General features: G+C 72.0%; 101 protein-coding genes and 1 pseudogene (2 of these 102 cut by a window edge). 63 read left to right on the forward strand and 39 right to left on the reverse strand.

Annotation, left to right across the window (positions count from 1 at the left end; translation table 11 throughout):
- The 8 genes from ACWDEN_RS03055 to ACWDEN_RS03090 all read left to right on the forward strand — a co-directional run.
- A protein-coding gene (locus ACWDEN_RS03055; RefSeq protein WP_450856908.1) for an acyclic terpene utilization AtuA family protein crosses the window boundary here: on the forward strand, positions 1-1,063 show its 3' portion. Its footprint begins 614 nt before the window's first position; the window shows 1,063 of its 1,677 coding nt (coding positions 615-1,677); its start codon lies off the left edge, out of view; the stop codon is at positions 1,061-1,063.
- A complete protein-coding gene (locus ACWDEN_RS03060) occupies positions 1,018-2,658 on the forward strand; it encodes an acyl-CoA carboxylase subunit beta (protein ID WP_450856910.1) in 1,641 nt (546 codons plus the stop codon). Before ACWDEN_RS03055 ends, ACWDEN_RS03060 begins: the two co-directional genes overlap by 46 nt.
- A gap of 8 nt (positions 2,659-2,666) precedes the next feature.
- The gene (locus tag ACWDEN_RS03065) at positions 2,667-4,574 is read left to right on the forward strand and encodes an ATP-binding protein (RefSeq protein ID WP_450856912.1); all 1,908 of its coding nucleotides are present in this window, start codon (positions 2,667-2,669) and stop codon (positions 4,572-4,574) included.
- Positions 4,575-4,581: 7 nt separating this feature from the next.
- Complete coding sequence (locus ACWDEN_RS03070; RefSeq protein ID WP_450856914.1) at positions 4,582-5,742, forward strand: acyl-CoA dehydrogenase family protein; 1,161 nt, start codon at positions 4,582-4,584, stop codon at positions 5,740-5,742.
- Positions 5,743-5,767: 25 nt separating this feature from the next.
- Positions 5,768-7,336: a 4-coumarate--CoA ligase family protein gene (locus ACWDEN_RS03075; protein ID WP_450856916.1), complete on the forward strand. Its 1,569-nt coding sequence runs from the start codon at positions 5,768-5,770 to the stop codon at positions 7,334-7,336.
- Positions 7,333-8,067, forward strand: coding sequence for an enoyl-CoA hydratase family protein (locus ACWDEN_RS03080; protein WP_450856918.1), 735 nt, complete (start codon positions 7,333-7,335; stop codon positions 8,065-8,067). The genes ACWDEN_RS03075 and ACWDEN_RS03080 overlap by 4 nt, the downstream gene beginning before the upstream one ends.
- Positions 8,068-8,071: 4 nt before the next feature.
- The gene (locus tag ACWDEN_RS03085) at positions 8,072-8,692 is read left to right on the forward strand and encodes a TetR/AcrR family transcriptional regulator (protein WP_351601375.1); all 621 of its coding nucleotides are present in this window, start codon (positions 8,072-8,074) and stop codon (positions 8,690-8,692) included.
- A gap of 248 nt (positions 8,693-8,940) precedes the next feature.
- Entirely contained in the window at positions 8,941-9,987 is a 1,047-nt protein-coding gene (locus ACWDEN_RS03090) for an isopenicillin N synthase family dioxygenase (RefSeq protein WP_450856920.1), read from the forward strand.
- 51 nt (positions 9,988-10,038) lie between these two features.
- On the opposite strand, the gene ACWDEN_RS03095 is transcribed toward ACWDEN_RS03090, so the two are convergent.
- A complete protein-coding gene (locus tag ACWDEN_RS03095) occupies positions 10,039-11,139 on the reverse strand; it encodes a citrate synthase 2 (RefSeq protein WP_351601370.1) in 1,101 nt (366 codons plus the stop codon).
- A gap of 168 nt (positions 11,140-11,307) precedes the next feature.
- On the opposite strand from ACWDEN_RS03095, the gene pdxH reads away from it, so the two are divergent.
- Together pdxH and ACWDEN_RS03105 are read left to right on the forward strand one after the other, a co-directional pair.
- Positions 11,308-11,994 carry a pyridoxamine 5'-phosphate oxidase gene (pdxH, locus tag ACWDEN_RS03100; RefSeq protein WP_351601369.1) on the forward strand — a complete coding sequence of 229 codons (687 nt, stop codon included), beginning with the start codon at positions 11,308-11,310 and terminating at the stop codon, positions 11,992-11,994.
- A 414-nt stretch (positions 11,995-12,408) separates the two neighbouring features.
- Positions 12,409-13,164: an SIS domain-containing protein gene (locus tag ACWDEN_RS03105; protein ID WP_351601366.1), complete on the forward strand. Its 756-nt coding sequence runs from the start codon at positions 12,409-12,411 to the stop codon at positions 13,162-13,164.
- Positions 13,165-13,213: 49 nt separating this feature from the next.
- Here the strand turns inward: ACWDEN_RS03105 and ACWDEN_RS03110 are convergent, their stop codons facing one another.
- Positions 13,214-14,620: a PAS domain-containing protein gene (locus ACWDEN_RS03110; RefSeq protein WP_351601363.1), complete on the reverse strand. Its 1,407-nt coding sequence runs from the start codon at positions 14,618-14,620 to the stop codon at positions 13,214-13,216.
- Between the two features lie 281 nt (positions 14,621-14,901).
- On the opposite strand from ACWDEN_RS03110, the gene ACWDEN_RS03115 reads away from it, so the two are divergent.
- Positions 14,902-15,594 carry a metal-dependent transcriptional regulator gene (locus ACWDEN_RS03115; protein WP_351601360.1) on the forward strand — a complete coding sequence of 231 codons (693 nt, stop codon included), beginning with the start codon at positions 14,902-14,904 and terminating at the stop codon, positions 15,592-15,594.
- Between the two features lie 345 nt (positions 15,595-15,939).
- The gene (locus ACWDEN_RS03120; RefSeq protein ID WP_351601357.1) at positions 15,940-16,839 is read left to right on the forward strand and encodes an alpha/beta fold hydrolase; all 900 of its coding nucleotides are present in this window, start codon (positions 15,940-15,942) and stop codon (positions 16,837-16,839) included.
- A gap of 152 nt (positions 16,840-16,991) precedes the next feature.
- Here ACWDEN_RS03120 and ACWDEN_RS03125 read toward each other — a convergent pair whose 3' ends face one another.
- The 3 genes from ACWDEN_RS03125 to ACWDEN_RS03135 are packed head-to-tail and all read right to left on the reverse strand — an operon-like array spanning position 16,992 to position 20,070.
- Positions 16,992-18,578: a transporter gene (locus ACWDEN_RS03125; RefSeq protein WP_450856924.1), complete on the reverse strand. Its 1,587-nt coding sequence runs from the start codon at positions 18,576-18,578 to the stop codon at positions 16,992-16,994.
- A complete protein-coding gene (locus tag ACWDEN_RS03130) occupies positions 18,575-19,351 on the reverse strand; it encodes an ABC transporter ATP-binding protein (RefSeq protein WP_351601351.1) in 777 nt (258 codons plus the stop codon). The genes ACWDEN_RS03125 and ACWDEN_RS03130 overlap by 4 nt, the downstream gene beginning before the upstream one ends.
- A 53-nt stretch (positions 19,352-19,404) precedes the next feature.
- Positions 19,405-20,070 carry a bifunctional DNA primase/polymerase gene (locus ACWDEN_RS03135; RefSeq protein WP_351601348.1) on the reverse strand — a complete coding sequence of 222 codons (666 nt, stop codon included), beginning with the start codon at positions 20,068-20,070 and terminating at the stop codon, positions 19,405-19,407.
- 264 nt (positions 20,071-20,334) lie between these two features.
- Here ACWDEN_RS03135 and ACWDEN_RS03140 point away from each other — a divergent pair, with 264 nt between their 5' ends.
- Positions 20,335-21,720 (forward strand): tetratricopeptide repeat protein, encoded by a 1,386-nt coding sequence (locus ACWDEN_RS03140; protein WP_351601345.1) that lies wholly within the window; start codon positions 20,335-20,337, stop codon positions 21,718-21,720.
- Positions 21,721-21,918: 198 nt separating this feature from the next.
- Entirely contained in the window at positions 21,919-23,535 is a 1,617-nt protein-coding gene (locus ACWDEN_RS03145) for a hypothetical protein (protein WP_351601342.1), read from the forward strand.
- 18 nt (positions 23,536-23,553) lie between these two features.
- On the opposite strand, the gene ACWDEN_RS03150 is transcribed toward ACWDEN_RS03145, so the two are convergent.
- Positions 23,554-24,879: an ABC transporter substrate-binding protein gene (locus tag ACWDEN_RS03150; RefSeq protein WP_351601339.1), complete on the reverse strand. Its 1,326-nt coding sequence runs from the start codon at positions 24,877-24,879 to the stop codon at positions 23,554-23,556.
- A gap of 117 nt (positions 24,880-24,996) precedes the next feature.
- Between ACWDEN_RS03150 and ACWDEN_RS03155 the strand changes: the two genes are divergently transcribed.
- Both ACWDEN_RS03155 and purU read left to right on the forward strand, forming a co-directional pair.
- Complete coding sequence (locus ACWDEN_RS03155; RefSeq protein WP_351601336.1) at positions 24,997-25,497, forward strand: SCO4402 family protein; 501 nt, start codon at positions 24,997-24,999, stop codon at positions 25,495-25,497.
- A 60-nt stretch (positions 25,498-25,557) separates the two neighbouring features.
- On the forward strand, positions 25,558-26,439 hold the full coding sequence (purU, locus tag ACWDEN_RS03160; protein WP_351601334.1) for a formyltetrahydrofolate deformylase: 882 nt from the start codon (positions 25,558-25,560) through the stop codon (positions 26,437-26,439).
- Positions 26,440-26,473: 34 nt separating this feature from the next.
- Here purU and ACWDEN_RS03165 read toward each other — a convergent pair whose 3' ends face one another.
- Together ACWDEN_RS03165 and ACWDEN_RS03170 are read right to left on the reverse strand one after the other, a co-directional pair.
- Complete coding sequence (locus ACWDEN_RS03165; protein WP_450856927.1) at positions 26,474-27,871, reverse strand: zf-HC2 domain-containing protein; 1,398 nt, start codon at positions 27,869-27,871, stop codon at positions 26,474-26,476.
- Positions 27,868-28,440, reverse strand: a complete 573-nt coding sequence (locus tag ACWDEN_RS03170) for a sigma-70 family RNA polymerase sigma factor (RefSeq protein WP_351601330.1) — start codon at positions 28,438-28,440, stop codon at positions 27,868-27,870. The genes ACWDEN_RS03165 and ACWDEN_RS03170 overlap by 4 nt, the downstream gene beginning before the upstream one ends.
- A 342-nt stretch (positions 28,441-28,782) precedes the next feature.
- Here ACWDEN_RS03170 and ACWDEN_RS03175 point away from each other — a divergent pair, with 342 nt between their 5' ends.
- Complete coding sequence (locus ACWDEN_RS03175; RefSeq protein ID WP_351601327.1) at positions 28,783-29,157, forward strand: STAS domain-containing protein; 375 nt, start codon at positions 28,783-28,785, stop codon at positions 29,155-29,157.
- 186 nt (positions 29,158-29,343) lie between these two features.
- Positions 29,344-29,856, forward strand: coding sequence for an EF-hand domain-containing protein (locus tag ACWDEN_RS03180; protein WP_351601324.1), 513 nt, complete (start codon positions 29,344-29,346; stop codon positions 29,854-29,856).
- Between the two features lie 128 nt (positions 29,857-29,984).
- Here ACWDEN_RS03180 and ACWDEN_RS03185 read toward each other — a convergent pair whose 3' ends face one another.
- On the reverse strand, positions 29,985-31,490 hold the full coding sequence (locus tag ACWDEN_RS03185) for a class I adenylate-forming enzyme family protein (RefSeq protein WP_351601321.1): 1,506 nt from the start codon (positions 31,488-31,490) through the stop codon (positions 29,985-29,987).
- An 86-nt stretch (positions 31,491-31,576) separates the two neighbouring features.
- On the opposite strand from ACWDEN_RS03185, the gene ACWDEN_RS03190 reads away from it, so the two are divergent.
- From ACWDEN_RS03190 to ACWDEN_RS03205, 4 genes are all read left to right on the forward strand, one after another.
- Entirely contained in the window at positions 31,577-32,770 is a 1,194-nt protein-coding gene (locus ACWDEN_RS03190) for an amidohydrolase family protein (RefSeq protein ID WP_351601318.1), read from the forward strand.
- Positions 32,770-33,903 (forward strand): acyl-CoA dehydrogenase family protein, encoded by a 1,134-nt coding sequence (locus tag ACWDEN_RS03195; protein ID WP_351601821.1) that lies wholly within the window; start codon positions 32,770-32,772, stop codon positions 33,901-33,903. The genes ACWDEN_RS03190 and ACWDEN_RS03195 overlap by 1 nt, the downstream gene beginning before the upstream one ends.
- An 81-nt stretch (positions 33,904-33,984) precedes the next feature.
- Positions 33,985-34,929: an acyl-CoA dehydrogenase family protein gene (locus tag ACWDEN_RS03200; protein WP_351601315.1), complete on the forward strand. Its 945-nt coding sequence runs from the start codon at positions 33,985-33,987 to the stop codon at positions 34,927-34,929.
- 555 nt (positions 34,930-35,484) lie between these two features.
- A complete protein-coding gene (locus ACWDEN_RS03205) occupies positions 35,485-36,027 on the forward strand; it encodes an ATP-binding protein (RefSeq protein WP_351601312.1) in 543 nt (180 codons plus the stop codon).
- A gap of 259 nt (positions 36,028-36,286) precedes the next feature.
- Here ACWDEN_RS03205 and ACWDEN_RS03210 read toward each other — a convergent pair whose 3' ends face one another.
- A complete protein-coding gene (locus ACWDEN_RS03210; RefSeq protein WP_351601310.1) occupies positions 36,287-37,213 on the reverse strand; it encodes a cyclase family protein in 927 nt (308 codons plus the stop codon).
- Positions 37,214-37,299: 86 nt separating this feature from the next.
- Here ACWDEN_RS03210 and ACWDEN_RS03215 point away from each other — a divergent pair, with 86 nt between their 5' ends.
- The 3 genes from ACWDEN_RS03215 (at position 37,300) to ACWDEN_RS03225 (ending at position 40,512) form a co-directional block, all read left to right on the forward strand.
- Positions 37,300-38,211, forward strand: coding sequence for an SDR family NAD(P)-dependent oxidoreductase (locus ACWDEN_RS03215; RefSeq protein ID WP_351601308.1), 912 nt, complete (start codon positions 37,300-37,302; stop codon positions 38,209-38,211).
- A gap of 100 nt (positions 38,212-38,311) precedes the next feature.
- Positions 38,312-39,460, forward strand: a complete 1,149-nt coding sequence (locus tag ACWDEN_RS03220; protein WP_351601305.1) for an acyl-CoA dehydrogenase family protein — start codon at positions 38,312-38,314, stop codon at positions 39,458-39,460.
- A complete protein-coding gene (locus tag ACWDEN_RS03225) occupies positions 39,460-40,512 on the forward strand; it encodes a Zn-dependent alcohol dehydrogenase (RefSeq protein ID WP_351601302.1) in 1,053 nt (350 codons plus the stop codon). Before ACWDEN_RS03220 ends, ACWDEN_RS03225 begins: the two co-directional genes overlap by 1 nt.
- Positions 40,513-40,585: 73 nt before the next feature.
- Here the strand turns inward: ACWDEN_RS03225 and ACWDEN_RS03230 are convergent, their stop codons facing one another.
- Entirely contained in the window at positions 40,586-41,620 is a 1,035-nt protein-coding gene (locus ACWDEN_RS03230) for a GlxA family transcriptional regulator (RefSeq protein WP_351601299.1), read from the reverse strand.
- A 107-nt stretch (positions 41,621-41,727) separates the two neighbouring features.
- On the opposite strand from ACWDEN_RS03230, the gene ACWDEN_RS03235 reads away from it, so the two are divergent.
- Positions 41,728-43,032 carry an MFS transporter gene (locus ACWDEN_RS03235; protein ID WP_351601296.1) on the forward strand — a complete coding sequence of 435 codons (1,305 nt, stop codon included), beginning with the start codon at positions 41,728-41,730 and terminating at the stop codon, positions 43,030-43,032.
- A 404-nt stretch (positions 43,033-43,436) separates the two neighbouring features.
- Here the strand turns inward: ACWDEN_RS03235 and ACWDEN_RS03240 are convergent, their stop codons facing one another.
- The gene (locus ACWDEN_RS03240; RefSeq protein WP_351601294.1) at positions 43,437-44,252 is read right to left on the reverse strand and encodes a methyltransferase domain-containing protein; all 816 of its coding nucleotides are present in this window, start codon (positions 44,250-44,252) and stop codon (positions 43,437-43,439) included.
- Between the two features lie 55 nt (positions 44,253-44,307).
- Between ACWDEN_RS03240 and ACWDEN_RS03245 the strand changes: the two genes are divergently transcribed.
- The 6 genes from ACWDEN_RS03245 to ACWDEN_RS03270 all read left to right on the forward strand — a co-directional run bounded on the left by ACWDEN_RS03245 (position 44,308) and on the right by ACWDEN_RS03270 (position 48,434).
- Positions 44,308-45,027, forward strand: coding sequence for a GntR family transcriptional regulator (locus tag ACWDEN_RS03245; protein WP_351601291.1), 720 nt, complete (start codon positions 44,308-44,310; stop codon positions 45,025-45,027).
- A 169-nt stretch (positions 45,028-45,196) separates the two neighbouring features.
- Entirely contained in the window at positions 45,197-45,400 is a 204-nt protein-coding gene (locus tag ACWDEN_RS03250; RefSeq protein ID WP_351601288.1) for a hypothetical protein, read from the forward strand.
- The gene (locus ACWDEN_RS03255; RefSeq protein ID WP_450856936.1) at positions 45,397-45,777 is read left to right on the forward strand and encodes a DUF6415 family natural product biosynthesis protein; all 381 of its coding nucleotides are present in this window, start codon (positions 45,397-45,399) and stop codon (positions 45,775-45,777) included. The genes ACWDEN_RS03250 and ACWDEN_RS03255 overlap by 4 nt, the downstream gene beginning before the upstream one ends.
- A 662-nt stretch (positions 45,778-46,439) precedes the next feature.
- Positions 46,440-46,667, forward strand: a complete 228-nt coding sequence (locus tag ACWDEN_RS03260; RefSeq protein ID WP_351601282.1) for a hypothetical protein — start codon at positions 46,440-46,442, stop codon at positions 46,665-46,667.
- A gap of 158 nt (positions 46,668-46,825) precedes the next feature.
- Complete coding sequence (locus ACWDEN_RS03265) at positions 46,826-47,965, forward strand: restriction endonuclease fold toxin-2 domain-containing protein (protein ID WP_351601279.1); 1,140 nt, start codon at positions 46,826-46,828, stop codon at positions 47,963-47,965.
- 34 nt (positions 47,966-47,999) lie between these two features.
- Positions 48,000-48,434, forward strand: a complete 435-nt coding sequence (locus tag ACWDEN_RS03270) for a hypothetical protein (protein ID WP_351601276.1) — start codon at positions 48,000-48,002, stop codon at positions 48,432-48,434.
- 156 nt (positions 48,435-48,590) lie between these two features.
- Here the strand turns inward: ACWDEN_RS03270 and ACWDEN_RS03275 are convergent, their stop codons facing one another.
- The gene (locus tag ACWDEN_RS03275; RefSeq protein WP_351601273.1) at positions 48,591-49,184 is read right to left on the reverse strand and encodes a flavin reductase family protein; all 594 of its coding nucleotides are present in this window, start codon (positions 49,182-49,184) and stop codon (positions 48,591-48,593) included.
- 83 nt (positions 49,185-49,267) lie between these two features.
- Between ACWDEN_RS03275 and ACWDEN_RS03280 the strand changes: the two genes are divergently transcribed.
- A complete protein-coding gene (locus tag ACWDEN_RS03280) occupies positions 49,268-50,185 on the forward strand; it encodes a hypothetical protein (RefSeq protein WP_351601270.1) in 918 nt (305 codons plus the stop codon).
- Between the two features lie 3 nt (positions 50,186-50,188).
- Here the strand turns inward: ACWDEN_RS03280 and ACWDEN_RS03285 are convergent, their stop codons facing one another.
- The 3 genes from ACWDEN_RS03285 to ACWDEN_RS03295 form a co-directional block, all read right to left on the reverse strand.
- The gene (locus ACWDEN_RS03285; RefSeq protein ID WP_351601267.1) at positions 50,189-50,974 is read right to left on the reverse strand and encodes an enoyl-CoA hydratase/isomerase family protein; all 786 of its coding nucleotides are present in this window, start codon (positions 50,972-50,974) and stop codon (positions 50,189-50,191) included.
- Positions 50,971-53,193 (reverse strand): acetate--CoA ligase family protein, encoded by a 2,223-nt coding sequence (locus ACWDEN_RS03290; RefSeq protein ID WP_351601264.1) that lies wholly within the window; start codon positions 53,191-53,193, stop codon positions 50,971-50,973. Before ACWDEN_RS03290 ends, ACWDEN_RS03285 begins: the two co-directional genes overlap by 4 nt.
- A gap of 158 nt (positions 53,194-53,351) precedes the next feature.
- Positions 53,352-54,548, reverse strand: coding sequence for a flavin-containing monooxygenase (locus ACWDEN_RS03295; RefSeq protein WP_351601261.1), 1,197 nt, complete (start codon positions 54,546-54,548; stop codon positions 53,352-53,354).
- A gap of 204 nt (positions 54,549-54,752) precedes the next feature.
- Here ACWDEN_RS03295 and ACWDEN_RS03300 point away from each other — a divergent pair, with 204 nt between their 5' ends.
- The 3 genes from ACWDEN_RS03300 to ACWDEN_RS03310 all read left to right on the forward strand — a co-directional run bounded on the left by ACWDEN_RS03300 (position 54,753) and on the right by ACWDEN_RS03310 (position 56,803).
- Positions 54,753-55,205, forward strand: a complete 453-nt coding sequence (locus ACWDEN_RS03300; RefSeq protein WP_351601259.1) for a DoxX family membrane protein — start codon at positions 54,753-54,755, stop codon at positions 55,203-55,205.
- Positions 55,202-55,597, forward strand: coding sequence for a Zn-ribbon domain-containing OB-fold protein (locus ACWDEN_RS03305; protein ID WP_351601256.1), 396 nt, complete (start codon positions 55,202-55,204; stop codon positions 55,595-55,597). The genes ACWDEN_RS03300 and ACWDEN_RS03305 overlap by 4 nt, the downstream gene beginning before the upstream one ends.
- A 345-nt stretch (positions 55,598-55,942) precedes the next feature.
- Complete coding sequence (locus ACWDEN_RS03310) at positions 55,943-56,803, forward strand: GNAT family N-acetyltransferase (protein WP_351601253.1); 861 nt, start codon at positions 55,943-55,945, stop codon at positions 56,801-56,803.
- Between the two features lie 30 nt (positions 56,804-56,833).
- On the opposite strand, the pseudogene ACWDEN_RS03315 reads toward ACWDEN_RS03310, so the two are convergent.
- Both ACWDEN_RS03315 and ACWDEN_RS03320 read right to left on the reverse strand, forming a co-directional pair.
- Positions 56,834-57,408: pseudogene (locus ACWDEN_RS03315) on the reverse strand (EamA family transporter); the annotation flags it as partial.
- Between the two features lie 228 nt (positions 57,409-57,636).
- The gene (locus tag ACWDEN_RS03320; protein ID WP_351601251.1) at positions 57,637-58,302 is read right to left on the reverse strand and encodes a pyridoxine/pyridoxamine 5'-phosphate oxidase; all 666 of its coding nucleotides are present in this window, start codon (positions 58,300-58,302) and stop codon (positions 57,637-57,639) included.
- 135 nt (positions 58,303-58,437) lie between these two features.
- On the opposite strand from ACWDEN_RS03320, the gene ACWDEN_RS03325 reads away from it, so the two are divergent.
- Complete coding sequence (locus tag ACWDEN_RS03325) at positions 58,438-59,475, forward strand: CorA family divalent cation transporter (protein ID WP_450856942.1); 1,038 nt, start codon at positions 58,438-58,440, stop codon at positions 59,473-59,475.
- Positions 59,476-59,485: 10 nt separating this feature from the next.
- Here ACWDEN_RS03325 and ACWDEN_RS03330 read toward each other — a convergent pair whose 3' ends face one another.
- Positions 59,486-60,655: a thiolase C-terminal domain-containing protein gene (locus ACWDEN_RS03330; protein WP_351601245.1), complete on the reverse strand. Its 1,170-nt coding sequence runs from the start codon at positions 60,653-60,655 to the stop codon at positions 59,486-59,488.
- A 121-nt stretch (positions 60,656-60,776) separates the two neighbouring features.
- Here ACWDEN_RS03330 and ACWDEN_RS03335 point away from each other — a divergent pair, with 121 nt between their 5' ends.
- The gene (locus ACWDEN_RS03335) at positions 60,777-61,985 is read left to right on the forward strand and encodes an acyl-CoA dehydrogenase family protein (RefSeq protein ID WP_351601242.1); all 1,209 of its coding nucleotides are present in this window, start codon (positions 60,777-60,779) and stop codon (positions 61,983-61,985) included.
- Positions 61,982-62,455, forward strand: coding sequence for a nitroreductase family deazaflavin-dependent oxidoreductase (locus ACWDEN_RS03340; RefSeq protein WP_351601240.1), 474 nt, complete (start codon positions 61,982-61,984; stop codon positions 62,453-62,455). Before ACWDEN_RS03335 ends, ACWDEN_RS03340 begins: the two co-directional genes overlap by 4 nt.
- Here ACWDEN_RS03340 and ACWDEN_RS03345 read toward each other — a convergent pair.
- Positions 62,452-63,069, reverse strand: coding sequence for a LysE family translocator (locus ACWDEN_RS03345; RefSeq protein WP_351601237.1), 618 nt, complete (start codon positions 63,067-63,069; stop codon positions 62,452-62,454). The genes ACWDEN_RS03340 and ACWDEN_RS03345 overlap by 4 nt on opposite strands.
- A gap of 82 nt (positions 63,070-63,151) precedes the next feature.
- On the opposite strand from ACWDEN_RS03345, the gene ACWDEN_RS03350 reads away from it, so the two are divergent.
- Positions 63,152-63,604, forward strand: coding sequence for an Lrp/AsnC family transcriptional regulator (locus ACWDEN_RS03350; RefSeq protein WP_351601234.1), 453 nt, complete (start codon positions 63,152-63,154; stop codon positions 63,602-63,604).
- Between the two features lie 108 nt (positions 63,605-63,712).
- Here the strand turns inward: ACWDEN_RS03350 and ACWDEN_RS03355 are convergent, their stop codons facing one another.
- The gene (locus ACWDEN_RS03355; RefSeq protein WP_351601818.1) at positions 63,713-64,348 is read right to left on the reverse strand and encodes a TetR family transcriptional regulator; all 636 of its coding nucleotides are present in this window, start codon (positions 64,346-64,348) and stop codon (positions 63,713-63,715) included.
- 248 nt (positions 64,349-64,596) lie between these two features.
- On the opposite strand from ACWDEN_RS03355, the gene ACWDEN_RS03360 reads away from it, so the two are divergent.
- Together ACWDEN_RS03360 and ACWDEN_RS03365 are read left to right on the forward strand one after the other, a co-directional pair.
- Positions 64,597-65,271: a VOC family protein gene (locus tag ACWDEN_RS03360; RefSeq protein WP_351601232.1), complete on the forward strand. Its 675-nt coding sequence runs from the start codon at positions 64,597-64,599 to the stop codon at positions 65,269-65,271.
- A gap of 189 nt (positions 65,272-65,460) precedes the next feature.
- Positions 65,461-67,818, forward strand: coding sequence for an outer membrane protein assembly factor BamB family protein (locus tag ACWDEN_RS03365; RefSeq protein ID WP_450856946.1), 2,358 nt, complete (start codon positions 65,461-65,463; stop codon positions 67,816-67,818).
- Positions 67,819-67,936: 118 nt separating this feature from the next.
- Here the strand turns inward: ACWDEN_RS03365 and ACWDEN_RS03370 are convergent, their stop codons facing one another.
- Genes ACWDEN_RS03370 through ACWDEN_RS03380 form a run of 3 tightly spaced genes read right to left on the reverse strand, consistent with a single transcriptional unit; the run spans position 67,937 to position 70,277 of the window.
- Positions 67,937-68,713: an enoyl-CoA hydratase/isomerase family protein gene (locus ACWDEN_RS03370; RefSeq protein ID WP_351611476.1), complete on the reverse strand. Its 777-nt coding sequence runs from the start codon at positions 68,711-68,713 to the stop codon at positions 67,937-67,939.
- Complete coding sequence (locus tag ACWDEN_RS03375; protein ID WP_351611478.1) at positions 68,710-69,120, reverse strand: Zn-ribbon domain-containing OB-fold protein; 411 nt, start codon at positions 69,118-69,120, stop codon at positions 68,710-68,712. The genes ACWDEN_RS03370 and ACWDEN_RS03375 overlap by 4 nt, the downstream gene beginning before the upstream one ends.
- Before the next feature lie 2 nt (positions 69,121-69,122).
- Positions 69,123-70,277, reverse strand: coding sequence for a lipid-transfer protein (locus tag ACWDEN_RS03380; protein ID WP_351611480.1), 1,155 nt, complete (start codon positions 70,275-70,277; stop codon positions 69,123-69,125).
- A gap of 89 nt (positions 70,278-70,366) precedes the next feature.
- Here ACWDEN_RS03380 and ACWDEN_RS03385 point away from each other — a divergent pair, with 89 nt between their 5' ends.
- Complete coding sequence (locus tag ACWDEN_RS03385; RefSeq protein ID WP_450856949.1) at positions 70,367-71,971, forward strand: FadD3 family acyl-CoA ligase; 1,605 nt, start codon at positions 70,367-70,369, stop codon at positions 71,969-71,971.
- A 1,176-nt stretch (positions 71,972-73,147) separates the two neighbouring features.
- On the opposite strand, the gene ACWDEN_RS03390 is transcribed toward ACWDEN_RS03385, so the two are convergent.
- From ACWDEN_RS03390 to ACWDEN_RS03400, 3 genes are read right to left on the reverse strand one after another with little or no spacing between them, the layout of a single operon-like run.
- A complete protein-coding gene (locus ACWDEN_RS03390; protein WP_450856951.1) occupies positions 73,148-74,083 on the reverse strand; it encodes a hypothetical protein in 936 nt (311 codons plus the stop codon).
- 58 nt (positions 74,084-74,141) lie between these two features.
- Positions 74,142-74,348, reverse strand: a complete 207-nt coding sequence (locus ACWDEN_RS03395; RefSeq protein ID WP_450856953.1) for a DUF397 domain-containing protein — start codon at positions 74,346-74,348, stop codon at positions 74,142-74,144.
- Positions 74,329-75,180 (reverse strand): helix-turn-helix domain-containing protein, encoded by an 852-nt coding sequence (locus ACWDEN_RS03400; RefSeq protein ID WP_450856955.1) that lies wholly within the window; start codon positions 75,178-75,180, stop codon positions 74,329-74,331. The genes ACWDEN_RS03395 and ACWDEN_RS03400 overlap by 20 nt, the downstream gene beginning before the upstream one ends.
- A gap of 119 nt (positions 75,181-75,299) precedes the next feature.
- Here ACWDEN_RS03400 and ACWDEN_RS03405 point away from each other — a divergent pair, with 119 nt between their 5' ends.
- The gene (locus ACWDEN_RS03405; RefSeq protein WP_450856957.1) at positions 75,300-75,791 is read left to right on the forward strand and encodes an ATP-binding protein; all 492 of its coding nucleotides are present in this window, start codon (positions 75,300-75,302) and stop codon (positions 75,789-75,791) included.
- 83 nt (positions 75,792-75,874) lie between these two features.
- On the opposite strand, the gene ACWDEN_RS03410 is transcribed toward ACWDEN_RS03405, so the two are convergent.
- Both ACWDEN_RS03410 and ACWDEN_RS03415 read right to left on the reverse strand, forming a co-directional pair.
- Positions 75,875-76,108 (reverse strand): hypothetical protein, encoded by a 234-nt coding sequence (locus tag ACWDEN_RS03410; RefSeq protein ID WP_351611492.1) that lies wholly within the window; start codon positions 76,106-76,108, stop codon positions 75,875-75,877.
- Positions 76,109-76,292: 184 nt separating this feature from the next.
- Positions 76,293-79,265, reverse strand: a complete 2,973-nt coding sequence (locus tag ACWDEN_RS03415) for a BTAD domain-containing putative transcriptional regulator (protein ID WP_450856959.1) — start codon at positions 79,263-79,265, stop codon at positions 76,293-76,295.
- 179 nt (positions 79,266-79,444) lie between these two features.
- Here ACWDEN_RS03415 and ACWDEN_RS03420 point away from each other — a divergent pair, with 179 nt between their 5' ends.
- From ACWDEN_RS03420 to ACWDEN_RS03445, 6 genes are all read left to right on the forward strand, one after another.
- Positions 79,445-80,668 carry an amidohydrolase family protein gene (locus tag ACWDEN_RS03420; protein ID WP_450856961.1) on the forward strand — a complete coding sequence of 408 codons (1,224 nt, stop codon included), beginning with the start codon at positions 79,445-79,447 and terminating at the stop codon, positions 80,666-80,668.
- 5 nt (positions 80,669-80,673) lie between these two features.
- Complete coding sequence (locus tag ACWDEN_RS03425; RefSeq protein WP_351611597.1) at positions 80,674-81,591, forward strand: LLM class F420-dependent oxidoreductase; 918 nt, start codon at positions 80,674-80,676, stop codon at positions 81,589-81,591.
- Between the two features lie 10 nt (positions 81,592-81,601).
- Complete coding sequence (locus ACWDEN_RS03430; RefSeq protein ID WP_351611498.1) at positions 81,602-82,372, forward strand: SDR family NAD(P)-dependent oxidoreductase; 771 nt, start codon at positions 81,602-81,604, stop codon at positions 82,370-82,372.
- A gap of 100 nt (positions 82,373-82,472) precedes the next feature.
- On the forward strand, positions 82,473-83,591 hold the full coding sequence (locus tag ACWDEN_RS03435) for an LLM class flavin-dependent oxidoreductase (protein ID WP_351611500.1): 1,119 nt from the start codon (positions 82,473-82,475) through the stop codon (positions 83,589-83,591).
- A 14-nt stretch (positions 83,592-83,605) separates the two neighbouring features.
- On the forward strand, positions 83,606-85,336 hold the full coding sequence (locus ACWDEN_RS03440) for an N-acyl-D-amino-acid deacylase family protein (RefSeq protein WP_450856964.1): 1,731 nt from the start codon (positions 83,606-83,608) through the stop codon (positions 85,334-85,336).
- Positions 85,333-86,781, forward strand: a complete 1,449-nt coding sequence (locus tag ACWDEN_RS03445) for an aldehyde dehydrogenase family protein (protein WP_450856966.1) — start codon at positions 85,333-85,335, stop codon at positions 86,779-86,781. The genes ACWDEN_RS03440 and ACWDEN_RS03445 overlap by 4 nt, the downstream gene beginning before the upstream one ends.
- A 16-nt stretch (positions 86,782-86,797) precedes the next feature.
- Here ACWDEN_RS03445 and ACWDEN_RS03450 read toward each other — a convergent pair whose 3' ends face one another.
- Positions 86,798-87,193, reverse strand: a complete 396-nt coding sequence (locus tag ACWDEN_RS03450) for a nitroreductase/quinone reductase family protein (protein WP_351611509.1) — start codon at positions 87,191-87,193, stop codon at positions 86,798-86,800.
- 108 nt (positions 87,194-87,301) lie between these two features.
- Between ACWDEN_RS03450 and ACWDEN_RS03455 the strand changes: the two genes are divergently transcribed.
- From ACWDEN_RS03455 to ACWDEN_RS03465, 3 genes are all read left to right on the forward strand, one after another.
- Positions 87,302-87,703, forward strand: a complete 402-nt coding sequence (locus ACWDEN_RS03455) for a hypothetical protein (protein WP_450856968.1) — start codon at positions 87,302-87,304, stop codon at positions 87,701-87,703.
- A gap of 10 nt (positions 87,704-87,713) precedes the next feature.
- Complete coding sequence (locus tag ACWDEN_RS03460; RefSeq protein WP_450856970.1) at positions 87,714-89,360, forward strand: peptidoglycan-binding protein; 1,647 nt, start codon at positions 87,714-87,716, stop codon at positions 89,358-89,360.
- A gap of 61 nt (positions 89,361-89,421) precedes the next feature.
- Positions 89,422-89,817 carry a hypothetical protein gene (locus ACWDEN_RS03465; protein ID WP_351611516.1) on the forward strand — a complete coding sequence of 132 codons (396 nt, stop codon included), beginning with the start codon at positions 89,422-89,424 and terminating at the stop codon, positions 89,815-89,817.
- Here ACWDEN_RS03465 and ACWDEN_RS03470 read toward each other — a convergent pair.
- Positions 89,814-91,127, reverse strand: coding sequence for a carotenoid oxygenase family protein (locus ACWDEN_RS03470; RefSeq protein ID WP_450856972.1), 1,314 nt, complete (start codon positions 91,125-91,127; stop codon positions 89,814-89,816). The two genes, ACWDEN_RS03465 and ACWDEN_RS03470, sit on opposite strands and share 4 nt — an antisense overlap.
- Complete coding sequence (locus tag ACWDEN_RS03475; RefSeq protein ID WP_450856974.1) at positions 91,124-91,693, reverse strand: hypothetical protein; 570 nt, start codon at positions 91,691-91,693, stop codon at positions 91,124-91,126. The genes ACWDEN_RS03470 and ACWDEN_RS03475 overlap by 4 nt, the downstream gene beginning before the upstream one ends.
- A gap of 94 nt (positions 91,694-91,787) precedes the next feature.
- Between ACWDEN_RS03475 and ACWDEN_RS03480 the strand changes: the two genes are divergently transcribed.
- Complete coding sequence (locus ACWDEN_RS03480; RefSeq protein ID WP_351611524.1) at positions 91,788-92,324, forward strand: PadR family transcriptional regulator; 537 nt, start codon at positions 91,788-91,790, stop codon at positions 92,322-92,324.
- Here ACWDEN_RS03480 and ACWDEN_RS03485 read toward each other — a convergent pair.
- Positions 92,293-93,810, reverse strand: coding sequence for a CehA/McbA family metallohydrolase (locus tag ACWDEN_RS03485; RefSeq protein WP_450856977.1), 1,518 nt, complete (start codon positions 93,808-93,810; stop codon positions 92,293-92,295). The genes ACWDEN_RS03480 and ACWDEN_RS03485 overlap by 32 nt on opposite strands.
- 153 nt (positions 93,811-93,963) lie before the next feature.
- Between ACWDEN_RS03485 and ACWDEN_RS03490 the strand changes: the two genes are divergently transcribed.
- From ACWDEN_RS03490 to ACWDEN_RS03500, 3 genes are all read left to right on the forward strand, one after another.
- Entirely contained in the window at positions 93,964-94,809 is an 846-nt protein-coding gene (locus ACWDEN_RS03490) for an LLM class F420-dependent oxidoreductase (protein ID WP_450856979.1), read from the forward strand.
- Between the two features lie 64 nt (positions 94,810-94,873).
- Positions 94,874-97,459 carry a bifunctional FO biosynthesis protein CofGH gene (locus ACWDEN_RS03495; protein WP_450856981.1) on the forward strand — a complete coding sequence of 862 codons (2,586 nt, stop codon included), beginning with the start codon at positions 94,874-94,876 and terminating at the stop codon, positions 97,457-97,459.
- Between the two features lie 59 nt (positions 97,460-97,518).
- The gene (locus ACWDEN_RS03500) at positions 97,519-98,085 is read left to right on the forward strand and encodes a hypothetical protein (RefSeq protein ID WP_351611532.1); all 567 of its coding nucleotides are present in this window, start codon (positions 97,519-97,521) and stop codon (positions 98,083-98,085) included.
- On the opposite strand, the gene ACWDEN_RS03505 is transcribed toward ACWDEN_RS03500, so the two are convergent.
- Positions 98,078-98,587 carry a DUF2165 domain-containing protein gene (locus ACWDEN_RS03505; RefSeq protein WP_351611534.1) on the reverse strand — a complete coding sequence of 170 codons (510 nt, stop codon included), beginning with the start codon at positions 98,585-98,587 and terminating at the stop codon, positions 98,078-98,080. The genes ACWDEN_RS03500 and ACWDEN_RS03505 overlap by 8 nt on opposite strands.
- Before the next feature lie 85 nt (positions 98,588-98,672).
- Here ACWDEN_RS03505 and ACWDEN_RS03510 point away from each other — a divergent pair, with 85 nt between their 5' ends.
- Positions 98,673-101,177: a tetratricopeptide repeat protein gene (locus ACWDEN_RS03510; RefSeq protein WP_351611536.1), complete on the forward strand. Its 2,505-nt coding sequence runs from the start codon at positions 98,673-98,675 to the stop codon at positions 101,175-101,177.
- 132 nt (positions 101,178-101,309) lie between these two features.
- Positions 101,310-102,425, forward strand: coding sequence for an ADP-ribosylglycohydrolase family protein (locus tag ACWDEN_RS03515; RefSeq protein WP_351611538.1), 1,116 nt, complete (start codon positions 101,310-101,312; stop codon positions 102,423-102,425).
- A 60-nt stretch (positions 102,426-102,485) separates the two neighbouring features.
- Here ACWDEN_RS03515 and ACWDEN_RS03520 read toward each other — a convergent pair whose 3' ends face one another.
- On the reverse strand, positions 102,486-104,045 hold the full coding sequence (locus tag ACWDEN_RS03520; RefSeq protein WP_351611540.1) for a sodium:solute symporter family protein: 1,560 nt from the start codon (positions 104,043-104,045) through the stop codon (positions 102,486-102,488).
- A 207-nt stretch (positions 104,046-104,252) separates the two neighbouring features.
- A complete protein-coding gene (locus ACWDEN_RS03525) occupies positions 104,253-105,041 on the reverse strand; it encodes an SDR family oxidoreductase (RefSeq protein ID WP_351611542.1) in 789 nt (262 codons plus the stop codon).
- A 90-nt stretch (positions 105,042-105,131) separates the two neighbouring features.
- Between ACWDEN_RS03525 and ACWDEN_RS03530 the strand changes: the two genes are divergently transcribed.
- Positions 105,132-105,971 (forward strand): hypothetical protein, encoded by an 840-nt coding sequence (locus ACWDEN_RS03530; RefSeq protein ID WP_450856985.1) that lies wholly within the window; start codon positions 105,132-105,134, stop codon positions 105,969-105,971.
- Between the two features lie 19 nt (positions 105,972-105,990).
- Here ACWDEN_RS03530 and ACWDEN_RS03535 read toward each other — a convergent pair whose 3' ends face one another.
- The gene (locus ACWDEN_RS03535; protein WP_351611546.1) at positions 105,991-107,901 is read right to left on the reverse strand and encodes an MFS transporter; all 1,911 of its coding nucleotides are present in this window, start codon (positions 107,899-107,901) and stop codon (positions 105,991-105,993) included.
- Between the two features lie 186 nt (positions 107,902-108,087).
- The gene (locus ACWDEN_RS03540) at positions 108,088-110,385 is read right to left on the reverse strand and encodes a D-alanyl-D-alanine carboxypeptidase (RefSeq protein ID WP_450856987.1); all 2,298 of its coding nucleotides are present in this window, start codon (positions 110,383-110,385) and stop codon (positions 108,088-108,090) included.
- Between the two features lie 181 nt (positions 110,386-110,566).
- Between ACWDEN_RS03540 and ACWDEN_RS03545 the strand changes: the two genes are divergently transcribed.
- From ACWDEN_RS03545 to ACWDEN_RS03555, 3 genes are all read left to right on the forward strand, one after another.
- Positions 110,567-111,325, forward strand: a complete 759-nt coding sequence (locus ACWDEN_RS03545; protein ID WP_351611552.1) for a GOLPH3/VPS74 family protein — start codon at positions 110,567-110,569, stop codon at positions 111,323-111,325.
- A gap of 256 nt (positions 111,326-111,581) precedes the next feature.
- Positions 111,582-112,439 carry a helix-turn-helix domain-containing protein gene (locus ACWDEN_RS03550; protein WP_351206220.1) on the forward strand — a complete coding sequence of 286 codons (858 nt, stop codon included), beginning with the start codon at positions 111,582-111,584 and terminating at the stop codon, positions 112,437-112,439.
- Positions 112,440-112,628: 189 nt separating this feature from the next.
- Complete coding sequence (locus tag ACWDEN_RS03555; RefSeq protein WP_351611555.1) at positions 112,629-112,820, forward strand: DUF397 domain-containing protein; 192 nt, start codon at positions 112,629-112,631, stop codon at positions 112,818-112,820.
- 145 nt (positions 112,821-112,965) lie between these two features.
- Here ACWDEN_RS03555 and ACWDEN_RS03560 read toward each other — a convergent pair whose 3' ends face one another.
- On the reverse strand, positions 112,966-113,192 hold the end of the coding sequence (locus ACWDEN_RS03560; protein ID WP_351611557.1) for a glutathione peroxidase. The gene runs 262 nt beyond the window's last position; only the last 227 of its 489 coding nucleotides appear in the window; the start codon falls outside the window, past its right edge — the gene reads right to left on this strand; it ends in the stop codon at positions 112,966-112,968.

The raw sequence follows: 113,192 nt of genomic DNA on the forward strand, positions 1-113,192 counted from the left end.
CCGGCCCGGCTTCCCGCTCGCCGAGATCCACGCCGACGGCAGCAGCGTCATCACCAAGCACCCCGGCACCGGCGGCCTGGTCGACGTCGGCACGGTCACCGCGCAGCTGCTGTACGAGACCGGTGGCGGCCGGTACGCCGGGCCCGATGTCACCGCCCGGCTGGACACCGTACGGCTGAGCCAGGACGGGCCGGACCGGGTGCGGATCGAGGGCGTGCGCGGCGAGGCACCACCGCCGGCCCTGAAAGTCGGGCTCAACCGGCTCGGCGGTTTCCGCAACGAGGTCGTCTTCGTCCTCACCGGACTCGACATCGAGGCCAAGGCCGAGCTGGTGCGGGCGCAGCTCTCCGACGCGCTCGCCAAGTCGCCGCCCGCCGAGGTCCGCTGGGAACTCGTGCGTACCGACCGGGCCGACGCCGAGACCGAGGAGACCGCGAGCGCCCTGCTGCGGCTCGTCGTCCGGGACCCGGACGAGCGGGTCGTCGGACGGGCGCTGAGCGGGGCCGCCGTGGAGCTGGCACTGGCCAGCTACCCGGGCTTCCATGTGCTCTCCCCACCGGGGAAGGGCTCGCCTTATGGGGTCTTCGAGGATGTGTACGTCCCCCATGGTGCCGTCGACCACAGGGCCGTCCTCCACGACGGACGCCGTATCCCCGTGCCGGTCCCCCAGGACACTCAGCCCCTGGACGACCTACCGGCCCCGCCGCTCCCCGGCCCCCTTCCGCCCGGGCCGACCCGCCGCGCACCCCTCGGCCTGGTCGCCGGGGCCCGCAGCGGAGACAAGGGCGGGAACGCCAACGTCGGCGTGTGGGCCCGCAGTGACGACGCCTGGCGGTGGCTCGCGCACGAGCTGACCGCCGAAAGGTTCCGGCAGCTGATCCCCGAGAGCCGGGACCTGCCCGTCACCCGGCATCTGCTGCCGAACCTCCGCGCGGTCAACTTCGTCGTCGAGGGCATCCTCGGCGCGGGCGTCGCCGCGCAGGCCCGGTTCGACCCGCAGGCCAAGGCCCTCGGTGAATGGCTGCGCTCCCGCCACCTGGACATCCCGGAGGCCCTGCTGTGACGGTCATCAACTCCAGCCTCGACACCGCTGGTTCCGACTACCGCGCGCACCGCGAGGCCATGCTCGCCAAGCTCGCCGAGCTGGACGCCGAGCACGCCAAGGCGCTCGCGGGCGGCGGTGAGAAGTACGTCCAAAGGCACCGTGAACGCGGCAAGTTGCTGGCGCGGGAGCGGATCGAGTTGCTCCTCGACCCCGACACGCCCTTCCTGGAGCTGTCCCCGCTGGCCGCCTGGGGGAGTGACTACACGGTCGGCGCCTCGCTCGTCACCGGCATCGGCGTGGTCGAGGGCGTGGAGTGCCTGATCACCGCCAACGACCCGACCGTGCGCGGCGGCGCGAGCAACCCGTGGAGCCTGAAGAAGGCGCTGCGGGCGAATGACATCGCGCTCGTCAACCGGCTGCCCTGCATCAGCCTGGTGGAGTCGGGAGGGGCCGATCTGCCGTCCCAGAAGGAGATCTTCATCCCGGGCGGCGCCATCTTCCGCGACCTCACCCGCCTCTCCGCCGCCGGGATCCCGACCATCGCGGTCGTCTTCGGCAACTCCACCGCCGGCGGCGCCTACATCCCCGGCATGTCCGACCACGTGATCATGGTCAAGGAGCGGGCGAAGGTCTTCCTCGGCGGACCCCCGCTGGTGAAGATGGCTACCGGCGAGGAGAGCGACGACGAGTCCCTGGGCGGCGCCGAGATGCACGCGCGCGTGTCGGGCCTCGCCGACTACTTCGCCGTCGACGAGCCGGATGCCCTGCGCCAGGCCCGCCGCGTGGTGGCCCGGCTGGGCCACCGCAAGGCGTACCCGGATCCCGGCCCCGCCGAGCCGCCCACGTACGACCCGGAGGAACTGCTGGGCATCGTCCCCGGCGATCTGAAGATCCCCTTCGACCCGCGCGAGGTCATCGCCCGGATCGTCGACGCCTCCGACTTCGACGAGTTCAAGCCGCTGTACGGGACCAGTCTGGTGACCGGCTGGGCGGCCCTGCACGGCTACCCGGTCGGCATCCTGGCCAACGCGCAGGGGGTGTTGTTCAGCGCGGAGTCGCAGAAGGCCGCCCAGTTCATCCAGCTCGCCAACCAGCGCGACATCCCGCTGCTCTTCCTGCACAACACCACCGGCTACATGGTCGGCAAGGAGTACGAGCAGGGCGGGATCATCAAGCACGGCTCGATGATGATCAACGCGGTCAGCAACAGCAGGGTCCCGCACCTGTCCGTGCTCATGGGGGCGTCGTACGGCGCCGGGCACTACGGGATGTGCGGGCGCGCCTACGACCCCCGGTTCCTGTTCGCCTGGCCGAGCGCCAAGTCCGCCGTCATGGGTCCGCAGCAGCTCGCCGGCGTGCTGTCGATCGTCGCCCGGCAGTCGGCGGCGGCGAAGGGACAGCCGTACGACGAGGACGCGGACGCCGCGCTGCGCGCCATGGTGGAGCAGCAGATCGAGTCCGAGTCGCTGCCGATGTTCCTGTCCGGGCGGCTGTACGACGACGGCGTCATCGACCCGCGCGACACTCGTACCGTCCTCGGCCTGTGCCTGTCCGCCCTCCACACCGCGCCCTACGAGGGCGCGCGCGGCGGCTTCGGCGTCTTCCGGATGTGAGGCATCACGTGATCACGACACTGCTCGTCGCCAACCGGGGCGAGATCGCCTGCCGGATCTTCCGCACCTGCCGTGAGTTGGGAATCCGGACGGTCGCCGTGCACTCGGACGCCGACGACAACGCGCTCCACACGCGCGTGGCCGACACGGCGGTACGGCTGCCGGGCGCGGCGCCCGCCGAGACGTATCTGCGCGGCGACCTGATCGTGAAGGCGGCCCTGGCCGCCGGCGCGGACGCGGTGCACCCCGGCTACGGCTTCCTCTCCGAGAACCCCGACTTCGCCCGCGCCGTCCTCGATGCCGGCCTGACCTGGATCGGCCCGCCGCCGGAGGCCATCGAGGCGATGGCGTCCAAGACCCGCGCGAAGGAGCTGATGGGTCTCGCGCCCCTCGACGCGGCGCAGATCACGGAGGCCGACCTGCCGGTGCTGGTGAAGGCGGCCGCCGGCGGCGGGGGGCGGGGAATGCGGATCGTGCGCCGCCTGGAGGAGCTGAGCGCCGCACTGCAGGCCGCACGCGCCGAGGCGGCGAGCGCCTTCGGCGACGGCGAGGTCTTCATCGAGCCCTACCTGGAGCACGGCCGCCACGTCGAGGTGCAGATCCTCGCCGACAGCCACGGCACCGTCTGGACCCTCGGCACCCGCGACTGCTCCCTCCAGCGCCGCCACCAGAAGGTCATCGAGGAGGCCCCGGCGCCCGGCCTCACCGAGCAGCTCACGCAGGACCTGTACGCGCTGGCCGTACAGGCCGTGTGCGCTGTCGCCTACGAGGGCGCCGGCACCGTCGAGTTCCTGGTCGCCGGCGGCCGCGCGCACTTCCTGGAGATGAACACCCGTCTCCAGGTCGAACACCCCGTCACCGAGGAGGTGTTCGGCATCGACCTGGTCGCGGAACAGATCCGCGTCGCGGAGGGCCACGCCCTCGAAAAGGACCCGCCACGCGCGCGTGGCCACGCGATCGAGGCCCGCCTGTACGCCGAGGACCCCGCCCACGACTGGGCCCCGCAGACCGGCACCCTGCACCACCTCGCCGTACCGGTCGGCGTCCGCCTGGACACCGGCTACACCGACGGCGACTCCATCGGCGTCCACTACGACCCGATGCTCGCCAAGGCCGTCGCGCACGCGCCCACCCGCGCGGAGGCGATCCGCAGGCTCGCCGGAGCACTGGAGGGCGCGGAGATCCACGGCCCGGTCACCAACCGCGACCTGCTGGTCCGCTCCCTGCGCCACGAGGAGTTCACCAGCGGGCGCATGGACACCGGCTTCTACGACCGCCACCTCCCCGCACTGACCGAGCCCGCCCCCGACCCGTACGCCCGCCCGTCTCCCACCACCACCCTCAAGCGAGTCGCTACGCGACCACCTCTGGTTGTGCTCGCCGCCGCCCTCGCCGACGCCCACGGCCGCTCCCGCTTCGGCGGCTGGCGCAACCTGCCCTCGCAGCCGCAGGTGAAGCGGTACGCGGTGGCGGGGGAGGAGCACGAGGTCCGCTACCGGCACACCCGACAGGGCCTGGCCGCCGACGGGGTGCGGGTCGTGCACGCCGACGCGCGTCTGGTCGTACTCGAGGTGGACGGCGTGGAGCGCCGGTTCACGGTGGCGGCGTACGGCGACGAGGTGCACGTCGACTCCACCCGCCTCACCGCCCTGCCCCGCTTCCCCGACCCCGCCGCCCAGCTCGCCCCCGGTTCCCTGCTCGCGCCGATGCCGGGCACGGTCGTCCGCGTCGCCGAGGGCCTGGCGGAGGGGGCAGCGGTTCAGGCCGGTCAGGGCCTCATATGGCTGGAGGCGATGAAGATGCAGCACCGGATCTCGGCGCCGGTCACCGGAACGCTGACCGCGCTGCATGCCAGGACCGGCCAGCAGGTGGAACCAGGAATGTTGCTCGCCGTAGTGCAGGAAACCTCTTCTTAGGAGCCTCATGTCTCCCGTCATCGAAACCGAAGAGCACAAAGCCCTCCGCTCGGCGGTGGCCGCCCTCGGCAAACGCTACGGACGCGACTACCTCGTGCAGACGGTCGCCGCCGGAAAGCCCCCCACCGAACTCTGGTCCGAGGCCGGAAAACTCGGCTACCTCGGCGTCAACCTGCCGGAGGGATACGGCGGCGGAGGCGGCGGCATCACCGAACTCTCCATAGTGCTCGAGGAACTGGGTGCCGCAGGCTCACCCCTGCTCATGCTCGTCGTGTCCCCGGCCATCTGCGGAACGGTCATCTCCCGCTTCGGTACAGAGGCTCAGAAGCAGACCTGGCTCCCCGGCATCGCCGACGGCACCCGCCTCATGGCCTTCGGCATCACCGAACCCGACGCCGGCTCCAACAGCCACCGCATCACCACCACCGCCCGCCGCGACGGCGCCGACTGGCTCCTCACCGGCCGCAAGGTCTTCATCTCCGGTGTCGACATGGCCGACGCCGTCCTGATCGTCGGCCGTACCGAGGACGCCCGCACCGGACGCCTCAAGCCCTGCCTGTTCATCGTCCCGACGGACGCAGAGGGCTTCCAGAAGCGGCCGATCGACATGGAACTGGCCGCCGCCGAGAAACAGTTCGAGCTGGTCCTGGACGACGTACGGCTGCCCGCCGACGCGCTCGTCGGCGACGAGGACGCCGGTCTGCTGCAACTGTTCGCCGGGCTGAACCCCGAGCGGATCATGACCGCCGCGTTCGCCATCGGGATGGGCCGGTACGCCCTGTCCAAGGCCATCGAGTACGCCCGCGACCGTACCGTCTGGAAGTCCCCGATCGGCGCCCACCAGGCCATCGCCCACCCCCTGGCACAGGCGCACATCGACCTGGAACTGGCCCGGCTGATGATGCAGAAGGCGGCCCACTTCTACGACGCCGGTGACGACATCGGCGCGGGCGAGGCCGCCAACATGGCCAAGTACGCCGCCGGTGAGGCCTGCGTGAAGGCCGTCGACCAGGCCGTGCACACCCTCGGCGGCAACGGGCTCACCCGCGAGTTCGGGCTCGCCTCGCTGATAACGGCCGCACGCGTGGCTCGTATTGCTCCGGTGAGCCGGGAGATGATTCTCAACTACGTCTCCCATCAGAGCCTCGGTCTGCCCAAGTCGTACTAGGCCGCCGCATCCGCCTGGAGGAACCGTGTTCCGCAGCGAGTACGCAGACGTTCCGCCCGTAGCACTCCCCATCCACGAGGCCGTCCTGGGCCGCGCCGCCGAGTTCGGCGAGCGCCCCGCCCTGATCGACGGCACGGACGGCACCACGCTCACGTACCAGCAGGTGGACCGGTTCCACCGGCGCGTCGCCGCCGGTCTCGCCGACGCGGGCGTCCGCAAGGGCGACGTCCTCGCCCTGCACAGCCCCAACACCATCGCCTTCCCGACCGCCTTCTACGCCGCCACGCGCGCGGGTGCCTCCGTCACCGCCGTGCACCCGCTCGCCACGCCCGAGGAGTTCGCCAAACAGCTCGGCGACAGCGGCGCGCGCTGGATCGTCACCGTCTCACCGCTGCTGGGGACCGCGCGCCGCGCCGCCGAACTCGCGGGCGGCGTACGGGAGATCTTCGTGTGCGACAGCGCGTCCGGGCACCGCTCCCTGATCGACATGCAGGCCACCGCCGCCCCCGAGCCGCAGCTCGCCTTCGACCCGGCCGAGGACATCGCCGCGCTGCCGTACTCCTCCGGCACCACCGGCGTGCCGAAAGGCGTGATGCTCACCCACCGGCAGATCGCCACCAACCTCGCCCAGCTGGAGCCCGCCGTACCGACCGCCCCCGGCGACCGCATCCTGGCCGTCCTGCCCTTCTTCCACATCTACGGGCTCACCGCCCTGATGAACGCGCCCCTGCGCAAGGGCGCCACGGTCGTCGTCCTGCCCCGCTTCGACCTGGAGACCTTCCTCGCGGCCATCGAGACCCACCGCATCACCGGCCTGTACGTCGCCCCGCCCATCGTCCTCGCCCTCGCCAAGCACCCGGCCGTCGCCCGCTACGACCTCTCCTCCCTGAAGTACGTCATCAGCGCCGCCGCCCCGCTGGACGCCGCACTCGCCCGCGCCTGCTCACAGCGGCTCGGCCTGCCCCCGATCGGCCAGGCCTACGGCATGACCGAACTGTCCCCCGGCACCCACGTCGTCCCCCTCGACCGGCTCCACGACGCCCCCGCCGGCACCGTCGGCAGGCTCATCGCCGGCACCGAGATGCGCATCGTCTCCCTGGACGACCCCGACAAGGACCTCGGCACCGGCGAGCGCGGCGAGATCCTGATCCGCGGCCCCCAGGTGATGAAGGGCTACCTCGGCCGCCCCGACGCCACCGCCGCGCTGATCGACACCGACGGCTGGCTGCACACCGGGGACGTCGGACACGTCGACGAGGACGGCTGGCTGTTCGTCGTGGACCGGGTGAAGGAACTCATCAAGTACAAGGGCTTCCAGGTGGCCCCCGCCGAACTGGAGGCCCTGCTGCTCGCCCACCCCGGCATAACCGACGCCGCCGTCATCGGCTCCTACGACGACGGCAACGAAGTCCCGCACGCCTTCGTCGTCCGCCGGCCCGACGCCGCCGAGGAGCTGACGGAACACGAGATCATGTTGTACGTCGCCGAACGGGTGGCACCCTACAAACGGGTCCGCCGGATCACCTTCATCGACACCGTCCCCCGCGCCGCCTCCGGCAAGATCCTGCGCCGGGAACTGAGGGAGCTGCCGTGACAATGATCAGCCGCACACGCGCGCGTGCCGTCGAGACCCTCAGCCTCGACGCCACCGACACCCGCAACGCCCTCTCGGCGGCCCTCGTCTCCGACCTCGCCGACGCCCTCACCGACTGCGGCAAGGACCCGGACGTCCGCGCCGTCGTCCTCACCCACACCGGCTCCACCTTCTGCGCCGGCGCCGACCTGCGCGACCCGCCGCACCCGGACGCGCTCACCGGCCTGCTCCGGCAGATCCTCGAACTGCGCAAACCCGTCGTCGCCCGGGTCACCGGCCACGTCCGCGCGGGCGGCCTCGGCCTCCTCGCCGCCTGCGACATCGCCGCCGCCTCCGCCGAGGCCACCTTCGCCTTCACCGAGGTCCGCATCGGCGTCGCCCCCGCGGTGATCTCCCTCCCCGTGGTCCCGCGCGCCGACCCCCGCGCCCTCGCCCGATACTTCCTCACCGGAGAACGCTTCGACGCCCGCGAGGCCGTGCACGTCGGACTCCTCACCGTCACCGGCGACGACGTGGACGAGGCCCTCGCCCCCATCCTCGACGGTCTGCGCCGCTCCTCACCCCAGGGCCTGGCCGAGACGAAACAGCTGCTCACGGCTAGGGTGCTGGAAACATTCGACCGGGACGCGGCGGATCTGACCGCGCTCTCGGCCCGGCTGTTCTCCTCCGCCCAGGCCCGGGAGGGGATGACGGCCTTCCTGGAAAGACGGGACGCGGCATGGGTGGTGTGACCGGATGAGCACGACGGCGCAACGCGACGGCCTGCCCAGGGAGCGCGACCGCGCCCCCAAGCAGGACCGCAGCCGGGCCACCCGGCAGCGGCTCCTCGAGGCCGCCGTGGCCTGCCTGGCCGAACACGGCTGGGCAGGCTCCACCGTCGCCGTCGTCGCCGAACGCGCCGGAGTCTCCCGCGGCGCCGCCCAGCACCATTTCCCCACCCGCGAGGACCTGTTCACGGCCGCCGTCGAATACGTCGCCGAAGAGCGCTCCACCGCCCTCCGGGAGCTCTTCCCGGCCGGCCCCGCCGACCGCCGCGCCGTCGTCGCCGCCCTCGTCGACCTCTACACCGGCCCCCTCTTCCGCGCCGCCCTGCACCTGTGGGTCGCCGCCTCCAACGAGGACCAGCTGCGCACCCGGGTGACCGAACTGGAGGCCCGCGTCGGCCGCGAGACCCACCGCATCGCCGTCGACCTCCTCGGCGCCGACGAGACCCGCCCCGGAGTCCGCGAAACCGTCCAGGGCCTCCTCGACATGGCCCGCGGCCTCGGCCTCGCCAACCTCCTCACCGACGACACCGCCCGCCGCGCCCGCGTCGTCGCCCAGTGGGCCGACCTGCTCGAACAGGCCCTCGGCTGAGCCGACGGAGAGTGAAACGGGCCACACCCGTATCCGGCACGGAGCAGTACCCTTGCCCCATGCTTCCGATGCTCGTCCGCCGCCGCCACGTGGACTACGTGCGCGTCACGAGCATGGGCTGTCGGCCTTCGGCCTGATTCAGCCTCTTTTCTCCCGCCTTCTTACGGCATCTTCTTACGGCATCCGGGGCGACGCCGCCCACACCCGCGGCGGCCTGCCCATGGCCCACACACCCCGTGGACGCACCCATGACGACGCACACCGCTTCGACGTACTCCACGACGACCCCGTCGTACGACCAGCTCCCCATCATCGACCTGTCGGCCGCCGGCCGCGGCCCCCAGGCCCGCGCCCTGCTCCACGCCCAGCTGCACAGCGCCGCCCACGACGTGGGCTTCTTCCAGCTCGTCGGACACGGCGTGACCCGGGCCGAGACCGACGCGCTGCTCACCGCCATGCGCGCCTTCTTCGCCCTCCCCGAGGCCGACCGGCTCGCCCTGGACAACGTGAACTCCCCGCACTTCCGCGGCTACACCCGCACCGGCGACGAACGCACCGCCGGCGCCCGCGACTGGCGCGACCAGCTCGACATAGGCGCCGAACGCCCCGTCCGCGTCCCCGCCCCCGGCGAACCCCCGTACTGGTGGCTCCAGGGCCCCAACCAGTGGCCCACCGCCCTCCCCGAGCTGCGCACCGCGGTCCTGGCCTGGATCGACAGGCTCAGCTCGGTCGCGGACCGCCTCCTGCACGAACTCCTCGCCGCCATCGGCGCCCCCGCCGGTTTCTACGACCCGATCTTCGGCGACCGTGCCCACCCGCACCTCAAGCTCGTCCGCTACCCCGGCAGCGCGGGCGACGGCACCGACCAGGGCGTGGGCGCCCACAAGGACTACGGCTTCCTGACCCTGCTCCTGCAGGACACCGTCGGTGGCCTCCAGGTCCAGCGCGAGGACGGCCTCTTCCACGAAGTCCCGCCCCTCGACGGCGCCTTCGTCGTCAACCTCGGCGAACTCCTGGAAGTCGCCACCAACGGCTACCTCCTCGCCACCAACCACCGCGTGGTCAGCCCGCCCGGAGCCACGGAACGCTTCTCCGTCCCGTTCTTCTACAACCCCCGCCTGGACGCCAGGGTCGAACCCCTGCCGTTCCCGCACGCGTCGAAGGCCCCGGGCATCACCACCGACCCGGCCAACCCCCTGTACGCCGAGTACGGCTACAACGAACTCAAGGGCAAGCTGAGGGCGCATCCGCTGGTCGCGGAACGGCACCATGCGGGTCTGCTTGCGGCCGCATGAAAACCAGGGCCCGGAGGGCCCGATTTTCAGGGGCGCGGGGCTGTCTCCCCCTCAGTGGGCGATCTCCCCGTACCCCTCGATGTCCTCCGGCCGACGCGGCCCGGGGCCCACATACCGGGCCGAGGGCCGCACCAGCCTCCCCGTCCGCTTCTGCTCCAGGATGTGCGCCGACCACCCGGCGGTGCGGGCGCACGTGAACATCGACGTGAACATGTGCGCCGGCACCTCGGCGAAGTCCAGCATGATCGCGGCCCAGAACTCCACGTTGGTGGCCAGCACCCGATCCGGCCGACGGTTGTGCAACTCCTCCAGCGCCGCCTTCTCCAGGGCCTCGGCGACCTCGAACCGCGGAGCACCCAGTTCCCGCGCCGTACGCCGCAGCACCCGCGCCCGCGGATCCTCGGCCCGGTACACCCGGTGCCCGAACCCCATCAGCCGCTCACCCCGGTCCAGGGTCTGCCGGACGTACGCCTCCGCATCCCCCGTCCGCTCGATCTCCTCGATCATCCCGAGCACACGCGAGGGCGCACCCCCGTGCAGCGGCCCCGACATCGCCCCGACCGCCCCCGACAGCGCCGCGGCGACATCGGCCCCGGTCGAGGCGATGACCCGCGCGGTGAAGGTCGAGGCATTCATCCCGTGCTCGGCCGCGGACGTCCAGTAGGCGTCCACGGCGGCGACATGCCGGGGATCCGGCTCACCCCGCCAGCGGATCATGAACCGCTCCACGACCGACGTCGCCTTGTCGATCTCCCGCTGCGGCACCATCGGCAGCGTCTGCCCGCGCGCCGACTGGGCGACGTACGACAGCGCCATCACGGCGGCCCGCGCCAGATCCTCCCGCGCCTGGTGCTCGTCGATGTCGAGCAGCGGTTTCAGCCCCCACACCGGGGCCAGCATGGCGAGCGCCGACTGCACGTCCACGCGGATGTCACCGGAGTGCACCGGGATCGGAAACGGCTCGGCGGGCGGCAGACCCGGATTGAACGCCCCGTCGACCAGCAGCCCCCACACATTCCCGAACGAGACATGACCGACCAGATCCTCGATGTCGACGCCCCGGTACCGCAGGGCGCCGCCTTCCTTGTCCGGCTCGGCGATCTCCGTCTCGAACGCTACGACTCCCTCGAGCCCGGGTACGAAATCGGACATCAGGCGGCTCCTCGTGATGTGATCGGCGGTGGTCACCCCGGTGATGCCCCGTTCAGCCCGTGGTCACCCAAACCGCAAGGGGGACCAGCACGATAACCCCCGGTGCCAGACTTGGGGAGTCCGTACGACACTGAGTGCCAGTGGCGTTCGATACGGCAGGATGACCGCGTGACCGACCGCGACCCGCTCCTGGACCCCGCCCTCGATCCCGCCGCCATGCGCAAGCAGTACCGGGCGGAAGGCCTCGCCGAACAGAACCTCGCCACCCACCCCATGGACCAGTTCGCCCGCTGGTTCGAGGACGCCGCCCGGGCGGCGCTGCACGGCACCGTCTACGAGCCCAACGCGATGGTCGTCTCCACGGCGGACGCAGCAGGCCGCCCCAGCTCGCGCACGGTCCTGATGAAGCAGTTCGACACCGAGGGCTTCGTCTTCTACACCAACTACGACTCCCGCAAGGCCCGCGACCTCGCGGAGAACCCGCACATCGCGCTGCTCTTCCCCTGGCACCCGCTGGCCCGCCAGGTCATCGTCACCGGCACCGCCCACCGCACCGGCCGCGACGAGACCGCCGCCTACTTCCGCACCCGCCCGCACGGCTCCCAGCTCGGCGCCTGGGCCAGCGCCCAGTCCACGGTGATCGCCTCCCGCGCCGAACTGGACACCGCCTACGCCGAACTCCAGGCCCGCTACCCCGAGGACGAACAGGTCCCGGTCCCCCCGCACTGGGGCGGCTTCCGCATCACCCCGGAGACCATCGAGTTCTGGCAGGGCCGCGTGAACCGCCTCCACGACCGCCTGCGCTACGTCGCCCGGCCGGACGGCACCTGGAAGGTCGAGCGCCTGGCCCCCTGAAGGCGGCCCGCAAACGCAGACGACCCGCGGGCTGGGTTCCTCGAGGAGGAGCCGGCCGGACGTACCGGCAGCCCGCGGGTCGGGTGACTGCGTTGGATTCGGCCGGCTGCGTGTTTCGCACACACGCTGGTCCGGCACCGCACTGGGTGTGGTGGCGAGCCGCTAGCCCGCAGCCACCTCGCGCGTCCGGGTTTCACTCATTTACCCGATCACCTCCCTTCTGCTTGAGCCACAGCCTAGGAAGCGGCCGGGGAGAGCTCAACTGTTTTTCGGAGATCCTGACGGAGGGGCTTCCGGCCGCGCCGGAAATCCGTGCCGTCGCCCCGCCGGAGCAGCCGTGAACGGCCGTATTGACACCGCACTGGTCCAGACCGCACGGTGATCCGCGACACAGACGCTGCGAAGGGGCACCGCATGAGCGACGGCACGCCTGCCGACCTGTTCTTCGACGCCGCGATCGGCCTGTTGCGACGGGTCCGTGAGGAGGAGGCCGAGTCGATCGCCGCGGCCGGCACCCTGCTCGCCGACACCGTCGCCGCCGGCGGCCGGCTGTTCGCCTTCGGCGCCGGGCACTCCTCGCTGGCCGCCCAGGACGTCGTCTACCGCGCCGGCGGACTCGCCCTGATGAACCTGCTCGCCGTCCCCGGCGTCGTCGGCGTCGACGTCACCCCGGCCACCCTCGGCTCCGCCCTCGAACGCGTCGACGGCCTCGCGAGTGCCGTCCTGGACACCTCACCGGTCCGCTCCGGCGACGCCCTGGTGATCATCTCCCTCTCCGGCCGCAACGCCCTGCCCGTGGAGATGGCCCAGAACGCCCGCGCCCTCGGCGTGAAGGTCATCGGCGTCACCTCGGTCGCGTACGCCGCGCAGACCACCTCCCGGCACGCCTCCGGCACCTTCCTGAAGGACCACTGCGACATCGTCCTGGACTCGAAGATCGGCGTCGGTGACGCGGAGCTCACCCTGGACACCATTCCGGCGCCCTTCGCCCCCGCCTCCACGGTCGTCACCACTGCCCTGATGCAGGCCGTCATGGCGACCGCCGCCGCCGCCCTCGCCGACCGGGGCATCGAACCCCCGCTCCTGCGCTCCGGCAACGTCGACGGCGGCCACGAGTGGAACGGCCGGGTGATGCGGGAGTACGGCGACCGGATCTTCTACCGGCGCTGAGAGACCACCCGGGAATCACCGGGAGCCACCCGTAGGCCTCCCGGAACGCCTACTTCTGCGCCACCGCGCCCGCCAGGTCCAGCGCCGCCGCGATGCGGACCGCCACGTCCTCCGCGTAGGCCGTGTCGGACCGCTCGAAGCGGCTGCGGCCGGAGCCGCGCAGGAAGGTCACCACGCCCAGCGTCCGCCCCCGGCTGCGCAGCACCGCGCACAGGGCGTGCACCGCGTCGCCGGGCCACTGCCGGGCCAGTGCCCACTCCTGCGCCCGCTGCGCCGGGACCGGCCCGGCGTCCGCGCGCACGACCCCGGACCGCTCCACGCACTGCAGCGCCGGATGGCCCGGCTCGTAGCGCACGGGCAGCCCGGCCGCGCCGGTCAGCAGGCTCGGTCCCGGCGCTCCGGCGGGCGTCGCGGCGAGCCGTACCAGCCGTACGGCCGCCTCCCCGTCCTCCGAACCCTGCGAACCGCCCGAGCGCGGGGAAGGCACCGCGCGGTCGATCAACGCGTGGTCGGCGAAGCCGGCGAGGGCGAAGTCCAGGTGGACGATGGCCGCCTCGGCCGGGTCCTCGCACTCGGCGGCGGCACGCGCGGCCCGGTGCAGCTGGTTGGTGCGAAAGCGCAGCAGGGCCGCCTCCTGCTCGCCCTGCTTGGCCTCGGTGACGTCCTGGAACAGCCAGCCGACGCCGAGCGGTACCGGTTCCTCCGCGAGCGGCGAGGCCAGCCGTACGAAACCGCTGCGCCAGCAGCGCCGCTTCTCGCTCCCCTGGGTGCGCACGGTCACCCACATCTCGGCGGGCGCGGGCGGCGCGCCCTCGGCCAGCACATGGGTGAGCGCGGCCTCCAGCTCCTCCACGCCCTGCGCGAGCAGCTCGCCGAGCGGCCGGCCGAGCGCGGAGGTACGTCCGATGCCGAGCGCACGGGCCGCGTGTGCGTTGACGACGGCGGGCCGCAGGTCGGCGTCGATGAGGACGACTCCCCAGGCGGCGTCCTCGAACAGCGCCTCGCTCAGCGCGATCGACCGCTCCAGATCGATCTGCGCGTGGACCTCGCTGAACGCGCAGTACACCCCGGCGGGCTTTCCGTCGGGCCCGCGCACGGCGGCGGACTGGGTCCGCACGAGGACTCGCCCGCCGTCCTTCGTGACCAGCGCGAACTCGTGCACCTGCCGTCCGGGGGCGTGCATCGCCGACATCAGCCGGGCCTGCACCTCCTCGGCGTCGGCGCTGCGTACCGCCCATCCGGCGAACCCCTGCCGTCCGACCGCCTCGGCGGCCGTCCAGCCGAGGATCCGCTCGGCCTCCCGGTTCCAGTGCGTGACGACGCCGTCGGCGTCGAACGCGCACAGGGCCGCGTCCATGCCGTCGAGCAGCGCGGCGAGCAGATCGGATCCGCCTGACTCACCGGGCTCGTCCGGCCCCAGTTCGTCGGTGGTCCCACTCCGCCGGGAAGCACTCACCTGGACCCCCTGGAGACTGCGTCGGCGCGCTTGCGGCGCACGGTTCGCTCAGTGGCCTTCATTCAACTGGAACGTGACCCAGCACACATCCTGTTCCCGCAAGATTGGTCCCACAAGATTGGACACATCCGCCACCCGCGGACCCGCACCGGTCGACGGCCGCAGCCTCTCGGCTGCCCCCGTTTCCCGCGCGGCCCCCGCTTGTCAGTGGGATCCGGCAGAATTGGTGACAGGGCCAGCGCACGCGCCGGGGTGCCGGCAGAGGTAATCGAGGGGCACGTATGTCCGGACTGATCGACACCACGGAGATGTATCTCCGCACCATCCTCGAGCTGGAAGAGGAAGGCGTCGTGCCCATGCGCGCCCGTATCGCGGAGCGGCTCGACCAGAGCGGGCCGACGGTGAGCCAGACGGTGGCGCGCATGGAGCGCGACGGGCTCGTCTCCGTCGCCAGCGACCGTCACCTGGAGCTGACCGACGAGGGCCGCAGGCTCGCCACGCGCGTGATGCGCAAGCACCGGCTGGCCGAGTGTCTGCTCGTCGACGTGATCGGCCTGGAGTGGGAGCAGGTGCACGCGGAGGCCTGCCGCTGGGAGCACGTGATGAGCGAGGCGGTGGAGCGCCGCGTGCTGGAACTGCTGCGCCACCCCACCGAGTCGCCGTACGGCAACCCGATCCCGGGCCTGGAGGAGCTGGGCGAGAAGGACGGCGCCGACCCGTTCCTGGACGAGAGCATGGTCTCGCTGGCGGATCTGGACGCGGGCACGGACGGCAAGACGGTCGTCGTCCGCCGTATCGGCGAGCCGATCCAGACGGACGCGCAGCTGATGTACACGCTGCGGCGCGCGGGTGTGCAGCCCGGTTCCGTGGTGAGCGTGACGGAGTCGGCCGGCGGTGTGCTGGTGGGCAGCGGTGGCGAGGCGGCCGAGCTGGAGGCGGACGTCGCCTCGCATGTGTTCGTCGCCAAGCGCTGAGCATGAGAGGGCCCCGGCGCCTTGTGGCGCCGGGGCCTGTCCTCCCCTGTGATGACCCGGAGCCCCGAGCTCCCAGGGTCATCCCCCTCGGACCGTTTTTCCCCGAGCGGTCCGCCTCCCGCCAGAAGAGATCCCCTCGATGGCGGCGATCATTCCTTGAGGGGGGTCACTCGAATGAGGGGTGTTGTCCGCAGAGACGGATTTTTCGAATGGGCATTCGATAGTCTGCGGCGGCAGGACAAGCACGACGAGCACGACGACAAGCACGTCAGCGACAGCAGCGAGTACGAGCGAGTACGGCAGTACACCGGTACGAGGCAGGCGGAGCTGGGGGGTGCCAGGCCCATGGCACGGCGTATCGACGTGACGGGAGCGGGTGGGGTGCGCCTGGCCGCCTGGGAGTTCGCCGACCCTCCCAAGACGGGACTCGACCCGGCGGGCGATCGGGTGAACGGCCGGGCGGACACCGCGCCCGGCGCCCCGGGCGTGCTGTTACTTCACGGCCTGATGGGCCGTGCCTCCCACTGGGCCTCCACCGCCCGCTGGCTCGCCGCGCGCCACCGTGCCGTGGCCCTCGACCAGCGCGGACACGGCCAGAGCGAGAAGCCCCCGCAGGCCGCCTACACCCGCGAGGCCTATGTCGAGGACGCCGAGGCCGCCCTGGAACAGCTCGGCCTCGCCCCCGCGCTCCTCGTCGGACACGCCATGGGCGCGCTGACCGCCTGGCAGCTCGCCGCGAAGCGCCCCGAACTGGTCCGGGGCCTGATCATCTGCGACATGCGGGCCTCCGCCCTGGGGGCGGCCTCGCAGCGGGAGTGGGCGGCGTGGTTCAGGGCCTGGCCGGTCCCCTTCGCCACGCTGGCCGACGTGCGCAAGTGGTTCGGTGAGGACGATCCCTGGGTGGAGCGGCCGAATCCGGCACGCGGGGAGTTCTACGCCGAGGTGATGCACGAGCGCCCCGACGGCTGGCGGCCGGTGTTCGAGCCGGAGCAGATGCTCAGGTCCCGGGAGACCTGGGTGTACGACGCGCACTGGGAGGAGCTGGCCCAGGTCCGGTGCCCGACGCTGGTGGTGCGTGGGGTGGACGGGGAGCTGGGGCGGGCGGAGGCGCAGGAGATGGTGCGGGTGCTGCCGGCCGGGGAGTACGCGGAGGTCTCCGATGCCGGGCATCTTGCGCACTACGACCTGCCGGCGGCCTGGCGTGGGGCTGTCTCGCCGTTTCTTGATCGGGTGCTCGGGGTTTGAGGGCGCGGTTTCGTCTGCTGGGTTGGGCTTTCGTCGGCGAGTGCGGGTCCTTCGTGGCTGATCGCGCCCACGCGGCGGAGCCGCATATCAGACACAGCCCCGCGCCCCTGGGGAGCTGCAGGTCCCGGCGCCTCCCAGGGGACTGCAATCCTCTAACCCTTGCTCACAGCCGCCAGGATCTCCGGGAGCCGTGCCGCAGTTCTCGGAGCTGCCAGGCGCAGGCCCCCCAGGGTGAGCCCCGCGCCGTACGCCGCCCCCGCCGGCAGCAGCACCCACTGCCAGTCCTCCCCGCCCGCGCTCACATGGAGCCAGATGGTGAGGGCGAGGACGGGGGAGCAGAGCAGGGCCGCCGAGACCATGCCGCCGAAGATCGAGATCCAGGCGAGGCCCGCCTGGCCGGGGACGACGTTCTTGTGGCCCTCCTGGGGGATGGAGTAGGGGAAGCGGGCCGAGGTCCAGGCGCCGGTCGCGAGCATCGCCCCGAGCAGGGCGAAGGACAGCCCGAGCACCTCCGGCAGCCGGGGCCAGGCGCCGAGCAGGGCCGTCGTCACCACCGTCACGAGCGCGGCGTAGGGGAGGGTGATCAGCAGCAGGGCCAGGGCGCGGCCGCGCAGTTCCTCGTACGCGTCCCGGGGGGAGGAGACGGTCATGGCCACCATCCAGAACGCGGAGGTGTCCTGCCCGAACTGGTTGTACATCTGGATGCCGAGCATCCCGGCGGCGAAGCACGCGAAGTAGATCGATCCGGTGCCCTGCACCGCGTTGAGCACCGGCACGATCAGCCCGATCGCCAGCGAGGTCACCCAGGCGGCCTTGGTCTTCGGGTCGCGCCAGATGTAGCGCAGGCTGCGTTCCATGACCGTGCCCGTGCGGCCCCGCGGCAGCAGGCGGCCGAGTCCGGCGGCCGAGCGGCCGCGGCTCCCGGCGTCGACCGGCTGCAGTGTGGAGGCGTCGGGCGCGGTCATCAGCCGGGTCAGGGTCCGCGCCCACACGGCGATCAGCGCCGCCAACCCGGCCGCGGTGACGGCGAGTTGGGCGGCCGCGACGCCGTACGAGCCCTGGCTTGCCGCGTGCACCGCCGCCACCGCCGATGCCGGCGGCACCCAGGAGAGCACGTCCGCGACCGGCTGCAGCTGGCCGAGCCCGGCCGAACCCAGCTGCCGCGCCCCGAAGTTGACCAGCTGCGCCCCGATGGCGATCACCAGCCCGCTCAGCACGGCCAGGTCGCGGCCCTTCCTGCTGGTCAGCAGCCGCACGTTGGCCGTGGCGACGGCACGTGCCAGGGCCACGCAGACGAGCAGGGCGAGGGCCACGGCGAGGACGGAGACGACGTACCCGGCTGCGCCGTCGGCCAGCGACAGCGTGCAGCCCGCCAGGACCAGCAGGGTGAACAGCGGGCCGATGCCGACCAGGGAGGCCGCGAGCAGCGCCCGGACCAGCGGACGGGGACGCAGCGGGAGCATCACCAGCCGGGTCGGGTCCAGGGTCTCGTCGCCGGTCGGGAAGAACAGCGGCAGCACCGCCCAGCCCAGTGCCAGCACGGCCGTACCCGGGACGGCGACGGCGTCGGCGTGCGCGTGTCCGTGCAGTGCGAGCAGCCCCAGCAGTTGCAGCAGGGCGAACAGGACCGCGATGACCGCCGAGAAGACGAACGCGGCCCGACGGCCCCCGGACTGCCGCAGTCCGCCCCGCAGAAGTGAGAGTTTCAGCCGTACGACGGTGGAGGTGAGGTGCGTCATCGGGCCGCTCCGCCGCCCAGCCAGTCCAGATCGGACCCGGCGTCCCGGCGGTTCGCCCCGACCAGCTCCAGGAACGCCCCCTGGAGGGTGGGATGGGTGCCGCGCACCTCTGCCAGCGGGCCGGTCGCGCGGATGCGTCCGGCCGCCATCACCGCGACCCAGTCGCACAGCGACTCGACCAGCTCCATGACGTGGGAGGAGAAGACGACGGTGGCGCCGGAGGCGGTGTACCGCTCCAGGACGCCGCGGATGGTCTGCGCGGACACGGGGTCGACGCCCTCGAAGGGTTCGTCCAGGAAGAGCACCTCGGGGTTGTGCAGCAGTGCGGCGGCGAGCCCGATCTTCTTGCGCATGCCGGTCGAGTAGTCGACGACGAGCTTGTGCTGGGCGCCGGCCAGGTCGAGGACGTCCAGCAGCTGCGTGGCCCGCTTGTCGACCTCGGCCCCCGGCAGTCCGCGCAGCCGCCCCGCGTACCCGAGCAGCTCCCGCCCCGACAGCCGCTCGAACAGCCTCAGTCCCTCGGGCAGCACCCCGATGCGCGCCTTGACGGCGACCGGGTCGCGCCAGACGTCGTGGCCGACGACCTCCACGGCCCCGTCGTCGGGCCGCAGGAGTCCGGTCACCATGGAGAGAGTCGTGGTCTTGCCGGCGCCGTTGGGCCCGACCAGCCCGATGAACTTCCCGGCGGGCAGATCGAGATCGATCCCCCCGACGGCAACCTGCTGCCCGAACCGCTTCCAGAGCCCCCGCACCCGCACTGCAACCTCGGTCATGCATGAAGGTTACGGCCGGCGCGGGGCGCCGAAGGGCGCGGGGCTGTGAACGGCTACCGGTCCCGCCCGCACGCGTAGGCGAGCGGCGAGATCAACTCCTCCGCGTCCGGCAGCCACCGGTTGGCAGGAGTCGGCCGGCAGGCCCACTGCACCGCACCACGAGACCCGAACCGGGTGGGCGGAGCGGCCACGTACGCCCCCTCGCCCAGCGCCAGCAGGTCAAGAGACGACAACGTCCACCCGAGCTTGCGCACCAGGTCCGGCACCTTCGTGGCGCCCCCCGGCAGCACGAAGAACTGCATGCGCCGGTCGGGGGACAAGGTCACCGGCCCCAGCGTCAGCTCCATCCGCTCCATACGGGCGAGAGCCAGGAACCCCGCACTCTCCGGGACGGACAACGCGTCGAACGTCCGACCCGTCGGCAGCAGAATCGAAGCCGTCGGCTGCTTCTGCCACATCCGGCGCGCGACGGTCGCGCTGCCGGTCGCCTGGGCCGCCCAGTCGGGGCGCGCGGGGTGCGCACCCGGCGCAGGGCAGGAGGCGTCGGCGCAGGAGCAGCGCTGCACCCCGTCGACGGCTTCCAGCCAGGTGCCCGGGAACACGTCCCAGTGCCGTTCCTCGGCGTAGCGTACGGCGGTCTCCAGCAGCGATTCCCCGCGTTGCTGCGGAATCTGACCGGCAATCTGAGTGTTCTGGGCGCCCACGATCGTCTCTTCCACGCTCCACTCAACTCTCGCGCCCACCTGGAGTTACGGCCAGGGCGCGCGCGGGGGAGGAGCATCGATTCGTCAATCGGGGCGCATGGATGCACGGGTGGGGGCGCGCGGGAGGAACCGGGGCGTGAGCTGGGTAGCCAGAGGTGGGGTTGGCATCCGTCGTTACCCCGGCAAACGGCACATGTCGCGCATTGACGGTATGTCAGCTGGGCAGTGATCTTCCCGGAACTGGTTACGCCCAGGGGACCGCAACGCAGGGGGTAGCACATGGCCGCAAGGCCTCTCGTGGCGAGGCAGCCGAACGAACGGCTGCAGGCACTCATCCAGGAAGCGGGGTGTTCGAACGCCGGGCTGGCCCGGCGGGTCAACATGTGCGGCGCCGAGCACGGCCTCGACCTGCGCTACGACAAGACGTCCGTGGCCCGCTGGCTGCGCGGACAGCAACCCCGGGGCCGCGCCCCGGCGATCATCGCGGAGGCGCTCGGGCGCAAGCTCGGCCGTGCGGTCACGATCGACGAGATCGGCATGGCCAACGGCAAGAACCTCGCCTCGGGGGTCGGTCTCCAGTTCTCGCCGACGGTACTGGGGGCCATCGAGCAGGTCTGCGAGCTGTGGCGCAGCGACGTGGGCCGGCGGGACTTCCTGTCCGGCTCCTCCGTCGCCGCCTCCGCGCTGGTCGAGCCCAGCCGCGACTGGCTGATCTCGGCGCCGGACGCCCAGGTGGCCCGGCAGGCCGGCCCGCGCGTGGGCCAGGCCGACGTGGCGGCCGTACGGTCCATGACGCAGGCGCTGACCGACCTGGACCACCAGTTCGGCAGCGGGCATGTGCGTCCGGTCGTCGTGCACTACCTCAACAGCGTCGTCTCCGGGCTGCTCGCCGGCTCCTACCGGGAGACGGTCGGCCGGGAACTCTTCGCGGCGGTCGCCCGGTTGACCGAACTGGCGGGGTACATGGCCGTCGACACCGGGCAACCGGGGCTGGCCCAGCGGTACTACATCCAGTCGCTGCGGCTCGCGCAGGCCGCCGGGGACCGCGGGTACGGCGGTTACGTCCTGGCCGCGTCCATGAGCCACCTCGCCGCCCAGCTCGGAAACCCGCGGGAGATCGCCCAGTTGGCGCGGGCGGCGCAGGAGGGGGCGCGCGGGCAGGTGACCCCGCGCGCGGAGGCGATGTTCCACGCGGCCGAGGCGCGCGGGCACGCCCTGCTCGGCGACGTACGCGCGGCTCAGGCGTCCACCGGGCGGGCGGTGACCGCGATGGAGCAGGCGGACGACTCCTCCGGTGACGATCCGGTGTGGATCCGGCACTTCGACGAGGCGTATCTGGCGGACGAGTTGGCGCACTGCGCCCGCGATCTCGGCCAGAGCGAGCAGGCGGCCCGGTACGCCGAGCAGTCGCTGGCCGGGCACCCCGAGACCCGGGCCCGGCGGCGCGCCATCGGCTATGTGCTGCTCGCCACGGCCCAGGTGCAGCAGCGGGAGGTCGAACAGGCCTGCAGCACCGGCCTGAAGGCGGTGGAGCTGCTGGAGACGCTCCGCTCCAACCGGGGCGCCGAGTATCTGGAGGATCTCCAGCAGCGCCTGGAACCCTTCCGGGAGGAGGCGGTGGTACGGGAGTTCGGGGCGCGTCTCGATCTCCAGCAGGCCGCGTGAACTTCGGCCCGGCGGTCGCGTGAACGCACGGCGAACGGCACCTGGATGCCTGCAGGTGCCGGGGCCGGCGCGCCGCGGGGCAGTGGTGTTACCGCCGTCACAGGTAAGAAGATCCCGACCTGAGCTGCATGGCACCCGGCTCGGGGGACCCGGTAGCGTGAGCCCGATTCACAAGGTCCCCCATTAGTAGGAGTCCCGGTGACGCAGAGTGGACAGGGCGAGGAGCCCTCGGCGCGGCCCGCGCGCGAAGGCATCGTGCTGCCCTCCGACGGAGGCGAGCCCTTGCTGCCGGGCATGACCGGCGCGCCCGCCCCCGCCGCCCCGGCAGGCGGGCAGGCCTGGGGCGGCTCCTGGGGGCCCGGGCAGCAGGCGCCCCAGCCGGGACAGGGCTGGCCCCAGGCGCCGGCCCAGCAGTGGCACGCCCCGGACGCCCCGGCCCAGCAGCCGTCCGGCGCGAACCCCGGCCCGCTGCCCCCGGAGGGCGCCCCGGCGCCGTCGTACGGCCAGACGCCGTCGTACGACCACCACGGCACGCAGGGCGGTGGCTACGGCGCCGGTCAGCAGGCCGGGTACGGCGCGGCACCCGAGCCGTACCACCAGCCGCAGCAGCAGTCTCTGCCGCAGCCCCACCAGCAGCCGGCCGGTCCCGCGCCGCTTCCGCCGGCCGTGCCGGACGCCTACCCGTCCGCCGGTGCCCCGCTGCCGGCGGCCGACGAGGGCGCGACGCAGTACATACCGCCGGTGCGGGCGGCGGCACCCGCCGAGGGCGCCACGCAGTACCTGCCGCCGGTGCCGGCCGCACCCGCGGACGAGGGCGCGACCCAGTACATCCCGCCGGTGGCGCCCGGCGCGCTGCCGCCCGAGTCGAGCGGCGAACAGACGCGCTACCTCGGCCGCGCCCCGCAGCAGGCGCCCGCCCCGGCGTCGCCCGACGCGGAGGCCACCCAGTACATACCGCCGTACGCCGCGCAGGCGCAGGGCGGCGCGGAGCGGCAGCCGCCGGCCGAGTTCGACAGCCTCTTCCGCGGCGGCCCGGCGGGCGGTGACGGCCCGGCCGGGTCCACCCAGCAGATGCCACGCATCCAGCAGCAGGATGCCCGCCCCGGCCCGGCGTCGTACGGCGCCAAGCAGCCCTCCTACGGCGCGCAGCAGCCGTCGTACGCCCCCGCGCACGACGACGACCAGCCGCGCGGCCGGTCGCGCGTGCCGATGATCGCCGCGATCGGTGTCGGCATCGTCGTCATCGGTGTGGGCGCCGGCGCGCTGCTCAGCGGCGGCAACGACCAGGGCGCCGACGGCAAGACGGTCGCGGCCACCTCCCCGGTTCCCGGCCAGGGGTCCGGCTCGCCGGGCGGCGACCCGGCGCGGCAGCAGGCGGTCGAGCTGGACAAGCTGCTCGCCGACAGCGGCAGCAGCCGCGCCTCGGTGATCCAGGCCGTGGCCAGTGTCAAGAACTGCGACAACCTCGACGGGGCCGCCACCGACCTGCGCAATGCGGCCGGGCAGCGCAACCAGCTGGTCACCCGGCTCGGCAAGCTGTCCGTGGACAAGCTGCCGGACAACGGCGCGCTCACCGCGGCGCTGACCCGGGCCTGGCAGGCGTCCGCCGAGGCCGACAACCACTACGCGGCCTGGGCCGGCCAGGCCAAGGACCACAAGGTCTGCCGCAAGGGCCACGCCCGCGTCACGGGCGAGACCCAGGCCGGCAACCGGGCGAGCGGCACCGCCAGCGTGCAGAAGGTGAAGGCGGCCGCGCTGTGGAACGCGATCGCGCAGAAGTACGGCCTGACCCAGCGCCAGCCCACCCAGCTGTGAGGGGCGTGCCGGCGGGCGTCACTGCACGTTGGCGCTCTGCAGCGTCTGCGTCATGTCGGTGGTGCCGTCGAACCCGCCGACGCCCTTGCGGGCGGCGACCAGACTGCCGCCCTGGACCACCTGCAGGCTGACGTCGGCGTTGACCATCCGCGGGAAGCCGACCGAGGCGAGCTTGCTGGAGTAGGACCACCGCAGGGGCGGGGTGAGACCGCCGGTGGAGACCTGCAGGCCGTCGTCGAGGGTACGGCGCACGGAGTCGGCGCTCACCTCGCCGTCGCCGATCTTGTCCAGCGCGGCCTTCAGCACGGTGTAGGCGATCCAGGTCGTCTGCACTCCGGCGTCCGCGGGGTCGATGCGGGTGTCGCCGAAGGCCTCCTCGTTGATCACCTTCTTCATCGGGTCCCACCGCGCGTCCGACGCCGGCGGATACCAGCCGGTGATGTACGCCCCCTCGTACGGGCCGGACGCCCCGCCGGTGGCGTTGATCACGGTCTGGTCGACGCTGCCCAGCACGGTCGCGAGCCGTACCGAGGGGAAGCTCTCGCGCTCGCGCCGGAAGGAGTCCATGAAGGTGTCGGTGCGGTCCCCGAGCGCGGGGACCACGCAGCCCTTGCGGGCGGGGTCCTTGGAGGCGTACCGCAGCGCCTGGTCGGCCTGGTCGCCGTACTCGGTGGCGGCCTCCTCGGCGAGCTGGTCGCCCGCCTTGGCGTGCCCGCCCGCCTGCAGTCCGGAGTTGAGCAGCACCGGCAGCTCGTCGCCGGCGATGCTGTCGGGGCGGACCAGGGCGATGTTGCCGCAGGCGGCCGCGAGGGCCTTGCCGAGACCGGCGAGCAGGGCGGGCTGGCCGCCGTTGACCGGGTAGGACATCTGGCCGGTGAACTCGTCGTTGGTGACGCCGTAGCCGCCGATGTAGGGGATGCCGGCGCCCTCCAGCGGGGCGGAGTAGGAGTCGGTGAACTGGCTGTAGGAGCCGACGACCGCGACCACGTTCTCGTCGGCCGCGTACCGGGCGCACTTGGCGGCGCCCACGCTGTCGTTGTGGTCGTTGCAGGTCAGGACCTGGAGCTTGCGGCCGTTGATACCGCCGTGCGCGTTGATCCACTTGGCGTAGGCGAGGGCCATCGCGGGCATGCCGGGCTTGTTGGTGGCGTTGGTGTCCTGCGGCGCCCAGGTCATGACCTTGACCGGACCATCCCCGGAGCCCCCCGTGGCACCGGGGATGGCCCCGCATCCGGCGGTGAGCGACGTACAGAGAGCCACGGCGCCCGCCGTCAGCGCGGTGGCTCTGCCGGGGCGGTAGGTCGAATGGAGGAAGGTACGAAAAGTGCGTCGCCTGCCGGTCATGTGCACGCACGATTCCCTCACATGACGAACCGGCGAGTGACCTTGAGTCAACAAAGGGTGACATTGAGGTGAATTAGAGGGGCCGGTGAGGCCGGTGTGACGGGGAACGTACGATCGATGACCGTGCAAGGTACGGAGAACTCTTCCCGTCGTGGCCGTCGCTCCTCCACCATGGGCGGCATGCCCCTAAGCGACATGCCATGGTGGCGCTGGCGCAGCAATGTGCGCTCGGCGCTGCACATGCTCTCCGATCCGGTGTTCCAGCGGGACGTCTGGCTGGCCGGCGTGGACGGGTACGGCGACTTCACGGACGCCGTCTACCGGCTGGTGGAGGACACCTGGCTGGACAACTGGTCCGCGGAGAAGTACGTCGGGACGATATTCCGGGACTCGCAGGAGGCGGCGCTCGTGGACACCGCCGTGCTGCGGGTGCTGCGGATCATGCACCAGGTCGGCCCGGACGCGCCGGTCGCCGCGTATCTCGACCACCAGGGGTGGCCGGAGGCGGTGCGGGCGGCGCGGGACGCGCACGTCCGGATGGCGGCGAGTGACGGGGAGGACCCGGACGCGCCGCCGAAGAGCCTGGAAGTGCTGCGGATCATGACGCGGACCGCGTAGACGTCCCGCCCTGCGGGACAAACACCCACGGCGGGCGGCCGACGTGAGAACCTGTAGTGCATGAATGAGCAGTCCGCGCCCGCCGCCGCCCCGGCCGACCAGTACGTCCTCACCCTCTCCTGCCCGGACAAACAGGGGATCGTGCACGCCGTGTCGAGCTACCTCTTCATGACCGGCTGCAACATCGAGGACAGCCAGCAGTTCGGCGACCACGACACGGGCCTGTTCTTCATGCGCGTCCACTTCTCGGCCGATCCGCCGGTGACGGTGGAGAAGCTGCGGGCGAGCTTCGCGGCGGTCGGTGACTCCTTCCACATGGACTGGCAGATCAACCGGGCCGACGAGAGGATGCGGATCCTGCTCATGGTCAGCAAGTTCGGGCACTGCCTGAACGACCTGCTGTTCCGGGCCCGGATCGGGGCGCTGCCCGTGGAGATCGTCGGCGTGGTCTCGAACCACACCGAGTTCGAGGAGCTGGTGGGCTCCTACAACATTCCCTTCCACCACATTCCGGTCACGAAGGACACGAAGTCGCAGGCCGAGGCGAAGCTGCTGGAGATCGTGCGCGAGGAGGACGTCGAACTGGTCGTCCTCGCCCGCTACATGCAGGTCATCTCGGACGACCTGTGCAAGGAGCTCAGCGGCCGGATCATCAACATCCACCACTCCTTCCTGCCGAGCTTCAAGGGCGCGAAGCCGTATCACCAGGCGCACGCGCGGGGTGTGAAGCTGATCGGGGCGACGGCGCACTATGTGACCGCCGACCTGGACGAGGGCCCGATCATCGAGCAGGAGGTCGAGCGGGTCGGTCACGGCGTGACGCCGGATCAGCTGGTGGCCATCGGCCGCGATGTGGAGTGCCAGGCGCTGGCGCGGGCGGTGAAGTGGCATGCGGAGCGGAGGATTCTGCTCAACGGGCGCCGTACGGTGGTGTTCGCTTAGGAGCTCAGGGGGCTTGCGTCGTGCAACCCAGCCCTTACAACCGGCTCAACCCCGCCGTGGCGAACAGGACGTCTCTGATCGCCTCCCGGTCGCCGACCTGCCCCACCGCGGCCTCCTCCGGCGACACCCGGCCGGCGGCCAGCCGGCAGAACTCCACGCCGTCCAGCGCCACATGGGCCACCTCGAGGTCCGCGGACGCCACCGCCGCCGGTGAGTCCAGCGGGATCAGCCACTCGCCGCCCGCCGCGCCCTCGATCTCCAGCCGCAGGCTGCGGCCGGGCTCGCCGGCGAGGCCGAGGTGGCGGCCGCGGGCCGGGGACGCCAGCCCGGTCTGCCGGCGCCGGGCCAGTGCGCCGGGAAGCATCCGGGTCGCGAGGTCGATCATCCGGTTCAGGTGGCGCGGCGCGGGCGGCTGGTAGGGGTAGTCCACCGCCTCCGCGATGTCCTCGGCGTGCACCCAGCACTCGAAGGCCCGGTCCAGCATCGCGTCGTGCAGCGGCAGCTCGAAGTCGCCGTACGACACCGCCAGGCCGCCCGCGTGCCCGCCGGTGAAGGACGCCGTCCGCACCAGGCCGTGGCTCTGCTCCCGCCAGGGCCCCCGCACCGAGCGGGTCGGCGGGAAGTGGGAGTTCCGCCAGAACGCCTCGGTGCGCTCCTCCGGGCCCACCGCGTCCGGCCCGGCCGCGCCGGCGACCTCGGTCAGCGGGTCCTCCAGGCCGAGCCCGAGCGCGATCAGCCCGTCCACGGACAGCAGGTGCGCGATCACCCCGGCCACGGTCGTACGACGGCTCTGCGCCGCGTCGGCCTCGAACCAGCGCAGCCGGACCGGCGCATGCCACTCCGCGTCCCCGAAGTCCTGCAGCAGGGCGTCCAGGCGGGCGGTCTCGGCGTCGTAGGGCGCCGCCCACTCGGGAACCGGGATGCGCGGCGGCCGGCGTTCCAGGCAGCTCTCCAGGACGCGGGTGCGCAGTCCCGGGTCCAGGTCGAGGCTCTCCGGCTGGTGCAGCAGGCCGACCGCCTCGCGCAGCCGGCGGGCCTCGTCGGCGCAGTCTCCGCAGGAGCCCAGGTGGTCCTCGACGGCGGCGGTCTCCGCCGCCGAGCAGGCGGCCAGCGCCCAGGCGCCGAGGAGCGATTTCAGGATGTCGTGGGGCAGGTCGAGCGGCACGGGCGTGAGGTCCCCCGGATCGGCGAGGCCGGGCAGCGGACGCCCGCCGTCCTCGACGGACGCGCGGGGTGTCGGTATGCGCGCCGGCCGGTCCGGCTCGGGCCCGCCGGCCCGGCGTGGGGCCTGCCCCGAGCCCCCGGCGCCCTCGCCGGTGTGGCCGTTCTCACCCCGGCCGCCACCGTCCTCGTACGGCGGCCCCGCGCGCTGCTCCTCGTCTCCGGGCCCCTCGTGCTCGTCGGGTGCCCCGGGCCCTCCCGCTCCGCTCACACCGCACCCCCGGCTCCCGGCGGGGTCCCGGCGTCATGGGCGGTGGAGAGCAGTTGCAGGCCGAGGCGGAGCCGGCGGCGGGCCTCGTCCTCGGTGACGCCGAGGTCGGTGGCGGTCTGGCGGTAGTCGCGGCGCTGGAAGTAGGCCAGGTCGAGGGCGGCGCGCAGCGGGGCGGGCATGGAGTGGACGATGTAGTCGGCGCGGGCGGCGACCGAGGCGCGGCGCACCTTGCGCTCCAGTTCCGCCAGGGAGCCGCCGCTGCCCTGCGGCAGCGCGGCCGCCTCGCTGTCGCGCAGCCGCTGCACGGCGAGCCGGTGGGTGACCCCGGCGACCCAGGTGCGCAGCGGGCCCTTCTTGGGGTCGTAGGTCTCGGGGTGTTCCCAGAGGTGGGAGAAGACCTCGCGGGTGACGGTGTCGGCGGCCTTCTCGTCACCGAGGACGCGGTGGGCGAGGCCGTGCACGAGCGAGGCGAAGCGGTCGTACAGCTCGCCCAGGGCGGCCGCCTCACCGCGGGCGAGCCGCTGCTGCATCTTGCGGTCCCAGCGGGGTGGTACGTCCTTCGTGGCCATGCGGTCCCCTCCCCTCACCCGTGTCCGGCCCGTCCAGCCTGTCTGCACCGTCTTCCCGAATGTAGTCGGCACGTCTGACCGTGCACGCCCCTTTGTGTCAATGCGCGCCCCCGGAAGGGCTGCAGGTGATAGTGCCCCCTCCACATAACCTTCACACAAGATGCATGCATCTCTGATCGAACAGGATCGATAGTGACCGAAACAAGTCCCTTGTCGATCACGTCTAGTTTGTGGCTCGAAGTTTCGGGGAACGGCCGCTGGGCAGCCGCGCGGAAGCAAGCGTAGGAACTGCTTCCGTTTCCGGGCGGTTCCGGGAGTTCCGGCGAGCGGAGGGGCAGGGACGTGGCATTCAAAGTGACCGGCGCCGAACAGGGTGAGTGGGCCGTGCTCCGGGTGTCCGGGGAACTGGACCTGATGACCTCGCCGGTACTGCGCCAACGTGTGCACGACGTCGTCGCCGAGGGGCACCACAGCCTCGTCGTGGACCTCTCCGACGTGTTCTTCTGCGACTCCAGCGGGGTCGGCGTCCTCGTCGCCGCCCGCAGGCTGATCCGCTCCTGCCAGGGGCGGCTCCGGCTCATCCTGCCCGACCGGGGCGCCGACGACGGCTCGCACGTCAACCGGGTCCTCGGCGCGCTCGGCGTGCGCCGGCTCTTCGACGTCCGGCCCGACATCGAGGCCGCGACGACGGACGAGGCAGGCCCGCTCTCGGCCTGACGCCCCGCCCGCGCCGCCCGTCCTTCGCGACACGGCCACACTGTTGTCGCAGAATTCCCCCGGTCTTGGCACAACCACCGGATTTCCGCCATCCGGCGGCCACCCGCGTCATACGCTCCCTGCCAGGTCACCCACGCACCCGTGGGACGACCCGGACGACGCACACGTAAGGCGGCCCGAACAGACATGGTCAGCACCGAGTACGAGCGCAGGATCGCAGCCCGGTTCGCCATCTTCGACCAGGACGGCAACGGCTGGATCGACCGCGAGGACTTCAGCGCGGCGGCCAAGGCGCTCCTCGCCGAGTTCGCCGTGCCCGCGCGCTCCGACAGGGGGCAGGCGCTGTACGCCGGCGCGGAGGCGTTCTGGCAGGGTATGGCCGGGATCGCCGACCGGGACGGCGACCAGCGCATCACCCGCGAGGAGTTCGTCACCGGCGCGGTCAAGCGCCTGCGCGACAACCCCGAACGCTTCGCCGAGATCGCCCGTCCGTTCCTGCACGCGGCGCTGGCGGTGGCCGACACGGCCGCCGACGGCCGCCTCACGGTCGCCGACGCCGCCCGCGTCCTGCGCGTCCTCCATGTCCCGGCCGACCTCGCCGACACCGTCGCCCACGCCCTCGACACCGACTCCGACGGCACCGTCACCGAACCGGACGTCGTCCCGGCGTTCGCCCAGTACTTCACGGTCGCGGAGTAACGCACGTACCGGGCGGCGCCCGGCCGCTGCCGTCACGGTCGTGACCCGTGACCCTGACCTCGCATCCGTCCGTCACCATGGCCGGCCGCGCCCGCCCGGCCGGCGGCCGTCCGAGACCGCTCGTGGCGTCACGGCCGGCCGGCGAACCGCTCCCGCAGCTTGTACTTGAGCACCTTGCGCAGCGTGTCGTTGCGCGGCAGGGCGGTCACCACCTCCAGCCGCTCCGGCAGCTTGTGCACGGACAGGCCCGAGGAGCGCAGGTACGAGACCACGTCCGGCAAGGTCAATTCGGTGGCACCCGGCGGCTGTTCGACGACCGCGCAGACCAGTTCCCCCCGTTCCGCGTCCGGCAGGCCGATCACCGCCGCGTCCGCCACGGAGGGGTGCGTGGCGAGGAGGTCCTCGATCTCCCTGGCGGAGATGTTCTCACCCTTGCGGATGATCACGTCCTTCAGGCGGCCGGTGAGGACCAGGTGGCCGGAGTCCGTCACATGGCCCAGGTCGCCGGTGCGCAGGAAGCCGTCGGGGTCGAAGGCGGCGGCCGTCTGGGCGGGGTCCAGATAGCCCTGGCAGACGGCCTCGCCGCGGAGTCTTATCTCGCCGTCGACGATCCGGATCTCCATGCCGGCCGGCGGGCGGCCCTCGGTCGTGGCCAGGTTCTGCGGGGTGTCCTCGGGGTCGCCCATGGTGATCATCGGGACCTCGGTCATGCCGTAGCCGTGGGTGAGCTGGACGCCCATCTCGCGAACCACGGCGTGGTACAGCTCGGGGGGCCTGGGCGCGCCGCCGCCCGCGAGCAGGCGCAGGGTCGGGATCAGCTTCTCGCCCGGCTGCCCGCGCTGCTCGGCGAGGAAGAGGGAGTAGAAGGCCGTGGAGCCGCCGGCCACCGTCACCTGGTGCCGCCGGTACTCCGCCAGCGCGTCCGGCAGTGCGAAGTGCTCGGACATCACCGCCGGGAAGCCGTACAGCAGCAGCATCACCAGGTAGTCGGGGCCGCCTATGTGGGCGTACGGGAAGGCGATCGAACCGACGTCGTCCGGCGTCAGGCGCAGGGCGTGGGCGAGGCAGGAGCCGCCGGCGATCAGGGAGCGGTCGGTGTGCAGCACGCCCTTGGGGTCGGAGGTGGTGCCGGAGGTCCAGTAGATCCAGCGGACCGAGGTGCCCTCGGGGGGCGGGGCGGGGAGCACGGACGGGTCGCCGTCGGGGAGGGTGTCGTACGCCTCGAAGACCCCCTTCGCGCCGAGGCGCCGCGCCATCTCCGTGTGGTCGTGGCCCCGCCACACCCCCGGGACCGCGAAGAACTCCGCCTTCGACTCGCGCAGGGCGAAGCCGACCTCCCGGTCCCGGTAGAACGGGATCACCGGGGACTGTACGGCGCCCAGGCGAGCCAGCGCGAAGGACAGCACGGCGGTCTCGATACGGGTGGGCAGCTGCCAGGCGACCACCGTGCCGGGCCGCACGCCCATGTCGTACAGGCCTGCCGCCACCCGCTCGGCACGCGCGCGCAGTCCGCCGAAGGTCAGCCGGCGCTCGCCCTGGAGGAGGACGGGACGGTCGGGTGTGAGGCCGGCACGGCGGGCGACCAGGTCCCACAGCGTGCGGGAGGAACTCAGGGAGTGCGGGGTGTCGTTCACGGTAGCCCCCTCCTTGGCTGACGTCTCGTCAGGTAGCATGCTATCTGACGGACCATCAGATAAGTACCGTCCGGCGGAGGGGACCCATGACCGAACTGCCCCGCATCATCAGCGTCGACGACCATGTGATCGAGCCCGCCCACCTCTTCGAGACCTGGCTGCCGGCCAGGTACCGCGAACGCGGGCCCAAGCCGCTGACCGCCGGGATCGGGGAACTGGCCTACGTCGGCGGCAAGTACCAGATCACCATGGACCCGGCCGGCCAGCCGACCGACTGGTGGATCTACGAGGACCTGAAGTTCCCGTACAAGCGCAACATCGCCGCCGTCGGCTTCGACCGGGACGAGATGACCCTGGAGGGGATCACCAGGGAGCAGATGCGGCCGGGGTGCTGGGACCCCGCCGAACGGCTGAAGGACATGGACCTCAACCACGTCGAGGCCAGCCTCTGCTTCCCGACCTTCCCCCGCTTCTGCGGGCAGACCTTCGCCGAGGCGCACGACAAGGAGGTCGCCCTCGCCTGCGTGCGCGCCTACAACGACTGGATGGTGGAGGAGTGGTGCGGGGACAGCGGGGGCCGGCTGATCCCGCTGTGCCTGATCCCGCTGTGGGACGTCGAACTGGCCGTCGCCGAGATCCGGCGCAACGCCGAGCGCGGGGTGCGGGCGGTGACCTTCTCCGAGATCCCCACCCACCTCGGGCTGCCCTCCATCCACTCCGGCTACTGGGACCCGTTCTTCGCCGTCTGCCAGGAGACGGGGACGGTCGTCAACATGCACATCGGCAGCAGCTCCCAGATGCCCGCCGCATCGCCCGACGCCCCGCCCGCCGTCCAGGCCTCGCTGAGCTTCAACAACGCGATGGCCTCGATGATGGACTACCTCTTCAGCGGGGTCCTGGTGAAGTTCCCGCGGCTCCAACTCGCCTACTCCGAAGGGCAGATGGGCTGGATCCCGTACGCCCTGGAGCGCGCCGACGACGTGTGGGAGGAACACCGCGCCTGGGGCGGGGTCCGGGACCTGATCCCCGAGCCGCCGTCGACGTACTACTACCGGCAGATCTTCTGCTGCTTCTTCCGCGACAAGCACGGCGTGGCCTCCCTGGACGTGGTGGGCAGGGACAACGCCACCTTCGAGACCGACTACCCCCACGTCGACTCGACCTTCCCGCACACCAAGGAGGTCGCCCTCGACCATGTGAAGGGCCTGGACGACGAGACCGTCTACAAGCTGATGCGGGGCAACGCCATCCGCATGCTGAGCCTGGACTTCGACAGGTGATGGACCTGTCGTACACGCCCGAGGAGGAGGACTTCCGCGCCCGGCTGCGCGAGTGGCTCGCCAAGGTGCTGCCGACGCTGCCGCCGAAGCCGTCCCCGGACGACTGGCCCGCCCGCAGGGCGTACGACCTCGGCTGGCAGCGGATGCTCTACGACGCCGGGTACGCCGACGTCCACTGGGACGCCTCGCCGACACTCCGGCTGATCTTCCTGGAGGAGACCGAGAAGGCGGGGGCGCCCTATGTGGGGGCGAACTTCGTCGGCCTGCTGCACGCCGGCCCGACCATCGCCGCCGAGGGCACCCCCGCACAGCGGGCGCGCTGGCTGCCGCCGATCCTGCGCGGCGAGGAGGCGTGGTGCCAGGGGTTCAGCGAACCGGACGCGGGATCGGATCTGGCGTCGCTGCGCACGCGCGCGTGGCGCGACGGCGACGAGTACGTGGTCACCGGGTCCAAGATCTGGACCTCCCACGCCGAGGTCGCCGACTGGTGCGAACTGCTGGTCCGCACCGACCCGGAGGCGCCGAAGCACCGGGGCATCACGTGGCTCGCGATGCCCATGGACGCCGCCGGCATCACCGTACGGCCCCTGCGCACGCTCGCCGGGTCGGCCGAGTTCGCGGAGGTGTTCCTGGACGAGGTACGGGTGCCGGCGGCCAACCGGGTCGGCGCGGAGAACGACGGCTGGCGCGTGACCATGGTGACCCTGTCCTTCGAGCGCGGCACGGCGTTCGTGGGCGAGGTGGTGGCCTGCCGCCGCGTCCTGGCCGAGCTGGCGGTCGAGGCTCGGCAGAACGGCCGCTGGGACGACCCGGTCCTGCGGCGCCGGCTCGGCCGTCTGGAGGCGGAGTTCCGGGCGCTGTGGCGGCTGACCCAGTGGAACGTGAGCGAGGCGGAGGCGAGCGGCGGGGTGCCGGGCGTGGGCGGCTCGGTCTTCAAACTCCGCTACTCGCACGCCCGCCAGGAGCTGTACGACACCGCCGCCGAGGTCCTGGGCCCCGACTGCCTCGACATGAACCGGCCCTGGGTCCTGGACCGCCTGTCCTCCCTGTCGTACACCATCGCCGCCGGCACCTCACAGATCCAGCGCAACATCGTCGCCGAACGGCTCCTGGGCCTGCCGAAGGGGAGGTGAACGGGTGCGCTTTCGAGTGGTGGTCGGGCGTGGTCGGGTGCCGTCGGGTGTCCCTGTCGGCGCGGTCGGAGGGAGATGAGCGTGCGTTTCCGACTCACCGAGGATCAGCGTGCGTTGAAGGCGGGCGTACGGGAGCTGCTGGACCGGCGGTTCGGGCGGGAGGCGTTGCGGGCGGCCGTCGATGCGCCGGGGCGGCTCGACCGGGAGCTGTGGCGGGCGCTCGGCGAGGCGGGGTTCTTCGCCCTGCGGCTGCCGGAGGCGGACGGCGGGGTCGGGCTGGGGCTGCCGGAGGCGGTGCTGGCCTTCGAGGAGGCCGGACGGGCACTGCTGCCCGGACCGCTCCTGGCGACCCACCTCGCCGCCGGCAGCGTACCGGGCGCGGCCACCGGGGAGACGGTCGTGGCGGGGGTGGACGGGCAACTGGTGGAGTGGCTGGAGGCGGCGGACGTGGTGCGGGGGGAGGCGGCGGGGGCCGTACCGCTGCGTTCCGTCGACCCGCTGACCCCGCTGCACCGGATCCCCGCAGCCACCCACAGCGATGCCGTACCCGGCCAGGGCCGGCGAGCGACCCGCCCCCCGGACGGCACGGTCACCGGCACAGTCACCCCCGCCCCCGGCCCCGTAGCCACCCTCCTCACCGCCGCCGAGCAGCTCGGTACCGCCGTACGCGTACAGGAGCTGGCGGTGCAACACGCCCGTGCACGCGAGCAGTTCGGGCAGCCGATCGGTGCCTTCCAAGCCGTCAAGCACCTGTGCGCGGACCTGCTGGTACGCACCGAGACCGCGCGCGTCGCCGTCTACGCGGCCGCCGTCACCGGCGACCCGGCCGACATCGCCGCCGCCCGGCTGCTCGCCGACGAGGCCGCCGTACGCGGGGCCCGCGACTGCCTTCAGGTGCACGGCGGCATGGGCTTCACCTGGGAGGCGGACGTGCATCTGCATCTGAAGCGGGCCTGGGTGCGGGCCCGGCGTGCCGGCGGGAGCACGGAGAGTGAGGAACTGCTCGCCGCGCGGCTGGCCGCCTGAGGAGGGCGACCGCGCTCCTGGGCTGCACCGGCGACAAAGCCTTGGCCCGGGATGTCGCGGATTGTGGCACTCCGGTGTCACGGAGCGTCGATACCTGGTTGTGTCCTTCAACAGGCTCGTCACGACCCGGAGTCGGACGTCCCCTCGGGTACCTTGTGTGGGATGCGAGTGGCTGCGAGCACGAGCCGGGCCGGCGGCGCCCCTGGGGCGGTACCGGGTCGCGCGGTGCGCATCGCTGCTCGCGGGGCGGTAAAGGCTTCGGCCGACGCCTGTTCGACTCCCCGGCACGCGTGTCGCACAGTATGCCGCACGCGTACTCCTTCGCGCTGGAATATGCCCGAAGCGCTTGTTGGGGTGACTGTACGTCAACCATGCTGTCGACAAAGGGAATCACGTTCCGTGACCCTTGCTCGGGCCGTTGTTCTGGGCATGCAGAAAATGGCTACGATCGTGGCCCTCGTCATCGTCGTCGCGGCCGCAGCGGCCGTGGCGGCCGGGTGGCGCGGGGTCATGTGTCCGCCGGTTCGGATGGTGTGAGCGGTGCAGGTGCTTCAAGTGCAGCTGGAGATCCGGCCCGACCCCACGGAGGTGGGACGGGCGAGGAAATGGGCCCGCTCGCGGCTTCCCGGGCTGGGGATAGCGGCCGACGAGCCGCTGGCCGAGACCGTGATCCTGCTCGTCTCCGAGCTCGTGACCAATGCGGTCGTGCACACCGGCCACGCGGCCGTGCTCCGGCTCTCCCTGCCCGCCTCGGCGGCGGCCGAGGCGCTCGGCGTGGCCGAGGCGGCCGGCGTGGCGGATACGGCCGGCGTGGCGGTCGAGATGCCGACGGCATCCGTGGCGGCCACCGTGCGCGTCGAGGTGGCCGACAGCAGCTCCCGCGCCCCCGTGCCGCGTTGCGCCGCCGGTGATGCCACCGGCGGCCGTGGCCTGGCCCTGGTGGACTGCCTGGCGGATCGCTGGGGCTGGAGCCCGGAAGGCGCCGGCAAGAGCATCTGGTGCGAACTGGACCGCTGTTCACAGCCCAGGGAGAGCGCAGCGATGGCGTACGGGGGCGGACTGTCCGCGTACGAGGGTCTCGCTTTCGAGGCGGTGTAGCACCCGGCGTGGCGGTGCGCCGGTGGTGCATCCGTGCGCGGGTGCCGCGAACAGGGCGTACGTAACAAATCCCCATACCGGCGTTGACGACCCGTGACCGCCTGAACACGCTTGTGGGCGACGATTCGCCGCGAGGGGACGGCGAGGGCCGGGGTGACGGCGGCCCTTGTCGAGTGTGGGTCGCACCCGGTGGGCGGCGCGTGCGCGCGACGGTGGGGGGAGGCGCGCCGCCGGCCGGTCAACGCCCCGCCCCGGGTTCTCAGAGGACGGCCACGGGTGCCACGGGTGCGCCCGTCGCTCCGACGAACGGCTCGGGCGTCGCGGACAGCACAAACGCGTACCGCCCCGCTTCTCCACAGGCTGTGGACAACTCTTCGAGATTCCAGTTCTGGCCCTGGAGCATCCCCATCTCCACCAGGTCCAGGGCGTGCACGGGCAGCCACAGATTCTCCGACTCGGGCGGAAATATCTCAAAAGTGAGGGTGTCGTTCGCGACCGCCGCCACATCGCGCGCGTGGAACCACTCCGGCGTACGGACGGACAGCCCCGGCGACGGATAGCCGTACCCGTGCTTGTCCCCGGCCAGATACACCTGCACCTGCCCGGTGCGGACCAGCACGATGTCACCGGCCCGGACCCGGACGCGGCCGAACTCCTCGGCGCGCTCCAGATCCTCCGGCGTCACCGCGTGGCCCCCCGCCAGCCGGTCCACGCCACGCGCGCGTGCCACGTCCAGCAGCACCCCGCGCGAGACGATGTGCCGCGCCTTGTCGATCCCGCCGAACTCGGCGCCGCCGTGCGCGGTGACCGTGTGCGCCGGGCGGCCGTTGTAGATCCGGCCCGAGTGCGAGACATGCGTGAGCGCGTCCCAGTGGGTGCCCGCCTGCAGCCCCATCGTCACCGCGTCGTCGCTGCACGCCACCGTGCCCGGGCCGAAGAGTTCCTGGTTGATCTGGACCATGACGTGCAGCGGGTTGACCCGCCCGGGGATCACCCCGGCCTGCACACCGTCCTGCTGGAGCGGAAGCGCGAGGGGGATGCGGCGTCCGGTGCGGACGCAGGCGGCGGCCTCGCGGACGACCTCGTCGGTGATCAGGTTCAGCGTGCCGATCTCGTCGTCCGTCCCCCAGCGCCCCCAGTTGTTCACCCGCTCGGCGATCTCGTGGAACTCCTCCGGCAGTGCCATCCGGTGCCTCCCCGGGGCTTGTGTCCGCGCATCCGACGCGCCATAAAATCTAACGGACCGTCAGAAACCGCGGGAAGGGGCCGGGCGTGGGGAACTTCTTGGCAGGAAAGGTCGTCGCCGTGACGGGCGCCGGGCGGGGTATCGGCCGGGCGGTCGCGCGGGCGGCTGCCGCCGAGGGGGCGAAGGTCGTCGTCAACGACTACGGCGTCTCCGTCGACGGCGCCTCGCCCACCAGCGAGGTCGCCGAGGCCGTCGTCAAGGAGATCCTGACGGCGGGCGGGGAGGCGGTGGCGGTCGCCGACGACATCTCCACGATGGCGGGCGGGCAGCGGGTGGTCGACGTGGCGCTGGCCTCGTACGGCCGTCTCGACGGGGTCGTGTGCGTCGCCGGGATCCTGCGCGAACGCATGCTGTTCAACATGACCGAGGAGGAGTGGGACCCCGTGGTCGCCACCCACCTCAAGGGCACGTTCACCGTCTTCCGGGCGGCGTCCGCGGTGATGCGGGGGCAGCGCTCCGGCACGCTGATCGGCTTCACCAGCGGCAACCACCAGGGCTCCGTGTCCCAGGCCAACTACAGCGCGGCCAAGGGCGGGATCATCTCCCTCGTCCGCAGCGCGGCCCTCGGCCTGCACAAGTACGGGGTGACCGCGAACGCGGTGGCGCCGGTGGCTCGTACGCGGATGTCGGCGAACGTCCCCATGGAGCTGACGGAGATCGGCGAGCCGGAGGACGTGGCCGCGCTGGTGGTGTACCTGCTGTCCGACGGGGCCGCTGCGCTGGGCATCACCGGGCAGGTGTACACCATCGCGGGACCGAAATTGGCGGTGTGGGCCCAGCCGCGTGAACTGCGTTCCGCGTTTGCCTCGGGCGGTTGGACCCCGGAGAAGATAGCGGAGCTCTTGCCGGGGTCGGTGGGGGTGGATCCGATGCCGATGCTGTCCCAGCTTTCGGCGATGGAAGAGGCGGCGCGGGGTTCTTCTCGGCCGAACGCCTGATGGCTCGGGGGCGTTGTGGTTTGGCGGGTGCGGGTCGTTTGTGGCTTGTCGCGCAGTTCCCCGCGCCCCTTCGGGGCGCGTCGATCTAAGGCGGTCTTCAATGGATTTCGGGTTCAGCCAAGAGGACGAGACGTTCCGTGCGGAGGTCCGCGCCTGGCTGGCCGCCCATGCCGACCCGGATACGGACAGACGTACTTGGGAGCGCACACTCGGCAAGGCCGGGTGGATAGGTCTCGGGTGGCCGCAGCCGGGGTACGGCAACCGCACGGCCACCCTCACCCAGCAGGTCGTCTGGGCCGAGGAGTACGCCCGGTCGGCCGCGCCCCCGCGCTCCGGGCACATCGGGGAGAACCTCCTCGCCCCCACCTTGATCGCCCACGGCACCGAGGAGCAGAAGGCCCGCTTCCTGCCGCCGATCGCGGCCGGCGAGGAACTGTGGTGCCAGGGCTACAGCGAGCCCGGTGCCGGGTCGGATCTGGCGGGGGTGCGCACGGCCGCCGTACGCGAGGGGACCGGCTACCGGGTCAGCGGGCAGAAGATCTGGACCTCGCTCGCCCATGAGGCCGACTGGTGCTTCGTGCTGGCCCGTACCGACCCGGAGTCCCGGCGCCACCACGGCCTGAGCCTGCTGCTCGTTCCCATGGACCAGCCCGGCCGTATCGAGGTCCGCCCCATCCGGCAGATGACCGGCACCAGCGACTTCAACGAGGTCTTCTTCGACGGGGCGCACGCGCGCGTGGAGGACGTGGTGGGAGGGGAGGGGCGGGGGTGGCCGGTGGCCATGAGCCTGCTCGGGTTCGAGCGCGGGGTGTCCACGCTCGCGCAACAGATCGGGTTCGCCGAGGAGCTGGCCCGGGTCGTACGGGTAGCCGTGGAGACGGGGGCGGCGGCGGACCCCGTCGTACGGGAGCGGCTCGTGCGGCAGTGGGCCGAGCTGCGGACCATGCGCCGGCACGCCCTGCGCACCCTCGGCGGCTCGGCCGACCCGGGCGCGCCCAGCGTGGCCAAGCTGCTGTGGGCCGGCTGGCACCAGCGGCTCGGCGAGCTGGCGATGCAGGTCAGGGGCGCGGCGGCCACCGCCGGCCCCACGGACTGGTCTGCCGCCGCGCCGTACGAACTCGACGCCGTCCAGCACCTGTTCCTCTTCTCCCGGGCCGACACCATCTACGGCGGCTCGGACCAGGTCCAGCGCACGATCATCGCCGAGCGCGTGCTCGGCCTGCCCAGAGAGCCCAAGGGGGCCGTGTGATGCGTGGAGTGGTGTTCGACGGCAAGCAGGTGCAGGTGGTCGACGATCTCGCGGTGCGCGAGCCGGGGCCCGGTGAGGTGCTGGTGGCGATCGCGGCGGCCGGGCTGTGCCACAGCGATCTGTCCGTGGTGGACGGCACCATTCCCTTCCCGGTGCCGGTGGTGCTGGGACACGAGGGCGCGGGGGTGGTCGAGGCGGTCGGCGCGGGCGTCACCCATGTCGCGCCCGGCGACCATGTGGCCCTGTCCACGCTCGCCAACTGCGGCACGTGCGCGGAGTGCGACCGGGGCCGGCCGACGATGTGCCGGCAGGCCATCGGGCGGCCGCGGAAGCCGTTCACACGCGGCACGGCGGGGCTGGTGCACCAGTTCGCCGCCAACTCGGCCTTCGCGGAGCGCACGGTCGTCAAGGCCGTACAGGCGGTGCGGATCCCCAAGGACATCCCCCTGGAGCCGGCCGCGCTGATCGGGTGCGGGGTGCTCACGGGCGTGGGCGCCGTGCTGAACCGGGCCCGGGTGGACCGGGGCGACAGCGTCGTCGTCATCGGGACCGGCGGGATCGGGCTGAACGTGCTGCAGGGGGCGCGGCTCGCGGGGGCGCTCAGGATCGTCGCCGTGGACGCCAACCCGGACAAGGAGGAGGCGGCCCGGCGGTTCGGCGCGACCGACTTCCTGACCTCGGCGGACGGGGTGAAGGACATCCTGCCCACCGGTGCCGACCACGCCTTCGAGTGCGTGGGCCGGGTGGAGCTGATCCGGCAGGCGATCGACCTCCTCGACCGGCACGGCCAGGCCGTCCTGCTGGGCGTGCCCCCGGCCGACGCCGAGGCGTCCTTCCTCGTCTCCTCCCTCTACCTGGACAAGTCCGTCCTGGGCTGCCGCTACGGCTCCTCGCGCCCCCAGCGGGACATCGCCCTGTACGCCGAGCTGTACCGCCAAGGCCGCCTGCTGCTGGACGAGTTGGTGACGGCCGTGTACCCGGTGGAGGACTTCGCCAAGGCGCGCGCGGACGCGGAGGCGGGGCGGGTGGCGCGGGCGGTGCTCACGTTCTGACCCAGGTTCCGGCTCACGTTCTGACCCAGGTTCCGGCTCACGTTCTGACCCAGGTTCCGGCTCACGTTCTGACTCACGTTCTGACGCCGGCGCGGAAGGTCCGCCGGTACGCCGTCGGGGTCACCCCGAGGGCCTGCTGGAGGTGCTGGCGCATCGACTGGGCCGTGCCGAAGCCCGCCTCGCGGGCCACCTGGTCGATGGACAGGTCGGTGGTCTCCAGCAGATGGCGGGCGCGTTCGACGCGCTGCTGGGTGAGCCACTGCCCGGGGCTGATCCCGGCCTCCTCGCGGAACCGGCGGGTGAAGGTGCGGACCGACATGGCCTCCTGCTCGGCCATGTCCCGCAGCTGGATCGGCTCGTGCAGGCGGCCCAGCGCCCAGGCGCGGGCGGCGGTCGTCGTGGCCAGCTGCGGGTCCGGGACCGGGCGCTCGATGTACTGGGCCTGGCCGCCGTCGCGGTGCGGCGGTACGACCGTGCGCCGGGCCACGTCGTTGGCGACCGCCGTACCGAAGTCGCGGCGCACCATGTGCAGGCACAGGTCGATCCCGGCGGCCACACCGGCCGAGGTGAGCACATCGCCGTCGTCGACGAACAGCACGTCCGCGTCCACCTTGACCCGCGGGAACATGCGCTGGAAACGCTCGGCGTCGGCCCAGTGCGTGGTCGCCGGGCGGCCGTCCAGGTAGCCGGCGGCGGCGAGGACGTAGACGCCGGTGCAGATGGAGGCGAGCCGGGTGCCGGGGCGGATGCGGGCGAAGGCGGCGGCCAGCTCGTCGGTGAGCCGGCCCTCGTCGAAGACCGGGCCGAGCTCGTACGACGCCGGGACGATCACCGTGTCGGCGCCGGCCAGCGCCTCCGGGCCGTTCGGGACGTGCACGGCGAAGTCGGCGTCGGTCTCGACCGGGCCGGGCGGCCGCACCGAGCAGGTCACGACCTCGTACAGATGCCGGCCGTGCTCGTCCTTCGGGCGGCCGAAGATGCGGTGCGGGATGCCCAGCTCGAAGGGGAGCAGCCCGTCGAGGGCCAGGACGACGATCCGGTGCGGACGGAAAGCACCGGCGCCGGTGGCCGTGACCCGATCCCCAGTCGTGGGCCGATCGCCAGTCATGGCCCGATCGATACGCATGTCCCGATCGATACTCATGGCCCGATCCTAACGAATGCTGTCCTCCGGGCCACTCGATGTGCGCTCATGGGATAAGCAGGCTGTATGACGTGACTCAGACAAGCCCAGCCGCAGCCCCCGTCCAGGCCGCCCCGCCCGCCCGGCGCCGCCGTGTGCACCGGGCGTGGTTCGTCGCCGCCGTCACCTTCGTCACCATCATCGGCGCGGCCGCCTTCCGCTCCCTGCCCGGCCTGCTCATCGACCCGCTGCACCAGGAGTTCGGCTGGTCGCGCGGCACGATCGGCGCGGCCGTCTCCATCAACCTCGCGCTCTACGGCCTCACCGCCCCCTTCGCCGCCGCGCTGATGGACCGCTTCGGCATCCGCCGGGTGGTCGCCGTCGCGCTGACCGTGATCGCCGCCGGTTCCGGCCTGACCGTGTGGATGACGGCGGCCTGGCAGCTGTGGCTGTGCTGGGGCCTGCTGGTCGGTCTCGGCTCCGGCTCGATGGCCCTCGCGTTCGCGGCGACGGTCACCAACCGGTGGTTCACCGAGCGACGCGGCCTGGTCAGCGGCATCCTGACCGCCGCGTCCGCCTCCGGCCAGCTGATCTTCCTGCCGGTGCTGTCCTGGCTGACCGAACACCACGGCTGGCGCCCGGCCGCCGTGACGGTCGCCCTGGCCGCCCTCGCCGTCGTCCCCTTCGTGTGGATCCTGCTGCGCGACCACCCGGCCGACGTCGGTCAGGAGCCGTACGGCGCCCGGGAGTTCGTGCCCAAGCCCCCGCCGGTCACCGGCGCCGCCCGCCGCACGCTGAAGGTCCTCTTCACCTCCGTCCGCACGGGCACCTTCTGGTTGCTCGCCGGCACCTTCGCGATCTGCGGCGCCTCCACCAACGGCCTGATCCAGACCCACTTCGTGCCCGCCGAGCACGACCACGGCATGCCGGTCACCACGGCGGCCTCGCTGCTCGCGGTCATCGGCGTGTTCGACGTGGCCGGCACGATCGCCTCCGGCTGGTTCACCGACCGCTTCGAACCGCGCCGCCTGCTGGCGGTGTACTACGCCCTGCGCGGCCTCTCGCTCCTCTTCCTCCCCATGCTGCTGGGCCCGGCGGTCCACCCCCCGATGCTCTTCTTCATCGTCTTCTACGGCCTGGACTGGGTGGCCACCGTCCCGCCGACCCTCGCCCTGTGCCGCGAGAGTTACGGCGAGGACAGCGCCATCGTCTTCGGCTGGGTGCTCGCCTCCCACCAGGTCGGCGCGGCCCTCGTCGCCTACCTCGGCGGCGTCGCCCGCGACGTCTTCGGCACCTACGACCTCATGTGGTACGCCTCCGGCACGCTGTGCGCGGCGGCGGCACTGATGTCGCTGGTGATCAGGCGCCCGGCTGAACTGGTACCGGTGGTGTCCTGAACGCCACCGCGCAGAAAGGGGAGTTGGCGAGTCCTGGTCCGCCAGACCGGAGGCCGTAGGCCTTGCACCCGGCAACCGGGAGGCGGCCCCGCGGTCAGGAGGCCGTCGCCACGAAGGGTGTCGCGGTACCCGCCGCCGACGGCGCCTGCACCCACGCGCGAGCGCCCCTGCCCGCCGGAGACACCGCCTTCGACTCGGCACCGGCACCGGTGTGCCGGCCGCCGTCCTGCCCCGGGGGGGCGTGCGCCGCGTCATGGCGACCGACCTCAGCCCGCGGGCCCGCGCCTGCGCCCGGGACGACCTCACCCGCCTCGGCCTCGCGGACCGGGTCACAATCCCCTGCACGCGGCCCGCGCGGCCGAGGTGACGGCGCGGTGGCGGCTGGGGGTGTGCTGAACCTTGGGTCAGACCGGCCGTCGGCCGAACGCCAGCAGATGCGAACTCGCCGCCAGCAGTTCGGGGTAGGGCTCGGCCATGCGTGCCGCGGTCAGGGCCGACTCGAACAGGGGCGTGTCCCGGAGGTCGCCCCCGCTGTTCCGCTCGGCCGCCGCGAGCATGGACCAGGCCGGGCCTTCGATCCCGAACACCTCGGCGTCGTTGAACCCGGCAGCGGTCACCTCGTCGCGCAGGTGCTCCCCGCTGTGGAAGTAGGCGGATGTGAACGCCTTCTTCCCGTCGTGGATCTGGGAGGCGAGGATCCGGCCGATGCTCTTCTGCATGGGTTCTCTGTGCAGGTGCGCGAACGCGGCGTGTTCGAAGAGGCTGGAGTACCGGTTGATACCGGCCGCTGCCAGCAGACCGCCCGGCTTGAGCACGCGGTAGGCCTCGGCGAGCGCCCGCTCGCGGTCGGCGCGGTCGATCAGGTGGTACAGCGGGCCGAGCAGCAGGACGACATCGGCCGAGCTGTCCCCGGCGGTGAGCTTCCGGGCATCCCCGACCTCCACGGTGGCACCGCTGGCCTTGGCTTGCTCGACGTGTCGCAGGATCGGATCGACGAGATGAACGTCGTAGCCGTCCTCGACCAGCCAACGAGCATGGGCGCCGGGGCCACCGCCGACGTCGAGGATGCGGGCTGGTGGCATAGGCAGATACCGCCGCAGCAACTCCTGCGTGCGCACCATCTCCAGGCGTCCGTCGGCCGTGGTGCTCAGCCTGTCCGCCTCGTCGATGGTCTCGGTGTAGAACCTCACGATCTCCGGCGCTAGCTCGGGAAGTGTCATGCGGGCATTCTGGTTCCGGAGCAGTGGACCAGTCCAGTGATCGGAAACATGCCTTATGCCCCTCCTCAAGTACGAGCAGATCGCCGACGATCTCCGGACCCGGATCGCGTCGGGCGAGTTCGGCCCGGGCGACCTGCTGCCGTCGGGCCGCGACCTTGCCGAACAGTGGGGCGTGTCCAGGGCCACCGTGGTCAAGGCGTACGACGTGCTGAGGGCCGATGGACTGGTCGAGGCCAGGCAAGGCACCGGATTCGTGGTCGTGGAGACGCCGGTCGCGAGGCCCGCGGGCCGCCGCCGGGCCGGTTCCAGCCGCGTCGTGGGTGGTGCACCGTACCGGCGGCTGGGCACACCGGACCGGTTCGTGCCGCCCGCGCACGTGGTCGACGCCCTTGGCCTGAAACCCGGCGAGACCGCGCTGCGTCGTATGCGTCTGGTGCTGCTCGACGACGGTTCGCCGGGGACGCTCGTCACAGCCTGGTTCCCGCCCGGCATCGCCGATGCGGCGCCCCGCCTGGCGTTGCCTGGCCCGATCGCCGAGGGCACCACGCACTACGTGCTCCGTGAAACCGGCCGTTCGCCCTGCGAAGGTGTCGACATCACCACCGTCCGCCTGGCCAGTGACGAGGAAGCTCGGTTGCTGGAGACGGAACAGTCGGCAGCCGTCGCCGTTGTGGTTCACACGGCCTATGACCAGGACCGTCTTCCGTTGGTGTGCGAAGAGGGTGTCACGCCGTCGCACGTCTTCGAGGAGGTCGAGACATACCCGATGGGGTAGTGGCTCACGCAAGCGGCTTGACTGGACCGGTCCACCGGTCCAGTCTCTTTTTGGCGCTGTGTCAGCACACCGCGAAAGCGGGCGTGTTGTGCCCGGCTGCCGAAATGACGAAGCCCGGCGACCGCTGACACGGCCCCGGGCGCGGCCAACGCTGCTGAGGAGCGTCGACATGGCGAACGTTACCGCCTCACCCGATGCCGTCCCGCGGGGCGGCATGACGATCCGGATCTACACCGTGAACCGCTACGGCACTGTCATCGCGGAGCGCGGCACGGTCAACGTCCTGCCCAGCGAAGGGCCTCCACCACTGAGCACGGTGCTTCCCGCGTGCGGCTGCCCGGGCTGCCGTAAGACCCGGGCAGCCGAGCAGTGAACGCCACGGCCGAGAGCGGCAATGCCACCGTGCCCCTGGACATCGGAACGATCCGCGAGACAGCGGCCATCTTGCTGGGCCCCGACGACGCGCCTGACGCGCTGCCTCCAGCCCCATGCGAGCTGGACACGCTCACCGCGATGCTGCGCGGTCACATGGAGCTGCTGATCCCCGAGGTGGAGGCGAAAGCCGGGCGACTGCTGCGGGACAGCGGTCTGCGGCACCGCGGGCTCGCCTGCGTCGGCGAGGCGAAGAGAAAGCTGCGGCTCGGAGACGGCTGCACGCCGCCTGTCCGCGTGGCCGTGGCGCGGAAGCTCGCCCGCTGTGTCAAAGCCCTGTGCGACCACTACGAGAACCTGGACGCCGAGCAGCCGTGATGCGCGGCCATGAAGGCGATCGCCGGCCTGCTCGCGCACGCGGCGCTCGTCTCGGCCCCGGTCCTCGCCCTGGTGCTGGCGCGGACGCCTGACTGAAGCACCCCCATGGCGACCGCAGGGTCAGGGTCGCATCCGACAAACGCCCCTCCCTGTCGTGTGCCGGAAGGCACGGCGGGAGGGGTCTTCGCGGTGCAGCTCTACCGGTCGGTGAGGCGCGCGGGGCGGCTTCCTGCCCATGCCGGCGATTTACCAGCGGGTCGGACGCTGAGAGTCGGCGATGTGGGTGATCTGGTCCGGCGACCGGGCCGGGCCGTGGTGATCCGCCGTACATGGCAGGCCAGGGCCTGGTTGGCGATGTGGGTGGTCAGAACGGGCGGAAACGCGATCTCGTTGGCGTGATGCGCTGGCGCCGCGACGGCCGCGTCGACCTTCGGGCGTCTACGGCATCGCCATCGGTGTGGGCCGCGAAGGACGGCCTTCCCCGGTGGCGGGCTGAGCCGAGGCCCGATGCGCCTCGTCCCCGTGGCCTTTGGCTCGACACGACGCTGCCATGAGGATCTTCGTGCGATAGAACGGAGATCTGATCGCCCACGTTTCCGGGCGAGCGAACGCGGAGGGATTCTGTGGGGCTGCGGCCGGACTTGAAGTTGATCGTGGATGGCATGATCAAGGCGTCCATGGGCATGGTGGACACGGTCATGGTCGGCACCCGGGACACCGCCGTCGCCCTCTTTCACGAACTCGACCGGCAGCATGGCATGGCTGGGGACGACGATGCGGGGCGCGCGTTCGCGAAGGTGTACAAGTCCGCGGCAGCCACGACGCTCGACAAGATCGGCTTCAGCGCTTACGTGATGGGCGAGACCGTCTCGGCCAGCAGGTGGATCTGACCGACGGCATGGGCGATCCCGCAGCGGACTGCTCGGAGAGCTTCCTCGGGCTGGGGCAGGAGCTTCCGGAGGTCGTCGGCGACACCGCGTGGTACGACCAGTACGCTCCCGCCGGGATGAGTGACCGTTTCCGCGGCTCGCCGGAGAAGCTGCGGGACGTGGCGGGCACCTGGCGCCGGGGTGCGAAGCTGATGACGCGCTTTCTGGAGGACGCACAGGCCTGCGCTCACACCGCTGACAAGGCCCACTCCGGCCAGGCCGCTGACGCGTTCCGCAGCTACTTCAAGGGCTTCGTCGGCTTCGCCGCCCCGCCCGAGCAGGCTCACGCGGACGAGCCGCTGGTCGCGAATCTGGTCGCCGCCTGCACCCAGCTCGCCAAGGCGTGCGACCGGTACGCCGATCACGTCGAGTCGGCCAAAGTGAAGATCGCCGATGACCGGGCGAACATCTTCCACGTGGACATGCCCTGGGACTCTCCCATGTTCGGCGGCAACGGTGACGACGGCGGCCTCCACGACGCCGTACTGAATGATCCGTGGATCCACCGACTCGGCGATGTGGCGCACGCCCTGGACACCTCCGAGAAGCGCGTCAAGCTCCCTCACGGTTCAGACGTTTCACCCGTCCTCCCTGGCCTGCCGTTTCTCCCGGTCCCCGAACCGGTACCCGTGCCCTTGGCACTCGCGTCGTACAAGGGTGGCCTGCCCGGCGTCATACCCGCCGTCTACCGGGACCCCGACCCCAACATTCTGCACAAGGACCCGCTGCCGCCGGTGCAGGGCACCACCCAGTTGCTCAGCCCCGCCGACCGGAAAGCGTTCGTGACGTGGGTGAACACGCTGCGGCCCATGGGATTCGGCGGGAGGCCCGATGCAGCAGATCCCGCCAACGCCTACCAGCTGCGGACCGCTGGCTATCCCGAGCGGCTCATTCCGCTGCCCGCCGACGCCCGGAAGGGCGCCATCGCAGCGGACGGCATGCGGCCGGACGATGGCTACATGGTCGATGCCAAGTACGTGAAGGGCACCGACGACGAGTGCAAGAAGAACTCGTTTCGTACGCCGGACACTTTCGCCCTCGAAGACAAATATGACGAGAACGGCAAGAAGAAGTGGAGCCCGAAGGACATCCTCGTCGGTAAGGACGAGAAGGAACTGAACGACTACCGGCTGGCCATGAAGGAGCACAAGCAGATCCGCGGCCTGGAGGTCATCACCAACGACAATGACTCGGCCGCCTACTGGCAGACGCTCATGGCGGCAAACAATGTCAAGGGAACCTCCCGGTACGTGCCCTAGACCCGAACGCGAACGACGAAGGACGCCTCCTGCTGTGGACCTCGACGAATACCAGACGACCTACCTGCTCTACGCACCCGCCAAGAACCCCGCCGGCTGGAACCTCGAACTGGCCGCGTTCGGTGCCGCGCTCGACGCCGCGTTCCAAGACGTCCGCTACGAGACCGAGCAGGGCCGCCAACTGCGGCTGTGTTTCTGGGCCGTGTCGGATGACGGAATCGTGTTCGACGGCTTCGCCACCAACGAAGGCCGGGACACGGTCGTCCTCACGGACAACACCGCCGCTGAAGCAGCCGTCTTCATCGCCTGGCTCCGCGACACGTTCCTGCCCGCACCGGACCTGATCCGCTTCACCTCGGAGCCCGCCGTAGAGCGGGGCATCGAGTCGGACTGGCGCATGCCCGCGGCTGGAGACGTGGCGAGCATCGCTGAGGAACTGAAGCACCACATCCAGGTTGTCGAAGGCTGACCGGCGAGCGGTGCGGCGCATTCCTGGGGCCGGTGAGTCGCCCAGTGCCTGCTGAATCTCGGCGACGCGCTGGGGCTCGGGGAGGTGGGAGGACCCGCCGACCAGGTCCAGCAGTTCCCTGGCGCGTTTCGCCCGGTCGGTGTCGGCATTGGCGGGTCAGATGCTGATCCGGGCGAACCGCCCCCGGTGGAACAGCAGTGGCTCGCCCGGCTCCTCCGCCCCGAGGGCCTCCACCCGGCCCACCACGATCAGGTGGTCGCCCCCGGTGTGCACGGCGTGGACGGTGCAGTCGATCCACGCGGCGGTGCCGGCGAGGCGCGGGGAGCCGGAGACGGGGGCCGCGTCGTACGCCACCCCCGCGAACTTGTCCGCGCCGCTCACCGCGAAGGCCCGGCACAGTTCGTCCTGGCCGGCGCTGAGCACGTTGACGCAGAAGACGCCCGCACGGGCGATGCGCGGCCAGGTCGTCGACGTACGGCCCACCATGAAGCAGATCAGGGGCGGGTCGAGGGAGAGAGAGGAGAAGGACTGGCAGGCGAACCCGGCGGGCGAGCCCGACGCGTCGGCGTCCGGTGCCGTGATCACCGTGACCCCGCTCGCGAAGCTTCCCAGCACCCGCCGGAACGCCGCCTGGTCCACCGGCGCCCGCTCGTCCTCCCGCACGCACCGCAACTCCGGCCGTGGCAACGGCTCCACGGGCCTGCGCCCCAGATACCGGACGGCGGCGGCCGCCGCCCCTGCGTGTCCCATCACGCCAACCATTCAAGCTGACGGAGCGTCAGATGGGAAGCCTCGTGGCCGGGCCGCGTAGAGGCACTTCGTAGGGTGCGGCCATGGGGTGGGAGAGAACGCGTGAGCGGGTCCGGGCGGCCCGCAGCGATCTGGCCGCGGCGATTCCGGTGAACGCGGCGCAGCTGCCGACGGCCGGCCTGCTGTGGTGGATCTGGAGCACGAGCCAGGACCAGTACGAGAGTGGCTCAGGTGGCGGCTGGGGGATCTTCTGCCTGCTGATATTCGGGCCGGTGCTGCTGCCGATCCTGGGCCTGTTCCTCTCCGCCGTGCTGACGCTGCCCGCGATCGTGCTCGCCCGGCCGGTGCTCCGGCGTTTCGGCGGGCCGGAGCGGGCCTGCCGCACGGTCGCGGCAGCGGCCACGGCCGTCGGCTGGGGTGTGGTGACGACGGCGCTCTGGAACTGGCCGTTCGCCACCACGGCCTCGGTCCTCACGGCCCTCGGCCTGCTGCCCGCGCTCGGCATCGCCTACGTCCGCACGCGATCCTGGTCGCTGTGGGGTGTCTGGTGGCGCTCGGCACTCGCCTGCGCCGGCCTGTTCGTCCTGGCCCTCGGCGGCGGGATCGCGGCCGACGCGATGGGCCTGATCCCGCAGTACGAACCACCCGAGCTGACCGCCGGGCAGCTCGCCGGAGTCTGGCACGGCGAGAACGGCGCCGAGCTGCGCCTCACCCTCGACGGCCGGGCCGAGGCCCACAGACTCCCGGCCGAACCCACGGACCGGGACTCGGCGGCCCCCGACTACAAGGACTACGTGGTCTGCGCGGGCTCCGGCACCTGGAAGTCCGACCCCGGCACGGACCACACCGACCGCGCCGGCATCCTCCTGCACCTCGACACCGGCTGCGGACGGGACACCCGCTGGTCCATCAGCGGCACCGAGTCCGCCCCCCAGCTGTACGCCCTCTTCGGTGACCCGGACGCCGGCACCCTCCGGACCCTGGACCGCACCGGGGACTGACCCTCACCGCCCCCGGAACTGTGCCCCCCGCCGCTCCGCGAACGCCCGCAGGCCCTCGTGGGCGTCCTCGGTCGTCATGTTGAGTTCCTGGGCCCAGGCCTCCGCGGCGAAGGCGGTGGCGCGGTCCGAGTCCAGGGAGGTGTTCACCAGGTGCTTGGTCAGGGCCAGGGACCGGGTGGGACCGGACGCCAGGCGGGCCGCCCACTCGCGGGCCGTCTTCGCCAGGTCCGCGTCGGGTACGACCCGGTTGACCAGGCCCAGGCGTTCCGCGTCCGCCGCCGGCACCGCGTCGCCGAAGAACATCAGCTCCTTCGCCCGGTGGGGGCCCAGCAGGCGGGGGAGGAGGTAGGCGCCGCCCGCGTCCGGGACCAGTCCCCGCCGCACGAACACCTCGACGAAGCGGGCCGACTCGGCGGCCAGGACCAGGTCGCAGGCGAACGCCAGGTGCGCGCCGAGGCCCGCCGCCGTGCCGTTCACGGCGGCGATCACCGGCTTCTCGCAGTCCAGGACGGCCGCGATCAGGCGCTGGGCGCCCCGGCGCAGCATCCGGGCCACGTCGCCGGGCAGCCGGTCGCCGCCGTCGGTGCCGCCTCTCAGGTCCGCGCCCGCGCAGAAGCCCCGGCCCGTGCCGGTCAGGACCACCGCCCGGACGTCAGGGGCGGCGGACGCCTCGGAAAGGCGGTCGATCAACTCGTCCCTCAGCGCGGGAGTGAGGGCGTTCAACGCCCCGGGGCGGTTCAGGGTGAGGTGAGTGACCTGGCCGCCGCACTCGGTCTCCAGCTCGCTCATCGGCACACCACCAGTGCGTCCAGTGCGACGGCGCCCTGGCCCCGGGGCAGCACCATCAGCGGGTTGATGTCCAGCTCCGAGACGAACTCGCCCAGTTCGAGCGCCATCCGCTGCACCCGCAGGATCACCTCGACCAGCGCCTCCCGGTCGGCCGGCGGGCGGCCCCGGACGCCGTCCAGCAGGGCTCGGCCGCGGAGCTCGGTGAGCATGGCGCGGGCCTGGTCCTCGCCGAACGGGGGGACGCGCACGGCGGCGTCGTGCAGGACCTCCACCAGCACTCCGCCGAGACCCACCGTCACCGTCGGGCCGAACAGGTCGTCGTGGGTCATCCCGAGGACCATCTCCACGCCCTGCTCGACCATCTGGCACACCAGGATCCCGTCCAGCGCGACGCCGTCGTAACGGGCGATGTCGGTCAGTTCGCGGTAGGCGTCCCTGACCTGGCTGGCCGACGTCAGGCCGATCTTCACCAGGCCCAGTTCCGTCTTGTGGGCGATCCGGGCGCCGGAGGCCTTCATCACCACCGGGTAGCCGACCTGGGCCGCCGCCCGTACGGCCGCCGCCGCGCTGGTCACCAGCTGCTCGCGCGGCACCCGGATGCCGTAGGCGCGCAGCAGCTGCTTGGCCCCGTGCTCGCTGAGCTGCTGGCCGGGCCGCATCAGGGCCTCGGCCTTGCGGAAGGAGGGGGAGGGGGTGCGCGGGGCCTCGTCGAAGGGGGAGCGGTAGTCGCTCACGAAGCGGTGGTGGTCCAGCCAGGCGCGGACGGCCTTCAGACAGTTGCCCAGCGTGCGGAAGGTGGCCACGCGGGTGGAGCCGAGCAGCACCTCGCGGTACGCCGCCTCCGTGCCGACCGGCGAGCCCCACACCACGCACACCAGCTTGTCCGTCTCCTCGGCCGCATCGGTGAGGTCCCGTACGAGCTTGTCGCTGAGCGGCGGGAACGGGCCGGTGACGGGGCAGATCAGGACGCCGATCGACGGGTCGGCGAGGATCGCGTCGATGATCTTCCGGCCGCGCCGGTCGCCCACCGGATGCCCGCCGTTGTCCACCGGGTTGGCCACGCTCAGGTACTCCGGTATCCACTGGTGCAGCTCGGCCTGCTTGGCCTCCGGCAGGCGGGGGAGCCGTAGCCCGGCCGCCGTGGCCAGGTCGGCGGCATGGGCGCCGGTGCCGCCGGAGATCGAGTACACCGCGACCCCGTCCGCCAGCGGCGCCCGTGCCCGCGCCAACAGGGTCGCGGTGTCCTGGAGTTCGTCGAGACCGTCGACCCGTACGACCCCGAACTGGCGCATCGCCGCGTCCACCACGTCGTCGGCGCCCGTGAGCTTGCCGGTGTGCGAGGCCGCCGTACGGGCGCCGGTCTCGGTGCGGCCCACCTTCACCGCGACCACCGGCACCCCGCGGCGGGCGGCGCGGTCGGCGGCCAGCAGGAAGGCGCGGCCGTCCTTCAGGCCCTCCACGTAAGCGGCGATCGCGCCGACCTCGGGCTGCTCGGCGAACCAGGACAGGAAGTCGGCGGTCTCCAGGTCGGCCTCGTTGCCGGTGGGCGCCCAGTGGGAGAGGCGGACGCCCAGCTCCTGGAGGGAGAAGACCGGGCGGCCCTGGTGGCCCGACTGAGTGATCAGGGCGATCGCCGGGCCGGTCAGGTCCTCGCGGAAGTGCTCGAAGGCGTTGAGGTTGGTGTTCGGGCCGAGGAGCCGGATCCCCGAGCGGCGTACGGCGTCCGCCAGCCGCTGCTGTGCCTCGGCGCCCGCCTCGCCCGTCTCGGCGAACCCGGAGGCGAAGGCGACCGCGAACCTCACCTTGGCGTCGGCCAGTTCCCCGATCACCGGCAGGGGATCGGCCACGAGCAGCACGGCCAGGTCGACCTGTCCCGGCGGCAGTTCGGCGACGGAGGCGGCGCAGGGGATGCCGAAGACCGAGGGGCGGGTCGGATGCACCGGGTACACCCGCGCGCCCACCCGCTCGGCCCAGGCCAGCAGCTGCCGGGTGATCCCGGTGTTCGGGCGTCCCTCCGCGTCCGAGGCGCCGATCACGGCGACGGACTCGGGCCGGAAGAAGCGGGTCAGGTCGGGGACCTCCGCGTACAGCGGCCGCCCGCTGACGTCGAGGTCGTCGACCCGGTCGTGGACGACGGGTCCGGGCCGCTGCTCGCCGCACGCGATGACCCGGGCCCGGCGGGAGTCGGTGGTGAGGGTGCCGTGGGTTGATCCAAGCATCGGTCCGCCCGCTCCTGTGAGACAGCACAAGTAAACTGACGCTCTGTCAGATTACTGAACTGACGCAATGTCAGGAACGGGTCGGACCCCCAAAGTTACCGACGGGTGCGCGGGTGGTGCCGCGCGTCACTGACGGGTGCGCGGGTGTCTGCCGCGCGTCACCGGGGGGTGCGCACGTGCCTGGCCGCCGCCTTCGCGATCTTCCCGGCGTCGAGCGCCATCTCCCGGAACATCCCACTGATCGGGTTGGTGAACCCGGTGAAGTACAGGCCGGGCGCCTGTGCGGGTGTACGGCTGCCGTGCACGACCGGCTTGCCGCGCCCGTCCAGCACCCCGAGATGGCCGACCAGGGCCTCCAGTGCCCGCGTGTACCCGGTCGCCGCGATCACCGCGTCCGGCTCGATCCGGCTGCCGTCGGCGAGGACGACCTTTCCGGGGTTCCCGCCCTCGAAGGACTCGACGGCGGCCACGACCTCCACCCTCCGCTGGCGCACGGCGTCGATCAGGCCGACGTCCTGCACCGGGACGGCGCCCTCGTTCACCCTGCTGTACATCCCGGTGTCCGGGCGCGGCAGGCCCTGGGCCGACAGGTCCGGCACGCCGAGCCGGGCCATCGACCTGGCGAGCCGGTCCACCAGCCGCACCGGCAGCCGCCGTACCAGCACACCCGAGTACTGCGCGGGCCAGCCGAGCGTCGTACGGCGCACGATGTGCGGGGTGGTGCGCACGGACAGCCGCACCCGTGAGGCCCCGCCCTCCACCAGGTCCACGGCGATCTCCGCGCCGGTGTTGCCGACGCCGACAACGAGGACGTCGCGGCCGGCGTACGGCTTCGCGTTGCGGTACGCGGAGGCGTGCAGGAACTCGCCGGTGTACGTGTCGCGGCCCGGCCAGTCGGGGACGCGCGGGGTGTGGTTGTAGCCGGTGGCGACGACCACCGCGCTGCCGGTCAGTTCGCGCCCGCCGGAGGCGTGCAGCAGCCAGCCGGTGCCGTCCGCGGCCCGCTCGACGCGGAAGACCTCCACGCCGGTGACGATCTCCAGTTCGTGGTGCTCGGCGTACTTCTCCAGGTAGCGCACCACGTCGTCGCGCGACACCCAGCGCCCGGACTTCCGGGGGATCTTCAGGCCCGGCAGCGCGGACAGCCGCCGGGTGGTGTGCAGACGCAGGCGGTCGTAGTGGCCGCGCCAGGAGGCGCCGACGTTCTCGGCCTTCTCCAGCACCACGGCCCGTATGCCCCGTGCCCGCAGCGCGTACGCGGCGGCCAGACCGCCCGGACCGGCGCCGATGACGTACACCGGGCGGTCGGCGGGCGTGGCGGAGAGCTGCACGGAAGCGGAACGGGAGTCGGTCATGTTCGGGAGCGTAATCACGCACCCGCTTGATGGGTCTCGGTCAAGACCGGAATTGGTTGCGGATCGATCACGGGTGTAGGAGGAGTGGGTGGGGCCGGTGACGTAGGACACCTGGTTGTGGCGGTACGGCGATGGCCCCCGGGCGGGACTCACAGGTGGTGCACGCGGGTGGGCTTCACTGCCGATCTGACGTACCGTCAGATCATGGACTCCATATGGCTGGACGGCGCTCAGTGGCTGGCGGTGCTGCGGATCGGTCTCGGTCTGTGGTGGCTGGAGAGCTGGCGGCACAAGGACAAGAAGGCCTGGTTCGAGCGGGGCAGCGGCATCGCGTGGGCGGCGGAGATCGCGGAGAAGCACCGCTGGGCGCCGGTGCGGACGGGGTTCGAGACGGTGGTCAAGCCCTACCCGAAGCTGATGGCGTACGTCGTCGCCTACGCCGAACTCTCCCTGGGCCTCGGCTTGATCCTCGGCTTTCTGACCCCGATCGCGCTGCTGGGCGGACTGCTGCTGAACGCGATCTACTTCGTGCTGATGATCCACGACTGGGCCGAGCAGGGGCAGAACTCGATGATGGCGCTCATCTCGCTCGTCGGGTTCTTCGGGATGGCCTGGCAGACCTGGTCGATCGACGCGTGGCTGGGGTGGTTCCGATGACCGCGGTCCGCTACGACCTTCCGGAGCCCGACGCCTTCACCCGCCCCTACTGGGAGGCGGCCGCGCGGGGCCGGCTGCTGATCCGCCGCTGCGGGGCCTGCGGCCGGGCCCACCACTACCCGCGCGAGTTCTGCCCGCACTGCTGGAGCAGGGAGGTGACCTGGGAGGAGGCGAGCGGCCGGGCCGTGCTCTACACCTGGTCCACGGTCCATCGCAACGACCTGCCACCCTTCGGCGAACGCACGCCGTACGTGGCCGCGGTGGTCGATCTGGCGGAGGGCCCGCGGATGATGACGCAGGTGGTGGAGTGCGCGGGGGAGGAACTGCGGGCCGGGCTGCCACTGCGGGTGACGTTCATGGAGGGGATACCGGTGTTCCGGCCGGGGGGTTGAGCTGCGGAGGGGGCTGGGGGTCGGGCCGGGGAGGAGCTGCGGAGGGGGCTGGGGCGGTCCGGAGGGGTGAGCTGCGGAGGGGAAGTCGATGGTCCGCCTGGAGGCTGAGCTGTTGAGGGGAAGTCGGCGTGCCTCCGGGGGTTGAGCTGCGGAGGGGGCTGGGGCGGTCCGGAGGGGTGAGCTGCGGAGGGGAAGTCGATGGTCCGCCTGGAGGCTGAGCTGTCGAGGGGAAGTCGGCCGTCCGGAGGGGTGGGCTGTCGAGAGGAGCCCGCGTGCTGCCCGGAGGGGTGGGCTGCCGAGGGAAAACCGCTGTGCCTTCCGGAGGTTGGCGCCGATCATGGCCGTATGCGCCCTGAGCACTGGCATCTCACCGAAGACCTGGACGAGTTCCTCTCCCGCGCGGGCGACTTCCTGCGCTCCCGGCCCGCCCTGCACACGCTGCCGCTGACGGTGACGGACGCGCTGCGCCGCCGCGGGCTGCACCTCTACGGCGAGGAGGCCCCCCTCTTCGGCCTGCTCGAAGCGGACGACGGCACGGTACGGGCCGCCCTGCTCCACACGCCGCCCTTCCACGTCCACGTCACCGCGCTCACCCCGCAGGAGGCCGACGCCCTGGCGGCCCGGTACGCGGAGCTGGGCCGCGCACTCCCGGGGGTCTCCGGGCCGCGGGAGACGGCGGAGGCCTTCGCGGCGGCCTGGCAGCGGCGTACCGGTACGGCGGTCGCCCTCGACAAGCGGCAACGGCTCTACCGGTTGGGCGAGTTGACCGTGCCCGAGCCCCGGCCGCAAGGGCGGGCGCGGATCGCCGGGCCGGCGGACCGGGAACTGCTGATCCGCTGGTTCGAGGAGTTCAAGGAGATCACGGGCGGCGTCGGCCAGGAGGCGGGGAACTGGGCCGACGGCCGTATCTCCTACGGCGGCATCACCCTCTGGGAAGCCCACGACGGCACCCCGCTCGCCATGGCCGGGGTCACCCCCGAAACGGCCGGCCAGGTCCGTGTCGCCCCCGTCTACACCCCGGTCGGCCTGCGGGGACGCGGATACGCGGGCGCGGCCACGGCGGAGGTGAGCCGGGCCGCGCGGGAGGCCGGGGCTTCGGAGATCCTTCTCTTCACCGACCTCGACAACCCGACGAGCAACGGGCTGTACCAGAGGATCGGCTACCGGCCGGTGGCGGACTTCACCGTGTGGAGGTTCGACGACTGACGGTGGGGGGAGAGGGCGCGCCGGGCAGGATCAGCCGCGTCCCGCTCGCACCGCCCCCGCGCTCGCCGTCACCACCATGGCGATGGCCAGGTACTGGGTGGCCGACAGGGTCTGGCCGAGGACCAGGAAGCCGGCCAGGGCCGCGATCGCCGGGGCCAGGCTCATCAGGATCGCGAAGGTCGGGGCGGGCAGCCGGCGCAGGGCCAGCAGTTCCAGGGGGTACGGCAGGCCCGAGGACAGCAGGGCCACGGCCAGGCCGAGCCCCAGCGCCCCGGCCGCAGCAGCGCGGTACCGGCCGAGGCGATGCCCAGCGGCAGGCTCAGCAGCGCGGCCACGGCCATCGCCACGGCCAGCCCGTCGAGCCGTGAAAAGCGGGCGCCGGTCCGGGAGTTGAAGACGATGTACGCCGCCCACAGCGCACCCGCGCCGAGCGCGAACCCGGCACCGGGGAGGCTGAGCCGGCCCAGGCCCTCCTGTCCGAGCAGCAGGACCCCGGCGAGCGCGAGCCCGGCCCACAGCAGGCTCACCGCCCGGCGCGCGGCGACGACGGACAGCGCGAGCGGGCCGAGCACCTCCAGGGTCACCGCGGGGCCCAGCGGGATCCGGCCGGGCGGGCGGTGGGCATCACGACGACGGCGACACCGGGTGTGCACACGCACCCCGCGATCGCCTTCCGCCCTCTGACCGACGCCCCTCCGGTACCGGTGCTTCTCGCCTGGCAGCGGGGAACTCCTGCTCACCCGGCGATTTCGGACCTGGTGCGTCTGGCCCGGCGACTGGTGGCGGGGGCATGAGCCCCCGTGAGGGCCAAGGGCATGAGCGCCTCGTAAGGGTCAGGGCCAGAGCAGCGCCTTGCTCCAGCCGAACTCCGTGCTCCGGTACTCCAGCCGTACGTGCCGCCTGTCCGCGTCCCCCTGGAAGAACTCCACCGTCTCCGGGCGAAGCCGGTAGAGGGTCCAGGTGGGAGACGGCTCGGCCGGGTTCTCGCGGGCCCGCTCCCACGCGGCCTGCGACGCCCGCCGCAGCTCGTCCAGTGAGGACAGCTCCTCGCTCTGCCGCCCGGTGAGCGCCGCGGCCAGTGCCCCGGTCGAGCGGGCGTGCAGGTCGGCCTGGCTCTCGTGGGAGGGCGCCGAGGTCACCGGCCCGCGCACCCGGAGCTGGCGGCCCAGCACCGGCCAGTAGAAGGCCAGGGCCGCGTACGGGTGCGCGCTCAGGGCGCGGCCCTTGCGGCTGGTGGAGTGGGTGCCGAAGGACCAGCCGTCCGGGTCGGCGCCGTGCAGCATCACGATCCGTACGTCCGGCCGCCCTTCCTCGTCCACCGTGGCCAGCGACATCGTGTGCGGCTCCGGCTGCCCGGCCGCGACCGCCTCCGCGAGCCAGCTCGTGAACAGGGGCAGCGGGGTCGGCGGGGCGGTGTCGGGGGCGAAGGGGCGCAGGTCGGTGACGTCGGGGTCCCATACCCGCAGCGACCTCAGAGTTGCGTGGAGATCCGTTTCCATGTGCCGAGTATCGCCACGGGCACCGTCATCCGTTCGGCAGCCGTCCCGCGACGCACACGAGTGCCTCCGCGTGCGGGAACGCCTGGGGCCGGGGACGCTCGGAGCCACGGGCTTCGGGAATGACGGTGAGGGGCGATGATCGTAACGGTGGTGTCGATGCCCGAGATGACCATCACCCGTACGGATGTCTCGGAGGCGCGGGCGCGGCTGGCCGCCGCGTCCTTCCTGCTCGTCGACGTCGAACTGCCGGAGGAAGCGCCGGAGCGGGAGGCACCGGAGCGGGAGGCACCGGAGCGGGAAGCGCCGGAGCGGGAAGCGCCGGAGCGGGAGGCGCCGATCGCCGGTCAGCTGGGCCTGGAGGATGCCGAGGACCTGGACTGGTTCGGCAGGGCGGGTGAGGCCCCGCGCGCCGAGTTCCTGGGGGACCGGGCCGCCTTCGTGGTGCCGGTGGTCCACGGGGACCGGATCGCCCACATCCACATCGTGGTGACCGAACGGTTCCTGGCCGCCGTGCACCGGGGCCAGGCCGGGCTGGCCAGGAGCCTCACCACGGCGTTGCGGCACGAGCGGCCCGAGGACACCGTCGCCGTGCTCTTCCTCCTGCTCCAGGAGGCGCTGGCCACCTTCCGCCGGGCCGCCGTGCGGGCGCTGCTGGAGACCGAGGAACTCGAGGACGGCATGTTCGAGCAGCGGCGGCCCGAGCAGATCTACCGTCTGGCGCGGCTGCGACGGCGCTCCGCCCTGCTGCACCACGCCCTGCTGCCCTACCTCCAGGCGGTCGACGAGATCCTCACCCGCCGGATGATGAGCCCCACCTTCCCCGAGGACCGGCAGAGGCGGGCCCAGGGGTTCCAGACCGCCGGAAGGCTGGTGCTCGCCGACGTCGAGTCCCTCCAGGACGCCACCCGCCGGGCCTTCGCCAGTTACTCCTCGCTCGTCGCGGGCGAGCAGAACGGCGTGATCAACCGGCTGGCCATCGTGTCGGTGATCTTCCTGCCGCTGTCGTTCATCACCGGGTTCTTCGGCATGAACTTCACGTTCCTGACGAACAGACTGGAGACCAGGGACGAGTTCTGGCTGCTCGCCGTCGGGCTGCAGGCGGTCGTCCTGCTGAGCTCCCTCTACGTGCTGCACCGCACCCGCATCTGGCGCCGGCTGCTGGAGGAGGACTGAGGCGGGGCCCTCACCGGCCCAGAACGACCGTCCCCGACGAGCAGAACCAGCCCCCCGTCCCGGAGGCCACCCCCAGCCTCGGCAACTGCCCGTCCCGCGTCCGCACCTGCCGTTCCCCGGCCTCCCCGCGCAGTTGCAGCACCGCCTCCACCAGCAGGAACAGCCCCCGCATTCCGGGGTGTTGGGCCGACAGGCCGCCCCCGTCCGTGTTGACCGGCAGTTCCCCGCCCCGCACCAGCAGCCGGCCCTTCTCCACGAACGCCCCGCCCTCGCCCTTCCCGCAGAAGCCGAGATCCTCCAGGGTCACCAGGGTCATGTAGGTGAAGGCGTCGTAGATCTCGGCGAAGTCCATCTCGGCCGGTCCCACGCCCGCCCGCTCGAAGGCCAGCCGCCCGCTCACCGCCGCCGGGGACACCGTGAAGTCCGTCCACTCCGACATCGCCGCGTGCGAGACCTGCTCCCCGGTGCCGAGGACCCACACGGGGGCCGTACGGCAGTCCCGTACGTACTCCTCGGCCGCCAGCAGGACCGCCGCGCCGCCGTCCGAGCGCAGGCAGCAGTGCAGCTTGGTGAAGGGGTCGGCGATCATCGGGCCGGCCAGGACGTCGTCGACCGTGATCGGGTCGCGGAACATCGCCTGCGGGTTCAGTGCTGCGTTGGCCCGGGCCTGGACCGCGACCTCGGCCAGCTGCTCGACGGTCGTGCCGTGTTCGATCATGTGGCGGCGGGCGGCCATCGCGTACTTGGCGATCAGGGTGTGGCCGTAGGGGACCTCGAACTGGAGGGGACCGCGGGCGCCGAAGGACAGGTCGCCGGTCCTGCGGCCCGCCCTGATGTCGGCGCGTGCCGTCGAGCCGTAGACGAGCAGGACGGCGTTCGCGTGGCCCGCGGCTATCGCGTCCGCCGCGTGCGCCGCCATGACCTCCCAGGTCGAGCCGCCGACCGAGGTGGAGTCCACCCAGGTGGGGCGCAGGCCCAGGTACTCGGCCACCTCCACCGGGGCCAGTGTGCCGAGGCCCGCCGAGGCGAGGCCGTCGACCCGGGCGCGGTCGAGCCCCGCGTCCGCGAGGGCGCGGCGGGCCGCCTGCGCGTGCAGGGTGTACGGGGTGGCGTCGTCCACGCGCCCGCAGTCGGAGAGGGCCACCCCGACCACGGCGACCTTCCTGCTCCCAGCCGTCATGGATCTGACGGTACATCAGATACGGCGGCTCGCGGCAGGTGTCGTGACCCTGGGCATCCGTGCGCCCGCGCCCTAATATGACGCTCCGTCAGATCGGCTCGGGAGGGATGAGGGACCCGCCATGGACACGCGCCTGACCGCCGAGCAGGACGAGATCCGCCGCACCCTGCGCGAGCTGCTGCACAAGCGGTGCGGCTCGCCCGAGCTGCGGGCCGCCGTCGACAGCCCGGCCGGACACGACCCCCTCCTGTGGTCGGCCCTCGCCGACCAGCTCGGCCTGCCCGGGCTCGCCCTGCCCGAGCGGTACGGCGGTGTCGGCTGCACCCTCACCGAACTGGCCCTCGCCTGCGAGGAGACCGGCCGGGCGCTCGCCCCCTCCCCGCTGCCGGCCACCTCCGTCCTGGCCGCCCCGCTGATCCTCGCCCTCGGCACCGAGGCCCAGCGCGCCGAACTGCTGCCCCGCCTGGCCGCCGGCACCCTCACCGCCACCCTGGCCGTCCCCGGCCCGGCCCTGACCACGGCCCTCGCCCTGACCTGCGACAACGGCAGCTTCTCGGCCGGTGGCGGACGGGCCGGGGGCGTCCAGGCCCGGCACGCCGACGGCGACTGGCGGCTGTACGGGCAGGTCGACCAAGTGCTGGACGGGCACAGCGCGGGGCTGCTGCTCGTCGCCGCCCACACCGGGGGCTTCGCGCGGTCGCGGACCCTGCTGTTCCTGGTCGCCGGGGACGCGCCCGGCGTCGTACGAGCCCGGCAGACCGCGCTCGACGCCACCCGGCCGCAGGGCCGCGTCCAACTGCGGGACGTTCGCGCGGAGTTGCTCGGCGAGGAGGGGGTGGACGTGTTGCCCGCCCTGGCCGTGCTCGGTGACGGGGTCGCCGCCGTGCTCGCCTGTGAGGCCGTCGGGGCGGCGGAACGGGTACTGGAGCGGACCGTGGAGTACGTCGGGCAGCGCGAGCAGTTCGGGCGGCCGGTGGGGTCCTTCCAGGCGGTGAAGCATCGGCTGGCCGACGTGTACGTGGGGGTGCAGGCGGCTCGGTCGGCGGCGTATCACGCGGCGTGGGCCTGCGGCGCCGGCGCCGGGTCCTCGGGTGCTCAGGGTGAACGAAGTGGTGGGCTCGCGCTCGCGCAGGCCCTGGAGGCGTTGCGGGGGGCCGCAGGCGAGGGGATCCAGTTGCACGGGGGGATCGGGTTCACCTGGGAGCACGACGCGCAGCTGTACTTCAAGCGGGCCGCCGGGGACGAGCTGCTGTTCGGGCCGGTGCACCGGCTGCGGGACCGGGCCGCCGAGGCCGCCGGTCTCTTCGCGGGCACGGAGGTGACGGTGTGATCGGCGTCCGGCTGGTGCAGAAGGTGTCCTCGACGCGCGGGTTCGCGAAGGTCGCGCCCCATGTGATCCCGGCACTCGACCGGGCGGTCCACCGGCTCACCCGGGGGCGGTACCTGCTCAGCACCCGGATGCTGCCCGGGTTGGTCCTCACCTCGACCGGCGCCCGCAGCGGACTGCTCCGCCGGACCCCGCTGGCCTGCATGCCGGAGGCGGACGGCAGGAGCTGGCTGCTCGTCGGCTCCAACTTCGGGCGGCCCGGGCATCCCGCCTGGAGTCACAACCTGCTCGCCCACCCGGAGGCCGTGATCAGCTGGAAGGGCCGGGACATCCCGGTCACCGCCCGGCTGCTCACCGCGGACGAGCGGGCGGAGGCCTGGACGGCACTCCTGGAGTTCTGGCCGCCGTACGCCACGTATCAGGCCCGGGTGACGAGGGAGATCCGGCTGTTCCGGATCACGGAGACCCCCTAAACCCCGGCCAGGCGCTCCGCCAGGAGAACCGCGCCGATCCCCAGCATCGCCGCCCCCGACGTCCGCGTCACCGCCCGGGCCGCCGTCGGCCTCGCGGAGAGCAGCGCACGCGACAACGTGCCGACGGTGAGGTAGACGGCCGCGCAGCAGGCCATGTGGAGCAGGCCGAGGGCCGCCGTCTGGACGGGGACGGGCAGGTGGGTGCCGCGCAGGGTGAGGAACTGGGGGAGGACGGAGAGGTAGAGCAGCAGGCCCTTGGGGTTGAGGCCGCTGATCGTGGCGCCGCGCAGGAAGAGACGCCCGTCGGGGGAGGCCTCCTCCGTGGCTCCCGGTACCGCCGGCCGGCGCAGCACACCCCAGCCGAGCCACAGCAGATACCCCGCGCCCGCCACGGTCAGGGCCGTCAGCAGTCTCGGCGAGCCCGCCACCAGGACCGCGAGGCCCGCCGTCGCCAGGGCCGTGTGCAGGGCGTAGCCGCAGACCAGGCCGGCCACCGCGCGCGGCACCGAGCCGCGGCGCACGGCGGTCGCGATCACGTACGCCCAGTCGGCGCCCGGCACGCACACCAGCAGCACGTCGACGGCGAGGAAGGAGAAGAGCAGTCCCGAGTCCATGTCGGCGACATTAGGCGTGGATGGGCCGAAAGTGTTCCCGAAGTTTGCCCGCAAGCAGCGGTTCTGGGGGAAGATATTGCTCATGGACGACATGGACCGGAAAATCCTTGCCGAGCTGCAGCAGGACGGGCGCCTGACCGTGACCGAGCTGGCCGCCCGGGTGCGTCTCAGCGTCTCGCCCTGCCACCGCCGGCTGCGTGAGCTGGAGCGCTCCGGTGCCATCCAGGGCTACCGGGCGGTGGTGGACGCGGCGGCGCTCGGGCTGAACTTCGAGGCGCTGGTCTTCGTGTCGATGCGGCAGGAGGACCGGGACACGGTCGCCGAGTTCGAGCGGGCGGTCGGCGAGCTGGAGCACGTGCTCGACGCCCAGCGGCTCTTCGGCGAGCCCGACTATCTGCTCCGGGTGGCGACCGCCGACCTCGCGGCCTTCCAGCGGCTCTACGACGAGCGGCTGGCGACCCTGCCGGGGGTGCAGCGGCTGACCTCGACGCTGGTGATGAAGCACGTCGTACGGGACCGTCCGCTGCCCGCATAGCGGTGCAGGCGGTGGCTCACCGCGTGCGAGACGCGAGTGAACCACCGCCTGCCAGACAGGACTTGGGCATGAAAAAGGGTGCAATAAGGGGTGTGGCAGCGGGCGTTGTTACTTGCTCGGCTTCTTTCCGGTCACGCCCAGGTGTACCAACAACGCCAGGTTCGGCTTGAGTTCGGCCTGTTTCACACCCCAGGACTGGAAACCCTTCTGGTGCGCCGCCACCGCCGCGAGCATCGCGACGAGCGAGCCGGCCACCGCCGCCGGGTTCACGTCCTTGTCGACCCTGCCCTTGGACTGCAGCTCGGCGATCGAGTCCGCGAGGGAGTTGTTCACGGAGTTGAGGATCTTCATGCGGATCTTGTAGAACCGTTTGTCCCCCTCGGCGGCGCCGAGGTCGACGACCCGCAGGATCGCGTCGTTCCTGCGCCAGAACTCCAGGAATCCGTCCACGAGTTCCTGCGCGGTCTGCCATCCCGACTTGCCGGCCCAGGACCGCCCTTGGAGCAGTTGGGTCAATCCGGCGCCCTCGGTCGCCATTTGTTCGGCGATCTCCAGGACGGCGCCTTCGACGTCCGGGAAGTACTGGTAGAAGGTCGCGGGCGAAGTACCCGCCTTCCGGGCGACATCGATGACCTTGACGTCCCGGTAGGGGGAGGAGCTGAGCATCTCGCTGAGGCAGTCGAGCAGCTTCTGCCGGGTCGCCTGCCCACGCCGGCCGGCCACGCGGCCGTCGACGGTACGCACTTGTCCTGTCATGCCGTCAGCTTACCGAGGGGTGATCGGAGCGCGATTCGGCCGACTGCAAATGGGGTGCATGGGTGCTCTGAGGGTGGTGTGCCTGGTCTGCGCGGTGCGTGCGGCCCGGTTACTTTGACGGCATGGCCGAAAACAGGGCATCCGGGAACGAAGAGGCGGAAGAGACCTCGGAATCCGAAGAGGTATTTGAGGCGGAAGTCGTGGAAGAGGCATACGGGGAAGGTGTGCCCTGCTGGGTGGATGCACAGCTCGCCGACGTCGAGGCGGGCAAGCGGTTCTACGGTGAGCTCTTCGGGTGGACCTTCGAGGACGCGTACGGCTCCTCGGTGTGGGCCCGGCTGGCGGGGGAGCCCGTCGCCTCGCTGGCCCCCAAGATCGACGGCCGGATGCCCACCGTCTGGACGGTGTCCTTCGCGACCCCGGACGCCGAGGCCCTCGGCCGGCGGATCACCGCGGCCGGCGGGCAGGTGGTCATGGCCCCGTTCCCGGTGGGCGACCTGGGGGTGGCCGCCCTCGCCGCCGATCCCTCGGGCGCCGTGTTCGGCCTGTGGCAGGCGGGCCGCCACCGGGGCTTCGGGCGGCGGCACGAGCCCGGCACCTTCGTCTGGGCCCAGCTGTACACGCGGGACACGGCCGCCGCCAACGCCTTCTACGGCGGCCTCTTCCACGACGCCCTGTTCGGCGCCGAGGCCCGGCCCGACTTCGGCCGTGCCGAGGTCACCGAGGTCTTCCCGGCCGAGATGCCCCCGCACTTCCTGACCCACTTCCGCGTCGCGGACCTGGACGACGCCCTCGGGGCCGTACAGCGGCTCGGCGGCCGGGTGCAGGCGCCACCCTTCGAGACGTCGTACGGACGAGTGGCCGTCGTCACCGACAATCAGGGGGCGTCGTTCGCACTGCTGCAGCGCTGACCCGTCCGCTTTGGGGTGATTGGTACCGGTTGGTACAGAGACACCCCGAATATCACCGGGTTCGCAACCAGCCGCCCGGCCAGGAAGAATCGGGGTGCGTGCCGCCACGGCGGTGCGGTGGTGAGACGCTGCACTTCGGTCGCGTACATATGGAGAGTGGCGCGGCTCGTACGGGGAGGTGGCAGGCAAGTGGTGGATCAGCTGACGCAGCACGATCCGCGGCGGATCGGGCCGTTCGAGGTGCTGGGCCGGCTGGGCGCCGGCGGCATGGGGCTGGTCTATCTCGCGCGCTCGGCGTCCGGCCGGCGCGTGGCGATCAAGACGGTGCGCACCGAGCTGGCCGAGGACCAGCTCTTCCGGGTCCGCTTCACCCGTGAGGTGGAGGCGGCCCGCGCGGTCTCCGGCTTCTACACGGCGGCCGTGGTCGACGCCGACCCGCGCGCCGCCGTGCCGTGGCTGGCGACCGCGTACGTACCGGCGCCCTCGCTCGAGGAGATAGTGAACGACTGCGGGCCGCTCCCGGCCCAGGCCGTGCGCTGGCTCGCGGCGGGCGTCGCCGAAGCCCTCCAGTCCATCCACGGCGCGGGGCTGGTCCACCGCGACCTGAAGCCGTCCAACGTGCTCGTGGTCGAGGACGGCCCCCGGGTGATCGACTTCGGCATCGCCTCCGGGGTCTCCAACACCCGGCTGACCATGACGAACGTCGCCGTGGGCACCCCCGCCTACATGTCCCCCGAGCAGGCCAAGGACTCCCGCAGCGTCACCGGCGCCAGCGATGTCTTCTCCCTCGGCTCGATGCTGGTCTTCGCGGCCACCGGCCACCCGCCCTTCCACGGCGCCAACCCCGTCGAGACCGTCTTCATGCTGCTCCGCGAGGGCCCGGACCTCACCGGCCTGCCCGACGAGCTGCGCCCGCTCATCGAGGTCTGCATGCAGATGGAGGCCTCCGCCCGGCCCAGCCCGGCCGACCTCCAGGCCCAGCTGGCCCCGCACCTCTTCGGCTCGGGCTCCGACGACAGCGGCACCGCGTCGGCCTGGCTGCCCGAGAAGGCGGTCGCCCTCATCGAGGCCCGACGCGGCGGCCGCCCCGCCGCCAAGCCCTCCCCGGCCCCGGCCGGCGGCCCCAGGAGCGGCGGCCGTGCGGCCGTACCCCCGCCGCCCGCCTACGACCCGCCGGCCCCGGCCCCGGTCCCCGTCGGCGTCCCCGACTCCGGCCCGGTCCGGCTGGCCGGCGCCCAGGTGCCCATCGGCCCCGGCCCGCGCGTCGCCGACGCCCGCGCCGCCGCCGTCAAGGCGCCCCCGCCGGAGGCCGGCCTGGTCGCCAGCTGGTCCCGCCCGCGTCCCGGCGTCGCCGGCACAGACCCTGCCGTAGGCCCTGCCGTACCGTCCGCCCCGCCCCAGCCCCCCGAGACCGCGAGCGGCTGGCGGCCCTGGCGGTTCCGCATGTCCAACGAGGTCTGGGGCACCCCCTCGGTCGACGGCGACCTGGTCTACGTCACCTCCTTCGAGGTGCACGCCCTGGACGTGGCCACCGGCCGGCGCCGCTTCAAGACGCGGGACGTCGCCTGGTCCATGGCGGTGGCGGACGGCCGTATCCACGCCTCCGACGGCCCGACCCTGTTCGCCCTGGACGCCCGCGAGGGCAGCGACCTGTGGCGGCTGTCCACGGACGCCTGGGTGTACTCCCTGCACGCCGACCACGGCACGGTCGTCACCGGCACCCGGGGCGGCGGCGTGCAGGCCTGGGAGGCCGCGCACGGGCAGAAGCTGTGGGAGATCAGCGGCTGCCAGACCGACTTCGAGTCCCCCGAGGCGGGCCCGCTCGTCCACGACGGCACGGTCTACGTCTGGCAGGACGCCCGCCTGCGTGCCCTGGAGGCCCGCACGGGCGAGGAGCGCTGGTCGTACCCGGTCGGTGACGCGGCCGCCTGTGGCGGCGTGCCGGTCCGCCTGACCCCCGCCGCCGACGGGTACGTCTACGTCTCCGCCGGCACCCGCGTCCTCGCCATCGAGGCGGCGAGCGGCATGGTCCGCTGGCACTTCGAGGCCCCCGCGGTCTTCCTCAGCCCGCCGGCCTTCGCCCCGGGCCCGGCGGTGACGGGCGGCGGCGTCTACCTGGCGGACTACCTGGGCACCGTCTACGCCCTCGACGCCACCGACGGCCGCGACCGCTGGCGCATCGCCACCGAGGCCCGCTCCTCCATCGAGCCGGTCCTCGTCGCGGCCGGCCATGTCCACGTCGGCAGCGGCAAGGGCCTGTACACCCTGGACGCGGTCACCGGCACGCCCAAATGGCGCTTCCAGGCGGGCGGCGACGTCGTGGGCGCTCCCGCGGTGGCGGAGGGCCGTATCCACTTCGGCTCGACGGACCACCTGCTCTACACCCTGAAGTCCGACGACGGCCGCCTGCGCTGGAAGCTCGCGACCGGCGGCGAGATCACCGGCTCCCCGGTGGTCAAGGACGGCGTGGTGTACGCCTGCAGCAAGGACCGGTGCGTGTACGCGCTGGACGCGGAGAAGGGGACGGGCACGGCCCGCACGGCGTGAGGGGCACGCCGGGGACTGAGTGACGGCCGTCGTACCGGTGTGTCACGGAAGGGCTCCAGACGGCGGCCGTCCCAGGCCTGACGCTACCCCGGGTGCGGGTTCCGCGCCATGCGGTCACTCACCGTGTCCGCGGCTCGGTGCGGTCCCTGTTCCTGAACAGCTCCGCCTGCCGTTCGACCGGCAGACTGCCGAGGGCGATGAGGGACGGGGCCTGGGCGAACGCCTGGGCCAGGGCCGCCTCCCGGGCCGCCCACAGCGCCCGCACGGTCCCCTGCACCCCCTGCGGCGGATACCCGGCAACGACCGCGGCGCAGCGCACGGCGCCCGCCAGCGCCCCGCCCTCCTCCGTGACCTCCGACACGAGCCCGATCTCATGGGCCCGCCGGGCGGAGATCCGCTCGGCGTTCCCCATGAGCGCCATCCGGGCCGCCTCCCCGTACGGCATCCGCGCCGCCATCAGCATCGACTCGTAGGCGCTGACCATGCCGTACGAGGTGTGCGGATCGAAGAAGACGGCCGTCGGATCGGCGACGACGAACTCGCACTCGCCCAGCAGATAGAAGGCACCCCCGCAGGCCATCCCGCGCACGGCGGCCACGACCGGCTTCCACAGGTCGTTCGCCTTGGGCCCGACCGTCAGCAACGGATCGTCCTGCATGTACGGCGACGAGGGCTGCGGCACGACGACGTCCCGGTCGATCCCGGTACAGAACGCCCGCTCCCCGCCCCCGGTGAGCACCACGGCCCGCACCGAGTCGTCGAACCGCAACGCCCGCCAGACACCGGTGAGTTCGCGGGCCATGTCCAGGTCGATGGCGTTGAGCCGGTGCGGCCGGTCGAGGGTGACGACGGCGACCCCGCTGTCCTTGTCGGTGTCGACCCGTACGGCGCTCACGCCGGCACCCACTGCGGCAGCCCGCCGTCACCGAAGACGACATGCACCCGGGCGCCGATCCTGGGGCTCTGCGGATCAAGGGAGTCGAGGGGCGCACCGGCGCGGGCGACCAGATTCCCGACCAGCCGGATCCGGGGGCAGTCCTCCAGCTCCACCACGACGACGTTGTACGGCGCCTGCGCCGCGTAGTCGGGCAGCAGCGGCGGATGCGGCACGACGTAGGACCAGATCCGGCCGCGCCCGCTGGTGAGCCGCCACTCGCTCGCGAAGGACTGGCAGTGCGGGCAGCACGGGCGGGGCGGGAAGCGGGGTTCGTGGCAGTCGCCGCAGACCTGGACGCGCAGTTCGCCACGGGCGGCGTACTCCCAGAAGGGCGCGCCGTCGGTGTCGGTGACGGGGTTCAGCATGATCAGCTCCTCAGCAGGAGAGCGGAGGTGGGCACGCCCTCGCCGGCCGTGACCAGGCAGGTGGCGGCGCCGGGCACCTGGGCGGTGCTGGTCCCGCGCAGTTGCCTCACCCCTTCGTTGATGAGGTTGAAGCCGTGGACGTAGGCCTCGGAGAGCCCGCCCCCGCCGGTGTTGAGGGGCAGCCGCCCGCCGATCTCCAGGGCGCCTCCCTCGGTGAAGGCCCCTCCTTCCCCGCGCCCGCAGAAGCCGTAGCCCTCCAGCGAGAGCGGTATGAGGACGCTGAAGGCGTCATAGATCTGCGCCACGTCCACGTCCTCCGGCGTGAAGTCGGCGTGCTTCCACAGATGCCGGGCGGCGGTCCAGGCGGGGCCGGTGAGGGGGTCGTCGTTCCAGTAGTTGACCATGCCGTGGTGCTGGGCGGGCAGCCCCTGGGCGGCGGAGTGGACGTACACGGGCCGGGTACGGCAGTCCCGGGCGCGCTCCTTGGACACGAGGACACAGGCGAGGGCCCCGTCCGTCTCCAGACAGTTGTCGAAGAGGCACAGCGGCTCGCTGATCCAGCGCGAGGTCATGTACATCTCGCGGGTCAGCGGCCGTTCGTACATCACGGCGGCCGGGTTCTGGTTGGCCCGGTTCCGGCAGGCGAGGGCGACGTTGAAGAGGTGATCGCGGGTGGCGCCGTACTCGTGCAGGTACCGCCGCGCCAGCATGGCGATCTCGTCGACGGGCCGCAGGAGGCCGAAGGGCCGCGTCCACTGGGCCGGGGTGGGGAGCTGGACGCGGGTGTCGGTCCACGGCCGCGGCCCGGACCCCCGTTTCCGCGACCGCCAGGCGACCCCGACGGTGGCCTGCCCGCAGGCGATGGCGGCGGCGAGGTGCGCGACGGTCGCACAGGAGCCGCCCCCGCCGTACCCCACCTTGCTGAAGAAGGTCAGATCCCCGAACCCGACGGCCTTGGCGAGCTCGACCTCGTCGGTCTCCTCCATGGTGTAGGAGGCGAGTCCGTCGACCTCACCGGGCGCGATCCCCGCGTCCTCCAGCGCGGCGAGCACGGCCCGGCAGGCGAGCGTCTTCTCGTCCTCCGGAAGATGCCTGGCGAACGAGGTCTGCCCGATCCCGACGATGGCGGTGGCGTCCTTGAGCCCGGCTGCTGCCACAGCGTCCTCCCCCTCCTCAGCATCCTGACAGTCCGTCAGATTACAGCTAATCTGACGGACGGTCAGCTACGCGGTACAGGGGGCCTGTGATGAGCGACTGCGACTGGGACACCATCCCCGGCCTGGTCCGGTGGTCGGCCGAGCGGTACGCGGACACGGAGGCGGTGGTCGAGGGCCGCACCAGGATCACGTACGCCGAACTCGGCGCCCGGGTCGAGCGCGCCGCGGCGGCCTGCCTGGCGAGCGGGGTGCGGGCCGGCGACCGGGTGGCGGTCTGGGCCCCCAACTCCCTGGACTGGATCGTGTCTGCCCTCGGCGCGGTGACGGCGGGCGCGGTCCTGGTCCCGCTGAACACCCGCTTCAAGGGCGCCGAGGCGGCGGACGTACTGCGCCGCAGCGGGGCCCGGCTGCTGTTCGTGACGGGCACGTTCCTGGGCACCTCGTACGTGGCGAGCCTGCGCCGGGCGGCGGGGGAGGGGGTGGCGGACGGCCGGGCGCCGCTGCCCGGACTGCCGGAACTGGAGGAGGTGGTGGTCCTGTCGGAGGACGCGCCCCCGGACTTCCGCACCTGGAAGGACTTCCTGGCGGGCGGAGAGGGCGTGGGTGCGCCCGAAGTGGAATCGCGGCGGAGGGAGTTGGATGCTTCGGCGCCGTCGGACATCATCTACACGTCGGGCACGACGGGCCGCCCCAAGGGCGCGATGATCACGCACACCCAGACCCTCCGGGCGTACGAGATCTGGGCGGACCTGGCCGGGTTGCGGGCCGGCGACCGCTACTTGATCATCAACCCCTTCTTCCACACCTTCGGCTACAAGGCCGGGGTGATCGCCTGCCTGATGCGCGGGGCGACGATGATCCCTCAGCCGGTGTTCAACGTGGAGACGGCACTGGCGAACATAGCGGCGGAACGCATCTCGGTCCTCCCCGGCCCACCCACCCTCCACCAGTCCCTCCTGGACCACCCGTCCCGGGACGCGTACGACCTCTCGGCGCTGCGCCTGGTGGTGACGGGCGCCGCGGTCGTGCCGCTCCGCCTGGTGGAACGCCTGCGCGGCGAACTGGGCGTGGACACGGTCCTCACGGCGTACGGCCTGTCGGAGGCGAGCGGCATCGTCACGATGTGCCGGCGCGGCGACGCCCCGTCGGTCATCGCGTCCACGTCGGGCCGGCCGATCCCGGGAACGGAGCTACGACTGGTGGACGCGACGGGCGCGCCGGTACGACCCGGCGAGGCGGGCGAGATCCTGGTCCGCGGCTTCAACGTCATGCGCGGCTACTACGAGGACGCGGCGGCGACGGCGGAGGCGATCGCTCCCGACGGCTGGCTGCGCACGGGCGACGTGGGTGTCCTGGACGCGACGGGCAACCTGCGCATCACGGACCGCATCAAGGACATGTTCATCGTCGGCGGCTTCAACGCCTACCCGGCGGAGATAGAGCAGTCGCTCGCCCTCCACCCGGATGTCCGGGAGGCGGCGGTGATCGGCGTACCGGACGCGCGGCTGGGGGAAGTCGCCAAGGCCTTCGTGGTCCGCCGCCCCGGCTCGGTCCTGACCTCGGACGACCTGATCGCCTGGTCCCGCCGCGAGATGGCGAACTACAAGGTGCCGAGGTCGGTGGAGTTCGTGGGCGAGCTCCCGCGGAACGCGAGCGGGAAGGTGGTGAAGGGGGTTTTGCGGGGGAGGGCGTGAGGGGGAGGGGGCTGGACCGAGCCGGTGTCGATGGGTTGCCGTGGGGCCGCCCGCTTCTTCGGCCAGTGTCGTGCTTCCGCGAGGTGCGTCAAGGGCGCTGCGTTCCGCTGCGCTCCACTCCGCGTCGGCTTCGCCGATGGCCCTCCGGTCCACCCTTGACCCACCTCGCTCCAGCACGAGGAAGAAGCGAGCGGGCAGGCCGGGGAAAGTGGCCGGCTTGCCGGGGTCGGGCCGTTACGTCGGCTGCGTTCGCGTCGTCGGCTGAGGGGTGCGCGGTCGCGTCTCGCCTGCACGCCGGGCCGGCCAAGCGGCTCGCGGTGAGTGGGTGGGTGCGCGGTCGCGGGGTAGGGGGCACGCCGGGTGGGGTCGGCGGCGCTCGGCGGCTCGGCAACTGGGCACTTCGGGATGCGAATTGAGTGGCCGGCGTGACCCCAAGAGCGCCCCTTCTGTCACACCAGGCACAGAGGCCACGGCAAGCCGAGCAATCGGCAGACTTGGGCCAGCCTGGGAGCCAACCTGGGAGAGCTGACCCGCCGTCCGCTGAGGACGAGAGTGCCCAAAGATGCCAACCCTCCGCCGTCCTCACGTTCGGGGCCCTCAGGTGCAGATGCCAGGATCCCGCGCCGCCAGGCCGACCTTCACGGGCTGGGATCCCCCCAACTCGCCGAGCCGACCGGGCGTGCCGCCGCCGGGCTGGTGCGCCGCCCCGCTCCTCCCGTAAGCCGCCGAGCCGACCGGGCGTGCGGCCGCCGGGCTGGTGCGCCCCCGCCCATTCACCGTAAGCCGCCAACCGCGCCCGGCGTGCCGCCGCCGGGCTGGCGCGCCGCCCCGGCCCTCCCGCAAGCCGCCAACCGCGCCCGGCGTGCCGCCACCTGCCTGGCGCGCCCCCGCCCATTCACCGTAAGCCGCCAACCGCGCCCGGCGTGCAGGCGAGGCGCGGTCGCGCCCGTCAGCCCCGGCCCGGAACGCAGCCGACCCGTACCGCAAACCCCGGCAAGCCGGCCACTTTCCCCGGGCTGCCCGTTCGCTTCTTCCCCGTGCTGGAGCGAGGCGTGTCAAGGGTGGTCCGGAGGGCCATCGGCGAAGCCGACGCGGAGTGGAGCGCAGCGGAACGCAGCGCCCTTGACTCGCCTCGCGGAGGCACGACACTGGCCGAAGAAGCGGGCGGCCCCACGGTCACCGGGAATCGCCGGTCAGGGCAGCCAGGGTGGCCCTGATCTCCTCGACCATGTACTCAGGGCGGTGGAAAACGTCCTCGGCGCTGTAGCGGAGGAGGCTGCGGATCTCCGGACACCTCAGGATCTGGTTGAAGCGGGCGACGTCCCTTCGGTGTGCGTCACGGGTTCCGTGGTAGGCGTAGCCCTCGATCTCCACCCCCAGCCCTGTCGCCCTGAACAGGAAGTCGACGACGCGGCGACTGCCGTCCGGGGTGCGTAGCTCGGCCTGGCTCTCGGGGTGCAGGTCGGCGTCGTACATGCGCAGTCGGGCAACCGTCTCGGCAGGGGAACCGGCGAGGGGGTCGGCCAGGGGCAGCCAGTTCCGGGCCCGGACCGACCCTTGCAAGGTCGTCTCAAGCGCCGCGGCGATCTCGTCCAGCTTGGTGAGCGGCGCGCGACGGACCCGCCCGACCCTGCGGCACGTCTGCGCCGAGTCCACGGCGACGATCGCCTCGTCCCTCGGGCCGCGCCGAAGCAGGTCGGCGAGCGTGCGGGTGGGGTTGGTGAGCCGTAACCCCTGCCGTTCCACCACGTCCCTCGCGCTGAGCGGCATCCGGTGGACGCGCACGCCCGCGCTCACACCACGGACGGTGAGCTGCGGGTCGATGAACTCCAGCGGCCTCCTGCGGCCGTCCCCGAGCATCTCGACCCGCCAGAGGGCAGCCGCTGAACTGTGGCTCACGATCAGCCGGGGGTCGCGGAGCAGCACGGCCCGGAGGTGAGTGAGCAGGTCCGGGTTCCGCCCGGGCTCGGCCCAGGCGCCCTGCCGCAGCCGGGTCCAGCCCTCTGCCCGTAGCGCACGTGTGAGGCTGCGCCGGGGCCAGCCGGCCTCCACGGCACGCGAGGTGAGCAGGACGCCCCGGTTGGCCAGCGCCCTCAACTCCGTCCGCTCCACTCCAGCAAGATCGCAGAATCCCTGACTTGCCGCTGAGCCTGTGGATAACCGGGCGGGGTCAGCCCTTCAACGAGTTGAGGAAGGTGCTCCAGGCGAGGGGGCGGAAGAGGAGCACGGGGCCGTCCTGCGCCTTCTTCGAGTCGCGGACGGGGATCACCACGCTGGGGTGTGCGTTGGAGACTTCGACACACTCGCCACCGGTGCCGTTGCTGTAGCTGCTCTTGCGCCACACCGTGGTGCTCAGGTCAATCCCGCTGCTTGCCATCTCGGTAGTCCTCTGCCGCAGCCTCGATGATCGCAAGGGACGCCTCAGGCGGCAGTGCGGCGGCCCTGAGCAGATCGTACGACTCGCGGTACTGCTTCACGAGCGCTGGATAGTCGATGAGTTGGCCGCTGTGTAGTGACTCGGTGTACACCACCGGAGGTGCGTCCGCGAAGGTCATGAACCTGGTCATGCCCATCATGAACGGATGGACGCCGGTGGTTTGCGGGACGATCTGCAGAATGGAGTGCGTATTCCTCACCACCTGCGCGATGTGCTCCAGCAGTTCCGCCATCGGCTCGCCGGGGAGCGCTGGGCGCCGGATCAGAGACTCATCCAAGATCGCCCAGAACTTGGGCGGGTGCTCCGAGTCGAAGAGCCTGGCGCGGTCCATGCGGACGTGGACCTTCCCTTCGACCTCCTCGTCCGAGGCACGGGGCATCGCGGCGCGTACGATCGCGCGGGCATAGGGCGCTGTTTGCAGCAGCCCCGGCACCAGCATCGGCGCCCAGTCCTCGATCGTCTCCGCATGCTGCTCCAACTCCGCCACATCCGCGAAGTACTCCGCATGCCCCGACTGCCGTGCCCTGCGGGCATCTTCACAACGGCGCTCGAAAAACCCGTCGGTCTTCAGCACCTTGTCGACATGCCGGGCCAGATCCACCGGCATGCGTCGCTCACCCCGCTCGATCTGGCTCAGGAACGGCACACCCCGGAAGCTCCCTTCCGCCAGCTGCTCCAGGGTCAGCCCCGCCAGTTCCCGTCGATAGCGCAACTCGGCGCCGTAGAAGGAGGGGACGTTCGCCGACGCGTCGGGGTCTTTGCGTGGGGGCACAACTCATCACCGCCATTTGCCAGTTGCGCTGCGTAGCCGAAACCTCTTCAAAAGGTACCGATGTCGGCGCCACTGTGTGACTGATTCATCACAGAGAGCACAGGAAGGCGTACGCAACCATGGCGTCCTCGAATCCCCCCAGCCCTCCCCCCGGCCTGGTGGCGCTCGGCAACTGCAACGCCGCCACGGCACGCGGGCCGGCAGCGGTGCTGCGGAGTCTCGGTACGGCACCGAGCCGGCCGCCGCTGGACGTGGAGCTTCCCGCCGTACCGGAGGCGCTCCAGGGACTGCGCCGTACCGTGCGCCGCTACCTGGACGCGCCCTGCACCGATGTCCAGCTCTGCGTCACCGAACTCGTCACCAACGTGATCCGGCATGTGGGGGAGGCGACTCCGGTCCGTGTGCGGGTGGCCCTGACGGACGGCAACCACATCCGCGTCGAGGTCACGGACCCAGCCGGGCAGGCCCTGCCCGTGCCCCTGCCCGGCGCGCTCGACGCCGAGGACGGGCGTGGCCTCGCCCTGCTGGACGCGGTGGCGCTGCGCTGGGGCGTGGAGCAGGGGGTGGAGGGCAAGACGGTGTGGTGCGAGCTCGGCATTCGTCGAACCTGACTGCCCCTGGACACACCTCGGCCGCGACGGCTCCCCCTCGGCGCCGTCGCGGCCGGTCCCCCGTTGTGTGTGAGCCTTGGGCCTTAGGCCGTCTCGGATCCGGCGTGATTCTCCTGCGGCTTCAGGACGCTCTCCGACACCAGGCCGGCGTGGTTCTCGAGCGGCTTGATGGCGTCGTTGCCCGTCGTGCTCCCGGCGTGGTTCTCCAGAGGCTTGACGGTGGAGCCGTCGTCCGGGCTGCCGGCGTGGTTCTCCAGCGTGGTGATCTCGTTCTTCTGCGAGGTCTCGCTCATCGTCGGCAACTTTCTGTCGAGCATCCTGGAAGGGTGATCAACCCGTCCGGCGGCTCCCCCGATGGGCCGCCGGACGGGACTCAAGGCCGTTCACCCTAACGGTGAGGCCAAGTGCCGCTCCGTTTGGCCCCCCGCCGCAACGGACCGGCACTCATGAGGATGGCGATCTGCGATAAACAAACAATGAACGTGGTGTCCGGCGGAGCCGTCAGGCTGTCGCGGCAGGGTGCAGGAGGGCCTTCACCTGGTCTGCCTCGGAGGCGCCGAACTGCTCATGGATGACGAGGGCTTCACGCCAGCACGCGCGTGCCCGATCGCTCTGCCCCAGGTGGTTGAGCGCCTGCCCCAGCGTCGTCAGGACGTTGGCCCGCATCCAATCGCCTCCGATGACGCGAAGAGCAAGAGCTTGCTCCGCATGCCGCGCCGCCAGGGCGTATTGGCCGGACGCGAGGTATGCCTCGGAAATACGGAAGTTCGCGGTCCCTTCCCAAAGGCGCTGCCGATTGTCCTGGAACAGCCTCAGGGCTTCGTGGAGTTGCTCCAGTGCCTCGACGCCACGATCGGCGGCGCTGAGCGCGATTCCCAGAGCGAGCCGCGCGTTGGCCACACGGAGCGTCAACCCGAGCTGATCGTAGAGAGCCAGACCCTGCCTGGCCAGCTCGACAGCGCTATGGAGCCGTCCCAGCTTGACGTGAATCCGAGACAGATTGCACAGGGCACTGGCCTGTCCCGGCAGGTTTCCGTCGGCGCGGTAGTTGGCGATCGCCTCCTGAAGGTGCTTCTCCCCGTCGTCGTTCCGGCCCTGATAGAGGGCAATGATTCCGCGGTCGTTGGGGGCCCAGCAGCAAGGCGCCAGATCTCCCGAGGCCTGTGCCAGCAGGATGGCGAGGCGAGCTTCCTCGTCCGCCTGGCTGAACTTGTCCGAGATCATCAGAGCGTTGGTCAGCGCCGTGCGTGCCCGCCCCTCGGCTCGTTTGTCTCCTGCGTCCTGCGCCAGGTTTCGCAGAGCTACAGCAGTCGTCTCGTACTGGTGGGAGTTCGCACCTGATTCCGTCAGATCCTTGGCCACCCACAAGAGATCGACCGAGCGCCTCAGCATTCCCTGCCCGGCGCTCTGACGAACGCAGGCCAGCAGGCAGTCGCCCTCGGCGTGCAGCCAGTCGACGGCGGCCTTGGAGTCGGGAAAGGTCAGGCCTGGGTGATGCGTGGACTCCAGGTGATCCACCAGCCGGTCCCCCGGCCGCTCCATCGCGTAAACCTGCGCCGCCGTGGCCAGATAGAAGTCCAGCAACCGCGACATCGCAGCCTCCCGCTCGCTGGGCGGCTGTTCGTCCCTCTCCGCGCAGGCACGCGCGTAGAGCCGGACCAGGTCGTGGAAGCGGTAGCGGCCCGGTGCCGCCGACTCCAGCAGCGACGTGTCCACCAGGGCCTCCAGCAGGTCCTCCGTCGCCTCCACGGGCAGGTCGAGGACGGCGGCCGCGGCCGCCAGGGAGATGTCCGGGCCGTCGGCCAGGCCCAGCAGGCGGAACGCGCGGGCCTGGGCCGGCTCCAGCTGCCCGTAGCCCAGTTCGAAGGTGGCCTTCACCGCCAGGTCCCCGGCCTGCAGTTCGTCCAGGCGGCGGCGTTCGTCCGCGAGCTTCGCGGCGAGGACCGACACCGTCCAGGTCCTGCGCGCAGCCAACCGTGACGCCGCGATCCTGATCGCCAACGGCAGGAACCCGCACGCCGCCACCACGTCCAGCGCCGCCTCCCGTTCCGCCGCCACCCGCTCGCCGCCCACGATCTTCGTGAAGAGAGCGAGAGCCTCGTCGGGGGACATCACGTCCAGGTCCACCAGGTGGGCGCCCGCGAGGTCGACCATCCTCACCCGCGAGGTCACCAGGGCCGCGCAGCCCTCCGTGCCGGGCAGGAGCGGGCGTATCTGTGCCGCGTCCTTCGCGTTGTCCAGCAGCACCAGGACCCGGCGGCCGTCCAGGACCGAGCGGTAGAGCGCCGCCCGGTCGTCCAGGGAGTCCGGGATCGCCGAGTCCGCCGTGCCCAGGGCGCGCAGGAAGGAGCCGAGTACCGTCTCCGGTTCCGCCGGGCGGGGGCCCGCGCCCTGCAGGTCGACGTACAGCTGGCCGTCCGGGAAGGCGCCCCGCGCCCGGTGGGCCACGTGCACCGCCAGGGTCGTCTTGCCCACGCCGCCGATGCCGGCCAGTGCCGACACGGCCATCACCCGGTCCGCGGCGTCCGGGGACTCCGAGGCCGAGGACAGTACCTCGCTCAGTTCGGTCACGAAGGACGCGCGGCCCGTGAAGTCGGGAACCGAGGCCGGCAACTGCGCCGGGCGGACCGGGACCGCCGCGGGCTCCGCCGCCGGGGACGACGGTTCCGCCAGGGCCGGGTCCGCCTGCAGGATGCGTTGCTGCAGTTCCCGGAGGCCGGGGCGCGGGTCCACGCCCAGTTCCTCGGCCAGCAGGCGGCGGGTGTCGGCGTAGACGGCCAGGGCCTCCGCCTGGCGGCCGCTGCGGTACAGGGCCAGCATCAGCAGCTCGCGCAGCCGCTCGCGCAGGGGGTACGCGGCCGTCAGCGCGGTCAGCTCCGACACCGCCTCCGCGTGGCAGCCCTGTTCCAGGTCCATGTCCAGGCGGGATTCGAGGAGGCCCAGGCGCCACTCCTCCAGGCGGACCCGCTGGGTCTCGGCGTACGGGCCGGGGACGCCGGCCAGGACCTCGCCGTCCCAGCGGGCGAGGGCCTGGTTCAGCAGGTCCCGGGCCCGGCACAGGTCGCCGGCGGCCCGTGCCTTCTCCGCCTCCGCCGCCAGGTCCTGGGCGACGGCCAGGTCCAGGACGCCCTCGGCCGGCATCCGCACCGCGTAGCCGCCGGACTCGCTGACCAGCACCCCGGGGGGCAGGACCTTGCGCAGGCGGGAGGCGTAGGTACGCAGCGCCGCCAGCGCCTGCGACGGGGGCTCGGCGCCCCACAGCGCGTCGATCAGCTCCGCCGCCGTCGCCGTACGGCCCTCGCGCAGCAGCAGGGCGGCCAGCAGGGCGCGCTGCTGGGGCGAGCCCGTGCCGATCTGCTCCGCGCCGCGCCAGGCCCGCACCGGACCGAGCACGCCGAACCGCAGCGCCTCCGGCTCCGTGACGTTCACGGAGCCGGGACGCCGCTGCTCAGGCACTCGCGGCCCACCGTCCATGCGTTCGTCCCCCTCGGCATCACGAACAACCCCGTCAGTTTGCCTTGTTCCGGGCGGTTCCGTCAGCTGTGGGAGACGCCGATCACAGGCCGCTGCCTCGCAGCGCACAAACCCCTCACACCCTCTTTGCAAGCACCCGATAGCTGACGGACCGTCAGATCGGCGCTACCGTGAGGGCCATGGAGACCACACAGTTCCCGCTGATCATCTCCGTCGACGACCACACCGTCGAACCCGCCGGCGTCTGGCAGGACCGGCTGCCGAGGAAATACCTGGACGTCGGGCCCCGGATCGTGCGCGCCCCGCTGAAGGAGATGACCTTCCTGGGCGGGCGTTTCAAACCCGTCATGGGCGAACCCGGCAGTACCGACGGACCCCTCGGCGACTGGTGGGTCTACGAAGACCTGCGACGGCCCCTGACCCGGCTCGACACCGCCGTCGGGTACGACCGGGACGAGGTCAGGCTCGAGGTCATCACCTATGAGCAGATGCGGCCGGGGTCGTACGACGTGTCCGCGCGGCTCGCCGACATGGACGTCAACCACGTGCAGTCCGCCGTCTGCTTCCCCACCTTCCCGCGCTTCTGCGGGCAGACCTTCACCGAGGCCGCCGACAAAGAGCTCGCCCTGCTGTGCGTGCGCGCCTACAACGACTGGATGGTGGAGGAGTGGTGCGGGCCGAAGGCGCACGGGCGGCTGATACCGCTCACCCTCATACCCCTGTGGGACGCCGAGCTGGCCGCCGCGGAGGTACGGCGCAACGCGCACAGGGGTGTGCGGGCCGTCGCCTTCTCCGAGATACCCCCGCACCTCGGCCTGCCCTCCGTCCACACCGACGACTGGGATCCCTTCCTGGCCGCCTGCGACGAGACCGGCACCGTCGTGGCCATGCACATCGGCTCCAGCAGCCGTATGCCCTCCACCTCCGCCGACGCCCCGCCCGCCGTAGGCTCCACCATCACCTTCGCCAACTGCTGCTTCTCGATGGTGGACTGGCTGATGAGCGGCAAGTTCGAGCGGTTCCCGAACCTCAGGGTCATGTACGCCGAGGGGCAGATCGGGTGGATCCCATACATCCTCGAGCGCGCCGATGTCGTGTGGCAGGAGAACCGGGGGTGGGGCGGCATCGCCGACAAGGTCACCCGGCCGCCGTCCGAGACCTTCGCCGAGCACGTCCACGGCTGCTTCTTCGACGACACCTTCGGGCTCAGGAACCTGGACGCCATCGGGGTCGGCAACGTCCTGTACGAGACCGACTACCCGCACTCCGACTCCACCTGGCCCAAGTCCCGCGAGGTCGGTGAGGCCCAGATGGGGCACCTTCCGGCGGACGTGGTCGAGCGGATCGTGCGCGGCAACGCCATCGAGCTGCTGGGGCTCACCCCCGAAGGGCTCTGGCGGTGAGTGCCCTGGCGTACGGCGTCCAGCTGCCCGTGCAGGCGCAGAGCGCCCTGTTCGCGGAAGGCTGGGAGGCCGGGGCCGGGCCCGAGGACCTGGTGGCCGTCGCGCGGGCCGTGGACCGGGCCGGGTTCGACTACCTCGCCGCCTGCGACCACGTGGCGATCCCGCGCCGGCTCGCCCCCGCCATGAGCACGGTCTGGTACGACCCGGTCGCCACCCTCGCCCACCTCGCCGCCGTGACCGAGCGGGTACGGCTGCTCAGCCATGTGGCGGTCGTGGGGCTGCGGCACCCCCTGCTCACCGCCAAGCAGTACGCCACCCTCGACCACCTCTCCGGCGGCCGGCTGGTCCTCGGGGTCGGGGCCGGGCATGTGCGCGAGGAGTTCGAGGCGCTCGGGGCCGACTTCGAGCGGCGGGGGGCCGTGCTGGACGAGGTGATCGACGCGCTGCGGGCCGCCCTGGGAGCGGAGGAGTTCCCCGAGCACCACGGGAAGACCTACGACTTCGCCGGGCTCGGCCAGCGCCCCCGCCCGGCCCAGCCGCGGGTCCCCCTGTGGGTCGGCGGCTCCTCGCCCGCCGCCGTACGCCGGGCCGCGCTGAAGGGGGACGGCTGGCTGCCGCAGGGGGATCCGCGGGAGCGGCTGCCCGCGCAGATCGAACGGATCCGGCGCTTGCGCGCGCAGGCGGGCGCCGAGGGGCCGTTCACGGTCGGCGCGATCGCCGAGCCGCTGTACGTCGGGCGGGCCGGCTGGGACGTCGGAGGACGGACCCTCACCGGGGCGCCGGAGGAGATCGCCGAGTCGCTGCGGGCCTACCGGGCGATGGGCGTGGACCAGGTCCAGGTGCGGTTCCGCAGCCGGAGCCGGGCCGAACTCATCGAGCAGATCGGGCTGTTCGGGGCGGAGGTCGCACCCCGGCTGAACTGAGGAGGATGCCATGGGCAAGCTGGACGGACGGGTCGTCGTCATCACCGGGGCGGCACGCGGGCAGGGCGAGCAGGAGGCCCGGCTCTTCCGGGCGGAGGGGGCGCGGGTGGCCGTCGCCGATGTGCTGGACGAGCAGGGGGAGGCCCTGGCCAAGGAGATAGGCGCGCTGTACGTCCATCTCGATGTCGGCACCGAGGAGGGCTGGCGGGAGGCCGTCGCGGCGGTCAAGGAGGCGTACGGGCACATCGACGGGCTGGTGAACAACGCGGGGATCCTGCGCTTCAACGCGCTCGTGGACACCCCGCTGGACGAGTTCATGCAGGTCGTCCAGGTCAACCAGGTCGGCTGTTTCCTGGGCATGAAGGCGGTGGCGCCCGAGATGGCCGACGGCGCGACCATCGTCAACACCGCCTCCTACACGGCCCTGACCGGCATGGCGGCCGTCGGGACGTACGCCGCCACCAAGCACGCCGTGCTGGGGCTGACCCGGGTGGCCGCGCTGGAGCTGGCGGGCCGGGGCATCCGGGTCAACGCGATCTGTCCGGGCGCCATCGACACCCCGATGTCCAACCCGGCGCGGCTCGACCCGGACGCCGACCCGGAGGAGATGAGCCGGGCCCTGGACGAGCTGTACCGGGGGCTCGTGCCGCTCGGGCGGGTCGGGCAGCCGGAGGAGGTGGCGCGGCTGGCGCTGTTTCTCACCTCGGCGGACTCGTCGTACATCACCGGGCAGCCGTTCGTGATCGACGGCGGGTGGCTGGCGGGGGTCTCCGTGATCTGACTGCCCGTCAGCTATTGACGGTCACGACGGCCGATGCGACAGTCGGCCGACAGGATATCTGACGGAGCGTCACAAGAGAGACTGAGGACGGTGAACGGCCTTGGAATTCGGGCTCTTTGTACAGGGATACGTGGGCAAGCGCGCCGAGACCGACCCGCTGGCCGAGCACAAGGCGCTGATGGAGGAGACCGAGTACGTCATCCAGGCGGACAAGTCCGGCTTCAAGTACGCCTGGGCCTCCGAGCACCACTTCCTGGAGGAGTACTCGCACCTGTCCGCCAACGACGTCTTCCTCGGGTATCTCGCGCACGCGACCGAGCGGATCCACCTCGGGTCCGGGATCTTCAACCCCCTGGCCCAGGTCAACCACCCCGTGAAGGTCGCCGAGAAGGTCGCCATGCTGGACCACCTCAGCGAGGGGCGCTTCGAGTTCGGCAGCGGACGGGGCGCCGGCAGCCACGAGATCCTCGGGTTCATACCGGGTGTGACCGACATGAACCACACCAAGGAGATCTGGGAGGAGACCATCGCCGAGTTCCCGAAGATGTGGCTCCAGGACGAGTACGCCGGCTTCCAGGGCAAGCACTGGCAGCTGCCGCCGCGCAAGGTCCTGCCGAAGCCGTACGGGAAGTCGCACCCGGCGATGTGGTACGCGGCCGGGTCGCCGCCGTCGTACGCCATGGCCGCGAAGAAGGGGCTCGGCGTGCTCGGCTTCAGCATCCAGAAGGTCTCCGACATGGAGTGGGTGCTCGAGCAGTACAAGACGGCGGTCGTGAACGCGGAGCCCGTGGGGGACTTCGTCAACGACAACGTGATGGTCACCACCACCGCGATCTGCGCGCCCACACACGCCGAGGCCATCGAGATCGCGGTGAACGGCGGGCTGCACTACCTTCCGTCGCTCGTCTTCCGGTACCACGACACCTTCCCGCGCCCCGAGGGCTTCCCGGTGTGGCCGGAGACGCTGCCCCGGTACACGCCGGAGTTCGTGGAGCTGCTCGTGGAGGAGGAGCTGCTCATCTGCGGTGACCCCGACGAGGTGCTGCGCCAGTGCAAGCGGTGGGAGCAGGCGGGCGCCGACCAGCTGAGCTTCGGGCTGCCGGTGGGGGTGCCGAAGGAGGAGACGCTGCAGACGATCCGGCTGATCGGGGAGCACGTGATCCCCAAGATCGACACGGATCCGGTGCACCGGACGTCCAGGTTCCGTCAGGCCGTCTGAGGGGGGTTCCGGACATGCTGGACCATCTGATCAAGGGCGCCACCGTCGTGGACGGCACCGGCGCCCCCGCCCGCACCGCGGACGTCGGCATACGCGGCGGCCGTGTCGCCGCCGTCGGCGAGATCACCGAAGAGGCCCGTACGGCCGAGGACGCCTCCGGCCTGATCCTCACCCCCGGCTTCGTCGACCCCCACACCCACTACGACGCCCAGCTCTTCTGGGACCCGTACGCCACTCCCTCCCTCAACCACGGAGTGACGACGGTCGCCGCCGGGAACTGCGGGTTCACCCTCGCGCCGCTCAACCCGGCCCGTCCCGAGGACGCCGACTACACGCGCCGGATGATGTCCAAGGTGGAGGGGATGTCCCTGGTGGCCCTGGAGGAGGGGGCGCCCTGGGGCTGGCACTCCTTCGGGGAGTACCTGGACGCGCTCGACGGGCGGATCGCCGTCAACGCGGGCTTCATGGTGGGGCACTGCGCGGTGCGGCGGTATGTCATGGGGCCGCAGGCCGTCGGGGGACAGCCGAGCGAGGAGCAGCTCGCGGCGATGCTGAGGCTGCTGCACGAGGCCATGGACGCCGGGGCCTGGGGGCTGTCCACCACCCAGTCCGGTACCCACTCCGACGGCGACGGGCAGCCGGTCGCGTCCCGGCATGCGCGGCCGGCGGAGCTGCTGGCGCTGTCGAGGGCCGTCGGCGAGCACGAGGGCACGCAGATCGAGGCGATCGTCGCCGGCTGCCTGGACCAGTTCGGCGACGACGAGATCGACCTGCTCGTGGAGATGAGCGCGGTCGCCGGGAGGCCGCTCAACTGGAACGTGCTCACCATCGACGCCGCCGTACCGGAACGGGTGCCGCGGCAGCTGAGCGCGAGCGAGCGGGCCCGGAAGGCGGGCGGGCGGGTGGTGGCGCTCACCATGCCGATCCTCACCCCGATGAACATGTCGCTCGGCACCTTCTGCGCGCTCAACCTCATCCCGGGGTGGGGTCCGGTCCTCGGGCTGCCGGTGCCCGAGCGGATCGCCAGGCTCCAGGACCCCGGCGTCCGGGCGGAGCTGCTGCGGCGGGCCCGGTCGAAGGAGGCGGGCGTCTTCCGGCGGCTGGCGAACTTCGGGCGGTACGTCATCGGGGACACCTACAGCGAGGCCAACCGGGGGCTCACGGGACGGGTCGTACGGGACATCGCCGAGGAGCGGGGGCAGGACCCGTTCGCCTGCCTGGTGGACATCTGCGCCAACGACCGGCTGCGTACGGTGCTGTGGCCGATGCCGACCGACAACGACCCGGCGTCCTGGGCGCTGCGCGCCGAGACCTGGCAGCACGAGGACGTGCTGCTCGGCGGGTCCGACGCGGGCGCGCATCTGGACCGGATGTGCGGGGCGCCGTACACCACCCGGTTCCTCGGGGACTGTCTGCGCGGCCGGAAGCTGCTCGGGCTGGAGCAGGCGGTGAAGATGCTGACCGACGACCCGGCGCGGCTGTTCGGGCTGCGGGAGCGGGGACAGGTGCGCGAGGGCTGGCACGCGGACCTCGTCCTCTTCGACCCGGAGCGCATCGACGCCGGCCAGGCCCGGCTGGTGCACGACCTGCCGGGTGACAGTCCTCGCCTGGACTCGAGGGCGATCGGCGTGCGGGCCGTGTGGGTCAACGGGGTGGCGGCGATCCGGGACGACGTGGTGACCGGGGCCGTACCGGGCAAGGTGCTGCGGTCGGGGACCGACACGCGGACGGTGAGTACGAGGTGACGGGGCAGCCGCTGTTCGTCGGCGGGGAGTGGGTGGCGCCGGACGGCGGGCACTACCCGGTGACCGACCCGGCCACCGAGGAGACCGTCGGCTGGGCACCGGAGGCCTCGCCGGAGCAGGTGCGGGCGGCCTGCGCGGCGGCGCGGGAGGCGTTCGGGGCGTGGTCGCGGACCCGGCCGGAGGAGCGGGCGGCGGTGCTGGGCCGGGCGGCCGACATCATCCGTGACCGGACGGGGCCGTACACCGAGCTGGCCCGCGCGGAGACCGGCGCGACCACGGGGACCGCCCGGGCGATGCAGGTCGGGGTGGCCGCCGCCCGGTTCCGGCGGTACGCGCGCGTGGAGCCCGCCGAGTGGCCGATCACACCGCAGATCAACGAGGCCGGGCCGATGGGGAAGGCCGGGGTGGTGGGCGCGCTGGCGGTACGGCAGCCCGTCGGGGTCGTCACCTGCATCACCTCCTACAACAACCCCTGGGCCAACCCGGCCGGCAAGGTCGCGCCGGCGCTGGCCATGGGCAACACGGTGGTCGTGAAGCCCGCCCCGCAGGATCCGCTGTCCGTCTACCGGATGGCCGAGGCTCTTCAGGCGGCCGGGGCGCCACCGGGGGTGGTGAACGTCGTCTCCGGGCGTCGCACGGAAGTGGGTGAGGCCGCTGTCGCGTCCCCCGACGTCGACATGGTCAGCTTCACCGGGTCCACGGCCGTCGGCCGGCGGATCGCGGAGGTGTGCGGCCGGGACATGAAACGCCAGTTGATGGAGCTGGGCGGCAAGGGCGCGGCGGTCGTGTTCGACGACGCCGACCTCGGCTCGGCCGTCGCCGGCATCGGCACCACCTTCTCCTTCTACAGCGGGCAGATCTGCACGGCACCGACCCGGGTGCTGGCCCAGCGCGGGGTGCACGACCGCCTTGTCGAGCACCTCGCGGGGTACGCCCGCGGGGTGAAGGTCGGGGATCCACGGGAGGCGGACACGGTCGTCGGCCCGGTGATCTCGGCGGAGCACCGGGCGCGGGTCGAGTCGTACGTCGAACTCGGCCGCAAGGAGGGCGCGTCGGTGGTCGTGGGCGGCGAACGGCCCGCGCTCGACCGGGGTTTCTACGTGGCGCCGGCCCTCCTCGCCGACTGCGCCACCGACATGCGGGTGGCCCGGGAGGAGATCTTCGGGCCGGTGGTCGCGGTGATCCCCTTCGACGAGGAGGACGAGGCGGTCGCGCTCGCCAACGACTCCGAGTACGGGCTCATCGACTACGTCTGGTCCGGCGACGTGGCCCGGGCGTTCCGGGTGGCCCGGCAGCTGCGGGCCGGCGGGGTCGGCATCAACACCGTCGGCCGCAACATGGAGGCCCCGTTCGGCGGCTTCAAGAAGAGCGGGGTGGGCCGCGACGTCGGCTCCTACGCGCTGCACGCGTACAGCGAGGTGCAGGCGATCGTGTGGCCGGGGTGAGCGGGACCGGCAGCGCTCAGTCCTCCAGGTCCACCCGGACCGTCAGCAGGTCGGTCCCGAACGCCCGTACCGCCGCGCTGTTGAAGCGGGGCAGGGAGCGCAGGCGGGCCACCGGGTCGTCGTCGGGGAGGAGACGGGCGGTGCCGCGGTGCCAGCGGCCGCCGATGCGGACGCGAACCCGCGGGTCGGCCTGGATGTTGCGCACGTACTGCGACCTGGTGCCGAACTCGGAGACCAGCCAGAAGGACCCGCCGACCCTGCGCCCGCCGACCGGCGTCCGCCGGGGCAGGCCGGAGACGCGGCCGGTGGTCTCCAGGAGGACCTGGAACGGCAGCCGCCGGTTCAGCGGGTTGGCGAGATACCGCTGAAAGCCGGTCACGAGGCGGTGCTTGAGGTCGGTGCGGGCTGACATCTGTCTGCTCTCTCCCGGTGTCTCGCGTGGATGCCGTGTCCGCACCGTGCGCGGCGCGTGAGGCGCCCAGGATCGTACGAAGGGCGCGTGTTAGCCTCCCCCGCGGTCATGTTCGAGCGCAAACGGGGGAGCGTGATGGGCGCGTCGTCGGACGGCTACACGGTCAGGCACGGCATGTCCGGGCAGGCGAAGGAACTCGACGGCGCGGGCGACGACGCGGGCCGCGTACACCAGGCGATCGTCACCGACGAGTGCTACGGCCAGGACGCCCTGGGCGGCGCCGAGTCGGCGGCGGCGTTCAACGCGTTCGCCGCGGCCTGGCTGGAGGACGCGGCCACGCTGCAGTCGGCGCTGCACGAACTCGCGGGCAAGGTACGGCTCGCCAAGGGCGCGTACCAGGGATCCGACCACACGGCGGCGACGCGGACCGAGGCCGTGACCGTCGGCGGCGACGGCATCACCGGCATGCCGGCGCACGGCGGGCGTCCGTCGGCCCTGACGCAGTACTGAGGGCCGGCCGATGGGAATCTTCGACGACCTGAACCCGCTGACCCCCTTCGCTGCCCTGAACACCCCGTCCGGCCGCCGTTCCTGGCTGGCCGGCCTGTGCACGAGCATCCCCAGGGCCACGGACAGGAACGATCTGCTGGACCTGATCGACAACGCTCTCCTCACCTCGGCGCCGGCCGGCGACACCGCGACGCTGGAGTCGCTCGGCACGCGCTACCGCGGACAGGTCGACAAGGCCGGTGAGCTGCACGACCGGGTGAACAGGGTGGCCCGCAAGGGTCTGCCGGAGGTCTGGGTCGGCCACACCAGCGTCCTCGCCTCCGACGCGGTGGCCGGCGCCGCCCGCGCCGCGACCAGGATGTCGGAGGCGTTCCAGGGCGGCGCGAAGGCGCTGCACGCGCTGGCCGACGCGCTCGGCACCGCGCAGACGCAGGACGCCGACGGCCGTGCCCTGCTGCGGCAGGCCAAGGAGCGGCTCGGCCCGAGGGACAGCTTCTTCGACGTCGGCAGGGCGATCGAGACCGCCCAGGAAAAGGCGGAGGAGAAGGCGGCCCTGGAGGCGGGCCGGAGCCTCGCCACCGGCGGGGTCGAGCTGATGCACAAGGGCGCCGTCACCGCGGACGACGCCGTGCGCGCCGCCACCCGTGACCTGAACAAGTGGGCGGCCGAGGCCCGCGCCGGGAAGATGCACAGCGGTCAGCTCTCCGCGGTGGACCGGATGATGCTCGCCGACGCCAGCGGCAAGGACGGTGCGCCGGACTACAACGAGATCCTCACCGCGGGCGAACTGGAACGCTCCGGCCGGGCCATGGACCAGCTCTCGCCGGCCGACCGGGCCCGGATGGACCGGCTCCTGGCGGACGCGAAGACCCCGCAGGAGAAGGCGTACCTGATGAAGGCCCTCGCCGCGGGGCACGGCGTCGACGACATCCAGACCTTCGACGGCAAGATCCACGACAAGGACCCGGCCTGGCTGCAGCGGCATCTGACGCCGATCGTCACCCAGGTGGACAGCCTCAGGGACGAGGGAACGGACCCCGGCAACGGCGCCAACGTCAACACCGCCGTGCAGAGTTTCGACGGCCAGAAGTGGATGCAGGGCGGCGACGGCCGGGACAACACCTGTGTCGCCTCGTCCACGGTCACCGCCCGCGCCCTGGTCGACCCCGTCTACGCCCTTTCGCTCACCGGTGGGCCCAGCGGGCAGGAGGACGACCCCACCGCCTTCCGGAACCGCCTGGTGGCCGAACAGCACCGGGTGCATCTGGAGGGGCACGGCGGTGCCCATTGGAACGGTATGCACGCGGAGGGCAACAACGAGGTCGCCGACAAGGAGATCAGCCCGGAGACCGGCAGTTCGTACCAGACGCACTTCATCCAGGACCCCGCTGCCCGGCGCAATGTCCTGCCCGAGATCGAGAAGGCGGTGGCGGACGGCAAGCCGGTGCCCATCGCCGTCGGGGGAACCGACGCGACGGGCAGGTACTACGGGCACGCCCTGATGGTCGTCGGCCAGCAGGGCGACAAGTTGGAGATCTACAACCCGTACGGCACGACCACCTGGGTGAGCGAGGACGACTTCGTCAACGGCGGCATGGCGAAGGCCAGCAACAGCTGGACCCCGGACGCGGTCGAAGTCCACCTGCCCCAGGACTGAGAACCCCCCCCAGGACCGATAACACCCAGGACCGAGAACACCGCGAACCGCCATGACTCCCATGCCCCCAGCCCCCGAGAACCGCACCGACGACGAGGTCCTGGCCGCCACCGACGTCACCGTGCTGCTCCGTTACGGACTGACCCAGGAGGCCTTCCGCACCGCCCTGTTCGGCGACGGTGCCATCGCGGCCGCGGTCACCCTGGACCGGCTCGGCGTACTGCCGCGCTCGCTGGTGTTCGTCGCCGAGATCGTCCGGTCCGGCGGTCTGGCGTACGCGGCCGGGCTGCCCGAGCCGCTGCCGTCCCCGGAACCGGCCGCGATCCTGCGGGACTGGCTGACCGGGGCGGCGCAGACCGCCACCACCCCCGAGGCCGAGACCCGCGCCGCCCGCTGGCTGAAGGCGGTGGCCGAGATCATCGCCATGCGCCGGGCCACGCGCGACGGCACCGCCTAGGCATCGCTGTCCGCGAGCCAGTTGCCGTGGAAGCCGAACGGCACCCGCGCCGGCAGGTGGATCGTGGCGACCGGGGGCGCGGTGAGGTCGTCGGCGTCCAGGACGGCCAGGTCACTGCGGTCGGTGGCGGCGTCGTACACGTACGTCATGAGCCAGCCGGGGCCGCCGGGCCTGTCGTCGGCGGGGGCGAAGGCGGCCTCGCCGGGGGTGCGGCCGGGCCCGAAGTCGTGCGCGGTGACGGCGCCGGAGGCCAGGTCGTAGCGGACCAGGGAGGTGCCGCTGGTCATGTGCCCGTGTCCGGCGGCGAGTCCGGTGAGCCGGTCGTCGACGCGCGGGAACTCGCCGGGCCGGTCGTCGCACTGCTCCTCACGGACCGTGCCGGCCGCCGGGTCGATGGTCCACTTCCACAGCACGGCAGGCTCCTCCCGCGTGCCGCCGCCCGCGTCGCGCCGCCACATCTCCGGGTAGCGCATCACGTGCAGCACGATGGTGCCGTCCGGCGCGTCGTGGGCGTTGAGGGTGTGGAAGACGTAGCAGGGATCGACGGCGAACCAGCGGACCCGGCCGCAGGGGTCGTCGCGGCGCAGCACGCCGAGCCGGGCGCCGTACCCGTCGTCCCAGCTGTACGGCATCGTGCCGCCGGCCAGGGCGAGTTCGACGTCGAAGACGACGGGCAGGTCCATGAAGACGACGTGCCCGGCGGTGAGCGCGAAGTCGTGCAGCATGGTCGGCCCGGGTACCTCGACCGGCCTGCTGAGCTCCAGCCCGCCGGTGGCGTCGGCCCGGTGGTAGGTGAGGTGGGTGGGCTCCAGCATGCCGTAGCCGAAGAAGTGGAGTTCGCCGGTGGCCGGGCAGGTCTTCGGGTGGGCCGTCATCGCGGTGGTGAGGCGGCCGTCGAAGTCGTAGGGACCCTTGGTGTCCAGGTCGCGGGTCAGCTCGTGGGGCAGGGCGGTCTCGACCAGGGCCAGGGTGCGGCCCGCGTGCCGGACGACGTGGGTGTTGGCCGGTCCCGCGGTGAGGTCGCGGCGGCCCCGGTCGTCGTACAGCCGTGCCCCGTCGGTCAGTCGGCCGGTGCGGACCCAGCGGTTGCGGTAGGAGACGGCCCGCCCGCCCTCCAGGCGCACCCCGTGGACCATGCCGTCGCCGAAGAACCAGTGCCCGGAGGCGGCGTCGGCCGGGTTCGGGCCGTTGCGCAGGTACCAGCCGCACAGCTCGGGCGGGATCGTGCCGGTCACCGGCAGGTCGTGGGCGGTGAGTTCCTCGGTGACCGGGGCGTAGTTGCCGGACAGGTGCTTCGGGGCGGCGTTCACCGGGCCACCCGCCCGGCGGCCTGGGCCTTCGCCTGGACACGGGCGACATAGCGGACGGTGAAGAGCATCGGGACGGCGAAGCCGGCGATCTGGACGACGGTCGCGGGCGTCGAGTGGGCGCTGCCGGAGTGAGCCAGCACCGCGAGGGCGACGGCGGTCAGGACGAAGGCGGCGGTCCACACGGACGTGATGACCACGTTGACCCGGATGAAGGGCTTCAGGTCCCAGAACTCGCGCGGGGTGGTGCGCTTGGCGATGCCCAGGGTGAAGGGCCGGCCGACGGCCAGCGAGAGGCCGGCGATGACGGCGAGGGTGCCGGAGGAGAGGGCGGCGGAGTAGGCGTGCACACCCGAGTGCGGGTCGGCGAAGGCGAGGGCCGCGAGGACCGCGAAGAAGACCGCCGAGCCGGCCTCGATGACGAGGGCGTCGAAGCCGGCACCGGCCCGCCTCTGCTGGGCGATGATCCCGACGGCCACCACCAGGGCGGCCGACGCGCCCCACTGCCAGTCACCCGAGGGGATGACGGCGAAGACGATCCACGGCAGGAACGTGCGCAGGTAGGACATGGGATTCCCCCGCTCAGTGTGTGTCCCAGTCTTGACATGTCAAAAGTAGAAGGTCGGCTCGCGACATGTCAACAGTGGAATGTAGGATGCGGGCATGAGTCTCAGACACGCCCTGCTCGGCCTGCTGTCGGACCGTCGCGCCAGCGGGTACGACCTGCTGAAGACGTTCGAGACCTCGCTGGCCAACGTCTGGCCGGCGACCCAGAGCCAGATCTACACCGAGCTGACCAAGCTGGCGGGCTCCGGGCTGATCGCGGTGGCCGCCGAAGGCCCGCGCGGCCGCAAGGAGTACGAGATCACCGACGAGGGCATGGCGGAGCTGCGCCACTGGCTGACCGAGGTCCCGCCCCAGCCGGTCATCCGCAGCGACGTCCTGCTGCGCGTCTTCTTCCTCGGTGTGCTCACTCCCGAGCAGGCCCGCGCCTATCTGACCGACCTGACCGACATGTCCCGGGCCGGACACGAACAGCTGCGGCAGCTCGCCGACTCCATCGACTGGGACGAGGGCAACCTCTCGGTCTACGGCCGCATCGCGCTGGAGTACGGTCTGCGCTTCAACGCGATGCGGCGCGAGTGGGCCGAGTGGGCGGCCGAGCAGCTCAGGCAGCCCCGAGGAAGACCGGGTTCGTGAAGGCGGCCAGGGCGCCCGGCACCGGTCCCGCCGCCGCCTCGTGCCGCAGCTCGGCGCGCACGTACGCGGCGTAGGCGGGCGTCGTACGCCACTCGGCCGCGCCCGAGCCGGAGACCGGCAGCGGATCGCTGGTGAACAGCACACCCTGGTCGGTGACGAAACGGATCGAGCAGCGCGGAGCGCCCGAGACCTCCAGCCGGACGGTCACGGGGGTGTCGGCGGCCACGTCCAGCCGCTCGCCGATGCCGGCCTGCTGTCCGCGCCCGCCCGTCACCGTGAAGGCGAGGGTCACGTTCTTCGACTCGGCCACGTAACTGCGTCCCGCGCGGATGCCTTCCTGGATCGCCTCCCGGGTCAGGTCGTCGGCGAGGACGACCGTCTGGGGACTGCCGACCACGTCCGGATCGCGGTGCGCGTCGCTGTTGCCCATGGCCGGGAGCCAGGGCCGTCCCTGCCGCACGGAGGCGACCAGCTGGTTGTCCCACTCGGCCAGCGTCACCTCGTCGTCCGGGGTGTAGGGGCCGTTCCACACCTCCACGGCGTCCGCCTCGCCGAAGCCGAACTTCCAGCCGCAGCCGACGCAGGTGGCGTGCGGGTGGGCGGGGACGACCAGGCCGCCGGCGCGGCGGATGTCCCGCGCGAAGCGGGCCCAGCGGTTGTCCCGGGCCCGGTAGCGCCAGTCCACGAACGTACCGGGCTCGGTGCCGAGCGCCACCACGTGGCCGTTCCGCGTGGTGACCTCCTCGCCGAGCATGATCAGCAGGTCGTCGCCGGCCTGGTCCGCCCAATGGGGGTGCGCGGAGTGGGTGTTGTGGTCCGAGGAGTTGATGAAGTCCAGGCCCGCGGCCCGCGCCAGGGCCGCGATCTCGGCCGGGGTGCGGCGGCCGTCGGAGTACCAGGAGTGCAGATGGCAGTCGCCCCGGTACCAGTCCCGGCCCCGTCCCTTCGCCCGGGCGGGCGGATACACCGGCCGCGGGGTCTCGCCCGCCTCGCCGTAGGTCAGCGTGATCGTCAGCTCGTACGTCAGCCCCTGCGGCGCCACCGTGTAGGGGCCCAGCGCGACGTACCAGGTGCCCTCCCGCACCGGGCCGGGGATGTACCCGGGAGTCGCGTCGTCGGCCCGGACGAAGAACTCCGTGCGCGCCCCGCCCGACCAGCCCCGGAAGCCCCGGCCGCCCAGCTCGGTGCCGTGCCGGTCGAACAGGCCGATGTCGAGTGCGTTGCCCGTGGTGCCGGCCGGGACCGAGGGCCTGTCGTAGGTGTAGGAGACCTTGATCTCCCGTACGCCGGCGGGGACTTCGACCGGTACGTACACGAAGTCGGGGGAGCCGGGCGGCAGGGTGCCGCGAACCGACCGGGTCTCCTGCTGCTGACCGTCCGCCGCTGCGAAGCTCACGCTTCCCAACGTAAGGGCAGCGGCGGCGCCCGTCACGAACAGCGCGCGTCTGCCGATGCCATGAGCCTGACCGTGCGTGTCTTCAGCCATGGCGGTCAGTCTCCCGCGCGCGCGTGAACACGCGTGAAAGAGCGGGCGATTGGCGTCCGACAGGTGTCATGCACGCGACTTCACGGCCATCGGCGCGGACTGTGCCGACCAGTCGGTATGGACAGTGCGGGCCCGGCCCGGTACAGATGGGCCATGCGTATCGCCGTCACCATCTTCCTCACCGACGAGACCATCGCGCCGGTACGGCTCGCCCGCGAACTGGAACACCGCGGTTACGCCGGCCTCTACCTCCCCGAACACACCCACATCCCGGTCGAGCGGGCCACCCCGTACCCGGCCGGCGGCGACCTGCCCCGCGAGTACGGCCGTACCCTCGACCCCTTCGTCGCCCTGGGCCAGGCCGCGGCCGTCACCGAGCGCCTCGGCCTCGGCACCGGCATCACCCTGCCCGCCCAGCACGACCCCATCGCCCTGGCCAAGCAGATCGCCACCCTGGACCACCTGTCCGGCGGCCGCTTCACTTTCGGCCTCGGCTACGGCTGGAACGTGGAGGAGGCCGCCGACCACGGCGTGGAGTGGCGCACGCGCCGGGAGCTGGTCCGGGACCGGGTGCGGCTGATGCAGGCGCTGTGGGCCGGGGAACCGACCGCCTACGAGGGCGAGTTCGCCGCCGTACGGGCCAGCCACGCGTACCCCAAACCCGCGCAGAAGCCGCGTGGCCCGGTGACCGGCCCTCGCACGCTCCTCGGCGGGACGGCCGGGCCGAAGCTGTTCGCGCACATCGCCGAGTACGCCGACGGCTGGCTGCCGATCGGCGGCCGGGGCCTCACCGAGTCCCTGCCGGTGCTGCGCACGCTGTGGGCGGACGCGGGCCGCGACCCGGCCGCCCTCCAGGTCGTCCCGTACGCGGTCCAGCCGACCCCGGGCAAGCTGGCCCATTACGCGGAGCTGGGCATCGAGGAGGTCGTACTGCAGTTGCCCCCGGCGGGGGAGGCGGAGGTGCTGGGGGTGCTCGACGAGTACGGAAGCTTTCTGTAGGGCGAATTTCCTGCGGACCGGGCGGAGCCCCTTGCTCTGATCACCCCGAACGTATCCTCGAGGGATGACGACTTCCGCGACCTCCGGAACCGGACCGACCGAGAACTCCATGCGTCGCGCCCTCAAACGCGCCCGGGACGGCGTCGCCCTCGACGTGGCCGAGGCGGCGGTGCTGCTCCAGGCCCGCGGCGAGGCCCTGACCGACCTCGCCGCGTCCGCTGCCCGGGTGCGTGACGCCGGTCTCGAACAGGCGGGCCGCCCCGGCGTCATCACGTACTCGAAGAGCGTCTTCATCCCCCTCACCCGGCTGTGCCGGGACAAGTGCCACTACTGCACGTTCGTCACCGTCCCCGGCAAGCTGCGCCGGGCCGGCCACGGAATGTTCATGTCCCCGGACGAGGTGCTGGACATCGCCCGCAAGGGCGCTGCCCTCGGCTGCAAGGAAGCCCTGATCACCCTCGGCGACAAGCCGGAGGACCGGTGGCCCGAGGCGCGCGAGTGGCTCGACGCGCACGGCTACGACGACACCATCGCCTACGTCCGCGCCGTCTCCATCCGGATCCTGGAGGAGACGGGCCTGCTGCCCCACCTCAACCCCGGCGTGATGACGTGGACGGACTTCCAGCGGCTCAAGCCCGTCGCCCCCTCCATGGGCATGATGCTGGAGACGACCGCGACCCGGCTGTGGTCCGAGCCCGGCGGCCCGCACCACGGCTCCCCGGACAAGGAACCGGCGGTACGGCTGCGGGTGCTGGAGGACGCCGGCCGTTCCTCCGTTCCCTTCACCTCGGGCCTGCTCATCGGCATCGGGGAGACGTACGAGGAGCGGGCCGAGTCCCTCTTCGCCCTCCGCAAGGTCTCCCGGGCCTACCACGGCATCCAGGAGCTGATCATCCAGAACTTCCGCGCGAAGCCGGACACGGCGATGCGCGGCATGCCGGACGCCGAACTGGACGAGCTGGTCGCCACGGTGGCCGTGGCCCGCCACATCATGGGCCCCTCCGGCTGCCTCCAGGCCCCGCCGAACCTGGTGGACTGCGAGTACGAGCGGCTGATCGGCGCCGGCATCGACGACTGGGGCGGGGTGTCGCCCCTGACCATCGACCACGTCAACCCCGAACGGCCCTGGCCGCAGATCGAGGAGCTGGCCGAGAGGTCGGCCGCCGCGGGCTTCGAGCTCCGCGAACGCCTCTGTGTCTACCCGGAGTTCGTGCTCCGCGGCGAGCCCTGGCTGGACCCCCGGCTGCGCCCGCACGTGAGCGCGCTGGCCGACCCGGAGACCGGCCTGGCCCGCCCGGACGCGACCGTCGAGGGCCACGCGTGGCAGGAGCCGGAGGAGGCCTTCGTCCCGGCCGGCCGTACGGACCTGCACCGCACGATCGACACCGAGGGCCGCACCGCCGACCGGCGCGACGACTTCGACGAGGTGTACGGCGACTGGGAGGCGCTGCGCGAGGCGGCCGCCTCGGGCATGGCGCCGGAGCGCATCGACACGGACGTACGGCAGGCGCTGGCGACCGCGGCCGACGACCCGACCCGCCTGACCGACGCCGAGGCCCTGGCCCTGCTGCACGCGGACGGCCCGGCGCTGGACGCGCTGTGCCGGGTGGCCGACGACGTGCGCAGGTCCGCGGTCGGCGACGACGTCACGTACATCGTCACCCGCAACATCAACTTCACCAACGTCTGCTACACCGGCTGCCGCTTCTGCGCCTTCGCCCAGCGCCGCACGGACGCCGACGCGTACACCCTGTCGCTGGAGCAGGTCGCCGACCGCGCCCAGCAGGCCTGGGACGTGGGCGCGGTCGAGGTGTGCATGCAGGGCGGCATCCACCCGGACCTGCCGGGCACGGCGTACTTCGACATCGCGAAGGCGGTCAAGGAACGCGTTCCCGGCATGCACGTCCACGCCTTCTCGCCGATGGAGGTGGTGAACGGCGCGACCAGGACGGGCATGTCGATCCGCGAGTGGCTGACCGCCGCCAGGGAGTCCGGCCTGGACACCATCCCCGGCACGGCGGCGGAGATCCTGGACGACGAGGTCCGCTGGGTGCTGACCAAGGGCAAGCTGCCCACGGCCACCTGGATCGAGGTGGTGAAAACGGCCCACGAGCTGGGCATCCGCTCCTCCTCCACGATGATGTACGGCCATGTCGACCAGCCCCGCCACTGGCTGGGCCATCTGCGCACGCTGGCCGCCCTGCAGCGGGAGACGGGCGGATTCACGGAGTTCGTCACCCTCCCCTTCATCCACACGAACGCGCCGGTGTACCTCGCGGGCATCGCGCGCCCGGGCCCTTCCACACGGGACAACCGCGCGGTGACGGCGATGGCCCGGCTCCTCCTCCACCCTTGGATTCCGAACATCCAGACAAGCTGGGTGAAACTGGGCACGGAGGGCGCGGCGGAGATGCTCCGCTCGGGAGCCAACGACCTGGGCGGCACCCTCATGGAGGAGACGATCTCCCGCATGGCGGGCTCGTCGTACGGCTCGTACAAGTCGGTCCGCGACCTGGTCGCCGTGGCCGAGGCGGCCGGCCGCCCGGCGAAACCGCGCACCACGCTCTACGGCGAGGTGCCTCAGGAACGGCAGCGGGCGGCGGAGGCCTCCGACGGCCACCTGCCCGAGCTGCTGCCCGTCCTGGACTGAGTACGATGATCCGACCCCCGACCTGAGGCGGGGCCCCGTAGCGGAGGAGATGCGTACCCGTGGCTGCCCGACTGCCCTCCTGGGCCTGGGTCACCGGCCTGACGGCAGGCGCGACCGCGGCCGTCGTCGCCCTCGCCGTACAGGCGGACCACGGGCCGCGTCCCGCGGCCGCCGTGGCGGCCGGGCCGAGCCCGTCCGTCTCGGCGAGCGCCCACGGCTCGGCCGCACCGCACTCCCCGGGGGCGCCCGCGCTGCCGGACGCGTCGGGCGAGGGCCGCCGGATCGTGTACTCGCTCGGCGAGAAGCGGGTGTGGCTGGTCGACGCGACGGGCAAGGCGACCCGGACGTTCACGGTGTGGCCGGGCACGGTGAGCCCGCAGCCCGGCCGCTACTCGATCACCCTGCGCGGGCAGCCCCTCAAGGGCTCGGACGGCGTGGAGATCGAGCACGTCATGTACTTCACCAAGGTGGAGGGCGTGAACATAGCCTTCTCCAACGCGCTGGACGGCTCCTCGCCGCCCCCGGCGGACGGCAAGAAGCTGGGCGGCATCCGTATGCACAAGGAGGACGGCGCCGCCCTGTGGTCCTTCGGCGATCAGGGCACCAGGGTGGCCGTCGTCAAATAGTGTCTTCCCGGCGGGCGGGCAGCTGGTTGACGATCAGGGCGACCCCGGCGAGCAGGAAGATACGGGTCGCGGCCTCCAGCCCGTTCCAGGTCTTGGACTGCCACATCGAGAACCACTCACCCCCGATCGCGATGAACCCGGCGCCGAAGAGCAGCAGCAGCATCAGCAGCCCGTAGGTGGACCAGCGCCGTGCGAGGTCGTCGTCCTTCCGCCGGGCCCAGAGGTAGGTGCCCCGGATCAGGACCAGGGCGGCCACCGTCTCCCACGCGATGATCAGGACGTAGGCGGTGTCCTGAAGCCCGGTGCCGGTGATCGCCCGCCACATCAGGTCCTTGTCGTGGAAGGTCGTGTCCATCGCCAGCACATGCCGGACGAACTGCTGGTTCGTCCCGAAGTCGGTGATGTTCCCGAGGGCGACCAGGGCGATGTAGAGGGCAAGTATTCCGGTGAGCACACCGGCGGCGAGCGCGAGGCCGGTGTGACGCGTGGGGGTGGTGGTCATGGCTGAATTCTCTCCTGCCCGGGGCCCGGTTATCGCGTGGTCATTGCGCCAGAATGAGAGGCCGGGTTGCGGGAGGGGCTGACGGATGGCGCAGGCACGGCCGTCGATGCAGGAGCTGATCGGGCGGCGCAGACGGGCGGGGTTCGTCGGACGCAGCGATGAACGGGCGGCTTTCCGCGCGAACTTGGACGTACCCCCCGAGGACGAACGCCACCGCTTCCTCTTCCACGTCCACGGCAACGCGGGCGTCGGAAAGACCTTCCTGATCAGGGAGTTGGAGCAGATCGCGCGGGAACGCGGGGCGCTGACGGCGTACGTCGACGAGAGCGTCGGGAGCGTGCCGGAGGCGATGGCGGCGATCGGCGACCAGCTCGGCCGGCAGGGCCACCGGTGCAAGGAGCTGGAGCGGCTGCTGGCCGCCTACCGGGAGCGGCGGCACGAGGCCGAGGCCGCCGCCCTCGCCCTCGACCCGGAGGCGGCGCCGCATCCGTCGGCCGGTTCGCTGGCCGTGGCGCGGGCCGGTCTCGTCGGGCTCGGCATGGCGCCGGGCGTCGGACCGTTCGCCGGCGCGCTGGACGCGGCCCAACTCGCCCAGAGCGCCGACCGGTTGCGGGCAGGGCTGAGCGCGCGGTTCCGTAACCAGGAGGACGTGCGCCTGGTGCTGTCGCCGGAGCGGGTCCTGACCCCGGCGCTGCTGGGCGAGCTCGCGGCCGCCGCCTCCGCCGCACCGTGGATCGTCCTGCTCTTCGACACCTACGAGCGCACGGGCGCGTTCCTGGACGGCTGGCTGCACGAGATCATGACGACGGACCGGTACGGCACCCTGCCGGCCAACGTCGTCCTGGTGACCGCGGGACAGCTCCCGCTCACCCCGGCGCGCTGGGCCGGATTCGCGGACTTCGTCGCGGACGTGCGGCTCGGTCCGTTCACGGAGGCTGAGGCACGCGGACTCCTCGCGGACAAGGGCGTCCGGGACGAGCCGGTCGTCGCCGAGGTGCTGCGGCTGACCGGGGGCCTGCCGGTGCTCGTCTCCACCCTGGCCGAGACCCGGCCCGCCGACCCTCGGGACGTGGGCGATCCCAGCGCAACGGCCGTGGAGCGGTTCCTGAAGTGGGAGCAGGATCCGGTGCGCCGGGCCACCGCACTGGCCTGCGCGCTGCCGCGGACGCTGGACGCGGATGTGTTCCGGGCCGTGGTCGAGTGCCCGGAGGAGGAGTTCGACGGGCTGTACGCCTGGCTGCAGGACATGCCGTTCGTCAGCGGGCGCGGGGACCGGATGCGGTACCACGACCTCGTGCGGGCGCCGATGCTGCGGCTCCAGCGCCGGCAGTCGCCGCGGAGCTGGACCGAGCGGCACCGGCGGCTCGCGCGGACCTTCGCACGGTGGCGCGCGGAGACCGAATCCGCCCTGGAACCGGGCGAGTTCTGGAAGGAGGAGGACTGGCGGGAGCTGCGCCTGGCCGAGTCCTACCACTCGCTCTGCGCGGCTCCCCGCGCCGCGCTGCCCGCCGTGCTGGCGGACCTCGTCACCGCCTGCGACCACGGGGACGACGTGCTGTGGCGCTGGGTGCGGCTGCTGGTGGAGGCATCCGAAGACACCGGTGACACAGGTGCCACGGGCACGCGGAACCTGGCGGGCTGGTCAGGCGCGCTGGCGGAGGCGTTCGCGGCGGACGCGGAGGCCGGGGTGGCCGGTCTGCTGCTGGACCGGGCGCGGGGCGAGGAGCCATGGCGGGCGACGGCGTACGCGGTGCGGGGCGACGCCCTGGCGCGCCGCGGCGACCAGCAGGGCGCGCTGGACGCGTACGACCGTGCCCTCGCCCTCGACCCCTCCCTGGTGCGGGCCCTGCGGGGCAAGGTCCTGGCGCGCAGCTCGCTCGGCGACTACCGGGGGGCCCTGGAGGACCTGCGCCGGGTGCTGGAGCTGGAGCCGGACAACCCGTACAACATGTTCCTGCGCGGGGAGCACCTGCGGATCCTGGGCCGGTACGAGGAGGCGGTGGCCGACCTCGACCAGGGGATCCGGCTCGACCCCGGCCAGGCCTTCGCCTGGGCCTCCCGGGGCGCCGCCCGCCTGGCCCTCGGCGAGCTGGACGACGCGCACGCCGACCTGAACCGGGCGCTCGATCTCAACGCCGACTACGCGTGGGCCCTCGCCCGCCGGGCCCGTCTCTGGCGCGCACGCCGGGACCGCACCCGGCAGCTCGCCGACCTGGACCGGGCGCTCGCCCTCCAGCCGGACTGGGCCTGGGGCCGCTGTGAACGCGGTGACGCGCTGCGGGTGGCCGGCCGGGACGAGGAGGCTCTCGTCGACTACGACCGCGCGCTCGCCCTGGACCCGGACTACGCCTCGGCGTACGCGAGCCGAGGCGCCTCGTACGCCAACCTCGGCCGCCTCCAGGAGGCCCTCGCCGACCTCGACCGCGCCCTGTCGCTCAACCCGGTCTACGTCTGGGCGCTGCAACGCCGGGCGGAGGTGCACCGCGGACTCGGCGCGGATGCCCTGGCCGAGGCGGACGAGTCCCACGCCGCCCACCTCTCCCTCCCCACGCCCCCACCACCGCGCCACCACCCCTCCTCGGTCAACTGACGTGCCCCCTGTCACGTCCGTAGCTGAGAGGGAATGACCACTGGGGGGCGATTTGCCCCCCTGAACGGACCATTCCCCGTCGATTACAGTGCTGAGCGTCGTACGGACGGACGGTGCCGTGGGGAGGTCTGGATGAGTGCGACATCCGGCGCCGTCTGGGGCCGAGCCGAGCAGCAGGACTACCGCAGCAGGGTGCGCGGCACCCTGCTGGGCGTCGCCGTGGGCGACGCGCTCGGCGGGCCCGCCGACCCGCTGTCCCTGGAGGAGATCCGGGCCGCGTACGGCCCCGAGGGGCTGCTCGACCTGGCCTTCGGGCAGGGGCGGCGCGGCACGGTCACCCATCACACCCAGCTCACCCTGTTCAGCGTGGACGGGCTGATAAGGGCCCAGGTGCGCCGCGACACCGGCGCCTGGCACCCGCCGACCGATCTGCACCGGGCGTACCGGCGCTGGGCGGCCACCCAGCGGGACTGGGGGCCGGACGAGCGCCGCAAGGACGACGGCTGGCTGGCCCGGGAGGAGTGGCTGTACGCCCGCCGGGAGCCGACCCGGGCCCTCCTCGTCGGGTTCGGCGACGACGTCATGGGCACGCTGGAGGCACCGAAGAACCCCGATGAGCTGGGGCCGGAGGCGGTGGCCCGGTCCGCGCCCTTCGGGCTGCTGGTCGGCTGGGAGCCGCAGCTCGTCGCGCAGCTGACGGTGGAGTGCGCCGCCCAGAGCCACGGACATCCCCTCGCCTACCTGTCGGCGGGCGCGTACGCCGTGATCGTGCATGGGCTGGCCCGGGGCGAGAGCCTGGACGGCGCCGTGCAGCGGGCCCTCGCCCTGCTCGCCGCCCGGCCCGGCCACCAGCCCGTCTCGGACGCCCTGCAGCATGCCCTCGGGGCGGTACGGCAGGGGATGCCGAGCCCGACGCGGGTGGAGGAACTGGCCGGCGACGGTACGGCGGACGGGCTGCTGGCCGCGTCGGTGTACTGCGCGCTGGTGGGGGAGGACGTCCGGCACGGGCTGTGCCTGGCGGTGAACCAGAGCGGGCCCTCGGCCGCGGCGGGCGCGCTCACCGGCGGCCTCCTGGGCGCCCTCCACGGCGAAACGGCCCTCCCCCCGGCCTGGCTGGCGGAGCTGGAGGGCCGCCCGACGGTGCTGGAACTCGCCGACGACTTCGCGATGGAGATGACCCAGGGCCCGGCACTGCACGGCCCGGCGGGGTCCTCACCGGGGTGGCTGGTCCGCTATCCGCGGGCCTGACCTCGGACCCCGCGCGCGACGGGTGGCCGGTCGGGATGTCTCCCCGGTGGACGGTGCCCCCTACGGCGCTCCCACCACGTCGTCCCCCGCCCCCGCAGGGACCGGTACCGCCGCCACCGCGTCGCCGTCGGTGTTGACCTTCTCGATGATGGCCAGGCGCTCGGGCGTCTCCTCCGGCTTCAGGTAGCCGATGACGGTGTAGAGGACCAGGGACACCGCCAGCGGGACCGAGACCTGGTACTGGAGCGGGACCCCGCCGGAGACGTTCCAGTTGATGGGGTAGTTCACCAGCCAGAACGCCAGCAGACCCGCAGCCCAGCTGGTGAGCGCCGCCGTCGGGCCGGAGCGGCGGAACGGGCGGAGCAGGCCCAGCATCATCGGGATCGCGATCGGGCCCATCAGACCGGCGACCCACTTGATGACGACCGTGATGATGTCCTTGAACGTGGGGGAGTTGACCTGCGTCGCCACCGCCATGGACAGACCGAGGAAGACCAGGGTCGTCACGCGGGCCGCGATCAGTCCGGAGCGCTCGCCCCAGCCCCGGGCACGGGAGGACAGCACCGGAGCCACGTCACGGGTGAACACCGCCGCGATCGCGTTGGCGTCGGAGGAGCACATGGCCATCGTGTGGGAGAAGAAACCGACGACGACCAGTCCCAACAGGCCGTGCGGAAGCAGCTGTTCGGTCATCAGGCCGTAGGAGTCGGAGCCGTCCGGCTTCCGGGCGTGGACCAGGAGGGGGGAGATCCACATGGGGAAGAAGAGGACGACCGGCCAGACCAGCCACAGGACCGCCGACAGGCGGGCGCCGCGCTCGGCCGCGTGTGCGCTGCCCGTCGCCATGTACCGCTGCGCCTGGTTGAGCATGCCGCCGTTGTACTCGAAGAGCTTGATGAACAGGAACGCCAGCAGGAACACCGTGCCGTAGGGGCCGACCAGCGGCTTGCCGTGGCCGTGCAGCGCCGGCTGGTTCCAGGCGTCGAAGAAGCCGATGTGCTTGTCGTTCAGCTTCAGGACGACGGCGACGAACATCGAGACGCCGGCGAGCAACTGGATGACGAACTGGCCGAGTTCGGTCAGCGCGTCCGCCCACAGGCCGCCGATCGTGCAGTACACGGCCGTGATCGCACCGGTGATGAGGATGCCCTGGTTCAGGGTGACCCCGGTGAACACCGACAGAAGGGTGGCGATCGCCGCCCACTTGGCGCCCACGTCCACGATCTTCAGCAGCATGCCGGACCAGGCGAGCGCCTGCTGGGTGGACAGGTTGTAACGGTTCTTCAGGTACTCCAGCGGGGAGGCCACATGGAGCCGGGAGCGCAGTCGGTTGACGCGGGGTGCGAACAGCTTCGACCCGATGGCGACGCCGAGCGCGATGGGGAAGGACCAGGTGACGAAGGAGGTGACGCCGTAGGTGTAGGCGATGCCCGCGTACCCGGTGAACATGACCGCGCTGTAGCCCGACATGTGGTGCGAGATGCCGGAGAGCCACCAGGGCATCTTGCCGCCGGCCGTGAAGAAGTCGGAGACGTTGTCCACGCGCTTGTGCGACCAGACGCCGATCGCGACCATCACACCGAAGTAGCCGATGAGCACGGCCCAGTCGAGACTGTTCATGTGCCCGATCGTGGGTGCCCCCACGTGAACACGACAAGCGACTGTCCGGTCAAGAGCCGGTAAAGATGTTCGTCTTCGTGACCTTCGTTCATCTACATGAACCAGTCGGCGAAGCCGGATCCGGTCGCCAGGCCGTGGCCCGGGCGAAGGCGTTCGCGCTGCCCCGGCCGGTGGCGGAGTCGTGTCAGCCCGGCAGGACACATCGGGTCACCGCATCAACTCACCCGCGTTGACCAGCAGCGACTGCCCGGTGATGGCCCGTGCCCGGTCCGAGGCGAGGAACACCACCGCATCGGCCACGTCCCCGTCGGTCGCCGGCTCGGGCAGGGCCATCCGGTCCGTCAGCCGCCCCAGCACCTCCGCCTCCGGCACGCCCTCCGTCTGCGCGGTGAACCGGACGTACGCCTGCACCGGCGGTCCCCACATCCAGCCCGGCAGGACGGTGTTGACCCGGATCCGCCCCGGCCCCAGCTCCCGCGCCAGCGAGTACATCGCGCTCGTCAGCGCACCCTTCGACGCGGCGTACGCCGCCTGCTTCACCTGCGAGGGCGCGGCCACCGCCGACTGGGTCCCGATGAAGACGACGGACCCGCCCCCGCCCTCCCGCAGCGCGGGGAGGCAGGCCCGGGTCATCCGCAGCGTGCCGAGGAGGTTCACCTCCATGACCGACTGCCACGTCGCGAAGTCCGCGTCCTCGACGCCGCCGAAGTACGAGTCCCAGGCCGCCACGTGCACCACCGCGTCGATCCCGCCGAACCGCTCCCGCGCCAGCGCGGCCAGCGCCTCGCACTGCCCCTCGTCGGTGATGTCCGTCGCCCGGTACGCCGTGCGCGCGCCGGACGGATCGATCCCTGCCGCGCTCTTGGCGAGGTTCGCCTCGGTGCGCGCCCCGAGCACCGCGTTCCCGCCGTCCCGTACGACGGCCGCGGCGACCTGGTGACCCAGCCCGGCGCCGACTCCCGAGACGACGACGGTCTTTCCGGCGAGCAGGGACATCCGTACCTCCCGGGCTATGGCGCTTCACCTGACGGACCGTCAGAGTATGGGCGACCGGAGGAGGACGGAAGGGGAGGGAAGGGGAACCGCATGAGCGAGGAGACCCGCAGCGAGGCGTACGCGGAACTGGCCGCCGTGGGACCGTACGGCGTCCGCCCGGGCCACGCCCTGATCACCATGGTCGAGCCGCACCCCGGACACGAGTACGCCTACAACCGCTGGTACGAGGACGACCACTACTACGCCGGCGCGATGGCCATGCCCTGGATGTACGCGGGCCGCCGCTGGGTGGCGACGAGGGACCTGCAGCTCCTGCGCCGCCCCGAGAAGTCGGCGATCGCCCAGCCCGTCACCGCCGGCTGCTACCTCTCCACGTACTGGATCACCGCCGGCCGCTACGACGACCACATGAAGTGGACCGTCGCCATCAACAGGCGCCTCAACCGCGACGCCCGCGTCTACCACGACCGCACCCACGTCTTCACGTCCTTCCAGGACCACGAGACGACGGTCTACCGCGACGGCGCGGCCGGCCCGCGGGACTTCCACGCCCTGGACCACCCCTACGCGGGCCTGGTCCTGGAGGTGATCGACACGGAGTCGGCGGAGCAGCGGGCCGAGCTGCTCCAGTGGCTGGCCGCCCGGCACCTCCCGCGCCGCCTCGCGGGCTCCCCCTCCGCCCTGGTGACGGTCTTCCGCCCCACCCCCCTGCCCGGCGACCGCATGACCTACGTCAAGCAGGTCGAGGGCGTCGACACCCGTCTGACGCTGCTGTGGTTCCTGGAGGCCGACCCGAGGGAGTGCTGGCAGGACCACTTCACGGGGCTGGACGAGCAGGTGACCGACTCGGGCCTGGGCAGGGTGGAACTGCTGGCGCCGTTCGTCCCGACGGTGCCGGGGACGGACCGGTACGTCGACCGGCTCCGCTGAACCTCACCGGGTCACGGCGTCACGGCGTCACGGAGTCGCGGGGCCACGGAGTCCTGAGCTCGTCCGGACACGGGGTGCCCCGGGGGAGCTGGTACGGCGCCGCCAGCCGGTAGGTTCCCGCCTTCGGCGCGAGCAGCATGGTCCACTTGTCCCCGTTGGCGTCCTCCGGCGTCTCCGCCAGGCACCCGTTGGCGTTCCGGTACTTCTTCGGCGGGCCGGAGGAGACCATCTGCGGCGGCTTCAGGCTCTTGCCGTGCTCGTCGACGATGCTCAGCCACGGCGAGTAGGGGATCCTGATCAGGATCCGCCCGGCCTTGCGCACCTGAAGGGTCATCTCGCCCTGGTCGGCGCGGTCCACCACGGCGTCGGGCTCGGCCAGCGGCGTCGGATCGGTCACCCGGAACAGCTGCCAGTTGGCGTCGCCCCACACCTGCGTCAGATACGGCATCCCGCGCCGCAGCAGTTCCCGCTCGCGCTCGCCGCCGTCGCCGTCCGGGTTGTCCTTCGGCAGGACGACGAAGTGGACGGCCCAGCGCTGCAGCCACTCGTGGTAGTTCGCCGAGTTGAGGGTGTCGTCGTAGAAGAGCGGGTTGCGCTCCATGTCGGCCTGCCGGTTCCAGCCGCGCGCCAGGTTGACGTACGGCGCGAGCGCCGACGCCTCCCGGTGCGAGCGGGCCGGGACCACCTCGACGCGGCCCTTCTCGGCACCGGCCTTCTGCAGCTGGTGCACCAGCGGGGCGAGCTCGCGGGCCCAGGACGCGGCCGGGGTCGTGTGGATGATGTCGTCCACCGACTTGAAGCCGATCCAGCCGGCGAAGCCCAGGAGCGCCAGCACGGTCGTGTACCACCTGCGGGACTTCGGCACCGTGAACGGCAGCGCGGCCACCAGCGCCGCACCCGCGAACAGCATCGGCAGCCGGGAGATGTTGGAGCCGATCTGCGAGTTGATCAGCCACACCAGGACCACGCCGACGCTGTAGACGGCCGCCGTCAGCCGGACCGTCACCCACTGCCTGGGCACGAGGAACAGGCACAGCAGGCCGTACAGCAGGGGCAGGATCACCGAGCCGATCGTCATCGGCTGGGTGCCCGAGAAGGGGAAGAGGAAGTACGAGGCGGCGACCACCACGGTCGGGGCGAGACCCAGCGCCCAGGCGCCCGGCCGCCGCTTCTGCAGGAACAGTGCGACCGCGACCAGCCCGACGAACAGCCCCGAGACGGGCGAGGCCATGGTGGACAGACCGGCCAGCGGGGCGGCCACCGCCGCCTTCGCCCAGCGTTTGTGACGCCACCGGTACGGCCAGCAGAAGACGGCCGCGACGGCGCCGAGCGCGAACATCGTGCCGAGCCCGAAGGTCACCCGGCCGGAGATCGCGTTGCACAGAAACGCGAAGACCCCGGCGAGCGAGGCCCACAGCGGGTTCTTCACCGCGCGGCTGCGGATCAGGACCAGCGTCAGCAGGCCCGCCGACACGGTCCCGGCGATCATCATCGTCGTACGGACGCCGAGCACGGCCATCAGATACGGCGACACCACGCTGTACGACACCGGGTGCATGCCGCCGTACCAGGCGAGGTTGTACGCCGAGTCCGGGTGTCGGCCGACGAACTCCGCCCAGGCGTCCTGCGCCGCGAGATCGCCACCGCTGTTCGCGAACGTGAAGAACCAGACGATGTGCAGGACCCCCGCGAGGGCCGTCACGGACAGCACGGGGTGCTTGAGCAGCCGCTGCCGCAGGGGTTCGGCGGCGGCGAGGAGACGCGCGAGCCGGCCGGCGGGCGTGTCGAGGTGCTCACTGTCGGTACGGCCGTCCGGGTGGCCGGAGTGATCCCCGCGACCGTCCGGGTCAGGCTCGGACAGGCGTATTCGCGGGCCGGATCCCGGCCCAGGATCGGCGTCGTCGGCGCGTGTCGGCTCGGCTGTGGCCACCTGAAGGCACTCCCCGTGTCCCGTCTTCTGTTCTCGGCCGTGTTCCACGGTGTTCCCGGCTGCTTCCCGTCCAGTTCGCGGCCATGTCCCGGTGACCGGCGACCTGCCCCGATTCGTGACGCTAGCACGCACCCCGCCGCGGGTCTCCGTCGGCGGGGTGCGTGCTGGTGAGACCGCGGTGCGGACTCAGCCCAGACGGGTCAGCTTGGCGCCGAAGCCGGGCTCCGCCAGATCCTCCTGCAGGGCCACCGGCACCCTGACCGCGCCGGCCGAACCGTCACCCACGGTGAGCGAGCCGACCTGGGTGCCGGCCTTCGCTGTGTGCGGCACCTTGTCGGCGGCGAAGGACAGCTTCACCGTCAGCCCCGACCAGCCGGCCGCCGTGACGTCCTTCGTCGCCACGATGGGCGTACGGCCGCCGAGACCGTCGTCGACGTACCCGACCACATCGCCCTTCTTCAGGATCGTCACCGACTTCAGGGCGCCCTGCGCGGCGCGGATCAGCTTGTCGCCCGCGTCCAGGACCCCGCTGATGATGGTGTGGTCGAAGCCGCCGGCGGGCTGGCGCAGCACGGCCCCGATGATGGTGCGCGTCTCGCCGCCGACCTGCTGCTTCGCCGCGAAGACGAGGTTGCCGAGGGCGGCCGGCGTGGTACCGGTCTTGATGCCGACGACGTTGTTGTGGCCGACCAGGCGGTTGTAGTTGGAGTGGTTGACGCCCTTGTAGTCGTTGTACGACATCATCGCCGCGACCTCGCGGAAGACGGGCTGCTCCATCGCCGCCCGGGCCAGCTTCACCTGGTCCACCGCGGTGCTGACCGTGGAGGCGGTCAGGCCCGAGGGGTCGGTGTACGTCGTGTTGGTCATGCCGAGACCCTTGGCGGCGGCGTTCATCTTCTCCGTGAACGCCTGCTCCGAGTGGGAGTCCCAGCGGGCGAGCAGCCGGGCCACGTTGTTGGCGGAGGGCAGGAGGATGGCCTCCAGCGCCTCGCGCTCGGAGATCGAGTCGCCCGCGGTGACGCGGACGGTGGACTCCTGGCCCGCGTCCGACTGCTGCTCGGCGGGCTTGTCGATCGTGATCTTCGGACCGTCCTGACCGCTCTTGAGCGGGTGGTCGCGCAGGATGAGGTACGCGGTCATCACCTTGGCGACGCTCGCGATCGGTACGGGCTTCTGGTCGCCGGAGTTACCGAACGTGCCGATGCCCTGGACGTCCAGCGCGGCCTGACCAGTGGCCGGCCACGGGATGCCGGCCTTGCCGCCGTCGAAGGTGTAGGTGTCCTTCGCGGTGAGGTCGAGCGTGGGGTCGGGGAGCGGGCGGAGGGTCTGTACGACCGCGAAGATGATCGCCAGGAGCAGGACCAGGGGCGTCCAGATCTTGACCCGGCGCACGACCGTGCGGACCGCCGTCTCCGGGGGCGGCGGCGTGTTCGTCAGCTCCGCCAGGAGGTCCAGCGGGGGCTTCGGGGGGAGCGGCTGCTGGGTGGTGCGCTCGGGGCCGACCTGGGGGACGGGGGTGGTGGTGTCCGGCCTGGCCTCCGGCTTGGTCTCCGGCTTGGCGGCCGGCGCCATGTCGTTCTTGAGCGCGACGAACTTACTGGTGCGCTCGGGGTCGGACTCCGGGGCCTTGGGCGTGTTCGTCTTCCCGCCGAGCTTGAGCATGGTCGTCGGCTGGTCGACCTGCGGGGCGGACGGGGGCTTTATCGCCTTGAAGACGGTGGTGGGCTGGTCGACGGGGGCGTCGTCGCCCGCGTCCGCCTCCGGCGTGGGGGCGGGTTCGTCACTCGCCTCGGCTTCGCCTTCGGCGTCCGCGCTCCCACCCGCACCACTCGTGCGGGTCTCGTCGTCGCCCGCGTCCGCCTCCGGCGCGGGGGCGGGTTCGTCACTCGCCTCGGCTTCGCCTTCGGCGTCCGTGCTCCCACCCGCACCACCCGCGGGGGGCTCGTCGTCGGCTGCGGGTGGCCCCTGTGGGGCGTCCTCGCCGTCGGCGTCCTCGGACCCGGCCTCGGCGACCACGGCCTCGGCTTCGCCGGCCTTCGCCTTCGCATCCGCCTGGGCCCCGGCGCCACTGTCCGCGTCGGAGTCCGCGTCAGCCTCCGGTTCGGTGCCCGTGTTCGCCTCCGCGTCGGCCTCCGTGGCCTCGGACCCGGTCTCGGTCTCCTCGGCCTCCGGCTCATCCGTCTCCGGCTCATCCGTGGCCGTCGGACCGGGACTTGCGGCGTCGCGGACCCAGGACGAGACCGCCTCGCGGAGGGCGGTGTCCTCCGACGGGGCTTCCGAGGCGCGGTCCTTGACGTCACGGACCGACAGGACCTTCGTTGCGGTGTCCGCGCCACCGGGCGCGGAATCCTTTTCGCGGGAGACGGCGAGGCGCGGATCGCGTGCCTCGGGAACCGGACCCGCGCTCCCCGACGTCGGTTCTGCCGACGACTCGCGCTGCTTCGACCTGTCGGGGGACTCGCCCGCCACCGATGCCTCCTCCATGCGCCGCACGCCTACGCGCGCGCCCTGTCCGAACCATGTACCAGTGTCCTGTGTGAGGGCTTGGCCCCTGCAGTAGACGAGAACGACATACCTACCGGTTCCCTCACGAACCGGTCACGCACCCTCGACAGACCAATGTGAGAGGGGTCACCCTGTCATTCATCCACGCGGGGAGGCATGGATGGGCAGGAGCCGCAGAACACTTCCGGAGGAGCTTCTGCTGCTGGCACTGGACCCGGCCACGGGTACCACTGCGCAGCCGCAGTCGCTCGACCTCGGTCTGGCCGGTGCACAGCTAGTGGAGCTGGCGCTGGCCGGACGGATAGCCCCAGACGGGGATCGTATCGCCGTGGTGGTGCCACGGCCGACTGGAGATCCGACTTTGGACTGCGCGTTGGAGTTGCTGCGAAGGCGTGGCGCTCCCGTGCGTGCCGTCCACTGGATCGGCGGACCCCGGCTGGGGCTCCGTCAGACGTACCTCTCGCATCTGGAGCGGTGCGGCATGGTGCATGCCGTGGCCGGTCAGATGTGCGGGGTGCTGCCGACGACGCGCTATCAGGCGACGGACAACGAGATCAGCCGGGAGATCCGAGCCCGGCTGGATTCCGCGATCCGCACCGGCGTGCCGCCGGACCCGCGGACCGCGGCGCTCGCCGCCCTGGCGCACGCCGTCGGGCTCGGCAAGCACCTGTATCCGGGGAACGAGGGACGGTCGTCCCGGTCCCGGCTGCGGGATCTGATCCGGCACGACCCCATGGGCGGGCTTGTCGCGCACGCCGTGATGGACGTGCAGAACGGTGCCGTCGCACAGCCGCGCCGGGGCGCCGCCGCCACCGGGCGGCAGGGCGCGGCGGCCGGTGCACGGTCCGCGGCGGAACCCGCACGCGGGGTTCCGATGCAGCCGCACCGCGGATCCATGGCACGCGCCGTGGCCCACTGAGCCGTAACCCCGGTTCGCGCACGGCCGTTTCGGGAGCCGTCGGTCGGAGCGGGGCGGTGGGATCCTTCCCCGGGATCCCGCCGCCCCGCTCGACTGCGTTCCGGTACACCATCGGGTGGCGAGCCGTGGCGAACTGACGCGTACGCGCCGCATATCCACCGTTTCCCAGCGGTAGAAAGCACCTTGGTGGCAGTCTGCTCAGCAGCAGATACGCAAAGTGTTAAGCAACAGGCAGGCAGCCGGAGGTGCACGTCCCGTGGCGTCCAATGTCAATCCCACCGTCAGGCGGCGCCGGCTGGGCCAGGAGCTCCGCAGGCTTCGCGAGCTCAAGGGCATGACGGCCGAGGAAGTGGCGGAACGACTGCTGGTGTCGCAGTCGAAGATCAGCCGGCTGGAGAACGGCCGCAGAAGCATCAGTCAGCGCGATGTGCGCGACCTGTGCGGGGTCTACGAGGTCGAGGACCAGCGGATCGTCGACTCGCTGATGGAGATGGCCCGGGACTCCCGGCAACAGGGCTGGTGGCACACCTTCGGGGACATCCCCTACAGCGTGTACATCGGGCTGGAGACCGACGCCGAGTCGCTCAGGGTGTACGAACCCCAGCTGGTCACCGGTCTGTTGCAGACCCGCGCCTACGCGGAGGCCCTGGTGCAGGGCGCGCTGCCGGAGACGTCGACCGCCGAGATCGAGAAGCGTGTGCAGGTGCGCATGCGCCGACAGGAACGTATCACCGCCGAGAACAACCCGCTCCGGCTGTGGGTGGTGCTCGACGAGGCGGCGCTCAAGCGTGTCGTGGGCAGCAGGCTGGTGATGCGCGAGCAGCTGGACCATCTGATCGAGATGTCCCAGCTGCCGCACGTCACCGTGCAGGTGCTGCCGTTCGAGGTGGGCGCGCATCCGGGGCTCAACGGCCAGTACGCGATCCTCGAGTTCGCCGACGCGGCCGACTCCAGCGTGGTGTACCTGGAGGGCGTCACCAGCGACCTGTACCTGGAGAAGGCCCAGGACGTGCAGAAGTACGCCGTGATGTACGAGCATCTGCGGGCACAGTCCCTCAATGTGGAGCAATCCCGGCAGTTCATTGCGAAAGTGGCGAAGCTGTACGCCGAATGAGCGGCTGTCACGGAGGGCGCCGGATCTTACACCGAAGGTCCACTCCGATGGAAGGCTCTCCTGGAATATGCCATCCGGTTGAGTGAACGACTACTCCGGCAGGCGCGGTTGCCCGGTAGCGTCGATCACGCCAATCAGACGACAAGGTTGGCGTGAACCGCACTATCGCAACTCGCAACAGGAGTGGACATGGCACTGATTCAGGGCGCTTCGGAGACGTGGATGAAGTCCTCCTATTCCGCGGGCAACGGCGCCTGCGTCGAGGTCAAGTCGCCCACCGACGCCGAACTCGCCGTCCGTGACTCCAAGGTCTCCGAGGGCCCGATCCTGGCCTTCCCCGCCGACGCGTGGAACGCCTTCGTGACCTCGGTCAAGGCCTAGGGGGCCCTCCCTGACCTTCGTCAGTGAAGCCCCCCCGACGAAAACAACTTCACAAGCACCACCAGAAGAGCCCTCTCGACCGGTCGCCGTCCTTGCCGAGAGGGCACCTTCTGTTCGGGGGCACCGGGGCAAGGCCCAGCGCGGCTCAGCCGAGCTGGGCCTCGATGGCGGTCACGATCGCGTCCGACTCCGGCTCGGTCTGCGGCGAGAACCGGGCCACGACCGTGCCGTCCCGCCCGATCAGGAACTTCTCGAAGTTCCAGCGGATGTCGCCGCTGTGCCCCTCGGCGTCGGCGAAGCCCACCAGACGCTCGTACAGCGGATGCCGGCCCTCGCCGTTCACCTCGACCTTCTCGGTGAGCGGGAAGGTCA

It is taken from the genome of Streptomyces sp. NPDC001153 (assembly GCF_053598315.1).

Coding starts and splice junctions, on each gene's coding strand:
- ACWDEN_RS03210 (WP_351601310.1), bottom strand. CDS start 37,213: ATGGCACTGCCGGAGGAGTTCCACGAGATCGCCGAGCGGGTGAACAAC.
- ACWDEN_RS03485 (WP_450856977.1), bottom strand. CDS start 93,810: ATGGCTGAAGACACGCACGGTCAGGCTCATGGCATCGGCAGACGCGCG.
- ACWDEN_RS03320 (WP_351601251.1), bottom strand. CDS start 58,302: ATGGAAACGGATCTCCACGCAACTCTGAGGTCGCTGCGGGTATGGGAC.
- ACWDEN_RS03125 (WP_450856924.1), bottom strand. CDS start 18,578: ATGACGCACCTCACCTCCACCGTCGTACGGCTGAAACTCTCACTTCTG.
- ACWDEN_RS03180 (WP_351601324.1), top strand. CDS start 29,344: ATGGTCAGCACCGAGTACGAGCGCAGGATCGCAGCCCGGTTCGCCATC.
- ACWDEN_RS03405 (WP_450856957.1), top strand. CDS start 75,300: ATGGCGTCCTCGAATCCCCCCAGCCCTCCCCCCGGCCTGGTGGCGCTC.
- ACWDEN_RS03325 (WP_450856942.1), top strand. CDS start 58,438: ATGATCGTAACGGTGGTGTCGATGCCCGAGATGACCATCACCCGTACG.
- ACWDEN_RS03415 (WP_450856959.1), bottom strand. CDS start 79,265: ATGGACGGTGGGCCGCGAGTGCCTGAGCAGCGGCGTCCCGGCTCCGTG.
- ACWDEN_RS03510 (WP_351611536.1), top strand. CDS start 98,673: ATGGCGCAGGCACGGCCGTCGATGCAGGAGCTGATCGGGCGGCGCAGA.
- ACWDEN_RS03295 (WP_351601261.1), bottom strand. CDS start 54,548: ATGACCGACTCCCGTTCCGCTTCCGTGCAGCTCTCCGCCACGCCCGCC.
- ACWDEN_RS03430 (WP_351611498.1), top strand. CDS start 81,602: ATGGGCAAGCTGGACGGACGGGTCGTCGTCATCACCGGGGCGGCACGC.
- ACWDEN_RS03350 (WP_351601234.1), top strand. CDS start 63,152: ATGGACGACATGGACCGGAAAATCCTTGCCGAGCTGCAGCAGGACGGG.
- ACWDEN_RS03460 (WP_450856970.1), top strand. CDS start 87,714: ATGGGAATCTTCGACGACCTGAACCCGCTGACCCCCTTCGCTGCCCTG.
- ACWDEN_RS03195 (WP_351601821.1), top strand. CDS start 32,770: ATGGACCTGTCGTACACGCCCGAGGAGGAGGACTTCCGCGCCCGGCTG.
- ACWDEN_RS03090 (WP_450856920.1), top strand. CDS start 8,941: ATGACGACGCACACCGCTTCGACGTACTCCACGACGACCCCGTCGTAC.
- ACWDEN_RS03060 (WP_450856910.1), top strand. CDS start 1,018: ATGGCTGCGCTCCCGCCACCTGGACATCCCGGAGGCCCTGCTGTGACG.
- ACWDEN_RS03085 (WP_351601375.1), top strand. CDS start 8,072: ATGAGCACGACGGCGCAACGCGACGGCCTGCCCAGGGAGCGCGACCGC.
- ACWDEN_RS03155 (WP_351601336.1), top strand. CDS start 24,997: ATGACCGTGCAAGGTACGGAGAACTCTTCCCGTCGTGGCCGTCGCTCC.
- ACWDEN_RS03230 (WP_351601299.1), bottom strand. CDS start 41,620: ATGACTGGCGATCGGCCCACGACTGGGGATCGGGTCACGGCCACCGGC.
- ACWDEN_RS03420 (WP_450856961.1), top strand. CDS start 79,445: ATGGAGACCACACAGTTCCCGCTGATCATCTCCGTCGACGACCACACC.
- ACWDEN_RS03540 (WP_450856987.1), bottom strand. CDS start 110,385: ATGGAGGAGGCATCGGTGGCGGGCGAGTCCCCCGACAGGTCGAAGCAG.
- ACWDEN_RS03455 (WP_450856968.1), top strand. CDS start 87,302: ATGTTCGAGCGCAAACGGGGGAGCGTGATGGGCGCGTCGTCGGACGGC.
- ACWDEN_RS03170 (WP_351601330.1), bottom strand. CDS start 28,440: ATGGCCACGAAGGACGTACCACCCCGCTGGGACCGCAAGATGCAGCAG.
- ACWDEN_RS03305 (WP_351601256.1), top strand. CDS start 55,202: ATGACCGCGGTCCGCTACGACCTTCCGGAGCCCGACGCCTTCACCCGC.
- ACWDEN_RS03250 (WP_351601288.1), top strand. CDS start 45,197: ATGGCGAACGTTACCGCCTCACCCGATGCCGTCCCGCGGGGCGGCATG.
- ACWDEN_RS03220 (WP_351601305.1), top strand. CDS start 38,312: ATGGATTTCGGGTTCAGCCAAGAGGACGAGACGTTCCGTGCGGAGGTC.
- ACWDEN_RS03300 (WP_351601259.1), top strand. CDS start 54,753: ATGGACTCCATATGGCTGGACGGCGCTCAGTGGCTGGCGGTGCTGCGG.
- ACWDEN_RS03395 (WP_450856953.1), bottom strand. CDS start 74,348: ATGGCAAGCAGCGGGATTGACCTGAGCACCACGGTGTGGCGCAAGAGC.
- ACWDEN_RS03505 (WP_351611534.1), bottom strand. CDS start 98,587: ATGACCACCACCCCCACGCGTCACACCGGCCTCGCGCTCGCCGCCGGT.
- ACWDEN_RS03290 (WP_351601264.1), bottom strand. CDS start 53,193: ATGCTTGGATCAACCCACGGCACCCTCACCACCGACTCCCGCCGGGCC.
- ACWDEN_RS03545 (WP_351611552.1), top strand. CDS start 110,567: ATGGGCAGGAGCCGCAGAACACTTCCGGAGGAGCTTCTGCTGCTGGCA.
- ACWDEN_RS03285 (WP_351601267.1), bottom strand. CDS start 50,974: ATGAGCGAGCTGGAGACCGAGTGCGGCGGCCAGGTCACTCACCTCACC.
- ACWDEN_RS03115 (WP_351601360.1), top strand. CDS start 14,902: ATGTCCGGACTGATCGACACCACGGAGATGTATCTCCGCACCATCCTC.
- ACWDEN_RS03310 (WP_351601253.1), top strand. CDS start 55,943: ATGCGCCCTGAGCACTGGCATCTCACCGAAGACCTGGACGAGTTCCTC.
- ACWDEN_RS03515 (WP_351611538.1), top strand. CDS start 101,310: ATGAGTGCGACATCCGGCGCCGTCTGGGGCCGAGCCGAGCAGCAGGAC.
- ACWDEN_RS03275 (WP_351601273.1), bottom strand. CDS start 49,184: ATGGGACACGCAGGGGCGGCGGCCGCCGCCGTCCGGTATCTGGGGCGC.
- ACWDEN_RS03260 (WP_351601282.1), top strand. CDS start 46,440: ATGATCAAGGCGTCCATGGGCATGGTGGACACGGTCATGGTCGGCACC.
- ACWDEN_RS03385 (WP_450856949.1), top strand. CDS start 70,367: ATGAGCGACTGCGACTGGGACACCATCCCCGGCCTGGTCCGGTGGTCG.
- ACWDEN_RS03490 (WP_450856979.1), top strand. CDS start 93,964: ATGCGTATCGCCGTCACCATCTTCCTCACCGACGAGACCATCGCGCCG.
- ACWDEN_RS03225 (WP_351601302.1), top strand. CDS start 39,460: ATGCGTGGAGTGGTGTTCGACGGCAAGCAGGTGCAGGTGGTCGACGAT.
- ACWDEN_RS03440 (WP_450856964.1), top strand. CDS start 83,606: ATGCTGGACCATCTGATCAAGGGCGCCACCGTCGTGGACGGCACCGGC.
- ACWDEN_RS03190 (WP_351601318.1), top strand. CDS start 31,577: ATGACCGAACTGCCCCGCATCATCAGCGTCGACGACCATGTGATCGAG.
- ACWDEN_RS03345 (WP_351601237.1), bottom strand. CDS start 63,069: ATGGACTCGGGACTGCTCTTCTCCTTCCTCGCCGTCGACGTGCTGCTG.
- ACWDEN_RS03280 (WP_351601270.1), top strand. CDS start 49,268: ATGGGGTGGGAGAGAACGCGTGAGCGGGTCCGGGCGGCCCGCAGCGAT.
- ACWDEN_RS03105 (WP_351601366.1), top strand. CDS start 12,409: ATGAGCGACGGCACGCCTGCCGACCTGTTCTTCGACGCCGCGATCGGC.
- ACWDEN_RS03150 (WP_351601339.1), bottom strand. CDS start 24,879: ATGACCGGCAGGCGACGCACTTTTCGTACCTTCCTCCATTCGACCTAC.
- ACWDEN_RS03410 (WP_351611492.1), bottom strand. CDS start 76,108: ATGCTCGACAGAAAGTTGCCGACGATGAGCGAGACCTCGCAGAAGAAC.
- ACWDEN_RS03475 (WP_450856974.1), bottom strand. CDS start 91,693: ATGTCCTACCTGCGCACGTTCCTGCCGTGGATCGTCTTCGCCGTCATC.
- ACWDEN_RS03530 (WP_450856985.1), top strand. CDS start 105,132: ATGAGCGAGGAGACCCGCAGCGAGGCGTACGCGGAACTGGCCGCCGTG.
- ACWDEN_RS03480 (WP_351611524.1), top strand. CDS start 91,788: ATGAGTCTCAGACACGCCCTGCTCGGCCTGCTGTCGGACCGTCGCGCC.
- ACWDEN_RS03450 (WP_351611509.1), bottom strand. CDS start 87,193: ATGTCAGCCCGCACCGACCTCAAGCACCGCCTCGTGACCGGCTTTCAG.
- ACWDEN_RS03330 (WP_351601245.1), bottom strand. CDS start 60,655: ATGACGGCTGGGAGCAGGAAGGTCGCCGTGGTCGGGGTGGCCCTCTCC.
- ACWDEN_RS03130 (WP_351601351.1), bottom strand. CDS start 19,351: ATGACCGAGGTTGCAGTGCGGGTGCGGGGGCTCTGGAAGCGGTTCGGG.
- ACWDEN_RS03120 (WP_351601357.1), top strand. CDS start 15,940: ATGGCACGGCGTATCGACGTGACGGGAGCGGGTGGGGTGCGCCTGGCC.
- purU (WP_351601334.1), top strand. CDS start 25,558: ATGAATGAGCAGTCCGCGCCCGCCGCCGCCCCGGCCGACCAGTACGTC.
- ACWDEN_RS03140 (WP_351601345.1), top strand. CDS start 20,335: ATGGCCGCAAGGCCTCTCGTGGCGAGGCAGCCGAACGAACGGCTGCAG.
- ACWDEN_RS03520 (WP_351611540.1), bottom strand. CDS start 104,045: ATGAACAGTCTCGACTGGGCCGTGCTCATCGGCTACTTCGGTGTGATG.
- ACWDEN_RS03495 (WP_450856981.1), top strand. CDS start 94,874: ATGACGACTTCCGCGACCTCCGGAACCGGACCGACCGAGAACTCCATG.
- ACWDEN_RS03555 (WP_351611555.1), top strand. CDS start 112,629: ATGGCACTGATTCAGGGCGCTTCGGAGACGTGGATGAAGTCCTCCTAT.
- ACWDEN_RS03070 (WP_450856914.1), top strand. CDS start 4,582: ATGTCTCCCGTCATCGAAACCGAAGAGCACAAAGCCCTCCGCTCGGCG.
- ACWDEN_RS03095 (WP_351601370.1), bottom strand. CDS start 11,139: ATGTCCGATTTCGTACCCGGGCTCGAGGGAGTCGTAGCGTTCGAGACG.
- ACWDEN_RS03375 (WP_351611478.1), bottom strand. CDS start 69,120: ATGCTGAACCCCGTCACCGACACCGACGGCGCGCCCTTCTGGGAGTAC.
- ACWDEN_RS03245 (WP_351601291.1), top strand. CDS start 44,308: ATGCCCCTCCTCAAGTACGAGCAGATCGCCGACGATCTCCGGACCCGG.
- ACWDEN_RS03240 (WP_351601294.1), bottom strand. CDS start 44,252: ATGACACTTCCCGAGCTAGCGCCGGAGATCGTGAGGTTCTACACCGAG.
- ACWDEN_RS03525 (WP_351611542.1), bottom strand. CDS start 105,041: ATGTCCCTGCTCGCCGGAAAGACCGTCGTCGTCTCGGGAGTCGGCGCC.
- ACWDEN_RS03335 (WP_351601242.1), top strand. CDS start 60,777: ATGGACACGCGCCTGACCGCCGAGCAGGACGAGATCCGCCGCACCCTG.
- ACWDEN_RS03465 (WP_351611516.1), top strand. CDS start 89,422: ATGCCCCCAGCCCCCGAGAACCGCACCGACGACGAGGTCCTGGCCGCC.